Source organism: Nakamurella sp. UYEF19 (assembly GCF_040546275.1).
In the GTDB taxonomy this organism is placed as follows: Bacteria; Actinomycetota; Actinomycetes; order Mycobacteriales; family Nakamurellaceae; genus Nakamurella.
Genome location: NZ_JBEPNO010000007.1, coordinates 1 through 115,343, shown reverse-complemented (window position 1 = coordinate 115,343; position 115,343 = coordinate 1). Strand labels below are relative to the sequence as shown.

General features: G+C 69.1%; 47 protein-coding genes and 2 pseudogenes (1 of these 49 running past the window's edge). 32 read left to right on the top strand and 17 right to left on the bottom strand.

Features of this window, described 5'->3' with window-relative positions; translation table 11 throughout:
- The 4 genes from pheT to ABIB25_RS12205 form a co-directional block, all read left to right on the top strand.
- On the top strand, positions 1–328 hold the final stretch of the coding sequence (pheT, locus tag ABIB25_RS12220; RefSeq protein WP_354528732.1) for a phenylalanine--tRNA ligase subunit beta. 2,150 nt of this gene lie to the left of the window's left edge; only the last 328 of its 2,478 coding nucleotides appear in the window; its start codon lies beyond the left edge, outside the window; the stop codon is at positions 326–328.
- Between the two features lie 137 nt (positions 329–465).
- Positions 466–1,050, top strand: a complete 585-nt coding sequence (locus tag ABIB25_RS12215) for a DUF5998 family protein (protein ID WP_354528731.1) — start codon at positions 466–468, stop codon at positions 1,048–1,050.
- Between the two features lie 31 nt (positions 1,051–1,081).
- A complete protein-coding gene (locus ABIB25_RS12210; RefSeq protein WP_354528730.1) occupies positions 1,082–2,194 on the top strand; it encodes an alkaline phosphatase family protein in 1,113 nt (370 codons plus the stop codon).
- Between the two features lie 76 nt (positions 2,195–2,270).
- Complete coding sequence (locus ABIB25_RS12205) at positions 2,271–3,137, top strand: aldo/keto reductase (RefSeq protein WP_354528729.1); 867 nt, start codon at positions 2,271–2,273, stop codon at positions 3,135–3,137.
- Between the two features lie 61 nt (positions 3,138–3,198).
- Here ABIB25_RS12205 and bglX read toward each other — a convergent pair whose 3' ends face one another.
- Positions 3,199–5,478, bottom strand: coding sequence for a beta-glucosidase BglX (bglX, locus tag ABIB25_RS12200; RefSeq protein ID WP_354528728.1), 2,280 nt, complete (start codon positions 5,476–5,478; stop codon positions 3,199–3,201).
- An 89-nt stretch (positions 5,479–5,567) separates the two neighbouring features.
- Complete coding sequence (locus tag ABIB25_RS12195; RefSeq protein ID WP_354528727.1) at positions 5,568–5,981, bottom strand: hypothetical protein; 414 nt, start codon at positions 5,979–5,981, stop codon at positions 5,568–5,570.
- A gap of 171 nt (positions 5,982–6,152) precedes the next feature.
- Between ABIB25_RS12195 and argC the strand changes: the two genes are divergently transcribed.
- From argC to ABIB25_RS12165, 6 genes are read left to right on the top strand one after another with little or no spacing between them, the layout of a single operon-like run.
- Complete coding sequence (argC, locus tag ABIB25_RS12190; protein WP_354528726.1) at positions 6,153–7,190, top strand: N-acetyl-gamma-glutamyl-phosphate reductase; 1,038 nt, start codon at positions 6,153–6,155, stop codon at positions 7,188–7,190.
- A 37-nt stretch (positions 7,191–7,227) separates the two neighbouring features.
- Positions 7,228–8,409 (top strand): bifunctional glutamate N-acetyltransferase/amino-acid acetyltransferase ArgJ, encoded by a 1,182-nt coding sequence (gene argJ / locus ABIB25_RS12185; RefSeq protein WP_354528725.1) that lies wholly within the window; start codon positions 7,228–7,230, stop codon positions 8,407–8,409.
- Positions 8,406–9,458 (top strand): acetylglutamate kinase, encoded by a 1,053-nt coding sequence (gene argB / locus ABIB25_RS12180; protein WP_354528724.1) that lies wholly within the window; start codon positions 8,406–8,408, stop codon positions 9,456–9,458. The genes argJ and argB overlap by 4 nt, the downstream gene beginning before the upstream one ends.
- Positions 9,455–10,657: an acetylornithine transaminase gene (locus ABIB25_RS12175; RefSeq protein WP_354528723.1), complete on the top strand. Its 1,203-nt coding sequence runs from the start codon at positions 9,455–9,457 to the stop codon at positions 10,655–10,657. The genes argB and ABIB25_RS12175 overlap by 4 nt, the downstream gene beginning before the upstream one ends.
- Positions 10,654–11,631, top strand: coding sequence for an ornithine carbamoyltransferase (gene argF, locus ABIB25_RS12170; protein ID WP_354528722.1), 978 nt, complete (start codon positions 10,654–10,656; stop codon positions 11,629–11,631). Before ABIB25_RS12175 ends, argF begins: the two co-directional genes overlap by 4 nt.
- A 29-nt stretch (positions 11,632–11,660) precedes the next feature.
- Positions 11,661–12,191, top strand: a complete 531-nt coding sequence (locus ABIB25_RS12165; RefSeq protein WP_354528721.1) for an arginine repressor — start codon at positions 11,661–11,663, stop codon at positions 12,189–12,191.
- A gap of 62 nt (positions 12,192–12,253) precedes the next feature.
- On the opposite strand, the pseudogene ABIB25_RS12160 reads toward ABIB25_RS12165, so the two are convergent.
- The 3 genes and pseudogenes from ABIB25_RS12160 to ABIB25_RS12150 all read right to left on the bottom strand — a co-directional run.
- A pseudogene (locus ABIB25_RS12160) lies at positions 12,254–20,623 on the bottom strand (type I polyketide synthase); the annotation flags it as partial.
- A gap of 132 nt (positions 20,624–20,755) precedes the next feature.
- A complete protein-coding gene (locus tag ABIB25_RS12155) occupies positions 20,756–26,398 on the bottom strand; it encodes a type I polyketide synthase (RefSeq protein WP_354528719.1) in 5,643 nt (1,880 codons plus the stop codon).
- Positions 26,395–42,891, bottom strand: coding sequence for an SDR family NAD(P)-dependent oxidoreductase (locus ABIB25_RS12150; protein WP_354528718.1), 16,497 nt, complete (start codon positions 42,889–42,891; stop codon positions 26,395–26,397). Before ABIB25_RS12150 ends, ABIB25_RS12155 begins: the two co-directional genes overlap by 4 nt.
- Positions 42,892–43,171: 280 nt before the next feature.
- On the opposite strand from ABIB25_RS12150, the gene ABIB25_RS12145 reads away from it, so the two are divergent.
- The 3 genes from ABIB25_RS12145 to ABIB25_RS12135 are packed head-to-tail and all read left to right on the top strand — an operon-like array spanning position 43,172 to position 47,864.
- Positions 43,172–45,913 (top strand): AAA family ATPase, encoded by a 2,742-nt coding sequence (locus ABIB25_RS12145; protein WP_354528717.1) that lies wholly within the window; start codon positions 43,172–43,174, stop codon positions 45,911–45,913.
- Positions 45,914–45,918: 5 nt separating this feature from the next.
- Entirely contained in the window at positions 45,919–47,214 is a 1,296-nt protein-coding gene (locus ABIB25_RS12140; protein WP_354528716.1) for a sensor histidine kinase, read from the top strand.
- On the top strand, positions 47,211–47,864 hold the full coding sequence (locus tag ABIB25_RS12135; protein ID WP_354528715.1) for a response regulator: 654 nt from the start codon (positions 47,211–47,213) through the stop codon (positions 47,862–47,864). Before ABIB25_RS12140 ends, ABIB25_RS12135 begins: the two co-directional genes overlap by 4 nt.
- 140 nt (positions 47,865–48,004) lie before the next feature.
- Here the strand turns inward: ABIB25_RS12135 and ABIB25_RS12130 are convergent, their stop codons facing one another.
- Both ABIB25_RS12130 and ABIB25_RS12125 read right to left on the bottom strand, forming a co-directional pair.
- A complete protein-coding gene (locus ABIB25_RS12130) occupies positions 48,005–48,883 on the bottom strand; it encodes an ABC transporter ATP-binding protein (RefSeq protein WP_354528714.1) in 879 nt (292 codons plus the stop codon).
- A gap of 375 nt (positions 48,884–49,258) precedes the next feature.
- The gene (locus ABIB25_RS12125) at positions 49,259–50,008 is read right to left on the bottom strand and encodes an ATP-binding cassette domain-containing protein (RefSeq protein ID WP_354528713.1); all 750 of its coding nucleotides are present in this window, start codon (positions 50,006–50,008) and stop codon (positions 49,259–49,261) included.
- 429 nt (positions 50,009–50,437) lie between these two features.
- Here ABIB25_RS12125 and ABIB25_RS12120 point away from each other — a divergent pair, with 429 nt between their 5' ends.
- The 5 genes from ABIB25_RS12120 (at position 50,438) to ABIB25_RS12100 (ending at position 67,256) form a co-directional block, all read left to right on the top strand.
- Positions 50,438–51,355 carry an ACP S-malonyltransferase gene (locus tag ABIB25_RS12120; protein WP_354528712.1) on the top strand — a complete coding sequence of 306 codons (918 nt, stop codon included), beginning with the start codon at positions 50,438–50,440 and terminating at the stop codon, positions 51,353–51,355.
- An 88-nt stretch (positions 51,356–51,443) separates the two neighbouring features.
- Entirely contained in the window at positions 51,444–51,707 is a 264-nt protein-coding gene (locus ABIB25_RS12115) for a phosphopantetheine-binding protein (protein ID WP_354528711.1), read from the top strand.
- Positions 51,708–51,754: 47 nt separating this feature from the next.
- Positions 51,755–54,814 carry an AMP-binding protein gene (locus ABIB25_RS12110; RefSeq protein ID WP_354528710.1) on the top strand — a complete coding sequence of 1,020 codons (3,060 nt, stop codon included), beginning with the start codon at positions 51,755–51,757 and terminating at the stop codon, positions 54,812–54,814.
- Positions 54,811–56,112 carry a type III PLP-dependent enzyme domain-containing protein gene (locus ABIB25_RS12105; protein WP_354528709.1) on the top strand — a complete coding sequence of 434 codons (1,302 nt, stop codon included), beginning with the start codon at positions 54,811–54,813 and terminating at the stop codon, positions 56,110–56,112. Before ABIB25_RS12110 ends, ABIB25_RS12105 begins: the two co-directional genes overlap by 4 nt.
- Positions 56,112–67,256 (top strand): SDR family NAD(P)-dependent oxidoreductase, encoded by an 11,145-nt coding sequence (locus ABIB25_RS12100; RefSeq protein ID WP_354528708.1) that lies wholly within the window; start codon positions 56,112–56,114, stop codon positions 67,254–67,256. Before ABIB25_RS12105 ends, ABIB25_RS12100 begins: the two co-directional genes overlap by 1 nt.
- A 35-nt stretch (positions 67,257–67,291) precedes the next feature.
- Here the strand turns inward: ABIB25_RS12100 and ABIB25_RS12095 are convergent, their stop codons facing one another.
- Both ABIB25_RS12095 and ABIB25_RS12090 read right to left on the bottom strand, forming a co-directional pair.
- Positions 67,292–68,059: a class I SAM-dependent methyltransferase gene (locus ABIB25_RS12095; RefSeq protein ID WP_354528707.1), complete on the bottom strand. Its 768-nt coding sequence runs from the start codon at positions 68,057–68,059 to the stop codon at positions 67,292–67,294.
- A 1-nt stretch (position 68,060) separates the two neighbouring features.
- A complete protein-coding gene (locus ABIB25_RS12090; RefSeq protein ID WP_354528706.1) occupies positions 68,061–68,912 on the bottom strand; it encodes an LLM class flavin-dependent oxidoreductase in 852 nt (283 codons plus the stop codon).
- An 83-nt stretch (positions 68,913–68,995) separates the two neighbouring features.
- On the opposite strand from ABIB25_RS12090, the pseudogene ABIB25_RS12085 reads away from it, so the two are divergent.
- Positions 68,996–69,877, top strand: a pseudogene (locus tag ABIB25_RS12085) (LysR family transcriptional regulator).
- A gap of 158 nt (positions 69,878–70,035) precedes the next feature.
- Here ABIB25_RS12085 and ABIB25_RS12080 read toward each other — a convergent pair.
- A complete protein-coding gene (locus tag ABIB25_RS12080; protein ID WP_354528705.1) occupies positions 70,036–70,599 on the bottom strand; it encodes a hypothetical protein in 564 nt (187 codons plus the stop codon).
- Between the two features lie 95 nt (positions 70,600–70,694).
- Positions 70,695–72,119 carry an acyl-CoA carboxylase subunit beta gene (locus ABIB25_RS12075; RefSeq protein ID WP_354528704.1) on the bottom strand — a complete coding sequence of 475 codons (1,425 nt, stop codon included), beginning with the start codon at positions 72,117–72,119 and terminating at the stop codon, positions 70,695–70,697.
- A 327-nt stretch (positions 72,120–72,446) separates the two neighbouring features.
- On the opposite strand from ABIB25_RS12075, the gene ABIB25_RS12070 reads away from it, so the two are divergent.
- Together ABIB25_RS12070 and purU are read left to right on the top strand one after the other, a co-directional pair.
- Positions 72,447–73,214 carry a thioesterase II family protein gene (locus ABIB25_RS12070; protein WP_354528703.1) on the top strand — a complete coding sequence of 256 codons (768 nt, stop codon included), beginning with the start codon at positions 72,447–72,449 and terminating at the stop codon, positions 73,212–73,214.
- 61 nt (positions 73,215–73,275) lie between these two features.
- Entirely contained in the window at positions 73,276–74,142 is an 867-nt protein-coding gene (gene purU / locus ABIB25_RS12065; protein WP_354528702.1) for a formyltetrahydrofolate deformylase, read from the top strand.
- 56 nt (positions 74,143–74,198) lie between these two features.
- Here purU and ABIB25_RS12060 read toward each other — a convergent pair whose 3' ends face one another.
- The 3 genes from ABIB25_RS12060 to ABIB25_RS12050 are packed head-to-tail and all read right to left on the bottom strand — an operon-like array spanning position 74,199 to position 78,587.
- Positions 74,199–74,930 (bottom strand): 4'-phosphopantetheinyl transferase family protein, encoded by a 732-nt coding sequence (locus ABIB25_RS12060; RefSeq protein WP_354528701.1) that lies wholly within the window; start codon positions 74,928–74,930, stop codon positions 74,199–74,201.
- 10 nt (positions 74,931–74,940) lie between these two features.
- Complete coding sequence (locus tag ABIB25_RS12055; RefSeq protein WP_354528700.1) at positions 74,941–75,798, bottom strand: metallophosphoesterase family protein; 858 nt, start codon at positions 75,796–75,798, stop codon at positions 74,941–74,943.
- Positions 75,795–78,587, bottom strand: coding sequence for a helix-turn-helix transcriptional regulator (locus ABIB25_RS12050; RefSeq protein WP_354528699.1), 2,793 nt, complete (start codon positions 78,585–78,587; stop codon positions 75,795–75,797). The genes ABIB25_RS12055 and ABIB25_RS12050 overlap by 4 nt, the downstream gene beginning before the upstream one ends.
- 292 nt (positions 78,588–78,879) lie before the next feature.
- Between ABIB25_RS12050 and ABIB25_RS12045 the strand changes: the two genes are divergently transcribed.
- The 4 genes from ABIB25_RS12045 (at position 78,880) to ABIB25_RS12030 (ending at position 83,804) form a co-directional block, all read left to right on the top strand.
- On the top strand, positions 78,880–79,161 hold the full coding sequence (locus ABIB25_RS12045; protein WP_354528698.1) for a hypothetical protein: 282 nt from the start codon (positions 78,880–78,882) through the stop codon (positions 79,159–79,161).
- Positions 79,162–79,164: 3 nt separating this feature from the next.
- On the top strand, positions 79,165–81,549 hold the full coding sequence (locus ABIB25_RS12040; RefSeq protein WP_354528697.1) for a TOMM precursor leader peptide-binding protein: 2,385 nt from the start codon (positions 79,165–79,167) through the stop codon (positions 81,547–81,549).
- 95 nt (positions 81,550–81,644) lie between these two features.
- Positions 81,645–82,304: a hypothetical protein gene (locus ABIB25_RS12035; protein WP_354528696.1), complete on the top strand. Its 660-nt coding sequence runs from the start codon at positions 81,645–81,647 to the stop codon at positions 82,302–82,304.
- A gap of 216 nt (positions 82,305–82,520) precedes the next feature.
- Positions 82,521–83,804 carry a sensor histidine kinase gene (locus ABIB25_RS12030; RefSeq protein WP_354528695.1) on the top strand — a complete coding sequence of 428 codons (1,284 nt, stop codon included), beginning with the start codon at positions 82,521–82,523 and terminating at the stop codon, positions 83,802–83,804.
- Here ABIB25_RS12030 and ABIB25_RS12025 read toward each other — a convergent pair.
- The 3 genes from ABIB25_RS12025 to ABIB25_RS12015 form a co-directional block, all read right to left on the bottom strand.
- On the bottom strand, positions 83,797–84,405 hold the full coding sequence (locus ABIB25_RS12025) for a response regulator transcription factor (RefSeq protein ID WP_354528694.1): 609 nt from the start codon (positions 84,403–84,405) through the stop codon (positions 83,797–83,799). The two genes, ABIB25_RS12030 and ABIB25_RS12025, sit on opposite strands and share 8 nt — an antisense overlap.
- 95 nt (positions 84,406–84,500) lie before the next feature.
- Positions 84,501–87,782, bottom strand: coding sequence for a non-ribosomal peptide synthetase (locus tag ABIB25_RS12020; protein WP_354528693.1), 3,282 nt, complete (start codon positions 87,780–87,782; stop codon positions 84,501–84,503).
- Positions 87,783–87,852: 70 nt separating this feature from the next.
- Positions 87,853–88,683, bottom strand: coding sequence for a hypothetical protein (locus tag ABIB25_RS12015; protein WP_354528692.1), 831 nt, complete (start codon positions 88,681–88,683; stop codon positions 87,853–87,855).
- Between the two features lie 400 nt (positions 88,684–89,083).
- On the opposite strand from ABIB25_RS12015, the gene ABIB25_RS12010 reads away from it, so the two are divergent.
- The 7 genes from ABIB25_RS12010 to tyrS all read left to right on the top strand — a co-directional run bounded on the left by ABIB25_RS12010 (position 89,084) and on the right by tyrS (position 114,639).
- Entirely contained in the window at positions 89,084–91,465 is a 2,382-nt protein-coding gene (locus ABIB25_RS12010; protein WP_354528691.1) for a DUF222 domain-containing protein, read from the top strand.
- A gap of 179 nt (positions 91,466–91,644) precedes the next feature.
- Entirely contained in the window at positions 91,645–107,739 is a 16,095-nt protein-coding gene (locus ABIB25_RS12005) for a type I polyketide synthase (protein WP_502919804.1), read from the top strand.
- 128 nt (positions 107,740–107,867) lie between these two features.
- Positions 107,868–109,280, top strand: coding sequence for an argininosuccinate lyase (gene argH, locus ABIB25_RS12000; RefSeq protein WP_354528689.1), 1,413 nt, complete (start codon positions 107,868–107,870; stop codon positions 109,278–109,280).
- Between the two features lie 41 nt (positions 109,281–109,321).
- On the top strand, positions 109,322–109,975 hold the full coding sequence (locus tag ABIB25_RS11995) for a DNA-3-methyladenine glycosylase (protein ID WP_354528688.1): 654 nt from the start codon (positions 109,322–109,324) through the stop codon (positions 109,973–109,975).
- A gap of 179 nt (positions 109,976–110,154) precedes the next feature.
- Entirely contained in the window at positions 110,155–111,504 is a 1,350-nt protein-coding gene (locus ABIB25_RS11990) for a D-arabinono-1,4-lactone oxidase (RefSeq protein ID WP_354528687.1), read from the top strand.
- Between the two features lie 53 nt (positions 111,505–111,557).
- Positions 111,558–113,285, top strand: coding sequence for a DHA2 family efflux MFS transporter permease subunit (locus ABIB25_RS11985; protein ID WP_354528686.1), 1,728 nt, complete (start codon positions 111,558–111,560; stop codon positions 113,283–113,285).
- A gap of 52 nt (positions 113,286–113,337) precedes the next feature.
- Positions 113,338–114,639: a tyrosine--tRNA ligase gene (gene tyrS / locus ABIB25_RS11980; protein WP_354528685.1), complete on the top strand. Its 1,302-nt coding sequence runs from the start codon at positions 113,338–113,340 to the stop codon at positions 114,637–114,639.
- Positions 114,640–115,343 lie beyond the last annotated feature (704 nt).

The following is a 115,343-nucleotide window of genomic DNA, read 5'->3' as shown; positions in this document are numbered from 1 at the left end:
GGACGCCCTGCCCGAGCGGGCCACGCCGGTGGCGCCGCGGATCTCGCCGTTCCCGCCGGTGAACCTCGACGTCGCCCTGGTGGTGCCTGTTGCGACGCAGGCGCAGGACGTCACTGCCGCGCTGGTCGACGGCGGTGGCGAACTCCTGGAATCGGTGCGACTCTTCGACGTCTACTCCGGTGATCGGGTGGCCGGCGACTCCAAGTCGTTGGCCTTCGCGCTGGTGGTCCGGGCCCCGGACCGGACCTTGACGGCGGCCGAAGCTCTGGCCGTCCGCGATTCGGCGCTCGCCGAGGCCGCGACCCGCACCGGTGCCGTCCTGCGCTGACCAAGCCTGAGCAACGGTGGCCCGGACGGGTTCCGGCGCCGCCCGGACGAACATCGACGAAGTCCGTCCGGGTGGTGGGCGCGCGCCGACAGGCCCGTTTGTCGTTGTGGGCACGCCCGGGATGCCAGGATGGGTCCATGCCATCGCAGTTGCCACCCGACCTGTCCCGCAAGATCCTGAAGGCGGGCTACTACCCGGCCTTCGTGACCGACGTCCTGGACATCGCGCTGGCCGAGGAGAACGTGGAAACGCACCTGGTCCACCTGGAGACGACCTTCGACGTGGAGTCGATCCGTCGTCATCTGTCCGTCGTCGCCCTGACGCCGACGCGGCTGATCTTCGTCCACGCAGACGATCACGGCGGCGACGAGGAGCACGGCGAGCAGTCCCACGGGATCGCCACCAGCGAGTCCGTTCCGCTCTCCGCGGTCAAGACCGTGATGATGACCCACGTGGTCCCGAACCCGGAGAAGTACAAATCCGGAAGCCTTGGCCGGGAGCTCACGGTCACCATCGGGTGGGGGGCGGTGGGCCGGCTCGACCTGGAACCCGCCACCTGCGGTGACCCCAACTGCGAGGCCGACCACGGTTACACCGGCTCGATGACGGGTGACGACCTGTCGCTCCGGATCAGCGCGGACGCCGAGGGCGAGAACGCCCTGGCCGACGCGGTGGCCTTCGCGCGGGTGCTGTCTGCTGCGACCTCCGCGCCGCGCGGGTGAGCCGCCCTCGGCATCAGACGGGCAGGGCTCGATGAGCGCCGTCACCGTCCCGGACTACGGTCCCGCCAGTCTGGGGGCCGTGCTGCCCGGAACGGCCGCCGCCCTCGGGCACCCGATGGATCTGCCGGCGGCTCCGCTCCCCTCGGCCGAGCGGGTCTGCGTCGTGCTGATCGACGGGCTCGGCGCCCGATTGATCGACGAGTATGCCTCTGACGCACCGTTTCTCACGACCATGGTCAGCGCCGATCTGCGCGCCGGATGTCCCACCACCACCGCGACGTCGATGGGTTCGTTCGGCACCGGTCTGCCGCCCGGAAGCCACGGACTGGTCGGCTATCTGGTGATGGACCCGGACCGCCGCGTGCTGATGAACGAATTGCGCTGGGATCCGGAGGTCGATCCGCTGCGCTGGCAACCACACCCCACGGTGTTCGACCACCTGAGCGCCGCCGGTGTCGCGTGCACCGTCATCGGCAACCCGGAGTTCGAGGGGTCCGGTCTGACCATCGCGGCTCTGCGCGGGGCACGGTTCCTGGGCGTCGACCGGCTCCACGACCGGGTCGACGCCGCCGTGGCTGTGCTGGCCAAGCCCGGTCTGACCTACGTCTACTGGGGCCAGGTCGACAACGCCGGTCACATGTTCGGCACCGGCAGTCGGGCGTGGCTGCGCGCGCTGCGGGAGATCGACGAGGCACTGAAGCGGCTGGCGCGGCTGCTGCCGACCGGGACCCTGCTGGTGGTGACGGCGGACCACGGCATGATCGACGTGCCTTACGACCTGCGGGTCGACCTGGCCAAACGTCCCGATCTGCAGCCGGGCATCGAGGTGCTGGCCGGCGAGGCCCGGTTCGCCCAGGCCTATTGCTCGGAGGGGCAGGGGGCAGCGGTGGCAGCGCGACTGGTCGAGGCGTTCGGCGATCGGGCCTGGGTGCGGACCCGCGGTCAGGCGATCTCGCAGGGCTGGTTCGGCGCTGTCGACGAGCGGGTGGTCGGCCGGATCGGGGACGTCGTGGTCGCGGCGCGGGATCAATTCGCCTTCGTCGACTCCCGCACCGCGACCCCCCAGGAACTCAAGCTGATCGGTCAGCACGGTTCGCTGACCGACGTGGAGCAGATGATCCCGCTCCTGCACCTGGTGGTCTGACGCTCTACGGTGCAGGCGGGCGCTAATTCGACAATCTCCCGAAACGACAAGCCGACACCGGCGGATGGAGCGGACCATGGAACGACGCACACTCGGACGACTCGGTCACCAGAGTTCGGTGCTGATCTACGGCGCGGCCGCGCTGAGCGATGTCGACCAGGCCACCGCTGATTCCTCGATCCAGCAGGCCCTGGACGCCGGCATCAACCACTTCGACGTCGCCGCCGGTTACGGCGATGCGGAATTGAGGCTCGGTCCGTGGATGGAACGCATCAGATCCCGGATCTTCCTGGCCACCAAGACGGAGGACAGGGACCGGGCCTCGGCGTGGGTCTCGATCAACGCCTCGTTGGAGCGCCTGCAGACCGACCGGGTCGACCTGCTGCAGCTGCACGCGGTCGGCGATCTCGAGACGCTCGACCGTGCGGTGGGCACCGGGGGCGCCCTGGAGGCGGCGGTTCAGGCCCAGGAGCAGGGGATGGTCGGCGCCATCGGCATCACCGGACACGGAACTGCCGCAGCCGCAACCCATCTGGAGGCACTACGACGGTTCCCGTTCGCGACCGTTCTGACGCCGTTGAACCCCGTCCTCTGGCGCGATGCCGCGTTCCGCGAGAGCTACGACGCGCTGGTCGAAGAAATCCAGCGACAGGAGGCCGGCCTCATGACGATCAAGACCGTGTCCCGTCGAAACTGGCCCGAGGCAACCGATCCCACCCACACCACCTGGTACGAGCCCTACCACGACGCCGACCGGATCCGGGCCGCCGTCTCCTGGGTACTCGGGCACGAGGAGGTCACCGGGATCCCCACCGCCGGTGACGTCCGGCTGCTCGGCGACATCGTCGCGGCCGAGCAGAACCGGATGGACGTGGCCGAGGCGGAGGCCGCGTTGCTGGATGACCCGGAGTACTCCTCGCCGTTCGCGAACATGCCGTTCTGAATCGTCCCGTCGATCGCCGGCCCCCTGTCGAAGGGGACCGGCGACCAAGGGGGAGCGGTGATCACACCACGGTAAAAGTCGCCTTCGCCGCCGCGTCGGAGCTGTTGCCGACGTACACGTCGATCAGGCCGGTCTCGACCAGGAACCTGGCCCGATTGTCGTAGAAGCCGACGTCCTCGGTGGTCAGCGTGAACGTCACCGTCTTCTTCTGGCCCGGGTGCAGGGTCACCCGCTGGAAGCCGCGCAGCCGGCGGACCGGTTGCGCGATGCTGGCAACCGGGTCGTGCAGGTAGACCTGCACGACCTCGTCGCCGGCCACCTTCCCGGTGTTGGTGACGTCGACCGACACCGTCAGGTGTCCGCCCCGATGGTTCATCTTCGGTGAGCTGAGCCGCGGCGCGCTGATGGTGAAGCTCGTGTAGCTGAGCCCGAACCCAAAGGCGTACAACGGTCCGCTGGCGAGATCCAGGTACTTCGACGTGTATTTGTTGTTCGGGTCCGCGGGCCGTCCGGTGTTCTGGTGGTTGTAGTAGATCGGGATCTGCCCGACGGCGCGGGGGAACGAGACCGGCAGCTTGCCACCGGGGTTGACTTTGCCGAAAAGCACGTCGGCCACAGCGTTCCCGGCTTCGACGCCAGGGGCCCACGCTTCCAGGATCGCGGTCGCCGTGTCGTGCGTCGACTGGAGAGTCAGAGGACGGCCGTTGAACAGCACCACGACCACCGGCTTGCCCGCGGCGACCACTGCCGCGAGGAGTTCCTGCTGCACACCGGGTAGATCGATGTCGCTGCGTGCGGAGGCCTCGCCGCTCATCGCTGCGCTCTCACCCAGCGCGAGGACGACCACGTCGGCCGCAGCGGCTGCCGTCTCTGCAGCCGCGAACCCGGAGACGTCGGTCGATTCGATGTCGCAACCCTTGGCGTAGGTGACCGAGGTGGCATTCGCCTTGATCCCGTCCAGCACGGTGACCGGTGGCGTCGTTCCCGCTCCGGTGCCGAGCCCGGACCAGGTGCCGTTGAGGTCGTAGGTCGCAACGGCGAGCGGCCCGATGACCGCCACCTTCGAGGTCTTCTTCAAAGGCAGCACCGACTTGTCGTTCTTGAGCAGCACCATCGAACGGCTACCGGCGGTGCGGGCCTTCGCCCTGGCCGCGGTCGACACCGTGGTGACCTCGCGGGATTCGTCGACATAGGGGTTCTCGAAGAGCCCGAGCGCGAACTTGATTCGCAGGATCCGGCGCACCGCGTCGTCGACCTCACGCTGTGAGATCCGGCCCTTGGCCAGCAGCTGCTTCCCGAAGTCGACGTAGTTCGTCGACACCATCTCCATGTCGACACCGGCGGTGAGCCCGGCGGCCGCGGCATCGGCACCGTCGCCGGCGACGCCGTGCATGATCAGTTCCTGGATCCCGGTGTAGTCGCTGACCACGAACCCGTTGAAGTCGAAGCTGCCCTTCAGCACGTCCCGTAGCGTGTAGGAGTTCGCGTGTGCCGGGACGCCGGCCACCGTGTTGAAGGACGCCATCAGGGTGGCGACGCCGGCGGCCACCGAGGCCTTGAACGGCGGCAGGTAGTGGTTGTGCAACTCCTGGATCGAGACGTCGACGGTGTTGTAGTCACGGCCGCCCTCGGTGCCGCCGTAGGCCACGTAGTGCTTGGCGCAGGCGGCCACCTTGTCCGGCGCCGAGTAGTCGGCACCCTGGTAACCACGCACCTTCGCGACCGCCATCTGGCTGGCCAGATACGGATCCTCGCCGTCGCCCTCGGCGATGCGGCCCCAGCGCGGCTCGTGCGTGACGTCCATCATCGGTGAGTAGGTCCAGTTGATGCCGCTGCGCCGCGCCTCGGCGGCGGACACCACCGCATCGGATTCGGCGACCGTCGGGTCGAAACTGGACGCCTGCCCGAGCGGGATCGGAAAGTTGGTGGTGTAACCGTGGATCACGTCGAGGCCGAAGATCAACGGGATGCCCAGCCGGGTGTGCTTGACGGCCAACTTCTGCAGTGCATTGAGCTCGGCCGCTCCGACCACCGAGAACACACCGCCGCAGGGAGTGGCGGCCAGCGCGGCCCTGGCCAGGTCGCCGGTGTTGACCAGCTGCAGCTGTCCGAGTTTCTCGGCCAGGGTCATGCGTCTGAGCAGGGCATTCACGCGCTGCTCGGCCTTCTTGTTCGTGGGCGGAGAGCCCATCGGATCCTTGACCGGGGTGGTCGTCGGGGGGCTCGTCGTGGCTGCCGCGGCGTCCGGTCCGGCCAGCAGGGTGGTGGACAGCGCGCCGAGTACGGCGGACCCGCCGAGACCAGCCAGGGCGGATCGTCGGGACAGGTGGTGATCGGTCATCGTCGACTCCTCGTTGTTGTTCCTTGCTCCCGACCCTATGCCGGACGGGGGAGGCCGTCACTCGGCAAGGGTCTATCCGGCCCGGTGTCTCACACCCTTCGGTCGAGCCGTCGGAGGGGCGGAAGCGCTGGGCCCACCCGTCGGGTATCGGCGTTCATCACCAGGTAGGAGCACGGATCGAGCTCGCCGATCCGATGCAGCCACAAGGCGAACTGGCGGATGGTGACGCGGGACGAACTGTCGTCAGGTGCGAGGACATCGGCCAGGAACGAGCTCATGTTCATGATGATCAATTCCACATCGACGAGGTCGCTCAGCCCGATCCCACCGTCGGCTCGGCTGACCTTCTCGCCGCTGGTCTCGTCCACCAGCACCGGCCCGATTGCATCCAGGTGGGCGTGCAGGCGATCCAGCACGGCGCGGTCACGCGCGGCCACACGAGGGGTCACCGTCCGTTCGCGGTATTGCCGGAATGCCTCGATGAGCTGCGCTGTCGTCTTCATGATCTGGATGGTGCCCCCGAGCACCGACAGTCGGTGCTGCGCTCATGATCGGGTCGATTTCTGTCACTTGAATCCCAAAACCGCGAACTTGAGCAGCGCGGTCGAAGTTGATAAGCGCGGTCGGCGCCGGGCATGGATGAACATGCAATGAGGTGTATAGTTTTGCGGACTATGACTGAGAAGACGTACCGCGTCGCGGTGGCCGGCGCCAGCGGCTACGCCGGGGGCGAGATCCTGCGGTTGCTGCTGAACCATTCGTCGGTCGAGATCGGCGCGCTGACCGCCAACGCCAGCGCCGGCGATCTCCTGGCGCTGCACCAGCCCCATCTCTGGCCGCTGGCCGACCGCGTGCTGGAGCCGACGAATGCCCAGACCCTGGCCGGCCACGACGTGGTCTTTCTCGCGCTGCCCCACGGCCACTCCCACCAGGTGGCGGCCGAACTCGGCACGGAGGTGGTGGTGATCGACTGCGGAGCCGACCACCGGTTGACCGACCCCGCGGCGTGGGAGAAGTTCTACGGCGGGGAGCATCCCGGTCACTGGCCCTATGGCATGCCCGAGTTGCCCGGCGGTCGCGCCAAGCTCGAGGGTGTCCATCGGGTCGCGGTGCCGGGTTGCTATCCGACCGCCGCATCGCTCGCGATGGCCCCTGCCCTCGCGGCCGGTCTCGTCGAACCGGACGTCGTCGTGGTGGCAGCGTCTGGTACCTCCGGTGCGGGAAAGTCGTTGAAGGCCACCCTGTTGGCCTCCGAGGTGATTGGTTCCGCTTCCGCCTACGGGGTCGGTGGACTGCACCGGCACACCCCGGAGATGATCCAGAACCTCTCCGCTGCAGCGGGTTCCCCTGTCACGGTGTCCTTCACTCCGGTGCTGATCCCCATGTCGCGGGGCATCCTGTCCACCGCCAGTGCCGCTCTGAAGCCCGGCGTCACCGAGGCCGAGATCCGCGCGGTCTACGAGAAGGCCTACCAGGACGAGCCTTTTGTCCACCTGCTGCCCGCCGGCCAGTGGCCGACCACCAGTGCCGTGCTCGGTGCGAACACGCTGCTGCTGCAGCTGGCGGTCGACGCCGACGCCGGCCGCCTGGTGGTCGTCTCGGCCGTGGACAACCTGACCAAGGGCACCGGCGGCGCCGCCGTCCAATGCCTGAATCTCGCCCTCGGACTCCCCGAGACGATGGGCCTGTCCACCGTGGGAGTAGCTCCATGACAAGAAGAGTGGCCTCGTGGACAGGAGGAGTGGCCTCGTGAGCACCGATCTCGATCTGAGCGCCGGCGTCACCATCCCGGCCGGATTCCGGGCCGCCGGTGTCACCGCCGGGCTGAAGGCTTCCGGCAAGCCTGACCTCGCCCTGGTCGTCAACGACGGCCCGATCCACAGCGTTGCCGGCGTTTTCACCGGCAACCGGGTCAAGGCCGCACCGGTCCGCTGGTGCGAGCAGGTGCTGGCCGTGCCGGGAGCATCTCTCGTCGCTGTCGTCCTCAACTCCGGCGGCGCGAACGCCTGTACCGGCCCGGCCGGCTACGACGACACCGTCGCCACCGCCGAACATCTGGCCGCTGCGCTCGGTGTCGCACCGCAGCAGATCGCCGTCTGCTCGACCGGCCTGATCGGCGAGCGGTTGCCGATGGACAAGATCCTCGCCGGGACGACGGCCGCGGTCGGCACTCTCACCCAGGATGGCGGTCCGGCGGCTGCGACCTCGATCATGACCACCGACACCGTGGCGAAGCAGATCAGCGTCACCGTGGGCGGTTTCACCGTCGGCGGGATGGCCAAGGGCGCCGGGATGCTGGCGCCGGCGCTGGCCACCATGCTGGTGGTGCTGACCACGGACGCCGTCGCCGACAACGCCTCTCTCGATGTGGCGCTGCGTGCCGCGACCCGGGTGTCATTCGACCGGCTGGACTCCGACGGCGCGATGTCCACCAACGACACGGTGCTCCTGCTGGCGTCCGGCGCGTCCGGGGTCGAGCCATCCCAGGAAGGGTTGACGGCCGCAGTCACCCGGGCCTGCAAGGCGCTGGCAGAACAACTGCTCGCCGACGCCGAGGGTGCCACCAAGGAGATCTCGATCGAGGTGGTCCACGCGGCCTCGGAGGACGACGCCGTCGAGGTCGGCCGGGTCGTCGCGCGCAACAGCCTGGTCAAGACTGCCTTCTTCGGCGGCGACGCCAACTGGGGCCGCATTCTCGCCGCGGTCGGCACCAGCAGGGCCGCCTTCGATCCCGACCAGATCGACGTCGCCATCAACGGGGTCTGGATCTGCCGGCAGGGGTCGAATGGTGAGGACCGCACGCTGGTCGACCTGACCCCCCGCAAGGCCCACGTCGTCATCGATCTGCACGCCGGGGTCGAGACCGCGACGATCCTGACGAACGATCTCTCGCACGCCTACGTCCACGAGAACTCCGCGTACTCGACATGACGTCCGCGCCCATTTCCAGCGGGTCGGCGGACACCGCAGTGGGTCTCGTCGCCCGCAACGTCGGTGACCTGACCGATGCCGCAGCCAGGGCCGCGGTGCTGGCCGATGCCCTGCCCTGGTTGCAGGAGTTCGCCGGCGCCCTTGTGGTGGTCAAGTACGGCGGCAACGCGATGACCGACGACACCCTCAAGCAGGCGTTCGCGGCCGACATGGTTTTTCTGCGGACCGTCGGTCTGCGGCCCGTGGTGGTGCACGGCGGCGGACCGCAGATCAGTTCCATGCTGGGCCGTCTCGGGATGGTGGGGGAGTTCAAGGGCGGATTCCGTGTCACCACCCCGGAGACCATGGACGTGGTGCGGATGGTGCTCGTCGGCCAGGTCGGCCGTGAACTCGTCGGCCTGATCAACAAGCATGGCCCGCTCGCCGTCGGCATGTCGGGCGAGGACGCGGGACTGTTCACCGCGGCCCGACGGACGGTGAAGGTCGGCGGCGTGGAGACCGACATCGGTCTGGTCGGCGACGTGGTCGATGTCAACCCCGCTGCCGTCCTGGACCTGCTGGATGCCGGCCGCATCCCGGTGATCTCCACCGTCGCACCGGATGTGGACGGTGTGGTGCACAACGTGAACGCCGATACCGCGGCCGCCGCCCTGGCGATCGCGCTGGGTGCCGCCAAGCTGGTGATGCTCACCGATGTCGAGGGTCTCTACTCGAACTGGCCGGACAGATCCTCGCTGCTGTCGAGGATCTCGGTCGATGCCCTCGAGGAGATGTTGCCGGGCCTCGAATCCGGCATGGTGCCGAAGATGGAAGGTTGCCTGCGCGCCGTGCGTGGCGGGGTGGCCGCGGCCCACGTGATCGACGGCCGCATCCCGCACGCGGTGCTGTTGGAGATCGTCACCACCCAGGGGATCGGAACGATGGTCGTGCCGGATGCAGCAGCCGGGTCGAGCGCAGTGAATTCGAGCGCAGTGAATTCGGGCGCAGTGAAGTCGAGCGCAGTGAAGTCGAGCGCAGTGACGTCAAACGCAGTGAAGGAGAAGTCGTGAGCAGCAACCAGTTGGCCGCCGACCGGTGGGCCGGCGCGATGATGAGCAATTTCGGTGTCCCCAAGGTCGAGCTGGTCTCCGGCCGGGGCGCCGTGGTCGTCGATGCCGATGGCCGCGAGTACCTCGACCTGCTCGGCGGTATTGCGGTCAACGCTCTGGGACACGGGCATCCCGCCGTGGTCGCCGCAGTCAGCGAGCAGATCGCGACCCTCGGGCACGTCTCGAACTACTTCACCCACCCCAAGGTGCTGGACCTGGCCGAGCAGCTGCTGCGCCTGATCGGCGCCGAGAGCGACGGCCGGGTGATCTTCTGCAACTCCGGTGCCGAGGCGAACGAGGCCGCGTTCAAGATGGCCCGGCTCACCGGGCGCCCGCGGATGATCGCGGCCGAGGGCGGATTCCACGGTCGCACCATGGGAGCGCTTGCGCTGACCGGTCAACCGAGCAAACGTGCCCCCTTCGAACCGATGCCCGCTGGTGTCGAGTTCGTGCCGTATGGCGACGTCGACGCGTTGCGTGCTGCGGTCGACGAGAACGTGGCCGCCGTGTTCCTCGAACCGATCCAGGGCGAGGCCGGCGTGATCCCCGCTCCGGACGGCTATCTCGCTGCCGCCCGGGAGATCACCACCGCCGCGGGCGCCCTGCTGGTCCTCGACGAGGTGCAGACCGGCATCGGCCGGACGGGGAACTGGTTCGCGCATCAGGCTTCCGGCGTCCGGCCCGACATCGTGACCCTGGCCAAAGGTCTCGGCGGAGGACTGCCGATCGGCGCGGCCATCGGCATCGGGCCGGCCGCAGAACTGCTGTCCGCCGGTCAGCACGGATCGACCTTCGCGGGCAACCCGGTCTGCGCCGCGGCGGCCCTCGCCGTGTTGGCCACCATCGAGAAGGACCGGCTGCTCGACCATGTCGGTGCGCTGGGCAAGCACCTGTCCACCGCCATCGAGGATCTCGGCCATCCGCTGGTCGATCACGTGCGCGGCGCCGGCCTGCTGCTGGGCATCGCGCTCACCGAGAATCTCTCGGGTGAAACGGCTGCGGCGGCGATGGAGGCCGGGTTCATCCTCAACGCGCCCGGCCCCGATGTGCTGCGGCTGGCTCCGCCCCTGATCCTCACCACCGAGCAGGCCGACTCGTTCGTGCTCGCTCTGCCCGCCATCCTGGACACCGCCCTCGCATCGAAGAAGGACGAATCATGATCAGGCACTACCTCAAGGACGACGACGTCTCGCCCGACGAGCTGATCGCCCTGCTGGACCTCGCCGACGCCTACAAGACGAACCGCTACGGTTACACACCCCTTGCGGGCAAGGCGGTTGCCGCCCTCTTCGAGAAGAACTCCACCCGCACCAGGCTCTCGTTCGAGGTGGGCATCAGCCAGCTCGGCGGGCAACCGGTGATCGTCGACGGTCGCACTTCCCAGCTCGGCCGGGAAGAGACCATCGAGGACACCTCCCGGGTGCTCTCCCGCTATGTGGACGCCGTCGCGATCCGGACCTTCGCGCAGCGCCGCATCAACGCACTGGCCAGCGTCTCCAGCGTCCCGGTGATCAACGCGCTGACCGACGAGTACCACCCGTGCCAGGTGCTGGCCGATCTGCAGACCATCCGCGAGAGGTTCGGCCGGCTCAAGGGTCTGACCCTGACGTACCTCGGCGACGGCGCCAACAACATGTCGCACTCGCTGATGCTCGGTGGAGCCAATGCCGGTCTGCACGTGCGGATCTCGTCACCGCTCGGGTTCGACCCGCAGCAGGACATCCTGATCGCCGCCAAGGAGCGGGCCAGCCTCACCGGCGGGTCGATCGAATTGATCACCGATCCGTTGGTCGCCGTCACCGGGGCCGACGTCCTGGTCACCGACACCTGGACGTCGATGGGTCAGGAGAACGACGGACTCGACCGCATCGGCCCGTTCCGGCCGTACCAGGTCAACGCCCAACTGCTGGGCACCGCCGCCGACGGCGCGATCGTCCTGCACTGCCTGCCCGCCCACCGAGGTTTCGAGATCACCGACGAGGTGCTCGACGGCCCGGCCTCCGCGGTCTGGGACGAGGCCGAGAATCGTCTGCATGCGCAGAAGGCGCTGCTGGCGTTCCTGGTCGGGCTCACCGGATCCGCCTCGGACGCATCGGCCGCCGTCCATTCCACGACCGAACCGACCCGGTCCTGACGCCGTGATGACGCACCGATGACCACGCGATGACCACGGGTAACTTCCCGGCGACCAAGGCGGCACGGCACGGCCGGATCACCGATCTCATCCGGGACGGCGCCATCCGCTCCCAGTCGGAACTCGCTGGACTGCTGGAGTCCGAGGGGGTGCACACCACCCAGGCCACGCTGTCCAGGGACCTGGAGGAACTCGGCGCGATGAAGTTGCGCGGGGTGGACGGCGGCGCGCCGGTCTACGTCATCCCCGAAGACGGCTCGCCCCGGCCGATGGCGGGTGGGACCTCGCGCCTGGCCCGGCTTTTCAGCGAGCTGCTGCTGTCCCACGACGCCTCCGGCAACCTGGTGGTGCTGCGCACCCCACCCGGTGCCGCCCAGTTCCTCGCGTCGGCGATCGACCGGGCGGCCCTGGTCGACGTCATCGGAACCATCGCCGGCGACGACACGATCCTGGTGGTGGCCAGGGCCGGGCTGACCGGCGAGGAGCTCGGAGCGCGGCTGGCCGCGTACTCCCAGAGCCCGACCAACGGCGCCGAGAACCCGGTCGCCGCCGTCGAATAATCCGCCCTGGGAGGCCGTCAGGCCGGCATCAGTTCGCTCATCCGGGTCAGGACGAACTCGCCGATCTCCCGGGCCGAGGTGAATTCGTACACCAGGGCGGCGGGCAGCTCCAGCAGGGTGATGATCTCCAGCCGGTTCCTCAGCTCGACCGCGGTCAACGAGTTGAAGCCCAGATCCAGCAGATCCTGCTCCGGCTCGAGGTCCGAGCTGTCCGCGTGCCCGAGCACCGTGGCTGTCTGGGACAGCACCAGCCCGATCAGCACTTCGAGCCGCTCGCCGGCGGGCAGGGGAGCCAGTTGTTCGGCCAGACTCGGCCCGCTGTCGTCGGTTTCGTCGTGATCCTCGGGAACCGCTGCGGCGCCTGCACTGTCGACCGAGGTCTCCTGCCGCCAGCGGGTGAGCTCGGGCAGCAGGAGTCGCAGAGCCGCGGCCGCCTCGTCGGACAGCAACAACTCGACGGCGAGGGTCGCGCCGTCAGCGCCGTCGACCGCAGCCCAGAACGCTTCCTCGGTCGTGGTGCGCCGGCCGGCCTCGCCGCCTGACGCGAGCCAGTAGTTCTTGCGCTGGAACGCGTACGTCGGCAGGGCCGTGAAACGGCCACCCCGGTCGATCGCCGCCCAGTCGATATTGTGGCCGGCCGTCTCCAGCGCGGCCCAGGCCTCGATCATCGCCTCGCGGTCCGGCCGATCCCGCCGCTGCGACGGCACGGTCCGGACGGCCGAGGAGCCGAGCGTCTGGCCGGCCATGGCGGTGAGCACCGCGTCCGGGCCGAGTTCGAGCAGGGTCGAGACGCTCTGCGCCATGCTCGTCGCGGCGTCGGCGAACCGGACGGTGGCGCGGACGTGCTCGACCCAGTAGGCCGGATCCGACAGCAGTCCGTCGGTGGCGGGTTGACCGGTCATCCCGGAGATGATCGGGATCAGTGGCTCGGACATCTCGACATCGGCGATGGCGGCCGCGAAGTCGGCCAGCATCGGGTCCATCAGCTCCGAGTGGAAGGCGTGCGACACCGTCAGTCGCTTGACCCGTTTGCCCTGTCCCGCCAGTGCTTTCGCCGCGGTGTGGACCGACGCGAGAGCCCCGGAGAGGACCAGGGACGTCGGCGAGTTGACCGCGGCGAGGTCCACCCCTGCCGTGAGGAACGGGGCCACCTCGCTCTCGGTGGCCTCGACGGCGACCATGGCGCCGCCGGACGGTAGGGCCTGCATCAGGCGACCTCGCGCCGCGACCAGGGTGGCCGCGCCGGCCAGGTCGAAGACCCCGGCCACGTGGGCGGCGGCGATCTCGCCGATCGAGTGCCCGGCCAGGACGGTCGGCACCAGTCCGACCGACTCGGCCAGCCGGAACAGGGCCGTCTCCATCGCGAAGAGGGCCGGCTGGGTGTACTCGGTGCGGTCGATCAGGGCGGCCTGCGGTGAACCGGCCTCCGCGAACACCACGCTCGACAGGGGCTGCTCCAGCAGTCCGTCGAATGCGGCACAGACCGCGTCGAACGCGGCGGCGTACGCCGGGAACGATTCGTACAGGCCACGTCCCATCCCGATCCGCTGCGATCCCTGCCCGGTGAACAACAGGCCGAGCCCGCCCGAACCGGCCTTGCCCGTGACCACGCCGGCCGTGTCGCGGGCCGCGCTGAGCAGACCGAGATTCAGCCGGCGCTCGGTCGGGTTGCTGCCGAGCACCACGGCGCGGTGGGCGAAACGCGTCCGGCCAGCCAGGGTGTGGGCGATGTCGGCGTCGGAACCGGGGACGGCGCCGGACTCGAGTGCCCTGAGCAGCGCACCGGCCTGGCCGCGCAATGCGCCGGAGGTCCGGGCGGACAACACCCACGGGTGGCCGGCGTCGGACGTCGATACGTCCTTCGTGGCGGCACCCACTGCTGTGGGGGTATCGGCAGCGGTCACCGAGGCGAGAGCCGCCGGCGCCTCCAGGATGACGTGGGAGTTGGTGCCGCTGAAGCCGAACGAGGACACCGCGCAGCGGCGGGGCCGATCGCCCGTCTCCACCCACATCGTCGGGGTGGTCACCAGTTGCACGGCGCCGGCGGTCCAGTCCACGTACGGCGACGGCTCGTCGAGGTGCAGCAGCCCGGGCACCACGCCGTGCGACATCGCCTGCACCATCTTGATGATCCCGCCGACTCCCGCTGCGGCCTGGGTGTGCCCGATGTTGGACTTCAGCGACCCCAGGAGCACCGGTCGGTCGGCGGTCCGGTGCTGGCCGTAGGTGGCGAGCAAGGCCTGCGCCTCGATCGGATCCCCGAGACTGGTGCCGGTGCCGTGGGCCTCGACCACATCCACGTCGGACGTGGTGAGGCCGGCGGCGGCCAGTGCGGCCCGGATCACCCGCTGCTGGGACGGTCCGTTGGGGGCGGTCAGCCCATTGGAGGCGCCGTCCTGGTTGACGGCCGAACCGCGGACGACGGCCAGTACGCGATGGCCGAGTTCGGTGGCATGGGAGAGCCTTTCGACCAGCAGCATGCCGGCGCCCTCGCCCCAGGCGGTGCCGTCGGCCGCGGCCGCGAACGGCTTGCACCGGCCGTCGGCGGCCAGCCCCCGCTGCCGGGAGAAGTCGATGAACGAGCCAGGGGTCGACATCACGGCCACCCCGCCGGCCAGGGCGTAGTCGCACTCGCCGGCCTGCAGTGCGAGCACCGCGGAGTGCAGCGCGACCAGCGACGACGAGCAGGCCGTGTCGATGGTCAGGGCCGGACCCTCCAGGCCGAACACGTACGAGACCCGGCCCGCCACCACCGATCCCGCGGTGCCGGTCCCGATGAACCCTTCCACCCCTTCGGGAACCTCGCCGAGGCTGGAGGCGTAGTCGTGGTACATCGCACCGGCGAACACGCCGGTCCGGCTGCCGCGCAACGACTGCGGATCGATCCCGGCACTCTCGACGGCCTCCCAGGAGGTCTCCAGCAGCAGTCGCTGCTGGGGATCCATGGCGACCGCCTCGCGCGGTGAGATGCCGAAGAACGCGGCGTCGAAGCGGCCGGCGTCGTGCAGGAATCCGCCGTGCCGGGTGTAGCTGGTGCCGGGGTGCGACGGGTCAGGGTGGTAGAGGTTGTCCAGGTCCCAGCCCCGGTCGGTGGGGAAGCCGGAGATGGCGTCGCGGCCGGACAGGATCAGGTCCCACAACGCCTCCGGCGTGTCCACCTCGCCGGGGTAGCGGCAGGCCATCCCGACGATGACGATCGGGTCGTCGTGGTCGGTCGTCCGTCGGGTCCTCGCGCCGGACGGTTCGGCAGCGGCGGAGGGGTTCTTGTCCGGGTTCTCGTCCTGCACCATCTGCAGGATCAGGTCGGCGACGGCCTGGCACGACGGATGGTCGAAGACCAGGGTGGGCGCCAGGGTCAGGCCGGAGGCCTGTGCGACCTGGTTCCGCAACTCGATCGCGGTGAGCGAGTTGAGGCCCAGTTCGGTGAAAGGCTTGACCGGGTCGACGGTATCGATGCCGGCGTGGCCCAGCACGGCCGCGGCGGCCTGGCGGACCAGCGTCAGGGCGAAGGCGGCCCGACGGGCGGAGGGGGCCGACCGCAGCGCCCGCGGTCCGGCTGCCTGACCGCCCTGCCCAGCCGCGGTTCGGGAGGGCGCCGGGATCAGATCGCGGATCAGGGCGGGGACGGCCGCGGGATCGGCGCCGCGTGGCAGGGTCAGGGCGATCGGGACGAAATGTGCCCGCCGCGTGCCGACGGCCAGGTCGAACAGGGCCAGTCCCCGTTCGATGCTCAGCGGTGTCACACCGGCCTGCGCCATCCGGCGTCGGTCCTCGTCCGACAGTGCTCCGGCCATGCCGGAGGTGCTGTCCCACAGGCCCCAGGACAGCGAGGTCGCCGGGAGGCCCTGTGCGCAGCGGTGAGCCGCCAGCGCGTCGACGAAAGAGTTGGCGGCGGCATAGTTTCCCTGTCCGGCCGCCCCCATCACGCCGGCGCTGGAGGAGAACAGCACGAACTGCTCGAGGTCCAGCCCGGCGGTCGCGCGGTGCAGTGCCCACCCAGCGCTGACCTTGGCGGGGAACACCGCGCGCAGCTGCTCGGCCGACATCGCGGTGACAGAGCTGTCCTGCAGGACGCCGGCGGTGTGCACCACTGCGCGGACCGGGTGGTCGGAGTCGGCGTGGCGGAGCGCGGCGGAGATCGACGTCTCGTCGCTGACGTCGCAGGCGAGCACCTGCGTGGTGGCGCCCAGTGCGGCGAGTTCCGTGATCAGGCCGTCGGCGCCCGGTGCCTCCGGCCCGCTGCGGGACAGGAGCAGCAGACGAGTGATCCGGTGGCGGTTGACGAGGTGCCGGGCGACCTGTACGCCCAATGCACCGGTGCCACCGGTGATCACCACCGTTCCGGCCGGATCCCAGGCCGGGCCGCCGATCTCGCCCGCGCCGCGGAACGGACGGAGCCGGGGAACCAGGACGCCCCCGTCCCGGACGGCCAGCTGCGACTCGCCGGGCACGACGACGGCCCGGATGCCGTCGTCGTCCAGGTCGGTGTCGGCGTCGATCAGCAGGAGGCGGCCGGGGTTCTCCGATTGCGCGCTGCGAGCCAGGCCGAGCAGTGCTGCGCCGGGCAGATCGGTGGGGGAGTGCGCCGGGTCGATCGCGACGGCGCCGCGGGTGAGCAGAACGAGGGTGCTGTCGGCGAAGCGATCGTTGCCCAGGAACGATTGCACTGTCTCCAGCACTGCCGCGGTCCGGGAGAACGCATCGGCCGCCGGGTTCTCCCCAGCCTGGTGGTTGGCGGTCGGGTAGCAGCGCACCGCCACGAATGCGGCCGGACGAGCGTCCGTCAGGAGCGCATCGACGATGAGGATGTCGGCGGGCGTCGTGGGGAGCACGACGTCGGCCGCTTCGATCCACTGGATCTCGAAGAGAGCGTTGGCTGCGGTCGCGGCTGCGGTCGCCGAGGTGTCCTGGCCGGTGATCTCACGGGAGGAGACCCCGTCCATCCGACCGATCACCAGGCCGGTGGGATCGGACAACGTCAGAGCGGTGGCGCCGTCCCGGGTGCTGACCCGGACGCGAAGGGTCGGCGAGGTGCTGCCGGTCAGGGTGACCCCGGTGAAGGCGAACGGCAGTCCCGGTGCGCGATCGCCGATCAGTCCGACGCTCTGCAGGGCCGCGTCCAGCAACGCCGGGTGGACGGCAAAACCCTGGGCCGAAACGCTTTCCGGCGCCTGCACCTCGGCCAGCACGTCGCCGTCGGCGGTGAGCCAGGCGCGATGCAGACCGGTGAACGCCGGGCCGTACTCGATGCCGGCCAGAGCCAGGCCCTGGTGCAGCTCGGTGACATCCAGCTCCGGCGCATCGGCCGGATCCCAGTCGTCGTCGAAGGTGGGTGCGGCGTCGTCGGGAGTGATCGAACCGGCCGCGTGCAGCGTCCAGTCGCCGGCGGCCGAGCTGTCGGTGGAGTCTGCGGCGCTCCGGGCGTGCACGCTGACCTGACGTAGACCGGCGACACCCGCGGTGCCGATGGTGATCTGCAGATCGATGTCACGTCCGCCGACGACCATCGGTCGTTGCAGCGTCAGCTCGGTGATCCGGCGGCAGCCGACCTCCAGACCGGCCCTGATCACCATTTCGGCGAGGGCCGTTCCGGGAACGACGGCGGCGCCGCCGATGCGGTGGTCGGCAAGCCAGGGGGTCCCGGTGAGGGTCAGGCGTCCGGTGAGGACCACGGCCCCGGTATCGGCCAGGCTGACGGCTGCCCCGAGCAGTGGGTGGCCGACCTCGGTCAGGCCCGCTCTGGAGACATCGGCGCCCAGCAAGGGCTGCAGCCAGAAGCGCTGGTGCTGGAAGGCGTAGGTGGGCAGCGGGATCGGCCGGCCATCGGTGAAGAGATCGGCGAGTTCGATGCCGCGTCCGGCGATGGAGAGCTGGCCAACCGCGGTGGTCAGGGTGGCCAGCGCGGACCGGTCCCGGCGCAGCGCGGTGATCACCGTCGTCCGCCGGGCGGCGAGTTCCGTGTCGGCCTCGAGGGTGTGGGTGGCCATGGCCGTCAGGACCGCGTCAGGGCCCAGCTCGAGGAACGTCGACACACCGCTGCGGGCCATCGTCAGGACGGCCTGCCGGAAGTGCACCGTGGCGGGGATCTGACGGACCCAGTACATCGGGTCGCGCATCTCGTTGATGCCGACCTGGCGGCCGGTGACGGTGGAGATGATGTCGATCGCCGGCGGCCGGAAGGTCACCGACCGGGCGACCGCCTCGAACTCTTCCAGCATGGGCCTCATCAGCGCGGAGTGGAAGGCATGCGAGACCACCAGGCGCTTGTGCCGGACACCCTGCGCCACCAGGGTTTCGGCCAGCTCGGAGATGCCCGTCTCGGAGCCGGACAGCACGACCGCCGCCGGACCGTTGACGGCGGCGAGGTCGACACCATCGGCCAGGTGTGCCCTGGCCTCGTCCTCCTCGAGCGCGACGGCGAGCATGGCTCCGCCGGATGGCAGGGCCTGCATCAACCGGGCGCGGTGGGCGACCAGTTTCGCGGCGTCCGCCAGCGAGATCACCCCGGCGATGTGGGCAGCGGTGATCTCGCCCACTGAGTGGCCGGCCAGGTACTTCGGTGTCGCGCCCCAGGTGCTGACCAGGCGGAACAGTGCCGTCTCCAGTGCGAACAGCGCCGGCTGGGTGTAGGCCGTGCTGTTGAGCAGGGCCGCATAGGCCGAATCCGGTGCTGCGAAGACCACGTCGCGCAGCGGGTGCTCCAGCAGCGACGAGAAGGCCTGGCACACCTCGTCGAAGGCGGTGGCGAAGACCGGAAGACCCTGGTAGAGGTCCTGTCCCATGCCCGCGTACTGCGAGCCCTGCCCGGTGAACAGGATGCCGAGCGAGCCCGGGATGGAACTGCCGGTGGCGGTTCCGAGCGAGGGGTTGCCCGCCGCGAGGGCCGCGAGATTCGCCCGTCGGGTGGGCCGATCGGTGCCGAACACGACGGCCTGGTGCTCGAAACGGCTGCGGGAGAGCAGGGTCCGGGCGATGTCGGCGGTCGCGAGGTCGCCACCGGAGACGGCCGGATCCAGGTGGGCGAGCAGGCGGGCGGCCTGGTCCTTCAGCGCATCGGGGGTCCGGCCGGACAGCACCCACGGCGCCCAGTCACCGGGCAGGCCCGTCGGCAGGTCGGCGGTTTCGTCTGCGACAGGAGAGCCGGAGTCGGCCTCGACGGCCGGCATCGGGGCCTGCTCCAGGATCACGTGGGCGTTCGTGCCGCTGATCCCGAATGATGACACCGCCGCACGGCGGGGTGCCTCGCCGGACGGCCACGGCCGCGCCCTGGTCAACAGTTCGACCGTGCCGGCACTCCAGTCCACCTGGCGGGACGGTTGATCGACATGCAGGGTGGCGGGCAGGATCCCGTGTCGCATCGCCTCGACCATCTTGATGACGCCGGCCACGCCCGCGGCCCCCTGGGTGTGGCCGATGTTCGATTTCACCGAGCCCAGCCACAGCGGGGTGGCCGGCTCCTTGGCCCGTCCGTAGGTGGCGATCAGGGCCTGCGCCTCGATCGGATCACCGAGAGCCGTGCCGGTGCCGTGTGCTTCCACGGCGTCGACCGCGGCCGCCTGCAGACCGGCGTTGGCCAGGGCGGCCCGGATGACCCGCTGCTGGGACGGTCCGTTCGGGGCCGTCAGCCCGTTGGACGCGCCGTCCTGGTTGACGGCCGAACCCTTGACCAGGGCCAGGATCTGGTGGCCGTGGCGCTGCGCATCCGACAGCCGCTCCAGCAGCAGCATGCCGGCGCCCTCGCCAAGACCGGTGCCGTCCGCGGCGTCGGCGAATGCCTTGCAGAGGCCGCCGGCGCCGAGGTTGCCCTGCCGCGCGAAGTCCAGGACCGGGTCCGGCGTGACCATGACGGTGACGCCGCCGGCCAGTGCCAGATCGCACTCGTCGTTGCGCAGTGCCTGCATGGCAAGGTGCATCGCGACCAGCGACGAGGAGCAGGCGGTGTCGATGGTGACGGCCGGCCCCTCCAGGCCGAAGACGTAGGACAACCGCCCGGACAGCACACTGGTGGCACGGCCGGTGCCGAGGAATGCCCTGGCCGACTCCTCGATGGTCCGCGGATCCGAGCCGTACTCGGAGTACATCTGGCCGGCGAACACCCCGGTCCGGCTGCCGCGCAGGGTGATCGGATCCAGGTAGCCGTGTTCGAAGGCCTCCCAGGCGGTCTCGAGCAGGTGACGCTGCTGCGGATCCATCGCGGCGGCCTCCCGCGGCGAGATCTCGAAGAACTCCGGGTCGAAGTCGGCGGCGCCGGTCAGGAACGAGCCGACGGCCTCGAAGCCGTCCGGCAGATCGAGACCCGAGATGTCCCAACCGCGGTCGGTCGGGAATCCGCCCATCACGTCCCGCTGGGCGGCGATCAGGTCCCACAGCTGCCCCGGGGAGTTGACCCCGCCCGGGTAACGGCAGGCCATGCTGACGATGGCGATCGGCTCGCTGGTGCGCCGCTCGAGTTCCTGCACCCGCTCGCGGTAGCCGACCAGGTCGGCGGCCGCCTTCTTGAGGTACTCGCGGAGCTTGTCCTCGTTGGCCATCTCAGTTCGCCTCTCGCTGGAAGTGCGCAGTCATCAGGACAGGCCGAGTTCATCGAGCATGTCGAACATGTCGTCGTCGGTGGCTTCCGCCAGCCGGGTCCTGACGTCTTCACCGGGCTCGGCCGCCGCGCTCTCCAGCGCGGCACTGCCGAGCAGTTCGTGCAGCCTCGCGGTCACTCTTGCCCTGGCCTCGTCCGCGCCGGAAGCGCCAAGAGCACCCAGGGCGCCGAGAGTTCCTTCCAACCTGGCGATGTCGGCCAGGATGGAGTCGAGGGCGATGGTCCCGGCATCGGGGACGACCAACTCCTCCGCCAACATGGCGGCGATGTGGTTCGGTGTGGGGTAGTCGAAGACGAGGGTCGGCGCTAGCCGGAGCCCGGTGACCTCGGCGAGCCGGTTGCGCAGCTGCACGGCGGTGAGCGAGTCGAACCCGAGGTCCTTGAGAGGTCGGCCGCTGCTGATCGAGTCGACGGACGGGATGGACAGGACGGTCGCGACCTGTGCGGTGACCAGCTCCAGCAAGACCTCGAGCCGCTCCTGCGGATCCTTGCCCGCCAACGTGTTCAGCAGCCGGCCCGACGTCGAGGCGCCCTCGCGCTTGGCCGGGATCTTGACCAGGCCGGTCAATAGCGGCGATAGCATCTGCTGTTCGGCGAGGCGCCGCAGGACCGCGGAATCCAGCTTCACGGGGACCTGCAGCGGGTGCCCGCAGGTGACGGCCGCGTCGAAGAGCGCCAGCGCCTGCCCCGACGGGAGCGAGACCATGCCGCCGGAGGACATCCGGTCGGTGTCGGCGTCGCCGAGGTGGGCGGTCATCCCGCTGGCAGTCTCCCAGAGGCCCCAGGCCAGCGACACGGCCGGAGCGCCCTGGTTCGACCGGACCTGGGCCAGTGAGTCGAGGAAGACGTTGGCTGCGGCGTAGTTCGCCTGGCCCGGGCCACCGAAAATGCCTGCGGTGGAGGAGAAGAAGACCATCGGGGTACCGGGAGCCGCTGCCCGGTGGAGGTTCCAGGCCGCGTCGACCTTCGGGCGCATCACCTGCTCCAGGGCCTCGGGCGTCAGCAGGTGCAGCAGTGAGTCCGACAACATACCGGCCGCGTGCACCACCGCGCTGATCCGGTGCTGGGCGAAGAGCGCGTCGACCTGGACCGGATCGGTGACATCGCAGCCGACCACCTGGATGTCGGCGCCGGCCGCTGTCAGCTCGTCGACCAGTTCACCGACACCCTCGGCGTCGGCGCCGCGCCGTCCGGCGAGCAGGAGCTGCGTGATGCCGCTGTCGGTCACCAGGTGCCGGGCCAGGAGGGCGCCGAGCGTGCCGGTGCCGCCGGTGATCAGCAATCGGCCGTCACCGGCAAGATCCAGCGGGCTGTCGGCACCGCGGTCGGCCTTGGCCAGCCGGGGCAGGTGGCCGACACCGTCCCGGAGGACGACCTGGTCCTCGTCCGACGTCGCGACGGACGGCAGACAGCTCACCGACGACTCGTCGACGTCGATCAGGGCGAACCGGCCGGGGTTCTCGGTGATGGCCGAACGCAGCAGCCCCCAGATCGCGGCAGCGACCGGATCCGGAGCCACCCCGTCGTCGACGGTGGTCACCGCGCCGCGGAGCAAGACGACCAGACGGGAATTGCGCAGACCGTCGTCGGCCAGGAAGCGCTGCAACAGGTCCAGCGTGATGGCCGCCTGCTGCCGGGCGAGAACTCCGGCGTGGTCGGACGAACGGTCGCAGCCGGCCAACGGATCGTGCAGGACCACGGCGGCGGTGGGCAGGTCGGCCAGCGTCGCCGCCCGCGACAGCCCGAGCTCCTGCAGTCCGAGCCGGTCCGGTCCGAGCACTGCGACGTCCACACTGGACCCGGTCGACCCGGTCGGCACCGACCAGGGCACCCACCGGAGCTGGTAGAGATCGGTGGGACTGCCGCCAGCTGCGGCGGCCAGCTGGGCCGCCGAGATGCGCCGCACGGCAAGGGAAGACGTCGAGAAGACCGTCCGGCCCTGCTCGTCGGTGACGTCGATGGCGATCGAGTCCGGCCCCGCGGGCCGCAGGTGGGCGTGCAGTTCAGTGGCCGGCAGCCGGGTGGCGGTCGCGTCCGTCCAGGCGAAAGGCAGTGCGGCGCCGTCACCTTCCGTGCCGTCGCCGCTGAGGAAGTCGCCCAGCGCGATCGCGTGCTGGACCGCATCCAGCAAGGCCGGATGCACGGTGAACGAGTCGAGTTCGGACCGCAGGGATTCGGGGGCAGCCACGGTCGCGAAGATCTCCGTGCCGCGGTGCCAGGCCGAGACCAACCCCTGGAACGCCGGACCGTACTCGAGCCCCGAGTCGAAGAGGTTGTCGTAGAACGAGTCCAGCTCGATCGGCTCGACTCCGGTCGGCGGCCAGATCGGTGCCACGTCCGGTGCCTGACCGGCGTCGGGGCCAGGTGCGCCGGCTGCGGCCAGCGTCCCGGCGGCGTGGCGTGTCCACGGCTCGTCCTCGTCCGCGGCGGCGTTCCGGGTGTGGATGGTGACGGTTCGCGAGCCATCCTGGCTCTCCGGCGTCCCCGAGACCATCACCCGCAGGTGCAGGCTGCTGGACTCCGGGACCACCAGCGGGGCTTCGGCGGTGAGGTCCGCGACCATGGGCAGGCCGACCCGGCGACCGGCGTCCAACGCCAGTTCCAGCAGGGCGGTCCCCGGCAGGATGGTGGTGCCGCGGACGGCGTGGTCGACGATCCAGCGGGTGGTGTCCCGGTCGATCCGTCCGGTCATCAGCAGGGCGTCGCTGTCGGGCAGGCTGACGGCCGCGGCGACCAGCGGGTGGTCCGTGCGGATCTGCCCGATCGCGGAGGCGTCGCCGGAGGACGCGACGGTCTGCACCCAGAAGCGTTCGTGGTCGAAGGCGTAGGGCGGCAGCTCGATCCGGCCCTTGGCGGGCGTCGGGATGCTGTCCGCGAAGCTCACCGGTCCGCCGGCGACGAAGGTCTCGGCCATCGAGAGCAGCAGGCGGTCGAGGCCGCCGTCCTGGCGGCGCAGCGACCCGACGGTGACGGCGTCGGCGCCAAGGGCGGTGAGCGTCTGCTCGGTCGGCACGGTGAGGATCGGGTGCGGGCTCATCTCGGCGAACGTGCCGAAGCCCTGCCCGGCCAGCTCGCGGATCGCGGATTCGAAACGCACGGTCTGCCGGAGGTTCTCGAACCAGTAGGCCGCGCCCAGTTCGGCGGTGTCCAGGAAGGCGCGGCGGACGGTGGAGAAGAACGGCACCCCGGTCGAGCGGGGAGTGACCGGTGCGAGCGCGACCGCGAGTTCCTGCTCGATCGGCTCGACCGCGGCGCAGTGGGACGCGTAGTCGACGGCGATGCGCTTGACCCGCACGCCCTGGGTCTCCAGGTCGGCGGCAAGCGTGTCCAGCGCGGCGATCTCGCCGGCGACGACCACGGCGTCGGTGCTGTTGACCACGGCGATCGACAGGCGATCACCGTAGGGCACCAGTCGGCTCGCGGCCTCGGCCTCGGGCAGACCGACCGACAGCATGCCGCCGGTTCCGGCCAGGGCGACGATCGCCCGGCTCCGAAGGGCCACGACCCTGGCAGCATCGGAAAGACTCAGCGCGCCGGCCACACATGCAGCGGCGATCTCGCCCTGGGAATGACCGACGACGGCGGCCGGGGACACCCCGTTGGCCTGCCAGGCGGCGGCGAGCGAGACCATCATCGCCCAGAGCGCCGGCTGCACCACGTCGACCCGGTCGAGGCCCGGTGCGCCGGGTACGCCGCGCAGGACGTCCATCAGCGAGAAGTCGACGAACTCCGACAGGGCCGCCGCACACTCCTCGAGGCGCTCGGCGAACGCGGGCGAAGTGGCCATCAGTTCCTGCGCCATGCCCGGCCACTGCGCGCCCTGCCCGGGGAAGACGAAGACGGCGCGGTTCGGGTCGGTCCCGTCGTCGGCCGACTTCTGGCCCGTCACCACCGTTTCGGTGGGCGTGCCGGCGGCGAGTGAGCGCAACCCGGCGATGACGGTGTCCCGGTCGTCGCCGACGACCACCGCGCGGTGCTCGAACGGCACCCGCAGTATCAATCGGGCGGCAACCGCTGCGGGGGTGAGGGTCTCGTTCTTCGTCATCGAGTCGGCGAGCCTCGCGGCCTGTCGGCACAACGCGGTCGCGGTCCGCGCGGTGAGGACCAGGGGTACTGCCGCCGTGCCGACTGTCGTTGTGTCGTCGACCGTCTCGGTTGGGGTGGCGGTCACGGCCGAACCCTGCTCGAGGATGACGTGCGCATTGGTGCCGCTGACGCCGAAGGAGGAGACGGCGCTACGGCGGGGCCGGTCGCCGGGTGTCGTCCAGGCCTGCGGCTGCAGCAGGAGTTCGACAGCCCCGGCGGACCAGTCGACCTCGGGGCTCGGGGCGTCGACGTGCAGGGTGGCCGGCATGACGCCGTGCCGCATGGCCTGCACCATCTTGATCACGCCGCCGACGCCGGCCGCGCCCTGGGTGTGGCCGATGTTGGACTTCAGCGATCCGAGCATCACCGGTCCGAGTTCCGCGGCGCGCTGGCCGTAGGTGGCCAGCAGGGCCTGCGCCTCGATGGGATCGCCGAGCGGTGTGCCCGTGCCGTGTCCCTCGATGAGGTCGACGTCGGACGTGGTCAACCGGGCATCGGCCAGGGCCTGCCGGATGACGCGGCGCTGGCTCGGTCCGTGGGGGGCGGTCAGCCCGTTGGAGGCACCGTCCTGGTTGATCGCCGATCCCCGGATGACGGCCAGCACCGGATGTCCCTGCCGCGTCGCGTCGGAAAGACGTTCGATGACGATGGTGCCGACGCCCTCGCCCCAGCCGGTGCCGTCGGCGCCGGCAGCGTAGGCGCGGCAGCGACCGTCGACGGACAGGCCGCGTTGGCGGGAGAAGTCGACGAAGGTGCCGGGGGTGGCCATCACGGTCACGCCGCCGGCCACCGCCATCGAGCAGTCGCCGGTGCGCAGGGATTGCACCGCAAGGTGGATGGCGACCAGCGAGGAGGAGCAGGCGGTGTCGACGGTGACGGCCGGGCCCTCGAAGCCGAAGGTGTAGCTGACCCGTCCGGAGGCGACGCTGGCGGAGGTACCGGTGCTGATGTAGCCGCCGATCTCCGGCTCGTCCGAGCGCTCCAGCAGGTTCATGTAGTCGTGGTAGACGAGGCCCGAGAACACGCCGACCGGAGCACCTTTGAGCGTCCGGATGTCCAGTCCCGCGTCCTCGAACGCCTCCCAGGTCGACTCCAGCAGGAGCCGCTGCTGCGGATCCATCGCCAGCGCCTCGCGCCGGGAGATGCCGAAGAAGGACGGGTCGAAATCACCGGCGTCGTGCAGGAATCCGCCGCGCTTGGTCAGCGAGGTGTTGGGGCGCAAACCGGTCGGGTCGAACAGGCCCTCGACGTCCCAGCCGCGGTTGGTGGGGAAGTCGGTGGTACCGACCGCCCCGTCCGCGACCAACTGCCACAGGTCCTGCGGCGAGGTCACCCCACCGGGATACCGACAGGCCATCCCGACGATGGCCACCGGCTCGGCCAGTGCCGACTCGGCGTGCTCGAGCTTCTTGCGGGTCTGCTGCAGTTCGGTGGTGACCCGCTTGAGGTAGTCGAGGATCTTCTTGTCCTGCTCGGCGGCAGAGGGCGTGCCCGTGGCCGTGCTGCTGCTCGTGCCCAGTGTGCTCGTCATGATTCGGACAGCCCCAATTCGTTGTCGATGAAGTCGAAGATCTCGCTCGCGGAAGCCTCCTGGAGGCCCTCGGCCGCCGTGTCCGCCGCCGGCGGCTGCTGCCCGTCGCGGAGACGACCCAGCAGGGCGGCCAACCGGTCGGCGACCCTGCCGGTGACCAGTTCATGCGGATCCGCTCCGACCAGGGCGGCCTCCAGCTGGTCGAGCCCCTGGCTCAGGCCGACGACGCCGACGCCCGGCCCTGAATCGGGGAGCACCCGCTCGCGCAGTTCGGCGGCCAGCGCCGCACAGGTCGGATGGTCGAACACCGCGGTGGCCGGCAGGTTCAGGCCGGTGCTCCGGCTCAGACGATCGCGCAGTTCCACCGCCGAGACCGAACTGAAGCCGAGATCCCGGAATGACGTGCCGATCTCGACAGCGGTCACGTCGGCGTGTCCCAGTGTCCTGGCCACCGCAGCGCGGACGATCGCCCGCAGCTCCGCCAGCTGATCGTCGACTCCGAGCACACCCAGCCGGGCGAGCAGGGCTCTGGCCGACTCGGCTGCTTCCTCGGCCCGTCGTTCGCGCATCGCCCTGACCGCAGCCAGGTCCGCCAGCAGCGCCGGGACGGCAACATCGGCGGTGTCGGCAAGCCGCGCTGCCCAATCGATCTCGGCCAGCAGGAGGCCGGTGACGTTGCCTCCGAGCGCCGCCAGCAGGGGCCGGATCGCGGACTCGCCGTCGATGCCGGCGGCCATCGCCGGGAGGCCGATCGCCCGGCGACCGGCGGCCAGGTCGGCGTGCCGGTCGGCCAGCACGGCCGCGTCGAGCGAACCGGGGGTGCCGACCGCCGCGTCCGCTCCGGCCAGCAGGACGAACCGTTCCACCGGCGTGTGCGCGGTGAGCTGGTGCAGGGCCGTCAGGCGGGTTGATTCCGCGCCGGCGTCTCCGTCCTCGCGGGCCAGGTGGACGATGGCCGACAACCCCTGGTGGGCAGGCAGGTCGATGCAGCCGGTGGACGGATCCACCACGGCGACGGCGGTGTTCGCGCCGAGTCCGGCGATGGTGTCGGCCAGGTGGTCGTTCTCGCCGCCCAGCAGCACCAGGTCGGTGATCCCGGCTGCGATCAGGCCGCGGACCACCGGCTCGGCCAGGGCGGTCCCGGCGTCGCTGCTGATCAGCACGGGCCCGGAGGGGACCCAGGCCGTCGCCGGTAGGGGCGCCTGGGTGAGGCGCGGCGCGAACACCTCGCCGCCGCGGAGGACCAGCTGGTTCTCCGTGCTGTCCAACGACACCGCGGCGCAGAGTTGCCCGACGGTGGCCGCATCCAGCAGGTCGGGGGTGTCGATGACGCCGCCGAAGAACGCCGGCAGGTCGGCGGACAGGGCCCGGCCCATGGCCCACGCTCCGGCAGGGGCGTTCGGGACGCCGTCGGTGGCGTCACCGATCACCACCCGTTCGCCCTCGACGGTGCCGGCCGTGCCGGAGGTGACCAGCCACACCCTGGCGGGCAGGTTCAGCGCGGCCGTGGCCGTGGCGGCGGCCAGGCCAAGTTCGGGACCGAGATCCCGCCCACCCCAGGCGATGACGCCGGCGACATCGGCAATGCCGAGCGCCGCACGGGTCAGGGCCGCAGAGAAGGCGGCACGGACAGCGTCGGCGGTCGGCTTCCCGTTGTCCGGCAAGACGACCGGGAGGGGTAGAGCACCCCGGGCCCGGAGGGATTCGGTGAGGATCGACGCCGGAGCGGCACCGACCGTCAGCAGGAACCAGGCGCTGTGCAACGGTCGGGCCGAAGGAGCGCTGATCCGCTTCCAACCCGTGACGTACGCACCGCGGGACTGGTCGCCGCTCTGACGCGCGCGGCGCCAGGAGGCCAACCACGGCAACACCTCTGCCATCTTCTGCCGGGCGTCGCCGTCCATCGCCAGCGTCCGGCCGACCGATTCGAGGTCGTCGTCCTGGACTGCCGCCCAGAACTCGGCCTCGTCGGATCCGAGGGCCGGACCTGTCCGCTCGTGGGGGTTGCGCAGGTCGTCGAGCCAGTAGTGCTCGTGGGAGAACGCGTAGGTGGGCAGGGTGACCTGCCGGCCGCGACCCGCGAAGCCGGCGAAATCGATGGACTGGCCGGTGATGTGGGCCCGGGCCATGGCCGCGAGGAAGCCGCACACCTCGTCGGTCTGCCGGCGCAGGCTGCCGGTGACCACGGGATAGTCGTCCGCAGACAGGTCAAGGCTGTCCAGCGTGTCGATGGCCGGGCCGACGAGGGCGGCATCCGGTCCGATCTCGATGATGAGCGAGACCTGCGCCGAAGCCAGGGTCTTCACGCTGTCGACGAACCGGACTGCCGCCCGGATGTGGGACACCCAGTACGACGCGGTTTGCAGCACACCGGGTTCGGCGATCTCCCCGGTGACGTCGGAGACGACCGGAATCTGCTGCTCGCCGAAGGTGAGGTCGGTGATCCGGGACTCGAAATCCTCCAGCATGCCCTCCATCCGCGACGAGTGGAACGCGTGCGAGACGGTCAGGGCCTTGGTGCGGAACCCGTGTCCACCGAACTCGGAGACCAGGGCGTCGACCGCGTCGGCGTCACCGGAGATGACCACCGACTCCGGGGCGTTGACGGCTGCGATGTCCAGCGACGTGCCAGGGTGCTGCGCCAGATGTGCCGAGACAGCCTGGGCCACGGCTGCTTCGCCGGTGCCGATGGCAGCCATGGCGCCGCCGGAGGGCATTGCCGCCATCAGCGCACCGCGCGCGGTGACCAGCGTCGCGGCGTCTGCCAGCGACAGCACGCCGGCGACGTGGGCCGCGGTGATCTCGCCGACCGAGTGGCCGGCGAGCACGGTCGGGGCCAGCCCGAAGGACTGCGCCAACCGGTACAGCGCGGTCTCCACCGCGAACAGCGCCGGCTGGGTGAAGTCGGTGCGGTCGAGCAGGTCTGCCTCCGCGGAGCCGGGCTCTGCGAAGACGATGTCGCGCAGCGACGGGCGGGCGGTGGTGGCGTCGTCGATGGCGGTGGAATCAACACCGGCGGCGTGATCCAGGGCCGCGCAGGCCTTGTCGAACGCTGTCGCGTAGACGTCGAAGGTGGCATAGAGGTCGCGGCCCATGCCGATCCGCTGGGCGCCCTGACCGGTGAACATCACGGCAGTCCCGCCGCGCCTGGTCCGGCCGGCCAGGTCGCAGTCGCCGGACACCAGTCGAGCCAGCTGGTCGGTGAGTTCCCGCGCAGTGCGACCGTGCAGCACGGCGCGGTGGTCGAAGCGGTGGCGCGCCGTCAGCGTGGCCGCCACGTCGCGAGGTGACGGGGACTCGAGGACCAGGTGGTCCAGCAGGCGGCCGGCCTGGTGGCGCAGTGCCGCCTCCGACCGTGCCGAGAGCGTCCAGACGATGGGTGCATCGTCGACGACCGCCGGCTCGATCGCCTGCGGGGGAGCAGCTTCCAGGATGACGTGGGCGTTGGTGCCGCTGAATCCGAAGGAGGAGACCGCGGACCGGCGTGGGCGTCCGGTGGTCGCCCAGGGGGTGGACTCGGTGGCGACCCGGACGTGTCCGGCGGTCCAGTCGACGTGCTCGGACGGCTCGGTGACGTGCAAAGTGGCCGGCACCACGCCGTACCTCATGGCGTGCACCATCTTGATCACGCCGGCCACCCCGGCGGCGGCCTGGGTGTGCCCGATGTTCGACTTCAGCGAGCCGATCAGCACCGGGGCGCCGTCGGGGTCCCGCTGTCCGTAGGTCGCGATCAGGGCCTGCGCCTCGATCGGGTCGCCCAACGCCGTACCGGTGCCGTGTGCCTCGACGACGTCCACCTCGGACGGCGACAGCCCGGCCGACGCGAGGGCGTCGCGGATCACCCGCTGCTGGCTCGGGCCGTTGGGGGCGGTCAGTCCGTTGGAGGCCCCGTCCTGGTTGACGGCGGAACCGCGCAGGACGGCGAGCACCTGGTGACCCTGCCGGGTGGCGTCCGAGAGGCGTTGCAGCATGAGCATTCCCACGCCCTCACCCCAGGCGGTGCCGTCGGCGCCGGCACCGAACGGCTTGCACCGGGCGTCGGGGGCGAGACCGTGCTGGAGGGAGAAGTCGATGAAGGTGTTCGGCAGCGCCATCACCGTCACACCGCCGGCCAGCGCCAGGTCGCACTCACCGGACCGCAGGGACTGCGCGGCCAGGTGCAACGCGACCAGCGACGAGGAACAGGCGGTGTCGACCGTCATGGCCGGGCCGTGCAGACCCAGGGCGTAGGACACCCGGCCGGAGAGCACCCCGCCGGACGTGCCGGTGCCCATGAAGGCGTCGACGCCCTCTGGCGGGCCCGCCACCAACTGCGAGGCGTAGTCGCTGTAGATCGACCCGACGTAGACGCCCGTCCTGGTACCGCGGAGGGTGGCCGGGTCGATGCCGGCGGCTTCGCAGGCCTCCCAGGAGCTTTCCAGCAGGAGTCGTTGCTGCGGGTCCATCGCGAGCGCCTCGCGGGGCGAGATGCCGAAGAAGGCCGCGTCGAACTGGCCGGCGTCGTGCAGGAACGATCCCTGGTTGACGTAGGACGTGCCCGGCGTCTGACCGGTCGGGTCGTAGAGGCCTTCGACGTCCCAGCCGCGGTCGGTCGGGAAGGTGGTCAGGCTGTGGCGGCCCGAGGACACCAGATCCCAGAACTTGTCGGGGTTGTCGGCTCCGCCGGGGAAGCGGCAGGACATCCCGACGATGACGATCGGGTCGTCGCCGGTGTTGATCCGTTCCACCCTGGGGACGTCCGGCTCGTCGCCGGTCTCGCCGCCGAGGAGCTCGGCCAGCAGGAAGTCGGCCATCGCCGGGATGCTCGGGTAGTCGAAGACGAGCGTCGCGGGCAGTCGCAGTCCGGTGGCCGTGTTCAGCCGGTTCCGCAGTTCGATCGAGGTGAGCGAGTCGAAACCGATGTCCTTGAAGGTCGTCTCGGCATCGAGCGCAGACGGGTCGGGATAGCCGAGGACGGTGGCGGCCTCGGTCCGCAGGAGTTCGACGAGAGTGGCGCTGCGGGCGGCGGTGTCGAGCGTGCGGAGCTTGGCGGCCAGTCCGGTCGCTGCATCGGCACCCGCGGCGGCGACGATTCGACGACGGGCGGTGCCGGACAGGAGACCGCGCAGGATCGGCGGCACCATGTCGCCCTGGCCGGCCAGCGCCGCGGCGTCGATGTGCATGGCGACCACCCCGGCGTCGGCGATCCGGGCGGACAGGTCGAGGAGCGACAGGCCTTCGTCGCTGCGGATGGGCGGGAAACCGGCCCTGGTCAGGCGCGCGGTGTCCTCGGCGGACAGATCGCCGCTCATCCCGTGCTCGCCGGCCCAGAGACCCCAGGCGATGGACCGACCCGGCAGACCGGCCCTTGCCCGTCGGACCATGGATGCGTCCAGGTAGGAGTTGGCCGCCGCGTAGTTGCCCTGGCCCGGGTTGCCCAGAACCCCGGCTGCGGAGGAGAACACCACGAAGTCGGCGAGATCAAGACCGCGGGTGGCGTTCTCGAGGTTCGCCACGGCGTCGACCTTGGGCGCGAACACCCGCTGCAGCCGGACCGGGTCCAGGGTGGCGATGACGCCGTCGTCGAGCAGGCCGGCGCTGTGGATCACCGCTGTCAGCGGGTGGGCGGCCGGTACCGAGCCGATCAGCCGCTCGACCGACTGCGGGTCGGTCAGGTCGGCGGCGACGAACTGCACTGCAGCGCCGAGGGTTTCCAGTTCGGTGCGCAGCTCGTCTGCTCCAGGGGCGTCGGCCCCGCGGCGAGAGGTCAGGAGCAGGTGCCGGACTCCGCCTCCGGCCAGGTGTCGGGCGGTCAGTGCCCCCAGCGCGCCGGTACCACCGGTGATCAGTACGGTGCCGGTGGCCTCGACGGCTCGCGGCAGGGTGAGGGCGACCTTGCCCACATGACGGGCCTGTCCGACGAAACGGAAGGCCTCCGGCGCCTGACGCACATCCCAGCAGGTCAGCGGTAGGGGCTGCAGTGCACCGGACTCGAAGAGGGCCAGCAGGTCCAGCAGCATCTCCTGGGTCCGGACCGGTCCGGCCTCGATCAGGTCGAAGGCGCGGTAGGCCACACCGGGATGCGTCGCGGCGACGTCCGCAGGCTTGCGCACGTCGGTCTTGCCCATCTCGATGAACCGGCCACCGGCGGGCAGCAGCCGGAGCGAGGCGTCGACGAAGTCGCCGGCCAGCGAGTCCAGCACCACATCCATTCCGCTGCCGGATGTCTCGGCCAGGAACTCCGACTCGAAGTCCAGGTTGCGCGAGTTGGCGAGCCGGGTCGGGCTGATACCCGCACCCTGGACGACGTCCCACTTGCCGGGGCTGGCGGTGGCGTAGACCTGCGCGCCCAGGTGCTGTGCGAGTTGGACCGCAGCCATCCCGACACCGCCGGCGGCGGCGTGCACCAGGATCCGCTCCCGCGGCTGCAGGGCGGCCAGATCCACCAGCGCGTAGTAGGCGGTCAGGAAGACCAGCGGAGCAGCGGCGGCCTGCGCGAACGTCCAGCCGTTCGGCATCCGGGCAGCCATGTTGCGTTCGCAGATGGCCGAGGTGGCAAAGGCTTCCGAGCGGGTGATCCCCAGGACACGGTCGCCGGGCAGCAGATCGGTGACGTCCGGCCCGATCTCGATGACGACACCGGCACATTCCAAGCCGAGCCAGCCGGCGTCACCCGGGTACATGTCGAGCACATTCATCACATCGCGGAAGTTGACGCCCGCTGCGCGGACCGAGATGCGGATCTCGTCGCCGACCAGCGGCCGGACGCCCTCGACGCAGGGGACGAGCGTCATCGCCTCGATGGTCCCTGATTTCGCTCCGCCGAGACGCCAGTGGGTGGTGTCGGCGGGTGGCTGGAGGCCGGCTCGTGCCACCGCAAGGCGAGGGGTCCGCAGCTGACCGCCGCGGATGGCGACCTGTGGTTCGTCGCAGTCGACGGCGGCCGCGAGGGACGCTGGCGAGGTGCCCTGGGCGTCCAGGTCCACCAGGAGGATTCGACCGGGGTTCTCCGACTGGGCCGACCGGATCAGACCGGCCGCGGTGGCCCCCGGCAGATCGGTGATGGTGTCGGACGTCGCGGCGGCCACCGCGCCGGAAGTGAGGAAGACCAACAGGGTGGCGGCGAGACTCTGGTGAGCCAGCAGGCGCTGCAGGAGGTCCAGGACCCGAGCCGACTCGGCCAGGACCGCGGCCGGGTCGTCGGTGCTCACCGAACGGCTGCCGACCGGTATCAGGAGCGCGTCGATCGTGGCGGCGTCCAGGTCGGCGGCGTCGGCGAACAGTCGGGCTCCCGGCGCACCGACGGCCGCTGGGTCCAGCGGAACGTCGGTCAGCACCGCCACCCGATCGGTCGGCAATTCGCGGCAGGAGGTGCTGGGGGGCAGCGGGTTCCAGGACGGCACGAACAGCGACCGGTCCAGGACGGAGTCGATGGCGGGGGCCGCGATGGCCTCGCTGGGCAGCGAGCGCAGGGTGACGCGGCCGATCGTGGCCAGCCCCGTTCCGTCCTGGTTGGTCAGCCGCAGCGAGTAGTTCCCGTCGGCGGTCCGGCTCAGGTGGACGCGGGCGACGGTGGCGTCGAGGGAATGCACCTCGACGTCGGCGAACGAGAACGGCACGGTCGGGCCGCTGGTGGTGTCGGTCTCGTGGGGGCCCTCGTTCGGGCTCTCGTTCGGGCACTCGGTGGCGCCGGCCAGCGGGATGGTGTGGAGTGCGGCGTCGAGCAGGGCCGGATGGATGGTGTGCCCGGCGCTGGTGATGCCGTCGGGTAGGGCCAGCTCACCGTGGATGTCGCCGTCTGGTGTGCGCCAGGCACTCGTCAGGTTGCTGAACGTGGGTCCGTAGTTCAGGCCGGTCGACGCGAGATCGGCGTAGTGGTCGGCGAGGTCGATGGTCACGGCGCCGACGGGTGGCCAGACCTGCTCGTTCACAACGGCTTTCGCCGACTGGCCGGACAGCGAGCCCTGGGCGTGCAGTGTCCAACCGGTGGCACCGTCCGGCCGCGAGTGAATGGTGACCGTCGACGTTTCCGGGTCGACCGGGGTGGTGGTCACCTGCACCGTGGTGCGGCCGGTGGCCGGGATCACGAGCGGCGTGGTGGTGGTGAGCTCGGCGAGGTGGGGCGCACCGATGGCGTCACCGGCGTGGATGGCCAGATCGATCAGCGCGGTCGCCGGCAGGATCACGGTGTCGCCGATCTGGTGGTCGGCGAGCCACGGATGGCTGGTGGTGGAGAGCTTTCCGGTGTGAGTGGTCGCCCCGGTCCCGGCGTGCTGCCACGATGCGGCCAGCAGGGGATGGGTGGTGCCGTCCAACCCGGCCGCCTGCACGTCGCCGACTCTGGTACTCGGGAGCAGCCAGTAGTTCTGGTGGTCGAAGGCGTAGGTGGGCAGTTCGACGTGGTTCCCTCCGGCCAGGAGTTGGGTGAAGTCGATGGGTGCGCCGATGGTGAGCAGCTGCGCCAGCCCGGTGAGGAACGTGGTGGGCTGGTCGCGGTCGCGGCGCTGCAGCCCGACCACGGTGATCGTGCTGGTGATGCTGCTGGTCGTGCTCGCGTCGAGGGTGTCCTGGGTGGGGGCGGTCAACGCCGAATCGGGTCCGACCTCCACGATGGCGGCGACACCGAGACCGGCGATGGTGGTGACGGTGTCGGCGAACCGCACCGCCGCCCGCACATGCTCAGCCCAGTACCGCGCGGTTTGCAGCAGTCCGGGTTCGGCGACCTTTCCGGTCACCCCGGACACGATCGGGAAGCGTTGCACCCCGAACTCGATGCTGCTCAACGCCTCCTCGAACTCGGCGAGCATCGGCACCATCAACGCGGAATGGAACGCGTGGGAGACGGTCAGCTGCTTGCAGCGGACCCCGCGGCCGGTGAACACCTGCACCAGCTGCTGCACGGTTTCGATGTCGCCGGAGATGACCGTCGAGGTCGGGGAGTTGACCGCCGCCACCTCCACCCCGGCATAGTCGGCGAGGATCTGCTGGACGGTCTGCTCGTCGGTGCCGAGGGCGGCCATCCCGCCACCGGCGGGCAGCGCATCCATCAACGCACCGCGGGTGACGACCAGCAACGCCGCATCTTCCAGGGTGAGGACCCCGGCGACGTGGGCGGCGGTGATCTCCCCCACCGAATGCCCCGCCACCACCGCGGGGGTCAACCCGAACGAGGCGGTCAAGGCGAACAGCGCCGTCTCCACCGCGAACAACGCGGGCTGGGTGTACCGGGTCCGATCCAGCAGTGCGGCTGCGGCGGAACCCGGTTCGGCGAACACCACCGACTTCAACCCGACCCACGACTTGTCGGACGCAGCAGCCGCATCGACCGCGGCAGCAGCAGCGTCGAACGCCGCCGCGAACACCGGATGCGCCTCGTACAGACCAGCGCACATCCCGACCCACTGCGCACCCTGACCGGTGAACACCACCCCGAGACCGGCGAACTTCCGGCCGGCCGTTCCGGTGACTACTGAAGACGTTGGCTGGTCGGCCGAGAAGGCCTGCAGCGCAGCAATTCGTTGATCGGTGGACCCGGCGACAATCACTGCGCGGTGCTCGAACCGCGAGCGCCGCCACAGGGTCGCGGCGATGTCCGGACCGACCAGCCGGCCCCCGTCTGCCAGCTGGTCGGCCAAGCGTGCGGCCTGACCGTTCAGTGCGTCCTCGGACCTGGCCGAGAGCACCCAGGGCAACAGGTCGTCCTGGGTGGTCGGCGCCGTCGCCGGAACCTCCACGGTCGAGGGAGCCGGTTGCTCGAGGATGATGTGCGCATTGGTTCCGGAGATGCCGAAGGAGGAGACTGCGGCGCGCCGCGGTCGATCCAGGGTCGGCCACTCCCGTTGCTGCGTCAGCAGTGTGACGCTCCCGGCGGTCCAGTCGATCTTGTCCGACGGCCGCTCGGCGTGCAGCGTCGCCGGCATCACGCCGTGCCGCATCGCCTGCACCATCTTGATGATTCCGCCGACGCCCGCGGCCGCCTGGGAGTGACCGATGTTCGACTTCAACGAGCCGAGGTAGGCCGGTGTCAGGCCTTCACCGCGCTGTCCGTAGGTCGCCAGCAATGCCTGCGCCTCGATCGGGTCGCCCAGCGCGGTGCCGGTGCCGTGCGCCTCGATGAGGTCCACGTCGGCCGCCGTCAGCCGGGCGGCCTCGAGCGCGGTGCGGATGACCTTCTGCTGCGCGGGTCCGTTGGGAGCGGTCAGGCCGTTCGACGCGCCGTCCTGGTTGATGGCCGAACCTCGGATGACCGCCAGGACAGGGTGTCCCAGGCGTTCGGCGTCGGAAAGCCGCTCCAGCAGCAGCATCCCGACGCCCTCCGCCCAACCGGTACCGTCGGCGTCGGCGGAGAAGGCCTTGCAACGACCATCGGCGGCCAGACCACGCTGCCGGGAGAAGTCGATGAACGTGTCCGGGGTGGCCATCACGGTGACACCGCCGGCCAGGGCAAAGCTGCACTCCCCGTTGCGGATCGCGGCCGCGGCCTGGTGGACGGCGACCAGGGAGGACGAGCATGCAGTGTCGACGGTGACCGCCGGGCCCTGCAGCCCGAGGGTGTACGAGACCCGTCCGGAGGCAATGGATCCGCTGACTCCGAGGAGACCCTCGACGCCGGCGGCCGCCCGATCGGCACCCGTGCCGTAGTCGCCGTACATCACGCCGGCGTACACCCCGGTCGACGAGCCACGCAGGGTGGCCGGCACGATACCGGCCGATTCGATGGCCTCCCAGGAGGTCTCCAGTAGCAGGCGGTGCTGCGGGTCCATCGCCAGGGCCTCCCGCGGGGAGATCCCGAAGAAGCCGGCATCGAATTCGCCGACGTCCTGCAGGAAACCACCCTGGGTCGAGTAGGTCTTGCCCGAGACGCTGGGGTCGGGGTCGTAGATACCGGCGATGTCCCAGCCGCGGTTGGTCGGAAAGCCGGAGACGCCGTCCGCTCCGTCGGCGACCAGATCCCACAGACCGGCGGGCGTGCTGACCCCTCCGGGGTAGCGGCACCCCCAGCCGATGATGGCGACCACATCGTCGGCCGTGCGGGGGCCGGCCACCGCGGCCGGCACGGTGGCCACCGGAACGCTCTCGACGAGCAGATCCAGCAGGTGATCGCTGACGGCAGCACACGTCGGGTAGTCGAAGACCAGGGTGGCGGGCAGCGTCAGCGTCGTGACGGTCGCCAGGGAGTTCCGCAGTTCCAGGGCCGTCAGCGAATCGAAACCGAGCTCGGTGAAGGACTGTTCGGGATCGATGCCGGTCGGGTCCGCGTAGTGCAGCACGGAGGCGACCTGCTCGGCGACCACCGTGACGAGGAAGTCGCGCTGGGCCTCGCGATCGATGGTGGTGAGGTGCTCGGCCAGACCCGTTCGACTGCCTTTGGGCTTGCGGGCGGCGGGCGCCAGCACCGACAGCAACGGGGAGGTGGACGGAAGGGAATGGGCTCGCAGACTGACCGGAGCCTGCGCTCCGACGTGGTGGGCCAGGGTGTGGGCCAGCAGGGCAACACCGTGCTCGGCGGTCAGCGGAAGAATGCCGCCGGCCGACATGGATTCGGTGTCGACGTGGGTAGTCATTCCGCTGTTCGTGATCGTCCGCGACGATGTGGGTGACTGGCTCGTCGATGGCGATAAGGATGCCGGCTCGCTCGGCTGCCAGGGGCCCCAGGCCAGCGCCAGGGTCGGTAGACCGTCGGCAGCCTGTTGCGCGGCAAGGGAATCCAGCCAGCTGTTGGCGGCCGCGTAGGCGGCCTGCCCGGCATTGCCCATGGTGCCGGCGACGGAACTGAAGAGCACCAGAGGCGTGCCGGGGGCGGCCTGCTGGAGCGCCAGTGTGGCTGCGACCTTCGGCCCGAACACCGTTTCCAGATGGGCTGGGGTGGTTCCGGGAAGGGTGGCGTCGGCGAGCACACCGGCGGTGTGCACGATCGCCCCCAGCGGAGCGGCCATCGCGCCGAACAGTGCGGACAGCGCCGCGGCGTCGGTGAGGTCGACCGAACTGAAGGTCACGGTGGCGCCGAGGGCGTGCAGGCCGGAGTCGAGTTCCGCTGCGCCAGGGGCGGTCTCGCCGCGTCGGGAGATCAGCAGCAGGTGGGCGGCACCGGAGGCGGCCAGGTGACGAGCGGTCAGCGCGCCGAGTTGACCGGTTCCGCCGGTGATCACCACGGTGCGGGCGGTCAGGTCGACGCCTGCCAGCACGCCGTTGTCCGCGGTGATGTCGGTGCGGGTGAGGACGAGTCGGGGAACCCAGAGGCCGCCGTCCCGGAAAGCCTGCTCGGGTTCGCTGCCGGACCAGCCGGCCAGCAGAGCGGCGACTGCGGTGGCCGGATCCGCGGTGTCGGGGTCCAGGTCGACGAGGCTGATGCGACCGGGGTTCTCGGCCTGGGCGACGCGCACCAGGCCGGGGAGTCCGGCCCGCTCGAGATCGAGCTGTTGCTGGACCTTCTCGGCGGCCTGGACGTGTTCGGCACCGCGGGTCACGATCAGCAGGTGCGTGCCGGTGGTGGCCGGGTCGGCCAGCCACTCCTGCAGCGCACCAAGGGTTTCAGCGGTCCGAGCCAGGATCGCGGAGGCCGACGGGCCGACCGAGTCCTCGTCCAGCGACAGCGCGGGCAGGACGGCGAACGCCGGATGCGCCTGCACCAGCTCCGACAGTTCGGTGTGGTGCTGGACAAATGAGCCGACGGCGCTCAGGGCGGTGGTCCAGGCGGCGACCGGTAGGCCGCCCGGCGTCCACAGCGCGGTGGTGACCTGCGCCGGGTCGACATCTGCAGGGGCGGAACGCCACTCGACGTGGAAAAGCCCCTTCGCCGGTCCGGCGAGATCGCCCGCCGGCAGCGGACGGGCAGCGATCACGCCGATGGACACCAGCCGCTCGCCGCTGGCGGAGGTCAGTTCCAGCCGGGTGGAATTGTTCTCCCGGCTGATCCGAACCCTCGCCTGACGAGAGACCGCGGCCCCGACGTGGACGACGACCTCCTCGAAGGCGAACGGAACCACCGTTCCGGTGGTGGAGGAATCCTCGCTGTCGGCGAGCGGCAGGACGTGGAACGCCGCATCCAACAGGGCGGGATGCACGCTGAAGCCATCGATGTCGGGTCCGGGCCCCAGATCGAGGTCCGCAGTCAGCGACCCGTCCGATGCACGCCAGGCGCGGATCAGATTGCAGAAGACCGGTCCGTAGTTCAGGCCCGATGCGGCGAGATCGTCGTAGTGGCCGGAGAGGTCGAGAGCAACGGCGTCGGTGGGTGGCCACACATCCAGGGCCGGCGGAACTGCCGGGAACGTGGTCCCGGTTGCGGCCAGCGTGCCCTGCGCGTTGGTGGTCCACTCCTGCGTCCCCTGGGGACGGGAGAAGACGCTCAAGCCGAAGGACCCGCGGTCGGCGGCCTGGCCGACGAGCACCTGCAGGTCGACGTGTCCGGTCTCGGGAATGGTGAGCGGGGCGATGACGGTCAGCTCGACGAGCTGGTCCTGGTCCAGGCAGGCGCCGCAGTGGGCAGCCAGATCGAGGAGCGCAGCGGCCGGAAGAACGGCGGTGTCGCCGATGCGGTGGTCCGCCAACCACGGGTGCGCGGACAGCGAAAGGCGCCCGCTGAACACCATTCCGGTGCCGTCCGCCGACCGCGTCACGGCCGCGAGCAGGGGATGGGTCGATTCGTCGAGGCCGGCCGCCGACACGTCGCCCTTGAGCGCCGCCGGCATCAGCCAGAACCGGTGGTGGTCGAAGGCGTAGGTGGGTAGGTCGGCGACACGGGTGGTGGTGTCCAGGAGCTGGGTGAAGTCGATGGGTGCGCCGATGGTGAGCAGCTGCGCCAGCCCGGTGAGGAACGTGGTGGGCTGGTCGCGGTCGCGGCGCTGCAGCCCGACCACGGTGATCGTGCTGGTTGTGCTGCTGGTCGTGCTCGCGTCGAGGGTGTCCTGGGTGGGGGCGGTCAACGCCGCATCGGGTCCGACCTCCACGATGGCGGCGACACCGAGACCGGCGATGGTGGTGACGGTGTCGGCGAACCGCACCGCCGCCCGCACATGATCGGCCCAGTACCGCGCGGTTTGCAGCAATCCGGGTTCGGCGACCTTTCCGGTCACCCCGGACACGATCGGGAAGCGTTGCACCCCGAACTCGATGCTGCTCAACGCCTGCTCGAACTCCGCGAGCATCGGCACCATCAACGCACTGTGGAACGCGTGGGAGACCGTCAGCTGCTTGCACCGGACCCCGCGGCCAGTCAAAAGTGCGACCAGCTGCTGCACGGTTTCGATGTAGCCGGAGATGACGGTGGACGTCGGCGAGTTGACCGCCGCGACCTCCACCCCCTGGTGCGCACTGAGAATTTCCTGGACGGTGGTTTCGTCGGTTCCGATGGCGGCCATCCCACCACCGGCGGGCAGCGCATCCATCAACGCACCGCGGGTGACGACCAGCAACGCCGCATCTTCCAGGGTGAGCACCCCGGCGACGTGGGCGGCGGTGATCTCCCCCACCGAATGGCCCGCCACCACCGCGGGGGTCAGCCCGAACGAGGCGGTCAAGGCGAACAGCGCCGACTCCACCGCGAACAACGCGGGCTGGGTGTACCGGGTCCGATCCAGCAGAGCGGCTGCAGCGGATCCGGGTTCGGCGAACACCACCGACCGCAGTCCAATCCATGACTTGTCAGACGTAGCAGCGGCATCGATGGCGGCGACGGCCTGATCGAACGCCGCCGCGAACACCGGATATGCCTCGTACAGACCAGCGCACATCCCAACCCGCTGCGCACCCTGACCGGTGAACACCACCCCGACCTCTGACCCGCCGCGACCGACCGCACCGGACACCACCGTCCCGGACGGCCGGGCCTCGGCGATCGCCTGCAACCCGGAGATCACCTCGGCGTGGGAGGACCCCACCACCACCGCGCGGTGATCGAACCGGGAACGACCCCACACCCCACCGGCCACCGCCGACAACGACGGAACCGACCCGGAAGACGAAGCAGTGGCCGCGAGAAAGTCCAACAGTCGGCCGGCCTGACCCGCCAACGCCGCCGCCGACCGCGCCGACAACACCACCGGCACCGGCGAATCCGCCGCGGAATCCGACCCAGCAGCGGAAGGCACCGCAGCGACAGAGCCGGCAGAGGCCGCGGCGAACTCCTCCAGGATCACATGCGCATTCGTCCCGGAAATACCGAACGAGGACACCGCAGCCCGCCGCGGACGATCCACCGCCGGCCACTCCCGCGCCTGCGTCAGGAGTTCGACCTGCCCGGCCGTCCAGTCGATCTTCTTGGAGGGGGTGCCGGCGTGCAGCGTCGGCGGCATCATGCCGTGCCGCATGGCCTGCACCATCTTGATGATCCCGCCGACCCCGGCTGCGGCCTGGGAGTGGCCGATGTTGGACTTGAAAGACCCGAGGTAGGCGGGGATCTGGCCGGCGTCGCGCTGTCCATAGGTGGCCAGCAGTGCCTGCGCCTCGATGGGATCACCCAGGGCCGTGCCGGTGCCGTGCGCCTCGATCAGGTCGACCTGGTCGGCGCCGATGCGTGCGGAGGACAGCGCCGCGCGGATGACGCGTCGCTGGGCCGGACCGTTCGGCGCGGTCAGTCCGTTGGATGCGCCGTCCTGGTTGATGGCCGACCCACGAATGACGGCCAGTACGGGGTGTCCCAGCCGCTGCGCATCGGAAAGCCGTTCCAGCAGCAGCATTCCAGCACCCTCGGCCCAACCGGTGCCGTCCGCGTCATCGGAGAACGCCTTGCAACGACCGTCGGCGGCCAGGCCGCGCTGACGGGAGAAGTCGACGAAGGTGTCCGGGGTCGCCATCACGGTGACGCCGCCGGCCAGGGCAAGCGAGCACTCGCCGGCGCGTAGTGCGGAGGCGGCCTGGTGCACCGCGACCAGGGAGGAGGAGCAGGCGGTGTCGACCGTGACGGCCGGGCCCTGCAGTCCCAGCGTGTACGAGACCCGCCCGGAGGCAATGGATCCGCCTACTCCGAGCAGGCCTTCGACGCCGGCCGCGACGCGGTCCGCGCCACTGCCGTAGTCGTGGTACATCACTCCGGCGAACACGCCGGTGTTGGAACCGCGCAGGGTGGCCGGCTCGATACCGGCCGATTCGATTGCCTCCCAGGATGTTTCCAACAGCAGCCGGTGCTGGGGATCCATCGCCAGGGCCTCGCGGGGGGAGATCCCGAAGAAGCCGGCGTCGAAATTGCCGACGCCGGCCAGGAATCCGCCGTGCACCGAATAGGTCTTGCCGGAGACGGCCGGGTCCGGATCGTAGAGACCCTCGACGTCCCAACCACGATCGGTCGGGAACGGGGTGATCGCGTCGTTGCCGCCGGCGACCAGGTCCCACAGCTGTGCGGGGGAGGCGATGCCACCCGGGAATCGGCAGCCCCAACCCACGATGGCCACCGGGTCCCGGTCCTTGCTCTGCAGCACCTTGTTCTGCTCGCGGAGCCGTTCGGTCTCCTTGACCGACGCGCGCAGCGCATCGACAAGGCGTTCCGTGGATGGAGTGGTGGATCGGGGCTCGGTCATGCGTGGTGCCTCCCGGTGCGTCGACTTCTTGTTCCACGTCAAAAGCTAGGTCTGTTTCCGGGTCACCCCAACCCCTGAATTCCCCCAGGTGGCGCTATGGGCATGAGGACTTCACGAAGACATGTGACGGATTCACAGCCATCGGGGTTCTAGGGGGGCGCCAAGGGTTCTACCTGCGGGTTCGGTATCCCTAGCCTGCTTGGAAAGAAGTCTGCGACGAAGGTGTTCGTCGTCTCGTGCCGGAAGCGAATCCACCCATCGATCTCACTCTGGGGTACACATGGTGCTCAACAGCAGTCGAAGCAGTGAAGAGAGCTATCTGCTCCACCTCCTCGACGAATGCGAGCGGGGCAGGCCGCAGGTGGTCTGCGTCAGCGGCGCCGTCGCCATCGGGAAAACCGAGCTGCTGACGGCCTTCTGCCAGCAGGCGGCCGATTCCGGCGCACTCGTGCTGTCGGCAGTGGCCCGGCCCGGCGACCGCGACCGGCCGCTGGGTTCGTTCGCCCAGCTGCTGGACCGTCCGGGCATCCCGGAGGAGATCCGCGAGCACCTGTCCGCGTCGGTCAGCGTCATCGCGGCCCAGCCCACCTACGGGACCTGTACGCACCCGCGTTCGCTGCTGCAGGACGCGGCGCTGCTCGCCGATCAGGTCGCCGCCCTGCTCTCGGATCTGGCCGGTCTTGGTTCGGTCGTCCTCTCGATCGACGACCTGCAGCACATGGACTGCATGTCATTGCAGGTGCTGATGCAGCTGTTGCGGCGCCTCACGTCCGGTCAGGTGATGATCGTCTTCACCGAGGATGCCATGGTCGTCCCCACCCATCCGGTGCTCCGCGCCGAGATCGGCCGGCACGCCGGGTATTCCGGGATCGACCTGCGGCCACTGGAGATCGAGGACATCGCCGGCATTCTCGGGGAGTACTACGAACCGGAGCTGATCGACGACCTCGCTCGGTACTACCAGGCGCAGACCGGTGGTGCCCCGCTGCTGGTCCGCGCCCTGTTGGACGACCACGTCGCTCCCGAGAGCGCCGGCACGGTCCCGGACATCGACGAACCCGCCGCCGGGCCGTCCTTCCGGGGTGCGGTGCTGGCCATCTGCATGCGGTGGGACGACAAGACGACGGCCGTCGCCCAGGCGGCCGCTGTGCTGGGGGATCGGGCCGACGCCCACCAGGTCGCGAAGGTGCTGCCGTGCGATCTGGAACATGCGCAGGAGCGGCTGGCCGCACTCGAGGCCACCGGCCTGGTCGGGTCCGGGCTGCTCCTGAGAAGTGCACGGCCAGTGGTGCTCTGGAACACGCCGGACCAGGTGCGCTTCGACCTGCGGCTCCGGGCCTCACGAGTGCTGAGCGCCCAGGGCGGCGTCGACCAGGCGGACCGCCACGCGGTGCCGGAGCCGTGGAGCATCGACGCGTTCACCGAAGCCGCCCGCCAGGCCGAGGAAGACTACGACTCCGACCAGGCCGCCGGCCTGCTGGACCTCGCGGTGGCCAAGGCGGAGGAGCCGGCCCAGAAGACAGCACTGACCGTCGATCTGGTCCGGCTGCAGTGGCGGTCCGATCCGTCCCGGGCGGCGGCACACCTCGACGACCTGCTGCAGAGCGTCGACGCCGGTCGGCTGGACGGGACCGATGCCGTTTGCCTCGTCCGCTGGCTGACCTGGTGCGGGCGATTCGCCGACGCCGACCGCGTCGCCGGCGCGGTGGTCACAGCCGATTCCCTCGGCGAGCAGGGGACCGCGGATCTCGCCGCCCTGATCCTGGTGCACGGGGCGTCCCTACCGTCGGCAGCCGAGTGGTTCTCCTGTCTCCGCGCCGATCTCGACCTGCTGGTCCAACCTCCGGTCGACACGAAACTGCTGCTGGGATCTGGGGCCCAGCCGGGTCGGTTCGGCCTGATCGCCGTGGCCGCCTTCGATCACACCCAACGCGTCGGCGCCGACGATCTGGTGATCGGCCACGCCGAACAGGTGCTGGCCAACCTGCCGATCGACGACGAGACGTTCGAACCCATCGTGCTGGCGCTGCGAACCCTGGTGCTGGCAGACCGACTGCGCACGGCCGCCCAGTGGACCCACGTCTTCCTCTCCGAGGCCAGAGCCCGGCTTGCCGGCTACTGGCAGGCGGTGCTGACCGGGCTCCGCGCCGAGATCTTCCTCCGCTCCGGCGATCTGGTGGCCGCGCTCGAGTGGGCCGACCGAGCCTTCGACCTGCTGAGCGACGCCGGGTGGGGAGTGGCCATCGGGCAACCGATCTCGGTGGGCATCAGGGCCTCCGCCGTCACCGGCGGGTCAGCGCAGGCGCAGTGGCTGCGGCGCCCGGTCCCGCCCCAGATGGACGGAACGGGCTACGCCATCGACTATCTGGCCGCCCGCGCCGAATCCGAACTCGCACTGGGTTGGGTCGACGAGGCAGCGGAGGATGCCGACCACGCCGCCGAGTTGGCCGCGGGTCGCTTCGACCTGCCGACCGCGGTCGCGGTGCGCTCGGTCCAGTCGGCGGTCGCCATCGAGCGTGGCGAACCCGAACGTGCGCTCGAGCTGCTCGGTGAACAACTGCGGATGCCGGGATCGGGAGGCGCACGCGTGCGCGGTATCTCGCTCCGGCTGTTCGCCGCAGCCCTGAACGGTCCCACCCGTGCGGACGTGCTCACCGAGTCCGCCGGACTGCTGGCGCACTGCGGGGCCCGGTACGAACAGGCCCTGACCCTGGCCGCCCTCGGCGAGATCCGGTCCGAGGAGGGTGCGGCGGAGGCCGCCTCGCTCGTCGTCCGGCAGGCCCTGGAACTGGCCGAGAAGTGCGGTGCCACCGTGCTCTACCGCCGCCTGCGTGTGCTGGCGGACGAGCTGGATCTGCAGATCATCGACGCTGCCGCCGATCTGGGCCCGCAGCCGTCGCCCGGCATCGAGCAGGAATCATCGCCTCCGCTTCATCGGGCGCAGCACGCAGCCCGTCACCGGGAGCCGCCGGCTCCCGTCCATCGTGGATCACTGATCGAATCGGGGAACCCGTCATCATGAGTCTGATGAACCAGCAGCCCAGTTCCACCAACGCGTGGCAGAAGGACGGTCGGCTGTGGGACGTGTTCTTCGTCGCCACCCTGATCGGCACCATCACCTCGGTCGCCACCGGCAACAGCGGGCCGACAGAAGGTGTCGCCGTCATCCTGCTGGTCCTGACCCTGCCGGTCTACCTGCTGCTCGGTCGGCCACTGTTCGGTCCGGTGACGGGGGACACCCGGGAGGTGAACACCTACGTCCTGGCTCTCTCGGCGCTCTACATCGCGGCCGTGGCGTTGCAGCCGTCGGCTCTCGTCCTGCTCTCGGTGGTGTCCTCGCAGTGCTTCAAGCTGCAGTCCCTGCGACGCGGCATCATCACCCTGCTGGTGCAAACCCTGCTGCCGCTGGCGATCTGGACCTACACCCTGCGAAACGACCCATCCGAGCTGGCCGGTCAGGCCATCATCGTCGGGATCATCGTCCCGATCGCCATCGTCGTGTCGATCTGGGTGCAACGGATCATCGACCAGTCCACCCAGCGCGGCGACTTCATCGAGGCTCTGGCCAAGGCGCAGAAGGAGAACGACCGGTTGTCCCGGGCCCATGGCGCACTGGTGGAACGGGAACGAATGGCCAGGGAGATCCACGACACGCTCGCCCAGGGCTTCACCAGCATCGTGATGCTCAGCCGCGCTGCGTCGTCGGAGATCGACAAGGCTCCGGCCGAGGCGCGACGTCACGTCGAACTCATCACCCGCACCGCTGCCGACAACCTCGGGGAGACAAGGGCGTTGGTCGCCGCGATGTCACCGCCGCAGCTCCGCGGGGCATCGCTCCCCGGAGCGATCAGGAAGCTGGCCGGCCGACTGTCGGACGAGGTCGGTCTCGAGGTCGAGGTGACCGTGCAGGGTGAGGCCAGGGCGATGGCCGCGGCCACCGAGCTGGTCGCGGTTCGATCGGCCCAGGAGGCGATGAGCAACATCCGCAAGCACGCCAGGGCGAGCCACGTGTCGATCGACCTGTCCTACGGTCCGCAGGGTTGCGAGATCACCGTGCAGGACGACGGTGTCGGTCTCAATCCCACTCGGGCGGCGACGGTCGAGGAGAGCGACGGCGGTTTCGGCCTGGCCGGTATGCGGAGCCGGCTCGCGGAGATCGGCGGCCACGTCACCCTGCGCAGCGGCGACGGGGAGGGGACCACCGTGGTGCTCTGGCTGCCCGACGTGATCAACCCCGACCTCAAGCGCCCCGAGAATACCGGCAACGAGAATGCGGATGACGGGGTCTCCGCAGAACTCGTCAGTGGGACGGTGACGTCATGATCAGGATCATGTTGGTCGACGACCACCCGATCGTCCGAGAAGGATTGCGCGGCATGCTGAACACCGAGGACGATTTCGAGGTCGTCGGCGACGCCTCGTCCGGTCCGCAGGGCGTGACGCTGTGCCGGACGCTCCGTCCGGACGTCGTACTGATGGACCTGCAGATGCCGGGTGGCGACGGTGTCACTGCCACCCGGGAGATCGTCTCGACCTACCCGGACATCAAGGTGCTGATCCTGACGACGTACGAGACGGACGCGGACATCGTCCGGGCGGTGGAAGCCGGAGCATCCGGTTACCTGCTGAAGGACATCGGGCTCAGCGAGTTGGCAAGATCGATCCGCTCGGCCCGCGACGGTGGCACCGTTCTGGCGCCCTCGGTGGCCGCCTCCCTGGTCTCGTCGATGCGGCATCCGGAACCAACGCTGCCCAAGCTGTCCGCCCGGGAGATCGAGGTGCTCCGACTGGTGGCCGAGGGAATGACGAACAGCTCGATCGGACGCCGGCTCTACATCAGCGAGGCCACCGTCAAGACCCATCTGCTGCGGGCCTACCAGAAGCTCGACGTCGACGACCGCACGGCTGCCGTCACCCGTGGTGTCCAGCTCGGGGTCCTCACGCTCAGTCCCTGGGCGCCGGCTCTGAGCTGATCACTCGAACTGTCCAGCCGGACGATCCAGCCGAGGTATCAAGACAACGAATCAGCCCGGTACCGATTCTCATCGGGACCGGGCTGATCTCTGTCCCTGCCCTTGCCGGACCGGTCGGTCTGCCGCTGCTGCAGCAACTCTCATTCACCATGGGCGTTCAGCAGGTCCGCAACGACGTCGCCCAGAGATGGCGGGACGACGGCGATGCTGTGCACCTCGAGGCCGAAATGCAGCTCCAGCTCGGCCACCACGGCGCCGGGGGCGCGGGTGCGGTGCTCGTGCAATCCGTCCGGTCCGATCCAGCTGACCGTCGAGATGCCCTGACGCCGCTGCGCGATGGTCGCCGGGTGTCCTTGCGCTACCACCTCGCCGGCCGCCACCACGACGACGTGGGCGGCCACCGCGTCGGCCCACCCGATGTCGTCGGTCGCCACCAGGACCGCCGTGCACGCCTTGGTGGCGTCGGCAAGCAGCTCCATCACCCGACGGACCGCGACCGCGTCCAACGAGTCCAGGCGCAGATCCAGCACGATGCGATGGCCGACGCCCGCGACGACGGCGGCACCGATCTCGACGAGCCGGCGAACGTCCCCGGACAGGCCGGACAGATGTTGACGGGCATAGGGTTCCAGGCCGAGGCGGACCAGGATGTCGGCTGCGCCGAATCCGGGCTGGCGTGATCCGGTGGTCTGCGCTGCCCGCCGCAGGAACGACGCGACCGTGGTGAAGCGACCGGGGACGACCGGTGGCGCGGCCAGGGTCTGCAGCGTCAGCGAACGGGACCGCAGACCGGATCGCCTGTTCACCACCGTGAATCGCCCCGGAAAGGCTCCGGGCGCCGCAAGGACTGCCAGCAGGTCGACGGTGTCGGTCGCGTCGGCGCCCAAGAGGGCCGTGACGGAGCCGGCCACCACCGGGATGTCCGTCACCGCTGGGTCGACCACCAGGCGTTCGCGCTGGGTGGTGGTGCTCGTGCTGGTCGATCGACGAGTGCTCCGGCGGCTCAGGACTGTGGACATCGGTGGCTCCGTTCCGGTGGTGGGGACGTTCTGGAAGGGATTGCGTGGGACCTGCCGGTGGGCTCGATTGCCTGCTGCCCTCAGCATCTCGCCAGGTGTGACCCTGATAACACCACCGATCGGTGACGGCAGGGTCCACCGCTCGGTTGACACCGCCACCTCTTTCGTGGGGTATCGACGGTGGTTCGAGGCGGCGTCGGCAGTGCCCAGGCTGCACCTCGGTGGGTCCGGTCGAAGACCCACCAGACGCCGAAAGGCCCCCGGTCGCGAACCGGAGATGATCCGGTGGGCGGTACGGGGGCCGTATCGGGTGGTTCTCGTCGGGCGGCTGCGGGTCCGCAGGCTCTTCTCTGTCGGCCGGGGCCGGCCGGTGAATCAGACGGCGTAGGTGCGGGCCAGGTCCTCGACCGCGTCGGTCAGGGTCGGCGGGGTCACGGCGATGGTGTGGACCTCCTGGCCGAAGTGCGCCTCGAGCTCCGCGACGACGGCACCCGGGGTGCGGGTGCGGTGCTCGTGGACACCGTCCACCGCGGTCCAGCTGACCGTCGAGGGGCCGTGGTGGCGAGCGCGCAGCTCGGCCGGGTTGCCCTGCGCCACAGCGGTTCCGTTGACGAGCACGACCACCGTGTCGGCGGCGGTGTCGGCCCATTCGATGTCGTCGGTGGCGATGACGACGGTGCAGCGGGCGGCGGCCAGGTCGGCGAGCAGTTCCATCACCCGGCGGGTGTTGACGGCGTCGAGGCCGGCGGTCGGGTTGGCCAGGGCGATCCGGTGGGGCGCTCCGCACACCGTGGCCGCAAGGTCGGCCAGTGCCCGGACCTCGGTGCTCAGGGTGCCGACCCGGCGACGGCCGTAGGCGCTCAGGCCCAGGCGCTCCATGATGCTGACGGCGTCGAAGCCGGGGGTGTGACGGCCGTTGGCGTTGGCGGACTTGCGGAGGTAGGCACTGACCGTGGTGAACATGCCGGCTTCGGGGGCGGCGGTGCAGAGGCCGTGAATGGCGGCGGTGGCGGCGGTCCGGTTGTCCGGGCTGGTGACCGCGGTGAGCTGTCCGGCGGCGGCGGGGATGGTGCAGCTGACCTGGGCGGTGGTGCTGGTGGCGGTGGCGGTGGTGGTGGTGTTCATGAGGTTCTCCTTGGGGTGGTGGGCTGGTGAGAGGTTCTGGGGGGGTTCTGGTCCCTGCTTGCTGAGGACAACTCTGCTTCCCCGGCCGCCGGCGCAACACCGTCGAACGGCTCACTGCGGCGTCAGCCGACCGGTTGACACCCACCGTCAGCCGCGTCGGCCGCCCGGCGTCAACCGCCGTCGGGTATCGCGGGACCGGACGGGCCCGGATACCGCCTCCGACAACAGCTCTGGCAGCGGCGGGGGGTAGGGGCGCCCTGCGGGCGCCTAGGGGTGTTCGGCATCCGCGCGGAAACCGACGATATGAGTACCGGGTCCGTCGGACCGGCGGCGCGGCACCGCTTGCAGGTCCGCGGACCCGGTATCTCCACAAAGCACCGGTATCTGAAACAGCAGAGAAAACCCGAAAACGCTGGAAGAGCAGGAGCCATGACCAACAGCGCAATGGTGTTCCCGGGCATGGGGCCGACCGACTACGGCGAGCTGGCCAAGTTCGTGATGATCAACCCGTCGGCGCGCGCCCTGTTCGCGGAAGCCGACGCTGCCGCAGGATTCCGGATCCTGCCGGCCTTCCGCGACGCCGAGGGTGATTACTCCCTTCCCGCGCAGCTGGCGTTCCTGGTCGGATCCCTGGCCCTGGCCCAGTGGGCCGACCGGCAGGACCCGTCGCCGCGCCTGCTCGCCGCCGGTCCCAGCTTCGGGGCAAAGCCCCTGTGCGCCTACGTCGGCAGCCTGTCGGTCGCCGACACCGTCGCGATGACGGTCGGTCTGGCCGAGCTGGGCGAGAGGTACTTCGCCGAGCATCACCAGGGTCTGGTGACGGCCAGTTTCGCCCGGGTCTCGAAGGCCAGTCTGCAGCCGCTCCTCGACCGGCTGACGGCCGACGGGCACTGGCACGAGATGGCCTGCTACGTCGATGAAGAGTTCCTCATGCTGACCCTCGCCGAGGACAACCTGGCCGCCTTCCAGGCCGACATCCGTTCCCTCGGCGGCTTTCCGCTCTATGCGATGCGGCCGCCGATGCATGCGTCCATCTTCGGCGACCTGCGGCAGGCGGCGCTCGATGATGTGCTGGCCCCGCTGACTTTCACCGATCCCACCATCCCCGTCGTCCACGATTCGACGGGGGAGATCCTGCGAACCGGGGAGCAGATCCGCGACCTGGTCCTCTCCACCTACACCTCGCCCGTGCGATGGCCGCGCGTGGTCGAAACCCTTCAGCAGCACGACATCACCGACGTGGTGGTGGCCGGCTCGGACGCCCTGTTCAGCCGCGTGCCCTGCACCGTCAGGAACTTCACCGTCCTGGCGGCCTCACCCCGTCGCGCGCTCCGGCCCGCCGCCTGACGCACCCACCCGCGGCCTGACTCACCCGCCCGCCCAACCCTGACGACCCGATCCACCGGGACATCCATCAACGAAAGGACGCACGAGCATGAGCGACAACAAGATCTGGGACGAACACTTCGAGGACATCGTCAGGACGATGGTCCCGTTCTTCCAGCCGGAGGACGAACTCACGCCCGATACCGATCTCCAGAACTACGGTCTCGACTCGTTCGGGGTGATCGAGTTGCTGGTGGCGCTGGAAGGCGGCTACGGCATCCACTTCTGCGACGAGGTGATGACCAGGGCCACCTTCGCCACGCCGGCGACGCTGTGGGATGCGGTCACCTCGCTGCGCGAGCCCGCCGCCTGACCGTCCGTCCCACCCATTTCCTCGAACCCGAACCGGAGGGCCACACGATGAGCACTTTCCACGCACCTTTGTACGGACGATTCCTGCGCGGACTGGCGGTCTCGGAGCACCGGCCGGCCTGGCGGGTTCGCGGACACGAGACCACCTACCGGGAAGCGCACGAGAGCGCCCTGACCCTGGCCGGAACGGCCCTGGCCGCGATCGACGACGCGGCCGGGGCCATCGGCATCTTCGCCACCAAGAACTCCGCCGCCTATCTCGGCATCCTGGCTGCGCTGTACGCCGGCCGGACTGCCGTGCCCCTGCATCTCGCGCAGCCGGACGAGCGCAACGCCGACGCCGTGCGGGACGCCGGGGTGCGGGCCATCCTGACCGATGCCCCCGGCGCCGTCAAGCTGGTCGAGACCGGGATCGCCGGTGGAACAACGGGCATCCCACTGATCCTGGTCGAGGCCGCTGATCTGACCGAGGCCGGCACCGCCGACTCGCTGGCCGGTGTGGTGAAGGCCGATCCGGCCCGCGCGCTGACGGGGCCGCGCCCGGTGCTCGGCTCCGACATCGCCTACATCATGTTCACCTCGGGCTCCACCGGGCGGCCGAAGGGTGTGCAGATCACCAACGCCAACATCGCGCACTACTGCGACATCCACGACAGCCGCTACGATTTCCGTCCGCAGGACGTCTTCTCCCAGTACTTCGACCTGGCCTTCGACTGCGCCATGTTCGACCTGTTCATCGGCTGGGGTGCCGGCGCCTGCGTTGCGCCCATCTCCGGTCCGGACCTGCGTGATCTGCCGGGTGCCATTGCCCGGAAGGGCATCAGCATCTGGTACTCGACGCCCAGTGCCATCGGCGTCGCCGACCGGATGGGCCGGCTCACACCCGGCTCGCTGCCGAGCATCCGATACAGCTTCTTCGCCGGCGACGCCCTGCGGGTCGCCGATGCCATCACCTGGTCCCAGGCCTGCGATCACGGCATCCTGGACAACGGCTACGGCCCCACCGAGAACACCATCACGATGTCGCGGCACCGGTGGGATCCCAAGACGTCGATGGCCAAATCGGTGAACGGGATCGTGCCGCTCGGCCGGATCTACGACGGCATGCAGATGCTCGTCCTGGACGGGGACAAGGAGTCAACCGAGGGTGAACTGTGCCTGTTCGGCCCGCAGAACTCGCCGGGCTACCTCGATCCCGCCGACGACGAGGGAAGGTTCTTCGATCGCTACGGACGCCGCTGGTACCGCACCGGTGACGTGGTCCGGCTCCTCGACGACGGAGACATGGTCTTCCTCGGTCGGGCCGACGACCAGGTCCAGGTGGCCGGGCAACGGGTCCAGCTGTCCGAGATCGACCATGCGCTGCAGGCACATCCGGCCGTCGAATTCAGCGCGACCGTCCCGGTGTCCGACGGCGGCTGTCTGGAACTGGCCGCCTACTTCACCGGCGACGACGTGCCGGTCGGCGAGCTGGTCCGGCACCTGCGGGGCCTCTTGCCCGACGGTCTGGTGCCCCGACGCTTCACCCGCCTCGACGAGATGCCGCTGAACCAGAACCGCAAGACCGACCGGAAGGCGTTGCGCGCCATGGCCGTCCACGCCCAGATCCAGCCGGCCCCGGCAGATGCACCGCTGTTCGCAATTCTCGCGGAGGCTGCGGCGCACCACCCGGACCGTCCGGCGGTCCGAGATTCCGACGGCGACTGGACCTACGCGCAGCTGCTCGAGCAGAGTCTGCGCGTGTCGGGATACCTGCAGGCCCAGGGTATCCGCCGTGGGGACCGGGTGCTCGTGCAGCTGCCCAACGTCCGGGAGTTCGTCGCACTGCTGTTCGGTTGCGCCCGTGGCGGTGTCGCCGTGGTGCCATTGAATCCGGACATGAAGACCTATCACCTGCGAGCCGTGCTGTCCGACTGCTCGCCCTCCCTCGCCGTGGCGACCACCGGTCGGGCTCCCGACCTGGCCGAGATCGGCGGGGTGCCGGTGCTGACCACCGCGCAGCTCTGGGCCGAACTCGGGCCGGTCGAGCAGTCGGTGCCGGCCGCCGGCCACGGCGAGGACGTCGGCACGCTGATCTACACCTCCGGCAGTACGGCCGCACCCAAGGGAGTGATCTGCCCGCAGGCCCAGATGGCCTTCGCCGCCAGGGCGATCGGATCCCAGCTGGGCTACCGCAACGACGATGTGGTCTACACCAGGGTCCCGCTGTCGTTCGACTACGGCATGTTCCAGATCATGTTGTCCGCGCTGGCCGGAAGCGAACTGGTGCTGGCGGCCGGACCGGATCTGACCCTGCTGAACGAGATCCGCGAATACGGAGCGACGGTGGTACCGGCCGTGCCGAGCCTCTCGGTGATGCTGAACCGGCTGGCCGCACGGGACGACCGGCCGACCTCGCTGCGACTGGTCACCAATACCGGTGCGGCACTGCAGCAGTCGACCATCGACGAGCTGAGGGCACGCTTCCCCGGTCTGCGGGTCGCGCGGATGTACGGCATCACCGAATGCAAGCGGGTCAGCATCATGCCGCCCGAGCAGGAGTTCGAACGGCCCGCTTCGGTGGGTCGACCGCTGCCCGGCACCACCGTGGTGATCCTGGGCGACGACGGCAGCGAGGTGCCGACCGGACAGGTCGGCCAGATCGTGGTCGACGGGCCGAATGTGATGGGCGGTTACTGGAATGCCCCCGAACTGTCGGAGAAGACGTTCCGGCCCGATCCGGTCACCGGGCGGACCAGGTTGTTCACGGGTGACTACGGCAGTGTCGATTCGGGTGGCTATCTGTACTTCCAGGGGCGCCGCGACGACATGTTCAAGCGACGGGGTCTGCGGATGAGCACGATCGAGATCGAGGCCGCCGCCACCGATATCCCGGGGATCAGGGCCGCCGCCGCGTTGGCCCCGACCGACACCTACGACCTGGCCCTCTGGGTGGCCGGCGATCTGGATGCGGCCACGGTGAAGCGGGAACTCGCGGACCGGCTCGAGCCGGCCAAGGTCCCCGCCTTCGTCCGGGTGCTGGACGAACTGCCGGTCACTCTGAACGGCAAACCGGACAAGAAGCAGGTGGCGCAGATGATGGCCGACCTGTCCGCGGTGCGGGCATGATCGCCGGAGCGGTCAGGTCCGGCCTCGTCGAGCGGTTCGGTTCACCCCTCTACGTCTACGATCTCGATGCTCTGCGGGCCTCCCAGGCCGATCTACGGGCGGCCCTTCCCGAGGATTTCGGGATCTACTACTCCCTGAAGGCGAACCCGCACCCGGTGATCGCGAGGACTCTCCGCGAGGTTCCGGCGCCCTGCCGGGCCGAGGTTTGTTCGGCCGGTGAGCTGAGGTCCGCGCTCGAGGCGGGCTACCCCGCGGGCGAGATCCTCTACGGTGGGCCGGGAAAGACCGCGGTGGAGATCGGCGGAGCGCTGGCGGCCGGAGTCCGCCGCATGTCGGTGGAATCGTTGTCGGACCTCCGCCGGGTCGGCCGGGTGGCGACGGCCTGGGGCGTGACGGTGGAGTGCCTGCTGCGGATCAATGCGCAGGCCGCCCCGTCGGTCACCAGCATCCGGATGACCGGCACCCCGTCCCAGTTCGGGATCGACGCCGAGACCCTCCCCGAGATCGCCGAGGATCTGTTGTCCACCCGCGGAACCCGTGTGGTGGGAGCACATTTTTATCCGCTCAGCAATTCACGGGACGAGGAGAGTCTGGTCGCCGAGTTCCGGCAGAGCATCGAACTGGCGGCCTCGATGCAGGCCACCTTCGGCATTCCGATGCGTCACCTCGATCTCGGTGGTGGATTCGCCGCCCCCTACGCCGCGGCCGGCGATCATCCCGTCTACCCCAAGCTCCGGATGGAACTGGCCAGGGCGATGGATGTCTCGTTCCCCGGCTGGCGGGACGGTTCGGTGAAGGCGTACTGCGAGTCCGGACGGTTCCTGGCCGGCGGTTGCGGTGAACTCCTGACCTCGGTGACGAACGTCAAGCAGAGCCGGGGTTCCCGGTTCCTCATCATGGACGCGGGCATCAACACCTTCGGCGGGATGGCCGGACTCGGCCGGATGCTGCCGCTGTCGGTCGATGTCGATGTCGCCAGGGCGAGCGAAGCCGCGGGGGATGTCGTCAGGGCGAGCGAAGCCGCGGGGGATCTGGCCAGGGGGGCCGAGCCTGGTCGAGCCACTCTCACCGGTCCGCTCTGCACGCCTGGAGACCTGTTGGGGCGCAACGTCCTCGTACCTGATCTGGGCGAGGGCGCCATCGTCGTCATCGCCAACGCCGGGGCCTACGGCGCGTCATCCGGACTGGTCAACTTCCTCAGCAGGCCGGCACCGGCCGAGATCTTCCTCGACGGCGGCGAAGTCGTCGCCGCGACGCGGCAGGTCAACTCGCGCATCGACATCAAGGACGACATCTGATGAACACGCCTTTCGTGACCGAGATCGACACGCTGGACGCCGCTCAGGCCCGGCGCGCCACCGAGCACCTGGTCAACGACACGTTGCGCTCGGTCCTACAGGCCGCGGATCGGGCGGCGCCCCCCTCCTTCCGCATCACCGCGGCCTTCAAGGATCTCGGTCTCGACTCGCTGCTGGCGCTCGCGCTGGCAGACCAGCTCGGCCGGGCGATCGGCACCTCGGTGGCGCCGTCGCTGCCCTTCGACCATCCGACGCCGGCCGCGCTGGCCAAGGCACTGCTGGTGATCCTGCGCGGACCGGACGACACCGAGGTCCTGGATACCGCGGCAGGCAACATCGAACGGGCCAGGACGGTGTTCGACGAGCCGATCGCCATCGTCTCGATGGCTTGCCGGTACCCGGGCGGAGTCAGCTCCCCGGAGGACCTGTGGGCACTGGTGGCCGACGAGGTCGACGCGATCGGCCCGCTGCCGACCGATCGCGGTTGGAACCTCGCGGAACTGTTCGACGAGAACCCGGACCGGCCCGGCACCAGCTACGCCCGGCACGGCGGATTCATCGAGGGGGCAGCACATTTCGACCCCGGCTTCTTCGGCATCTCGCCGCGTGAGGCACTGGCGATGGATCCCCAGCAGCGCCTGCTGCTGGAGGTCACCTGGGAGGCCTTCGAACGAGCCGGCATCGATCCGACCTCCCTGAAGGGCAGCGGAACCGGGGTCTTCGTCGGGGCCGAACCGCAGGACTACGGCCCCCGGCTGCAGGACGCGCCCGACGGCCTCGACGGCTACCTGATGACGGGCGCGGCCACCAGCGTGCTGTCCGGTCGCATCTCCTACGTGCTCGGTCTGAACGGGCCGACCCTGACGGTCGACACCGCCTGTTCAGCCTCCCTGGTCGCCCTGCACCTGGCCATGCGGTCGTTGCGCTCGGGTGAATGCGATCTCGCGGTCGCCGGCGGTGTCGCCGTGATGAGCTCGCCCGGTACTTTCACCGCCTTCTCCCGCCAGCGGGGTCTGTCCAAGGATGGGCGCTGCAAGGCCTTCTCGGCCGACGCCGACGGCACCGGATGGGCCGAGGGCGCCGGCATGCTGGTGCTCGAGCGGCTGTCCGACGCGCAGGCCAACGGACATCCGGTGCTCGCGGTCCTGCGTGGCTCGGCAATGAACTCCGACGGGGCCAGCAACGGCCTCACGGCTCCCAACGGGCCCGCCCAGCAGCGTGTCATCCGGGCTGCGCTGGCTGACGCGGGCCTGCACAGCGGCGAGATCGATCTGATCGAGGCGCACGGCACCGGCACCTCCCTGGGCGATCCGATCGAGGCCCAGGCCATCCTGGCCACCTATGGTGATCCCGCGCGGCGTGATCGGTCGGCCCGGCTCGGCTCGCTGAAGTCGAACATCGGCCACGCGCAGGCCGCTGCGGGTGTCGGCGGCGTCATCAAGGTGGTGCAGGCCATCCGCCACGAACTGATGCCCGCCACCCTGCACGTCGGCCGTCCGTCGGAAAAGATCGACTGGACCGCCGGCGAGGTCGAACTGCTCACCGCAGCGGCACCCTGGCCCGCATCCGAGCGGCCGCGTCGTGGTGCGGTCTCCTCCTTCGGCATCAGTGGCACCAACGCCCACGTGATCCTCGAGCAGGCACCGGATCTCGAGCAGACCGGCGAGCCCGCCCCGGAGGGGCAGCCCATTCCGGCGTTGCCCTTCGTGTGGCCGCTGTCGGCTCGCACCCCCGATGCATTGCGGGACCGTGCCGCTCAACTCCTTTCCTTCGTCACCGCCGAGATCGCCGACGGTCGCACGGTCGAGCCGGGGTCGGTATCGGCCGCACTGTCCGGCCGGGCCAGATTCGAACACGGCGGGGTGGCCATCGGCGCCGACACCGCCGCGCTGTTGAGCCGGTTGACGACATTGGCCGCGGGGGAGACTGCCGCCGGTACGGTGTTGGGCGACGCCGTCGCGGGTGAGCTGGCCATCCTGTTCACCGGTCAGGGCGCCCAGCGTATCGGGATGGGACGTGAACTGCACCAAAACTTTCCGGTGTTCCGCCGGGCCTTCGACGATGCCTGCGACCAGCTCGACCTGCAGCTGGAGGTGCCGCTGCGAGAGGTGGTCTTCGCCGAGCCGGGTTCCGAGCACGCGGCCCTGCTGAACCGGACCGGCTACACCCAGCCGGCCCTGTTCGCCCTCGAAGTCGCACTGTTCCGACTGGTCGAATCGTGTGGTGTGACGCCGGATGTCGTCGGTGGCCACTCGGTTGGAGAGATCGCGGCCGCCCATGTGGCCGGCGTGCTGACGCTGGAGGACGCGGCGCTGCTGGTCGGCCTGCGTGCATCGTTGATGCAGGCGCTGCCGGAAGGCGGAGCCATGGTGGCGATTGCTGCGTCGGAGGACGAGGTTCTCGCCGAGTTGTGCAGCACAGCGAATGCTTTCGACGGCGTCGACATCGCCGCGGTCAACGGGCCGACCGCCGTGGTGGTCGCCGGCGTCGAGGACCGCACCGTCGCCCTCGCCGAGATCTTCGCCGCCCGCGGGGTTCGCACGCGGCGACTGTCCGTCAGCCACGCCTTCCACTCGCCGCTGATGGAGCCGATGCTGGCCGAGTTCGGCGACATGATCGAGCTGCTCACCTTTTCGGAGCCGACCATTCCCGTGCTCTCCTGCCTGACCGGCAGGCTGGCGGTCCCCGGGCAGCTCACCGACCCGCAGTACTGGGTCCGCCACGTGCGCCAGGCCGTGCGTTTCGCCGACGGCGTCGTCGCGCTGTTGGCCAATGACGTCGATACCGTCCTGGAGCTGGGCCCCGACGCGGTGCTGACGGCAATGGCCGCCGCGGTGGCCGAGGCCGCGCTCGAAGACTCTGCCCGGCCGACCTTCTCGACGATCTCGCTGATGCGGCGGGAACGGATGGAGGTCGATCATCTCGTGTCGTCGCTGGCGGAGCTGTGGGTGCGCGGGCACCAGATCCGTTTTGAGGACGTCGCCGGTCACCACGTCGCCGGCCGGACCGATCTGCCGACCTACCCATTCCAGCGGGAGCGTTACTGGTTGGACTCCGGCCGCACCACCATGGATCTGAGCGGATTCGGGATGGTGATGGCCGGGCACCCACTCGTCGGCGTCCAACTCGATCTGGCCGCGTCCGGTGGCATGGTGCTGACCGGTCAGCTGTCCACCGCTGCGCAGAGCTGGCTGGGCGACCACGTGGTCGCCGGCTCGGTGCTCGTCCCGGGAACCGCCTTCGTCGAGATGGCTGTGCAGGCCGCCGATCGCTGCGGCGCCGGCGTCCTCGAAGAACTGATCATGGAATCGCCGCTCTACCTCGCGGATTCGTCTGCCGCCGTCGTCCAGGTGGCCGTCGGTGCCCAGGACGACCGCGACGGCTACACGCTGGAGATCTTCTCCCGCCCCGCAAAGGATCCCGAGGCCTCGTGGATCCGCCACGCCACCGGGTATCTTTCTGCTGCGATGCAGATCCCCCGCTCGGCCGGAGATCTCGCCGGAACCTGGCCACCGGCGGGTGCCGTCGTCTTCGACACCGACGATCTCTACCCGAGGCTGACGGCGGAGGGCTACGACTACGGTCCGGCCTTCCAGGGTGTGCAACGGGTTTGGCATCGACATCGGGGCGACGTGGTGGAGTCCTTCGCCGAGATCGAGCTGCCCTCCGAGCAGGACGAGAAGGCGTTTGCCCTGCACCCCGCGTTGCTCGACGCCGTGCTGCAGAGCGTCGGCCTGGATGCGCCGGCCGGCCAGGTGCCGGAAGTGCCGTTCAGCTTCAACGGAGTCCGGCTGCTGGCCTCCGGTGCGCGCCACCTCCGGGTGCATTCGGTAGCCGTCGACGGTGGCGTGCAGCTGACGATGGCCGACCGCGCAGGGCAGCTGGTCGCCGTCATCGACTCGGTCGTCACCCGACCCCTGACCAGGGCAGCGGCACCGACGACCGACGGTCAGTTGTTGGAGATCAGCTGGCAGAACGGGGCTTTCGCCACGACATCGGCTGATCGGGCGATGCTGCTTGCTTCTGCCTCCCGCCTCGATCCGACCCGTCCGGTGCATGCCGATCTTCCGGCCCTCGTCGCCGCGATCCAACGGGGCGCTGCGATACCCGACTTCGTCGTCACCGGTCTGGACGGGACGGGCGAGGACATCACCGCCCACGTCCAGCAGGTCCTGACGGCGATCCAGCAGTTCCTGGCCGAGCCCACCCTGGTCGGTACCGCCCTGGTTTTCGCCAGGGCGAGCGGAGCAACGGGGGATGGACCCGAGCACGCCGCATCTGCAGCGCTCGGACTGATCCGGTCCGCCGCCGCCGAACATCCCGGCCGTTTCCTCGTCGTGGACGCCGACGACGAGTCCGGCGCGGCCGCACTCCGTGCGCTGTCCGGTTCGCTGGCCGCCGGCGAGTCCGAGTTCGCCGTCCGCAGCGGGAAGGTCCTGGTGCCGAGGTTGGCTCCGGTGCCGGCCGAGGTGGAGGCCGGGTCTGCCACGTCCCCCTGGACCGCGGACGGCACCGTGCTGATCACCGGTGGCACCGGAGGTCTCGGTCTACTCGTGGCACGCCACCTGGTTGCCGAACACGGCGTTCGTCATCTGGTGCTGCTGTCGCGCCGCGGCATTTCCGCCCCGGGCGCCGCCGCCGCAGCGGAGGAGCTGACCGCGCAGGGCGCCACCGTCACCTTCGCGGCAGCCGACGCCGGCGACCGCCCCGCAATGGTCGAAGTTCTCGCCGGAATCCCCGCAGGCCATCCCCTGCGCGCCGTGGTGCACGCCGCCGGCCTGCTGGACGACGGACTGGTGGAAGGCCTGACGCCGCAAAGGCTCCAGCGGGTGATGGCGGCCAAGAGTGAGTCCGGCTGGCTGCTCCACGAACTCACCGAGGCCATGCCACTGACGGCCTTCGTTCTCTTCTCCTCCGCCGCCGCGACCGTGGACGGCACCGGCCAGGGCAACTACGCCGCTGCGAATGCCTCTCTGGAGGCGCTGGCCCGTCATCGTCATCGCATCGGTCTTCCGGCCACCTCGATCGGCTGGACCCTGTGGGCGGCCGAAACCGGCATGGCCGGGTCGTTGCAGGCTGCTGATCTGGCCCGCATCGCCGCCTCCGGTCTGCCGGCTCTGCAGACGACAACGGCCCTGTCGCTGTTCGACGCCGCGGTGGCGTCGGGAATCTCGGTTACCTCCGCGCTGCGCATCGACGCGGCCGCCATGCGGGAACGCGCGCTCGGCGTGCCGCCGGTGCTTCGCGGACTCGTGCGGACCGGCGTCCGCCGGACTGTCGCCGGTGGAACCGCAACCGGCCGCACCGATGGGCTCGGCGATGTGCTCGCCGGACTCGAGTCGGCGGCACGGTTGGAGCACCTGCGCACCCTGGTGCGCACCCAGGCCGCCCTCGCGCTGGGATTCACCGATCCGTCCCAGGTTCAGCTCGACCGCGCCTTCTCGTCATTGGGTCTGGATTCGCTTGCTGCCGTTGACCTTCGGAACCGGTTGAACGCCGTGACCGGACTCCGACTGCCCGCGACGCTGGTGTTCGACCACCCGAACTCGGACTCGATCGCCAAGATGTTGATCGGAAAATTCGGCGACGTCACCCCTGCCCCGACTGCCGCATCGGCCCAGGCCCCGGCGGCGCAGGACGATCCGATTGTCATCGTCGGCATGGGTTGCCGATACCCCGGCGGGGTCGGATCCGCCGAGGACCTCTGGAACCTGGTCATCAACGGACGCGACGGCATCACCGATTTCCCGGTCAACCGGGGCTGGAACCTCGACGAGCTCTACGATCCGGAGCCGGGCCTGCCCGACCGGACCTATTGCATCCAGGGAGGTTTCCTGCACGACGCCGACGAGTTCGACGGCGACTTCTTCGGCATTCCGCCGCGGGAGGCTCTCGCCACCGATCCGCAGCAGCGGCTGTTGCTCGAGGCGAGTTGGGAGGCGCTCGAGGACGCCCGGATCGATCCGTTGTCGCTGCGCGGGTCGCGGACCGGTGTGTTCGCCGGCGTCATGTACCACGACTTCGCCTCCCGTCTCCGTAACATCCCGTCGGAGCTGAAGGGCTACATCGGCAACGGCGGGCTGGGCAGCGTGGTGTCCGGGCGGGTCTCCTACACCTTCGGTCTCGAAGGCCCCGCCGTCAGCATCGACACGGCGTGCTCCTCGTCGTTGGTCGCGCTTCATCAGGCGGCCGGTGCGCTGCGCGCCGGCGAATGCGATCTCGCGCTGGCCGGCGGTGTCACGGTGATGACCGGACCCGATACCTTCGTGGACTTCTCGCTTCAACGAGGCCTGGCCGCGGACGGTCGCTGCAAGTCGTTCTCCGACGACGCGGACGGCACCGGTTGGGGAGAGGGCGTCGGAGTGCTGGTGCTGGAACGACTTTCCGACGCGGAGCGCCTCGGGCATCCGGTACTCGCCGTCGTCCGAGGGTCGGCAGTCAACCAGGACGGAGCCTCGAACGGACTGACGGCACCCAACGGCCCCGCGCAGCAACGCGTCATCGAGGCAGCTCTGGCCGTCGCCGGTCTGACGTCGCGGGACATCGAACTGATCGAAGGACACGGCACCGGTACAACTCTCGGTGATCCGATCGAGGCACAGGCCCTCCTGGCCACCTACGGACAGCACCGTGATGCCCCGGCCTACCTGGGGTCGCTCAAGTCGAACATCGGCCACACCCAGGCCGCGGCCGGCGTGGGTGGTGTGATCAAGATGGTGCAGGCGATGCGCCATGCGCAGATGCCGCCAAGCCTCTACGCGGCCACACCGACCCAGTCGGTGGATTGGGCGGAAGGTCAGATCTCGCTGTTGACGCAGGCGCGGGAGTGGCCGGCGGTGGATCGTCCGCGTCGTGCTGCGGTGTCCTCGTTCGGTATTTCCGGGACGAATGCGCATGTGATTTTGGAGGAGTTCGCCGGGGCATCGGTGGTTGCCTCTGCTGGGTCTCCCGCTGCTGGTCTTTCCGCTGCTGTCTCTTCGTCTGCTGTTTCTTCGTCTGCAGGGTCGGATTCGCCGGTGCCGGTGGTGTTGTCGGCGCGGTCGGCGGCGGCGTTGGCGGGTCAGGCCGGCCGACTGTTGGACTTTCTCGCGGTCACTGCTTCGTCTTCCGGGTCGGTTCCGTTGTTGTCGGCGGTGGCCGGTGGGGTGTGGGGTCGGTCGAGGTTCGATCACCGCGCGGTGGTGGTGGGGTCCTCCCACGCCGAGGTGATCTCCGGGTTGCAGGCGCTCGCCGAGGCCCGGCCGTCCGGGACGGTGGTGTCCGGTGCGGTCGGCCGCAGCGGGTCAGAGGTGGGTGTGGTGTTCACCGGTCAGGGTGCGCAGCGGGTCGGGATGTGCGCTGGTCTGTATGAGTCCTATCCGGTGTTCGCGGCGGCCTTTGATCAGGCCGTCGCCGCAATCGATGCTGTTGCCGGGTCCGACGGGTCGTGGGTCGGGTTGAAGTCGGTGGTGTTCGCCGAACCCGGTTCGGCTGCAGCGGCTCTGCTGGATCGGACCCGGTACACCCAACCGGCGTTGTTCGCGGTGGAGTCGGCGTTGTTCGCGTTGGCGTCCTCCTTCGGGCTGACCCCCGCTGTGGTGGCGGGTCATTCGGTGGGGGAGATCACCGCCGCCCACGTCGCCGCGGTCCTCACCCTGGAAGACGCGGCACTGTTGGTCGTCACCCGCGGGGCGTTGATGGATGCGCTGCCCTCCGGTGGTGGGATGGCCGCGATCGGCACCGACGAGCAGACCGTCCAGCAGATCCTCGCCGACTATGCCGGGGTGGAGGTCGCTGCGGTCAACTCCCCGACCTCCACCGTCATCTCCGGCGACATCGAAACCGTGCAGCAGCTGGTGCAGGTTTTCACCGGCCGCGGGGTCCGGTGCAAGCAGCTGACCGTCTCCCACGCCTTCCACTCCGCGTTGATGGTGCCGATGCTCGCCGAGTTCGAGCAGGCATTGGCCGGCATCGAGTTCGGGGTGCAACGCTTCCCGGTGGTGTCCGGGGTGACCGGGAAGGTCGCCGAACCGGGTCTGCTGCAGACCGCGCAGTACTGGGCCGATCATGTGCGTGCGGCGGTGCGGTTCGCCGACACCGTCACCACCATCGCCGGTCTCGGTGTCGCCGCGATCGTGGAGGTCGGACCGGATGCGGCGTTGACCGCCCCCACCCAGGACACCCTCGAAGCAAGCCCATCCGCCAGCAACATCACGGTGGTCGGGTTGCAGCGCCGCGACCGCGACCAGCCCACCACGTTCCTCACCGGACTGGCGCAGCTGCTCACCATCGGCGCCCCCATCGACTTCACCCAGCTCCTGGACACCACCACCCGTGTCGCCGACCTACCCACCTACGCCTTCGACCACCAGCGCTACTGGCTGATCGATGCTCCCGGTCAGGGAGACGTGGCCTCGGCAGGCCTGTCGGCCTCGGAACATCCACTGCTCGGGGCGGTCGTCGAGACCTCCGATGGCGGTGTGCTGGCCACCGGCCGGCTGTCCCTCGGATCGCATCCGTGGTTGGCCGATCACCGGGTCAACGATCAGGTGGTGGTGCCCGGTACCGGCGTGCTGGACCTGGCGATCACTGTCGGACGCCTCGTCGGTGCTCCGTCCGTTCGAGAACTGTTGCTACTGGCGCCTTTGGTGGTGCCGGGAAGCGGTACCGACGTGCGGGTGTCGGTCTCGGCCGTTCAGCACGACACCGATCGGCAGGTGCAGGTGCACTCGCGCATCACGTCGGCCGACCCCTGGACCCTCAACGCATCCGGCGTCGTCGGCACGATCGAGACCAACACCGAGACCCTGGGGAATTGGCCCCCGGCCTCCGCGATCCAGGCGGACATCAGTGGCCGCTATCGGGATCTGGCAGCAGCAGGACTGGCCTACGGACCGGTCTTTGCCGGCCTCGCTACCGCCTGGGTCGACGGAGACACGGTCTACGGCGAGGTGTCGCTACCGCCGGGCACCCCGGTGGCAGGATTTCAGCTGCACCCGGCGCTGTTCGATGCCGCCCTGCACGTACTGGGCCTCACCGACGACGGGACCAACGACACTGCGGAACTTCCCTTTGCTTTCTCCGATGTCGTCGTACACGCCGCCGATCGGACGGCCGCCCGGGTCAGAGCCACGAAGTCGGTCGCCGGGTCGTGGCAGCTCACCCTGTTCGACGAGACCGGGATTCCGGTAGCGCAGATCGGCTCACTGACGCTGCGGTCGATCGTCGTCGATCAGGTCGCCGCGGCCGCGAGCAAACTGCTGACCGTGTCATGGGTCCCGGTACTCCCGAGCCAGAACACAGTCACCGCAGGACCTTCGCTCGCACTGATCGGCGCTGGTCCGGAAGTGATCGGGGCCGAGCGGTTCCGGGATCTGGGGGAGTTGGTGGCCTCAGGGGTACGACCGGATGCAGTGATCGCCCATCTCGGTGGCCACCGCAGCGGCGGTTCCGAGGTGATGGATGCCGCGGCGATCATCGATGCCGCGGCGGACGCACTGACCCTGATCCAGTCGATGATCACCGCCTCGCAGAGCATCGACTCGACCTTCGTCCTGCTCACCCACGGGGCCGTCGGCGTCGACCAATCCGAGAGGATCGACGATCTCGCTGCCTCCGCCATGCGTGGGCTGGTCAAGGCGGCCATCGCCGAGCACCCCGGTTCCTTCGTACTGCTGGACCACGACGGTCACACCGAGGCCGTCGGCGCAGCGGTGGCTGCCGGCGAACCGGAAGTGGCCATCCGCAAGGGAAAGGTGTTGGTGGCCAGACTGACCCGGGCGGGCATCCCGACGCCCCCGATCGCCGGTGACAGCGCCGGCCAGGTCGCCGGCGACGGCGACAGGAACGGGGCGGTGTTGATCACCGGGGGTACCAACGGACTGGGTGCCCGGCTGGCCGAGCATCTTGCGCGGCAGCGGCCCGGTCGGCAGTTGGTCCTGATGTCCCGACGGGGGAGCGCCTCGCCGGAGGCCACGGAGCTGCTGGCGACGCTGGCCGATAGCGGAGCCGAGACCTACGTCCTGGCTGCTGATGTCGCCGATGCCGCGGCCATCCGGGCCGGGCTGGACTCGTTGCCTTCCGAAGTTCGCATCGGCAGCATCGTGCACGGCGCCGGCGTACTGGCCGACGCCACGGTGGCGGCCGGCACGGCCGAACAACTGCAGACCGTGTGCGCCCCGAAACTCGAAGGGCTGCAGGCTTTGGAGGAGGCGCTGCCGGACGTCGAACGATTCGTCGTGTTCTCCTCGGTCGCCGCCACCCTCGATGCCTCTGGCCAGGCCACCTACGCGGCCGCCAACTCGGTGCTGGACGCCTGGGCCCACAACCGTCGTCAGGCGGGCCGGCCAGGGGTTGCCATCGCCTGGGGGCTGTGGGGCGAGGACGGCATGGGGGCTTCGCTCCAGGAGTCCGCCCGCCGCCGGATCGAGGCCTCAGGGGTCATACCGCTCTCCACCGCCGACGGACTCGCGATGTTCGACGCCGCCACTGCCCCTGGCCGCTCCGGTCACCTCGTCGCCGGCGGTTTTGATCTGGCTGTGATCGCCAGAGACGCGGCCGTATCGCCGATCTGGGGTGACATGCTGCCCAAGCAGGCGCAGCGGAGGGTAGCGGCACCGGCGGTCGTGGAAGCATCGATGCCGGACCAGCTGGCATCGATACCTGCGGACCAACGAGCGCAGCACGTCCAGCGAGCCGTGCGGGGCCAGGTGGCCGAGGTGCTCGGCTACGCCACGCCGGACGCGGTCGATGTCGACCGTGGGTTCGGCGAGATGGGCTTCGATTCCCTTGCCGCCGTGGAACTACGCAATCGGCTGACGAAGTTGGCGGGGTGCAAACTACCGGCCACGGTCACCTTCGACTTCCCGAACGTGGTCGCACTGGCCGAACACCTCACCGAACAGCTCACCTCCCGGCTGACCCCGGTGGCGACGGCAGCGCCGGCGATGACGCCGGAGGACCAGCTGGGGAGGCTCGAGGAAATGCTGTTGCGGGCCGAACCGACCGGTGATGCGCACAGCCGTATCGTGCAGCGGCTGCAGGCGATCACGGCGGCGTGGATCGAGCGGGGCGGGGTCGCCGCGGCGGATCGCGCCGAGATCGCCACCGCCAGTGCCGAGGACATCTTCAGCATCCTGGACGAGGAATTCGACTCCTACGTCTGAGTGCGGCGCCCAGAATGCCGTCAACCGAACCATTGCTACGGGCGGCGGGCGCTCACGAGCCAGGCACTCGATTCGAACCACACGCCGTCCTGGTTCCGGACGTCGAGCAGACGCTGCAGTCGGCCGAGTCCGCGTGCGGCCGAAATGGTGTCCAGGTCGCGAAGGATTCGTTCGGTCATGCCCAGCGATTGAATGGCGCGCAGTGCGCCTTCGCCGTCAGCTCCGTAGTAGACCGGCTCGTCTACCGGGCTGACGCGCACGTCCACGAAGCCGGCGCCTGTCAGGATGGCGCCGACCTCTGCCGGGTCAGGCATCGAGAACGCCACGCTCGCCGTCGATGTCGCCGACGACACCGGCCCGTCGGGCGACAGCGCCCGCCGGATGGCCACGTGCCACTCCTGACGGCTGCTGTCCTGCCAGACCAGCTGGATGAAGGTCGCGCCAGGGCGCATGGCGTGTGCGATGTGTGCGAAGGCGGCAGTCGGATCGGTGAAGAACATCGTGCCGAATCGGCTGATGCCGACCGTGAAGTGCTGCCGCGGAAGGGAATGAATCTGCGCGTCGCCACGCTCGAACTTCACGTTGGCAAGACCTGACTGTCCGGTCAGCCGACGCGCCTGCGCCAGCATCGGCGCGGAGATGTCGATACCGAGCGCGTGGCCGTCGAGCGCGACACGAGCAGCCGCCCTGGTGGTCTGGCCGGTGCCGCAGCCGATGTCGAGCACCTGTGCGTCCGAACCGATGTCGACGGCCTCCATCAGATGTGCGTGATAGCGGCGAAGCTCGGCGTCGTAGTCGAACACGTCAGACTTCTCTGTCCGCGGGACCATCCCGAAGGAAGCCCAGAACCAGGTCGAGCCTGACGCCGGGCTCGAATTCCGGCAGCCACCAGGTGGCGCCGGCTGCCGCGAAGGGCTGCGGGTCGACGCCGACCGGCAGGGCGACGGCGAAGTCGAAGGCCGTCGCGTCCGGCCGGCGAAGCGCCTTGATGGTGAAAACGATTTCGGCGAGTTGTTCCGAATCGGTGAGGTTCGCCGGAACGAAACCATCGAGCCCGGCCGCTCGCCGCATCGGCTTGACGTGGCCGGGCAGGCCGCCGGCCCAGACCGGAACACCAGGTCGCTGCGCCGGCTTCGGCAGGAGGAGCAGATCGTCTACGACGTAGTGGCGGCCGCGATGTCGGACGGGCTCGCCGGACCAGGCCTTGGCGAGAATTTTCAGACCCTCGTCGAGCATCTCGGCCCGAATCCGGTCGTCCGGCTGCTCTCCGGTCCTGGAGAATTCGCGGGCGAACCGGTCGCTGCCGACACCGACCCCGAGGGTGAGACGGCCCCCGCTGAGCCGGTCCAGCGTGACTGTCTCGCGGGCCAGTTTGGTCGGTCGTCGGCGTGCCAGCGGCGTGACCATCGGCCCGATCCGCACGCGTTCGGTGGCGGCCGCGATCGCCGCCAGAGTGATCCAGGGATCGGCGATCCGAGAAACGGGAGCCGACCAGGACAGTTGGTCCCACACGAAGACGCCGTCCCAGCCCGCAGCCTCCGCGTCGGCGGCGAGACGGGCCACGAGCGAGGGATCGGCGAGCTCGTCGACCAGCGGAAGCCACAGCGCCGACCGGAGACCTGGCCCTGCCGTCACCCGCTCGGAACTTGCCGTCATGACTGCCACGGTAGATCGCCGGTGAGATCGAGAAAAGCGATGAATCCCGATCGAAGCAATCGGGTTTGGCTATGATCCCGGTCATGCGCGACCTGCAGTTCCGGCATCTGGCAACGTTGGCCGCGATCGCGGAGGAGCGGACGTTCGGCCGGGCGGCGTTGCGGCTCGGCTACACGCAGTCGACGGTGAGTCAGCACATCGCCGCGTTGGAGTAGGCGGTCGGTGGCGCTGTCTTCGATCGACCGGGCGGTCCGAGGCCGGTCCGGATCACCGCCCTCGGCTCGGTCGTCCTGAACCACGGGCGCACGCTGCTGGCCGACTCCGAGCGGCTGGCCGAGGCGGTCGACCGGTTCAAGGCCGGTGACGGGCGGGTCGACATCGGCACCTTCCAGAGCGTGTCCACCGTGATCCTTCCGGCCTTGGTGCGGCGACTGCGTGACGAGCACCCTGCCTGCGACATCAGGTTGTCGGAGTCGGAGGCCGATGCCCCCGATCTCGGGAACCTCGATCTCCTGTTCTACGACGGTCTGGTCGGCAGGGAGGCCGAGCATCTGAAACTCCTGGACGATCCCTACCTGCTCGTGACCCGACCGGGCGACTTCCCCGACGGCCCTGCCCGGATCACCGATCTGGACGGTGCCCCGTTGATAGCCTGGCCGGCAACCTGCGATCAGCCGAGGCTGGAGCAAGCACTGGTCGACAACGGCGCCCGTCCCCGGATCGTGTTCCGCACCGCGGGCAACGAGACCATCCTGTCGATGGTGCGGGCGGGTCTGGGATCGGCAATCCTGCCCTGGCTCGCCGTTCACGGCGCGGACGTCAGGTCCGACGACCGGTTGCGCGTCCACGAATTGCGCCCGTTGATCGCGCGCGAGATCTTCGTCCACTGGCCGGGCGGACGTACCCGGTCGCCGCTCGTGGCCCGCACGATCGAGATCGCTGTCGAGATCGCCGACGAGCTGTAGATCCGGCGCGACCATAAGGTGTCCGGCGCGAACACCGGGTGACATGCCAGTAGCCGCAGCGATCGCTCGCTGCGGCTACTGGGCGGTTCCCGACGGGAGTTGGGCGTCAACTCGTCTCGCGTCGGGCGTCGACGTGAGCTTTTAACGCCGGGAAGGCTTCAGGCAATGCTGCGCACCGGCTCGAGATCGGTGGCACCGATGGCGACTCCGGTCTGGGACCGGAGCGACGCTGCCTTCAGTGCGATGAGCCCGACGCGGGTCGCCACCATCACGACGGCCCACAGGCAGAAGAACGGCGGGATGGTCTCCTCGACGATCTGGTGGTTGTACATGAAGGTGCCCAACGCATTCCGGAAGGCCTGGTTGTGCTCGGCCAGGACGATGAACACCACACGGGCGGCCAGGGCGAGCAACCAGACCGACGCGAACCCGACGCCGGCTCTGGTGTAGATGGCGCCACCCTTGGCCGGGTTCTTCTCCACGGTGGTGGTGGCGGTCGCTGCGAATCCGAAGACGACACCCAACGCCAGAGCAACTGCGTAGACGACGAAGTCGACCCCGTCGGAGGGGGCGTCCTTGAGGTAGAAGTAGCCGAAGATGGCCACCGAGATCAAGGGCATTGCCCACTTGTGCCAGGTGTAGTCGCGGTAGCCGTACTGGGAGGCCATCATCACGATGAAGATGCCTCCGCCGATGGCCAGGGCCTGCTGAAGATCGGTCATGACGAACTCCTGTCTTGGATCAGCTGAATGAATCGGGATCGATCTGTTGTGGTGCGTGGATGGAATGAGTCGTGCATGGAATGAGTGGGAAGAATTCAGAGCGGCATGTTTCGATGGACCCCCCGTCCCGGCGGGCAGGCCGCGAGTGTCTGCGCCAGAATTCGACGCGTCCGGCTGGGCTCGATGATCTGGTCGACCGAACCCTGCTCCACCGCACGGGCCAGCCCGCCGGACAGTTGCTCGTGCTCGGCGATCAGGCCCGACAACACCCCGGCCAGTTCGTGTTCGGGAGTACTGGCGATGACCTTGCGGTGCAGGACGCCCACCGCGGCCTCGGCGCCCATCACGGCGATCTCGGCCCCGGGCCAGGCGAAAACTGCGTTGCTGCCCAACGACCGGGAGTTCATCGCGATGTACGCCCCGCCGTAGGCCTTCCGCGTCACCAGGGTGACCCGGGGAACCTGCGCGTCCGCGAACGCGTGCAGAAGTTTTGCACCGCGGCGCACCACCCCGTCCCATTCCTGAGCGACCCCGGGGAGGTACCCCGGCACGTCGACGAGCACGACCAGCGGAACCCCGAGGCCGTCGCACAGCCGGACGAATCGAGCGGATTTCTCCGCACTGATGGAATCCAGACACCCGCCCATCCGCAACGGATTGTTGGCCACCACTCCGACGGTGCGACCGGCCAGTCGGCCGAGTCGCGTGACGATGTTGGGCGCCCAGTTCCGGTGCAGTTCGACCGTGGTGGAATCGTCGAGCACCCCGTCGATGAGCTTGCGCACGTCGTAGGCCCTCCGGCGGTTGTCCGGCAACGACTCCGACAGGTCGACGTCCGGGCCGATGAGGAACTCGTCGAAACGCCCCGGCCGACCCAGCAGGCTGATCACGTCGCGAGCAGAGGCCAGGGCCGACGCGTCATCGGCGGTCTTGATATGGGCGACACCGCTCTTGCGGGTGTGGATGTCAGGCCCGCCGAGCGCTTTCATGTCCACGTCCTCCCCGGTGACGGACTTGACCACCCCGGGTCCGGTGACGAAGACCCGCCCGGATTCGGACATGATCACCACATCGGTGAGCGCCGGCCCGTAGGCGGCGCCGCCGGCGGCCGGCCCGAGGACCACCGACACCTGCGGGACGCGACCGGAGGCCCGCACCATCGCGGCGAACACCGCACCGACCCCGTCGAGGGCCAGCACGCCCTCGGCGAGCCGGGCGCCGCCGGAATGCCAGATGCCGACGACCGGAATGCCCTTGGCCACGCCGTGATCGATGGCACGGACGATGTGGCTGCAACCTTCCGCACCCATCGCCCCACCCATGGTGCGGACGTCGGTGGCGAACGCCACCACCGGCGAGCCGTCGATTCGTCCGGACGCCACATGGACGCCCGAGAGATCGGAGTCGAACGCCTCGCTCACACTTCCCGGGTCCAGCAGAGCGGACAACCGATTCCGGGGATCCCGTGGATCGACCGCGGATTCGCTGAGTGCCGCGTTGATGTCAAGAACGCTTGTCATGGTTCCTCCTGACCATTGGATGTCCCTGCACCCGCGGCATAGGTGCTGTCCGAGGCATTTGCCCTCGTGATGTCGACTGTAGAACTCCCGGGTGGCCAGAAGACCGGTATCGCACCTACATCAGCACCACTGCACCGCCGGCGCCGACCCCTACTCCTGTAGCATCCGGCTTCTGAATCACCCATTCCGGGCAGGAGATCCAAGAATGTCGATTCCGTCCGCTGACAGCCGTTCTTCGCCCGATTGGCCTAGGGGAGCGCAAGGGGTTTTCATTGCCGCGGCCTGTTCTAGTCTTGAGTGAGCAATTGCGAAAAGAAAGGTGCAATCATGACGGTGTTGACGACGTCGATCACGACCGACAGCCGGTGGATCCGCAGATTTCATCAGGCCACGGACGGTTCCGCCCGCCTGGTGTGCCTGCCCCACGCCGGCGGTTCGGCAAGTTTCTACTTCCCGGTCTCGGCGACGCTGTCACCGTCGATCGAAGTGCTGGCCGTGCAGTATCCCGGCCGGCAGGATCGTCGCAAGGAACCGTTCATCGATTCGCTCCCGGATCTGGCCGACGCCGTCGCCGAGGTGGTGGCTCCGCTGGCCGATCGTCCGATCAGCCTGTTCGGCCACAGCATGGGCGCCGCCCTGGCTTTCGAGGTGGCATTGCGTCTGGAGGCCCAGGGTCTCGAGCTCGCCGATGTCGTGGTGTCCGGCCGCCGGGCCCCGTCCACCTTCCGGGACGAACGCACCTACCTGGCCGGCGACGAGCGACTGCTCGCCGACGTGCGCACGCTCGACGGAACGGGTACGGCCGTCTTCGGCGACCCGGAACTGGTCCAGATCATCCTGCCGGCGATCCGCAACGACTACCGGGTCATCGAGACGTATCGCTGGATTCCCGGCCCTCGGATCAAGAGCCCGATGCTGGCGCTGAGCGGAACCGAGGATGTCAAAGCGACCCCGGCGGAGGTGCAGGCCTGGTCCGAACACACCAGCGCTGAATTCGAGATGCGACTGTTCCCCGGAGGGCATTTCTACCTGAACAACCACGCCGGTGCCGTGATCGGCATGATCGCCTCCCGTCTGGAACGCGCCGCCGCATAGAGCCGCCCGCGCCTCGGGATATCCCGACCCGGCAGGGATCGTGGACGAGCGTTCCATATCGATGACTGGAGTCGCAATCGTGGGTCAAGATCTGATTCTCACCTTCTCCTGCCCCGATCGTCCGGGCCTGGCCTATGCGGTCGCCGGATTCGTTCTCCAACATTCCGGAAATGTGCTGGAGAGCCAGCAGTACAACGACACGGTCACGGATCGATTCTTCATGCGGGTGGAGTTCACCGTGCCGAGCGACGACGTCGACCGGATCCGTCAGCAATTTCTGCCGCTTGCCGAGCGACATTCCATGCAGTGGCGGCTCTCTCCCGCTCGGCAGCCGGTCAGGGCTGTCATCCTGGTGTCCAAGGAAGGGCACTGCCTGAACGATCTGCTCTATCGTTGCGGCAACGGCACGATGAACATGACCGTCGCCGCCGTGGCCGGCAATCACCGGACGTTGGATCAGCTCAGCCGCGGACACGGTGTCGAGCTGCACCACATCCCGACGCCTGCCGGCCGGAAGGGCGAGACGGAAGACGCCATCCGGCATCTCGTCGAGGAGACGAACGCGGACCTGGTGATCCTGGCCCGCTACATGCAGATCCTGTCCCCGGAGCTCTGCCGTGATCTGGCCGGTCGAGCCGTCAACATCCACCACTCGTTCCTGCCGAGCTTCGCCGGTGCGCGCCCGTACCACCAGGCGTACGAGCGCGGCGTCAAGCTGGTCGGCGCCACCGCGCACTACGTGACGGCCGACCTGGACGAGGGCCCCATCATCGAGCAGGACGTGATGCGGGTGGCGCACCACAGCACACCCGCGGAGCTGGCGGCAGCCGGTCGCGACGTGGAGACGCAGGTGTTGGCCAGGGCGGTGCGGTGGCATTGCGAGCAACGGGTGCTGCTCAACGGGCTGCGGACCGTCGTCTTCAACTGATCCGCATCGTGATCTTGCCACAGCGCTCCTGAGCTGCAGCACATCTCGGACTCACCTCAGATCGGAGTCAGGTCCCCGACGAGCGGGCCGACCAGCGTGCGGTCACTGACCCACTCGGTGAAGCAGGTGGTCTTGGACGCAAGGGCGATCGCGGTGACGACGAGTCCCTGACGGCAGATCCAACGCCCGGCCAGCAGGTCGAGGCCACGGCTGGCCACCAGGGGGGAGCCCACCAGCAGGCGCGCCGTGAAGGTGCCGCTCTCCGGCATCAAGGTGATGTGCGCTTCCTCGAAGCCGAGTTCGGTGCCGACGATCGGGTACCAGACCTTGAAGACGCTCTCCTTGGCGGAGAACAACATCCGGTCCCACGGCACCTGGGGGTGGCGCACCGCCAACACCTCGAGCCGGCGACGTTCGGCCGGCAGTGCGATGGCCTCGAGCACTCCCGACGGCAACGGGGCGGCTGGTTCGGCGTCGATGCCGACCCCGGCGGCCTGGCTGGAGAGCGCGACGGCGGCGGCCCGGTACCCGTCGCAGTGCGTCATGCTGCCGATCACGCCATCCGGCCAGGAGGGTGCCCCTCGTTGACCGGGCATGATCGGCAAGGGTGGAAAGCCCAGTTCTGCCAACGCCTCCCGAGCGCACGTGCGTACGGTTCCGAACTCGCGACGGCGCTTGTCGACGGCCCGGGCGATGTAGGCGGTCTCCTCGGGGAACAGATCGACCGGCCCGGTGTCGTCGTAGCGGAACGAGGTGACCATGGCTGACGGCAGGATCTGGTCGATCATCGGACGGCCTTCATCGAACGAGGGCCGGTTCCGGAAGAATGCGCCGCAGTCTGGCCCGCGCCGGGTCCTGGTGGTGCCACTCCCGCGGGTATCCGAGGGAGACCTCCTCGAAACGCACTCCGTCGTACCAGGTCACGCGCGGGATGTGCAGATGTCCGTATACCGCCGCGATGGCCCGGTAGCGCAGGTGCCAGTCCGCGGTCGCCGTGGTTCCGCACCACTGTGCGAACTCCGGGTAGCGCAGGATGTCGGTCGGTTCGCGCACCAGTGGCCAGTGGCTGACCAGGATGGTGGACACGTCGACCGGTAGTTCGTCAAGGCGTTGGCGGCTGATCTCCACCCGCTGCCGGCACCAGTCGTCGATGGCGTCAAGGGGCTCCGCGTGGAGGAAGTGCTCGTCGGTGCAGACCACTCCGGCGGCGTAGGCCAACCGCAGGGAGGTCTCCTTGTCCTTGACACCCGGTGTACGGAAGGAATAGTCGTACAGGGTGAACAGTGGCGCGATGACCACCGGTACACCGTCGCCGTCGATCCACCGGGGGAACGGATCCTCCGGGGTCACCACACCGAGTCGTCGACATGCGGCCACCAGCTTGAGGTATCGATGCTGACCCCGCTCGGTGACCGGATCGCTGGGATGGGTCCACAACTCGTGGTTGCCCGGCACCCAGATCACCTTGGCGAAGCGGCCCGCGAGCATCCCGAGCACGTCGACGATGTCGCCGAAGCGCTCGGCCACGTCGCCGGCGACGATCAGCCAGTCAAGTGGCCCCGTCGGGTGAAGATCCGCGGCGATGGCTCGGTTCTCCGGGTAGCCCACGTGCAGATCACTGACCGCGTAGAGCGAGCCGCGGTCGGACGCGCTCATCCGGCGGCCGAGAGCAGTGCGGTCCCGGCGCGGTCGGAATGGCGAAGCCGGATCGGCAGGTCCACCCGCCGCGTCACCCCGAGCTTGCGATAGATCCGGGTGAGGTGCTGCTCGACCGTGCTGACCGTGATGAAGAGCTTGTTGCCGATCTCCCGGTTGGTGTGGCCCATCACGGCCAGTTCGGCGACCCGGCGCTCGGCGTCGGACAGGACGTCGGGAGACTGCCCCTGATCGGGGATCTCGGTGGTGCCCGGCGCACTGGGGGTGACGCCCGTCAGCAGCGACCGGCAGCTTGCGGTGGTCCCGCAATCGGCCGCCACCTCCTGGGCCCGGCGGCTCATCAGGCGGGCCCTGGTGAACTCGGACAGGTCCTGGTAGGCGGTGGACAACTCGGCGAGAGCGTTGGCCAGGCCGGCCCGATCACCGGATACCTGCAGCAGATCGATCGCCTCGCGCAGCAGCGTCGGGCGTCGTCTCGGCTCGCCTGCCACGGCGATGACGCACAGGGACTGGCCGCGGACGCGCGCGCCCTGCCCGCCCGGGCGGGCCAGCTGCGCGGCCATCAGTTCGACGGCGGCCTTGCCGTGCTCGAGTTTGAGATGCAGTCGTGCGTAACCGGTCCGCCACGGAACCAGTGCGGGCAGGTCGCTTTCGGTCTGCGCGGAAAGCTCCGCACAGCGTGCGAAATCGGCCTGGGCGAGGTGGAACTTGTTGGTGGCCAGGTGGAACTGGGCGCGGGCATACAGGAAGGTGAGACCGTAACGGGTGCGGTAGGTCTCCTCCGGCAGGACCGCCCTGGCCACCACAGCGGCCTCGTCCATCTGTCCGGTGCCCAGCAGCGCTTGCAGTCGTACCGCCATCGGCAGCCCGATCGCCACCCCCCAGCCCCGCCGGGAGATGCGGTCGAGGGCGAAGTCGGACCAGCGGAGCGCTTCGGTGAGATCTCCGTGGCGCCAGGCCAACTCGGCGCGCAGGGCGCCGAGGACGCCTTCCCAGGTGGCCGCCGGCCGCTGGGCGGCCACGTCCATCAGGGCCGTACACCAGGCCTGTGCGGCCTCCAGGCGATCGGTGTAGATCAGCGCCTGCAACGCAGCGACGACCGCGGGCAGGGTGTCGTCGGACAGCTCGCAATTGGCGAGCACCTGCTCGGCCCTGGCGTGGATCCGGTCGTCGGGGACCTGCGACAGGGCCCTGGCCAGCACCCCGGTCGCGACGATGCCGGCGTGGGCGGCCAACTCGACCGGTATGTCCGACACATCCTGCGGCAGAGACCATCCGGCCACCGCCGGGATGGAGAGCGGAAACTGGCCCCGGAGGGTGGTCAGCGCGGCGCGAACCGCTGGGTCCGCGGTGCGCTCCGCTGCGGCGAAGATCCAGTCGATGGTGCGGGTCGCCTCGTCGGCCCGTCCCAGCCAGAGGAGCCAGCCGGTGACGTCGGCGACGTCGGAGGGCGCCAGTCGTCCCGTCAGGGCAGCGTCCACAAGTCCACCCAGATGCCGGGCCGCCGTGCTCGGTTCGTGGCGCCACTCGATCCGGGCCAGGTCCATCACGATGCGGGCCCGCTCCGTCTCGTCGGTCGTCGACCGGGCGGCCAGTTCCAGGCAGTCGATCGCGAAGGCCGGTTCCTCGGAGGCCTCGGCCTGGGCGGCCGCCTCCGTCAGGGTGCGTCCGGCCCACGACTCGCAGGGCCGCCCGGCAGCGATCAGATGCTCGGCGACCACGGCGGCGCCACAGCCGTTTTCATCGGCAAGGCGGGCGGCCCGCCCCCGCAGATTGGCCCGGAAGGCGGGATCGGTATCGGCCAGCACGATGTCGCCGACCGCAGGCTGGCAATACCCGTCGGCGGTCATCAGCCCACTGTCGGAGAGGTCGCGGACCGTCGTGTCGATCGCCCCGGACTCGCGGCTCAGCAGATCGCCGATCAGGCCGGCGTTGCTCAGTTGGCCCAGGACCGCTGCGGCCTGGACGATGGCTTCCGCACTGTCGTCGAAGCGGCCGATCGCGCCCAGTACCGCGTCCCGGAACGCCCGGCCCGGCCTTGGCTGCGGAGCTGGATCGGATCCGGCGTGACCGTCCAGCATCAACGCCTTGACCAGGAGCGGGTTCCCGCCGGACAGGGCATGCACCGACCCGGCCAGTTGACCGCACGTCGGGTAGGACTGCTCGGCCAGCATCTGTCCGACACCGTCGACGCTGAGCAGGGAAAGAGTGATCTGTTCGAAACATGGGTGGCGGACGATCTCTGCATGCAACGCCGGGAGCGTGATGTCCTCGACGGAGGGTGCGGCAACGACAGCCATCAGGCCGCCGCCGTGCATCCGGCGTGCGAGGTAGAGCAGCACCTGCTGCGAGATCCGGTCGGCGAACTGCAGATCATCGATGCAGAGCACCAGCCCGCCGGAGTCGGCCTGCTCCAGCAGATAGCGGTGGAGCTCGCGGGCGAGGGCCGAGGCCACCGGACCAAGCGGCGCAGCAGGGTCGCCCTGGTCGTCCGTCGCCGCCAGCTGGTCCGCGCAGGTGCGGACCAACTCGACGAGCCGTGCGGGGAGCCGCGGATCGCAGAACAGCTGGCCGATCAGTCCGAGCGGCAGGTCCTGCTCGTCTTCCGCGCCACCGGCGCCCAGCGCCAGATGCCCTTCCGCGGTCGCCACCCGGCGGAACTCCCTGAGCACGGCCGACTTCCCGACCGCCGGCGGCCCGACGATCATCGACACCGCGGACGAGTCCTCGAAGGTGGCAAGACGGGTGCGCAGTCGGCCAATGGCTTCCTGCCGTTCGATCAGCATCATCTGCGGAGTCCTTTCAGATCATCCGGCGGCCCGTGAATCGATCCGATTCCGTTCGATTGCCCAGAAATGCCCCGGGGCTCGCCTGTTGCCACCACACTGGCAGCGCGCCCCTTCCGGCGGCAGTGTCCAGGCTCATCGCCCTGGCGTGAATGCGGCTGGTGAACGGGCGTGAAAATCTCATACCGAGGCAGTGAATCCGGGCACTGTCGCAGCGCCGCCCCGCAGGCAACACTTCTCTCACCGGTTCACCGGACCCGAGCTCCCGCACCAACTCTCCCGAAAGGCATTCGCCATGAGCACCTCGACAATGACCTCCGATTGGCGCTTCGTCCAGCTCGTTGCTGGTAGTTACCTGGACCAAGGTCTGACCCAGCGCTATGCCGCAGACCCCCGCGCGGTGCTGGCCGAGTTCGGCCTCGAGCTGGCCGAGAACGAGCCGATTCCCGACCTCGACGGAGCTGCTGCACCCACCGTCGTCAACGACAAGCTGACCGGGATCGACGCCGCTATCGTGCCGGGCTACTGCTGGATCTGCTGGAAGTCGCAGAGCCGTCCGGAACTGCTGGCCGCCTGAGCCATGGACGACCGTCGTCCCGCCCCGTTTCTCGGTTTCAAGAGGCACATCCGGGCCGAGGTCGTTCCGGGGGACGCCACCTATCTGATCTCCGACGCCGGCGTGACGGCACTGCACGGTGACCACGTCGCCGAGGTGGTGCCGCTCCTGGACGGCACCCGCGACCTGGCCGATGTGCTGGCCACCCTCGGGCCGCGGATGCCGGCCGAGCAGCTCGGGCGGGTGCTCGGCGAATTGATGAAAGCCGGGCTGGTGCGGTACCACACCGATCCGTCGGGCCAGTCCCTGCTTGATGATGACCCGGCCGCCGCCGATCGGGCACTGGCCGCCGAGGCATATTGGGACCTCGCCGGCCTCGACGGCTCGGCCGCGCTGGCCCGTCAGGCCGTGGCCAGGGTCGACATCGTCTGCCTTGGCTCGACCAGCGGGATCGCGCTCGCCCGGGTGCTGGCGGAGGACGGGATCGAGGCCATCGAACATCCGGCCGGTGCGTGGCCGCTGGTCGAGTCAGCCGAAGATGCTGCTGCACAGAGCTTTCCGGACGGATCAGAGAGACGGAACAGGTTGGTCGTCGTCCTCACCGATGACTACCTCCGTCCGGAGCTCGCACTGCTGGATCGCAGTTTCGCCGCAGCCGGGCGGTCATGGGTGGTGGCCAAGATCTGCGGTGCCACCCCGACCTTCGGCCCGTTCTTCACCGCCGGGATCGGTGCCTGCTGGAGCTGTCTGTCCTGGCGGCTGCGCGCCAACCGTGCCACCGAACTGCCGGTCCGGCGTGCTCTGCGACAGGATGGTCCGGTGCGGGCGCCGGCCGCCCACACCGGTGTGACCCAGGGCCTGGCCGCCCACCTCGTCGCCCTCGCCGTCAGCGCCTGGCTGGCCGGCGCCGGCGGGGCCGAGCAGCGGATCCAGGCCTTCGACTCCGTCACCGGCGGTGTCGTCACCCACCCCGTCCACCCCCGGCCACAGTGCCCGACCTGCGGAGATCCGGGATTGATCGCTCGCCGGACGGCGACACCGCTGACGATCAGATCAGTGACGAAGGCGTGGTCCTCCGGCAACGGACACCGATCCGCCTCGCCCGCCCAGGTGCTGGCCGCCTACGGGCATCTCGTCGATCAACTGACCGGCGTGGTCCGCGAACTGCACCGTGAGGAGCGGGTGGGGGAGGGCATGCACTGCTATACGGCGCAGCGCAATCCGGCCGCCCGCTCCCGTGATGCCGCGGATCTCCGGTCCGGCCTTCGTGCGCTCTGCGGGGGCAAGGGGGCCACCGATCTGGATGCCAAGGTGAGCGCGCTCTGCGAATCCCTGGAGCGGTACAGCGGTCAGCTGCAGGGCGACGAGCTGCGGGTGCGGGCCTCGTTCGTCGATCTGGCGGAGTCGGCGATCCACCCCAATGACGTCCTGCTCTTCGACGAGCGCCAGTTCGGCAGCACGGACGCATCCACCCCGCTTTTCGAGCAGGTCGACGACCAGTTCGACGAGCGGGCCCAGGTGGACTGGACCCCGGTCTGGTCGCTGTCCCGCCACCGCCACCGCTACCTGCCGACCTCGATGCTCTATTTCGACGGCTCGCCCGAATGCGACCTCGAGCCCCCGGCCGGCGCCAGGATGGCGACCGCCGACTCGAACGGGAACGCGGCTGGGAGCTGCCTCGAGGACGCCATCGTGCAGGGCTTCCTGGAACTGGTCGAGCGCGACGCGGTGGCCCTGTGGTGGTACAACCGCACCCGCGCCGCGGCGGTCGACCTGGACTCCTGCGGTGACGACTGGGTCCGCGGACAGGTCCTGACGCATCGGGAGGCCAACCGCGAGATGTGGGTCCTCGACCTGACTTCCGATCTGGGAGTTCCGGTGATGGTGGCTCTCTCGCGTCGGATCGACGACCAGAGACAGGACATCGTCTTCGGCTTCGGTGCCCATTTCGATCCCCAGGTGGCGGTGCGACGCGCGGTGGCCGAGCTCGCCCAGATGCTGCCGGGTGTGCTGCGACGCGCGAGCGGGGATCTCCTGTTCCGGGTCGCCGATCCGGAAGCCGATCGCTGGTACCGGTACGCCACCGTGGAGAACCAGGCCTATCTCCTTCCCGACCCTGCGCTGGGGGTCCGCCGGCTGCCGGACTTCCAGTACGAACCGCGTTCGGATCTGGCTCAGGACATCCAGGCCATCGTGACGCTCACCGATCGACACGGCCTCGAGGTGCTGGTGCTGGACCAGACGCGGCCGGACATCGGCCTCCCGGTGGTGAAGGTCCTCGTCCCCGGCCTGCGTCCGTTCTGGTCCAGGTTCGCCCCCGGACGGCTGTTCGACGTGCCCGTTCTGCTCGGTCGACTCCGTGAACCGACGGCATATGCGGACCTCAATCCCATCCCCATCTTCATTTGATTCGAACCGTTCCTCTCCTCGTACCGTTCCTCCGGTAGGCCCACATCGATCGAACCGGTCCGAGGCTCGACAGCACGCGACAGGGGGAGCATCCCGTGAACCATCAGTCGCTGGACCTCGGTTCGGTCGGCGCTGAGCCGGTCGAGTTGTGGTCCCTCCGCGACGACGTCACGGTCACCGAGCAGGCCGGCACCGACCTACTGCTGGCGGGCAGGCAGGGATCGTTGCTGGTGGAGAATCCGGCGCCCGTCGTCCGTGAGGCGCTGAACCGGATGGTGATGGGCCCGGTGCGGCTGAGCAATGTCGCCGCGCACGGCGAGGATCTCGGCACTGTCCTGCTCGACGCGTCGCACCTGCTGGTCTGCTCGCTGGGGGCCACCGACACCGGTGGGCCCCTGCTGTCGCTGGTCACCAGCGCACCGTCGGTGGTGATGACCCGGATGCCCCTACCCGTCCGCATCCGGTGGTCGCGTCACACCGTCATGAGGTTCGTTCCCGGACGGGGCCTCCAGTTGGAGTCCGGACGTTCGGCGCTGCGGGTGCAGCTGCACCGCCCGGAAGCCGGCGCCGTCGTCGGCACGCTGGGCCGCGGCCTCGACGTCGATGCCATCGCCCGGCAGGTCACGGTGGCCCGGCCGATCGTGATCGCCGTGGTGGAGTATCTGCTCGGTGCCGGCATGTTGATCGGCGGGACGGTGGCCGGCGGTTTTGCGGAGGACAGTGATGCGGATGGCCGGCCGATGAAGATCGGATGATCTTTCTGCACCGATCGACACCAGGGTCGGACCGAGTCCCGATAAAGTCTCTACCAAGCGCGGGGGCCAATATGTGAATGCTCAATCTGTGGTTCACGACCCGGCGGTTGGACGTCACAAATCGGTGATCCGATGGTTCTACAATCGGCCTGATTCCGACGAGGAGCAGGGCGACGTCCGGGTGGACGAGGGAAATGGCAGGGGCTCGGAGTGACGATGGGTGAATTGTCTGGATCTTCGGTGGCCGCGGTCCGGCTGGCGAGGGTGTTGTTGGTCAGCGTGCTGGTGGCCGTCACCGCCGTGCAGCTCATCAACGTGTTCGAGCTCCCGAATCTGACGCTGGCCGAAACCTGGCGGGCGATCGGCTTCGTGACCGTCACCGTGCTGATACAGGCGGTCAACTCGCTGCCCTCGGCGCGCCTTCGGCCACGCTGGCGGACGGCGGCATTGCTGGCCGTCCAGGCGGTGGTGACGTTCGTTCCCCCTTTCGAATTCGGTTATGAGTGGGGCGGAATGGTCGGCCTGCTGCTCGCCTCCATTCTGCTGCTACTGCCCTCTCCGGTGAGCTGGATTCTTTCGGTGGTCGGCCTCGGCCTCGTCCTGGTCGTGGCTCTGAGAGCTCCAGTGCCACTGCCTTTCGGACTGATCGCATACTTACTGATTGCGAACATCCTGACTACGCTGACCGTGTACTCGGTCACGCAATTGGCCGCATTGGTGGGCCAATTGTACGAAGCCCGCCAGGACATCGCCGATCTCGCCGTCGAGCAGGAACGGACCAGATTCTCCCGCGATCTGCATGACCTGCTGGGCTACAGCCTGTCCGCCATCACCCTCAAGGGTGAACTGGCGTATCGCCTGATGCGGGTCGATCCCGATGCCGCCCAGGCGAACCTCGAGGCCATCCTCGGTGTCTCCCGACAGGCCCTCTCCGATGTGCGGTCGGTCGCCCGGAGCTACCGGGACCTGTCACTGGCCGCGCAGACCACCACGGCGTCGGCCATGTTGGAATCCGCGGGCATCAGCGTCGAGTTGACGGTCCAGGACGCCCGGCTCCCCAGGGACATCGATACCGTGCTGGCCACCGTCGTCCGCGAGGGCGTGACGAATCTGCTCCGGCACAGCAAGGCCGAACACTGCTGGATCACCTTCACCCGGACCTCCACCGAAGCGATGCTGGTTATTGCCAACGACGGTCTGTCCGAGGAGTTCGCCGCGTCCCCGCCGGACGACATGCACGGTGACGGGATCGGTGGGGTCGGCAACCTGCGGGCGCGTCTGCAGAGCGTGGGCGGCCGCCTCGACGTCACGGTCGACGAGCAGTCCAGATTCCGCCTGACGGCGACCGTCCCCGTCGAACCGTCTCCGACCATCTCGCGAGGTCTTTTCGGCGAGCGATCCACTGCGGCCCAGGAGCGAGCGACAGTGGTTCCGGTCGCGCCGGCCGTCTTCGGACAGAAGCCTGAGGTGGAGAAGCGCGGCTCCGGGACGGTCAGATGAGCCAGCCTGCCTCGGTGGCCAGCCGGACCGCATCCAGCCGGTTGCGGGCGTTGAGCTTGCTCAGGATCGTGGTCAGGTAGTTCCGGACTGTGCCGGCCGACAGATAGAGGCTCTTGGCGATCTCGGAAACCTCCGCGCCGACGGCGGCCAGCTGGAGAACCTCCATCTCCCTTGCGGTGAGCGGGTTCTCGCGACTGTCCCAGGCCGCCAGGGCCAGCTCCTTGTCGATCACCCGCTCGCCCCGTGCCACCTTGCGCACCGATTCGGCCAGCTGGCTCGGCGGGGCGTCCTTGAGCAGGAAACCAGTCACCTGGGCGTTGAGCGCTCGGCGCAGCGTCCCCGGACGACCGAGGCTGGTCAGCATCAGTGTGCGACAGCTCGGCAGCACCTCGTGCAGCCGCATCGCAGCGCTCAGCCCGTCGAGACCGGGTAGGTCGATGTCCAGCACGGCGACGTCGGGTTTCACCCGCAGGGCCGTCGGCTCGATCAGATCGCCGTTGTCCACCTCTGCCACGACTTCGAGGTCTGATTCCAGGTTCAGCAGTGCCACGAGCGCACCGCGCACCATGTTCGTGTCCTCGGCCAGCAGGATCCGGATCAACGTGTTCCCCTCCTTGGTCGGCGATCGGCGACTTGCCAGTGCTGAGTCTGGCAGCCCGATGGTATCGACTTCGGAGGTGGTTGCCCCGCTGTTCGTCAGGACCGGCGTGATCCGGTCAGTTGGCGAAGGAGATCGGCGACTCCCCTCGGGGTCGGGGTGGCGAACAGTTCGGTCAAAGGCACGTCCGTGCCGGTCATCTCGGCGATCGACTGCACCAGCTTGACCGCCAGCAGGGAGTGTCCGCCGTGGTTGAAGAAGTTTGCGTCGGACTGGATGTCGTTGCGCCCCAAAACCTCCGACCACAAACCCTTCAACCGGTCGACCATCGGGTCGAGGCCGAACTGGTCTTGGGCCGTGGTTCCCGCTGTCTGATCGTCGGCCGCCGTCGCTGACGCGGCCCTTGCTGCTTCCTGCTTCCGGCCGTCGATCTGCCGGGCCAGGGCCGGGTAGTCGATCTTGGCTGCCCCGTTGGTCGGCAGCGCGTCGACCGGGAAGTACAGGTTTGGGACGGTGGCCTTGGCCAGCCGGGTGCCCGCGTGCTGCCAGAGTTCGTCGGTGGCGATGGTGGCTCCGGCCGACGGCTCGACGAAGGCGACCAGATCCTGGCCCTGACCGTTGTCGTCGTGCAGCAGCACCGCCGCGTTCCGGACGTCGGGGTGCTCGATGAGGACCGCTTCGATCTCGCTCAGTTCGATCCGGACCCCTCGCACCTTGACCTGACGATCGGCGCGGCCGAGCAGTTCCATGCGGCCGTCGGCCAGCCATCGGGCACGGTCGCCGGTTCGGTAGAACCGTCCGAGGTCCGGACGCTCACCGAAGCGTTCCGCGGTGAGCTCGTCACGCCGGTGGTAGCCGAGCCCGACACCCGCCCCGGCGATGCACAGCTCGCCAGGCACCAGCAGGCCGGCGTCGGCCCCGTGTGGATCGGCGACGAAGAGCCGGGTGTTGCGCAGCGGGCTGCCGACGGTGACCGTCGGCAGTTCGCCGGGCGACACCGTGCCGGCCGTGGACCAGATGCAGGTCTCGGTGGGCCCGTAGACGTTGTGCAGGTCGGCGCCGGCGTCCAGCAGTTGGGTGGCCAACGCGGGTGGTAGTGGCTCGCCGCCGCACAGCACGGTCCGTCCGGCCAGCGTGGAGCCGACCGATTCGATCAGCATCCGCCAGACCGTCGGGGTGGCCTGCAGGACCTGCACGTTCTGCTCCAGCACCAAGTCGGCCACGGCCGAACCGTTGTGCCGGAGGGCATCCGAGGCGACGACCAACCGACCGCCCGCTGTCAGCGGAAGGAACAGTTCCAGCGTCGAGATGTCGAAGGAAAAGGTGGTCGACCACAGCACGCTGGTCGCCTGGTCGGCGTTGAGCCGCTCGGTGAACGCCGCAATCAGATTGTTCAGGTTGCCGTGACTGAGCAGTGTGCCTTTCGGGCGACCGGTGGACCCGGAGGTGTACAGCTCGTAGGCCAGTTCGATGTCGTCCGGGATCCGGACGGCGGCGATCTCCGCTGCCGTCGCGACCTGTCCACTGGTGTCGAGGTAATGGATGACGGTGACGCCCTCGGCCGACGGCAGCGAGGTGCCGGGCGCGCACAGCACCAGAGGTGTACCGGAGTCGTCGAGCTGATGGCGGATGCGTTCGATCGGATGGCTGGGGTCGATGGCGAGATAGGCGGCGCCGGCGATCCAGGTGCCGAAGGCGGCCGCGGCCAGTTCCGCGCTCCGCGGGCCGGCCACCGCGACCACGTCGCCGGGCTGCACTCCGCTGGCCACCAGCATGGAACCGTTGCGAATCGCCGCCGAGGCGAGCTGGCCGTAGCTGGTCCGTACCTGCCCGTCGGATACGGCGATCGCGTCCGGGTCGCTCCGTGCCCGGTCCAGGAACAGCCGCAGAACCGACTCGGCCGTTGGAGCACCCGTCGAGTTGGACCTCTGCGTGACAGCCAGATCTCGTTCGCCCAGCATGTTCAGACCGATCAACGGACCGCTGCGATCCCGGCCGGCGGACAGCAGCAGCGCCTCGAGCCGATCCACCAGCAATTCGACCTGCAGCGGCGTGAAGGCCTCGGTGTGGTAAGCGGTCCGCAGGGTGATACCGTCCGGGCCGGTCAGCACGAAGAGCTCGAGATCGAATTTGCTGAAGCCGTTCTCGACCGCGAGCACGCTCGCCGGCAGGTCACCGAGGCTGAAGCCCGGCGCTCCGGTGCCGGGGACGTAGTTGAACACATGACGGAAAAGCGTGTTGCGCCAACCGGAGTCCTTGCGGACCACCCGGTCCATCAGGGCGTCGACCGGTACGTCGGAGTGGGTGATCGAGTTCATGAAGACGCTGCGGCACTTCTTCACCAGCGTGTCGAAGCCGGCGGTCAGATCGACCTGGGCGCGCAGGGGGACCACGTTGACGTGATAGCCGATGGCGTCCGCCCCGTCGGCCGGCCGCACGTTGACCGGTGTGCCGATGACCAGATCCGGGCCGCCGCCATGCCGTGCCAAGAGGGCGTAGTAGGCGGCGAGGAGCACGACTGCCTCCGACGCACGGAGGTCCTCCTGCAACTCGTGGACCACTGCGACCGCCTCGGCCGACAGCGGCCTCGTCACCACGCCGCCGACCAGAGTGGTGCTGGCGCCGGCGTCCTCGCCGATCCACAAGCCAGGGGAGACGGTCTCGAAGTTGGCCAACTGCTGGTCCCAGAACCGCTCGCTGCGCTCCGAGGGCGGTACCTCGACCAGCGGCGGCACCCGGTCGGGTATCTCGGCGACCTCGAAATCCCAGTCATCATCGGTGATGTCGGCGTCCTCGGTGGCAATGCTGTAGGCCTGCACGAACTCGCCGAGGAAGACGGTGGCCGAGACCGTATCGAAGATCAGGTGGTGCAGGACCACGCACAGCACGTCCGATTCCGCTTCGTGCAGGATTCTCGCCCGGACCAGAGGTGTTCCGTCGAAGGTGAACTCGCAGCCGACAAACGATTGCAGCTCGACCTCGGCCGGTATTCCGACGGTGAAGTCAGCCTGTGCGACCCGGAGGTCGATGTCCTCCGGCGCCAGCACCTGCTGCAACAGACCGTCATCGGTCGGCAGGAAGACCGTCGACATGCTCTCGTGCTGCGCCACCACGGCGATCAGGGCCCGCTCGGTGGCCGGCACGTCCAGCCGCCCGGTCACCCGCACGGTGATGGACAGGCTGTTCACCCCGCCGCTTCCGGGCGCGAATTTCTCCAGCAACCAGAGCGCCTTCGCCTTCTGCCCGGCGGTCGTCGGTGCGGCTGCCGTTGTCGCCGCGGCTGCCGTTGTCGCCGCTGCTGCTGCTGTCGCCGCGGCGGTCGGGTCGCCCGATGGGATCAGGGTGGTCGGGACGTCGGTATCGGTCGCGATGAGGGTCATTTCCCTGTCCTTCAGGCGTGTGTCGGTCAGGCGTGTGTCGGTCAGACGTTTGTGGGTCAGACGTTGTGGGTCAGACGGTCGCGGTGCGGACGAGCAGACTGGCGACGAGCTCGGCGACGCTGCTCTCGGCCAGCATGCCGACGTGGTCCACATCCACGTGCAGCTCGCGGGCGACCACGTCACCGCGGAACTCCGCGTCGACCTGGTTGAGGCCGCTGGTGGGGGTGCGCGACGTGATCGCCGTCGCCGTCGGCCAATGCCAGTCCTGCTTGAGCTGGGCACCGCCCACCAGGTAGCGGGTGAACCAGTCGAAGGCGTTCATCATCTCCCGGCCGTACTTCAGATCGATACCGGCGCGGGGGAAGCCGATCTCGGCCACCCGGTGGAAGTCCTCGATGGCCATCGACAGCAGTTCTTCGATGTTGCCGTTGCAGAGTGCGAGGGCCTGCTCGGCGTGCTGGAGGTGCGCAGCGTTCTCCTCGTCGGAGAACAGCGGCGCGAACCGGGAGATCCCACGAACCAGCTGGGTCTGCAGCGTCAACGGCCCGGGAACCTCGGGGTCGAAGAGGATCAGCTCGGGGGTGTGTTCCTGCCACTGCACGATTCCGGCGGCGAGTTGCTCCACGAAAGCTGCACCGGCGCAGAAGCTCAGAATGGCCACCACTGTTCGTCCGCTTCCTCGAACCTCGGGCAGCCAGCGCTCGATCTCGGCGCGGCCGGACACCTCGCCCTCGCTGGTGCAGAGCGGCAGCGTCTCCCAGACTGCGAAAGAACCGGACAGCAGGGGTGCGAACTCGTTGAAGCCGGCCTCGCCGCGTCCGCCGACCGGAAAGTCAACGGCCAGGACGAGATCGCCTGACGGATCTTCCCGGTGAATTCGCCAGCCATTCTTGTCGGGCATGATTCCTCGTTTCCTGGGCGGAGATCTCCGTCTGTCGATGACCTGGATGCGGTGATGCACTGACGGTAGGGAGCCCGTGGACCTCTGCCACACCCCTATGCGCCCCTATGTCGCCGTTGGTGCCGGATTGCTGCGTCGCTTCGTGGGTTGGGTGTTCGGCAGGGTGCTGGGTTGTCTTTTTGACGGGGTGCGGCATCCTCGGCGTCTTGATTTGCGCAGTGGAAACGGGGCGCGGGATAGAGCCGGCGGTGTGCGGCACGGTACGGGAAGTGGCGTGGTGGAACCTCGCGCACTACGGCGTTGTGGGGCGAAAAAGGTTGCACCACAACCAGAAAGAGGATATACTCGAACAATAGTTCGAGATGAACCGAATTAGCCGAACAGGGGAGGGGGTAGCGACATGACAGCGCATGATGGCGATGGCGACCGGATCGACCATGGTCCTTCCGCGCAGTGCGAGCCTGCCGGTGAATCCGCTGCCCAGCCGACTGCTGTGCCAGTTGGCGACACCTTCGGCTGGGTCACCTCCGCTGTCCCGGCGGACCTGACGCCGGCGGAGTTGCCGGATCTGATCGTCGCGGCGAACCGGCTGATCTCCCACCTGCAGGCCGTGCAGATCGCCGCGGTCGCGGAGTTCGCCACACCCGGCCGCTGCGGATCCATGACGAAGCTGATCGACGGTTTGATCGACCACACCGGCCTGGCCAACAGGCCCGGCGGGCTGGTCGACCCGGAAGCGATGAGCGTGCTGATCGCCGAACGGGCCCAGGACATGGCCGCCGCGGAGGTCAGCGCCGCCCTGCACCAATCGCCGCTGGGCGCATCCCGGCGGGTGTCCGCCGCGGTGGAGTTGGTGCAGGAGTTGCCGGCGACCCTCGCGGCGTTGAAGGCCGGCCGGATCGACCTACCCCGGGCCCGGATGATCGCCGAACGCACCGCCAACCTCGACCCCACCCTGCGCACCGCGGTGGAGGCGAAAGTGCTGCCGCTGGCCGAAACCCGCACCCCGGGGCTGCTGCGCCCGATGATCGACCTCCGCGTCATCCAGGCCGACCCCACCGCGTCGAAGAAACGGGCCGACAAGGCCCGCAAGGACCGGTTCGTCGACCACACCCCCAGCGTCGACGGGATGGGGATGATCCGGGCGCACCTGACCGCCGAAGGCGCCGTCGCCGTGTTCGACCTTTTGGACCGGATCGCCAAAGCCACCGTCGGGATGGACGAACGGGGCATCGCCGCGTGCCGCGCCGACGCCCTGGTCGACATGTGCCTGCAGATCCTGGCCAACGGGTTCGTCGACCTCCGCGACACCTGCACCCCGGACAATGCAGACACCGCCCCAGCCGAAACCGCCACCACTGCAGACACCGCCCCAGCCGAAACCGCCACCACTGCAGACACCGCCCCAGCCGAAACCGCCACCACTGCAGACACTCTCGCCGAGACTCTTCCTGTTGAGGAGCCGACAGACGTCGATGCCGATGCCGATGCCGATGCCGATGCCGACGTCGATGCCGAGGTCGAGGTCGAGGTCGAGGTCGAGGTCGAGGTCGACGACAATGTCGGCCCCGTCGAGGTTGTCGAGGACCCTGCCGTTCAGCCCGGAGAGGCGAACCCCGCCAACGAAAGCGATGCGATCGCCGCGTCGGTCGAAGTTGCGGTACCCGCCATGGCCCAGCCTGCAGCGCCCCAGCCCACCGAGCCGGCCGTTCCCGTTGCGCCGCAGCCGATCACCGCGCAGCCAGATACCTCGCGGCCAGGCAAGAAACTGTCGAAGGTCGCCAAGCACCACGGGCGGGGTGCCCACTTCAACCTGACCATGAGCCTGGCCGCGTTCACCGAGTTCAACCAGGACCCCGCCGAACTCACCGGACACGGATTCCTGCCCGCCCACCTCGCGCTCGCGATGAAAACGTCCATCCGATCCCTCGCGGTCATCGTCGTCAACGAGCAGGGGCAGGCGATGGCGGTGGGTTCCACCGCGCCTGTTCCGACATACATCCCCACCCAGACGGCGACCGATCAGGTGCTCACCGCCGCCGGGACCTGCCGCTTCCCGTCCTGCCGGATCCCCGGACCACTGTGCGACCTGGACCACCGGGAATCGTTCGATCACCAGCATCCCAGAACGGGTGGGCAGACCGACGCGAAAAGTCTCGACCCGCTGTCCAGGCACCATCACTTCCTGAAAACGTTCACCGACTGGACCGCCACCCGCAGCGCCGACGACGGATTGACCATGCTGTGGACCAGCCCCACCGGCCACCACTACGTCGACCACCCCAAAGAATTCGCCATCCCCGACCACGAACGACCAGATCCCGCCGACGGCCAGAACAGCTCGCAGCAAACAGATGTCGTCGATACCGACCACCATGAGTGCTGCCCCTGCGTGCACCCATCTCCGGTCATCCTCGACGGCGGCAGCACCGCACAGAGTCACGCCGAACAAACCAAAATCCTCATCGCACGCCGCGACGCCGCCGAAGCCGAGAACACCCGGCTGCTGAAGGCGCAACGGATCAAACTCGACCACCGTTCTACCTTCGTCTACCGCCTCGGCACGGACACAGACCCCCGGCCCGCCGACGAAGACGACCAGGAGACGCAGGAAGAGTTCAACGCCCGCATCGAAGAAGACATCGCCGCCGCCGGCTCCTACGAACGGTTCCGCACCCAGAACAACAACACCCTCAGACGCTTCGACCCCATCGCCTACGGCCTACAACTGGCAGCCGACAAAGCCCGCCAATACCCCGACCCGAACCAACCACCGTTCTGAGTCGTGCCGCACGCGCGGCGGCGGGTGGAACCGCTCCGGGCACATGGGGGTGATGGACACAGTCTGGGGGGCGCAAGGGGTTGGCCTTCGACGGATGACTGCGAAGACTGGGTCCCAAGGTGGTGCACGCGTCTGCACCGATGGAAGTCCACGTGCCCGCGCGAGCGGGCACCGAAGTGATGCTGGAGAACTCCGTGTCCGACGAAGCCAAGCTCCTGGAATACCTCAAGCGTGCGACCACCGATCTGCGCGACGCCAAGCGCCGGATCCGGGAGTTGAACGATCGGGCGACCGAGCCCGTTGCGATCGTGGGCTGGGGCTGCCGTTTTCCAGGTGGGGTGTCGTCGCCGGCGGAGCTGTGGGATCTGGTGGCCGGGGGTGGGGACGCGATCGTCCCGTTCCCGACCGATCGCGGCTGGGACGTCGCCGGCATCTACGACCCGGATCCTTCGGTGAGTGGCAAGACCTATTCGGTGCACGGTGGTTTCCTGTCCGAAGCGGGTGGTTTCGACTCCGGGTTCTTCGGGGTGTCGCCGCGCGAGGCCTTGGCGATGGACCCGCAACACCGCCTGCTGCTGGAGACCTCATGGGAGGCAATCGAATCGGCGGGCATTGCTCCGGCCTCGCTGCGTGGCTCCACGACGGGGGTGTACGCCGGGGTGATGTACGCCGACTACGGGGCCGGTGCGGATCGGGTGGCCGCCGGCGTGGAGGGACTGCTCGGGGTCGGCGGATCCATTGCGTCGGGCCGGGTGTCGTACACGCTCGGTCTGCAGGGCCCGGCGGTGACCATCGACACGGCCTGCTCCTCGTCCCTGGTGGCGGTGCACCAGGCAGCCACTGCGATCCGCAACGGGGAGTGCAGCTTTGCCCTGGCCGGTGGCGTCACGGTGATGGCCACGCCGGAAACCTTCATCGATTTCTCCCGTCAGCGTGGATTGGCCGCCGATGGTCGGTGCAAGGCCTTCTCCGACGACGCCGACGGCACCGGATGGGCCGAGGGAGCCGGAATGCTACTGCTGGAGCGGCTTTCCGAAGCCCAGCGGCTGGGACACCCGGTCCTGGCGGTGATCCGGGGTTCGGCGGTCAACCAGGATGGTGCCAGTTCGACGTTGTCGGCGCCGAATGGGCCTGCGCAGCAGAAGGTCATCCGCAGCGCGCTCGAGAATGCCCGCCTGACGCCGGCCGATGTCGACCTCATCGAGGCGCACGGGACCGGTACCCCGCTCGGCGATCCGATCGAGGCGCAGGCGTTGCTGGCCACCTACGGCCAGCGCAGCGAGGGCGGTTCGCCGGCTTTTCTGGGTTCGTTGAAATCGAACATCGGCCATGCGCAGGCGGCCGCGGGGGTCGGCGGGATCATCAAGATGGTGCAGGCGATCCGGCACGGACTCATGCCCGTCACCCTTCATGTGTCGGAGCCGTCGGCCAAGGTCGACTGGGCGTCCGGCCAGGTGGAACTGTTGACGCAACAACGGGAATGGCAGGACCTGGACCGGCCGCGCCGCGCCGCGGTGTCCTCGTTCGGCATCTCCGGTACGAACGCCCACGTCATCGTCGAGCAGTTCCTTCCCTCCGATGTCGTCGCTGTCAGCGAGGAGGCGCCTGACGGGTCGGCCCCGGCTGTTCCGGGGCTGTTGCCGTGGGTGCTGAGCGCCAAGTCCGCGGCTGCCTTGACCGCCCAGGCCGGCAGATTTTCCATGTCCGTGGCCGGAGGTGTCGCCGACGATCTGGACATCGCCGCGACCCTGTGGAATCGGTCGAGATTCGAGCACCGCGCGGTGATCTTCGGCGACTCCTACGAGGCCAAGGTCACCGCCCTGCAGTCGTTGTTCGAGGGCCGCACCGACCTCGCCGTCATCGGCGCGGCCGCCCGGTCGTTCGCCGGTCTCGGTGTGGTGTTCACCGGTCAGGGTGCGCAGCGGGTCGGGATGTGCGCTGGTCTGTACCGGGGGTACTCGGTGTTTTCGGCGGCGTTCGATCAGGCCGCCGCGGCGATCGACGCTGTCGCTGCTTCGCATGACGGGTCCTGGGTTGGGCTCAGGTCGGTGGTGTTCGCCGAACCCGGTTCCGCCGCAGCCATGTTGTTGGATCGGACCCGGTACACCCAGCCCGCGTTGTTCGCGGTGGAGTCGGCGCTGTTCGCCTTGACCGCCTCGTTCGGGTTGACCCCCGCGGTGGTGGCGGGCCATTCGGTCGGTGAGATCACCGCCGCCCACGTCGCCGGGGTCCTCACCCTGGAAGATGCGGCGTTGCTGGTCGTCACCCGCGGTGCGTTGATGGATGCGCTACCCACCGGCGGCGGGATGGCCGCCACCGGAACCGACGAAACCACCGTCCAGGAAATTCTCAGTGCGCACCAGGGGGTGGAGGTCGCGGCGGTCAACTCGCCGACGTCCACCGTCATCTCCGGCGACATCGAAACCGTGCAGCAGCTGGTGCAGGTGTTCACCGGCCGCGGGGTCCGGTGCAAGCAGCTGACCGTCTCCCACGCCTTCCATTCCGCGTTGATGGTGCCGATGCTCGCCGCCTTCGAGCAGGCGTTGGCCGGTATCGAGTTCGGGGTGCAACGCTTCCCGGTGGTGTCCGGGGTGACCGGGAAGGTCGCCGAACCCGGACAGCTGCAGACCGCGCGGTATTGGGCTGATCATGTGCGGGCGGCGGTGCGGTTCGCCGACACCGTCACCACCATCGCCGGTCTCGGTGTCGCCGCGATCGTGGAGGTCGGACCCGACTCGGCGTTGACCGCCCCCACCCAGGACACCCTCGACGCGAGCACGACCAGCAGCATCACCAGCACGATCACCGTGGTCGGGCTGCAGCGCCGCGACCGCGACCAGCCCACCACGTTCCTCACCGGGCTGGCGCAGCTGCTCACCATCGGCGCACCCATCGACTTCACCCAGCTCCTCGCAGGCGGAACGCATACGGAACTGCCCACCTACGCCTTCGACCACCAGCAGTACTGGCTGGCAGACTCTCCCGCCCGCGGAGATGTGGCCGCCGCCGGGCTTACGGCGTCCGATCACCCTCTGCTCGGCGCAGTGATCGAGACCGCCGACGGCGGTCTGCTGGCCACCGGCCGGCTGTCCCTCGCGTCCTCACCGTGGCTGGCAGATCATCGCGTCGACGACGAGGTGATCGTGCCCGGTACAGCCCTCGTCGATCTGGTGCTCTCGGTCGGCCGGGATGCCGGGACCGGTGCCCTGGCCGAATTGGTCCTCACGGCGCCGCTGGTCATCGCGGGCAACGGCGTGGACGTCCGGGTGTCGGTGTCCGGCGCGGACGAGCACGCCGACCGTCAGGTCCAGGTGCACGCACGCCACGAGACGGCCGCACCCTGGTCGCTCCGTGCTACCGGAGTGCTCTCGGGGCGCGGTCCTGAGGGCTCGCTGTCCCTGCCGAGCTGGCCACCAGTGGGCGGTCGTCAGGTGGATCCAGCCGATTCCTATCTCGCTCTCGCCGCAACAGGTCTGCACTACGGTCCGGTCTTCGCGGGCCTGCGCGCGGGCTGGGTCGCCGGCTCGATCGCATACGGCGAGGTGTCCCTGCCCGCCGGCGTGGAGGTCGCCGGTTTCGGGGTCCATCCGGCACTGCTCGACGCAGCCCTGCACACCCTCGGGATGATGGCGGACGATACCGACCCCGGTGGCGCTGCGCTGCCGTTCTCCTTCGACGACGTCGTGGTCCATGCCACCGGTCTGGTTGCAGCACGGGTGGTCTCGACCCGGGCGGAAGATGGCTCCTGGCGAGTGGATCTGTTCGACGAGGCCGGATCGCCCGCGGTGTCCATCGGTGCTCTGCGCGTCAGGGCTCGTGCGTCCGCCGATCCCGTGGCGGCGCTGGCCGACCGGTCACTGTTCCAGCCAGGGTGGGTTCCGGTCACTCCCCAGAGGTCGGTGAATCCAGCGGAACTGGTGGTCATCGATAGCGTGCAGAGCTTTGCCGGACTGTTGAGCGTCCCGCCGGTGGTGGTCCTCCCTGCCGGCCGGTTGGTCGCCGGCTCCGGGGTCGATCCAGCGGGCCAGGCCCGCGTGGAATGCGTTCGTGTCCTGGAAGTGCTGCAGGAGTGGCTGCTCGACCGCCGGTCCGCCGGGTCGATGCTCGTCGTGGTCACCAGTGGCGTCGCCGCAGGGACCGATCTGGCGGGGGCGGCCGTGTCCGGTCTCGTCCGCTCCGCCATCTCGGAGCATCCCGGCCGCTTCCGTCTCATCGACGTCGAAACCGCGGACTGGCTCGGCGAGGTCGCTGCGGGTGTGGGGGTGACGGACGAGCAGGAGGTGGCCTTCCGGGGCGCCCAAGCGCTGGCTCCGCGTCTCATCAGGGTCAACATCGCCGCAACGGCAGCCCGGATGCCCCTCGCATCGTCTGCCGCCCTCGCCGCATCGTCTGCCGCACAGTGGGATCCGGAGGGTGTGGTCGTGGTCGTCGGCGGAACCGGTGGTCTGGGCAGCATTACCGCCCGGCATCTGGTGCAGGACTGCGGCGTGCGGAACATCGTTCTCGTCTCCCGACGTGGAATGGCAGCACCCGGTGTCGTCGATCTGGTCACCGACCTGGCCGGTCTCGGCGCCGATGTCCGGGTCGACTCCTGCGACGTATCAGACGAATGCGCGGTCAGGTCCGTGCTGATCCGTGCTACGGAGCGTGGCCCGGTGACCGGCATCGTGATGGCCGCAGGCGTCCTCGCGGATGCGCTGGTCGAGAATCTCGACGATCAGGCATTCGGCACGGTTTTCGCGGTCAAGGTGGATGCCGCGTGGCTGCTGCATCGGTTGACCATCGAACTCGACCTGCCGCTCCAGCACTTCATCCTGTATTCCTCGGCTGCCGGTGTCCTCGGTACTGGCGGGCAGGGCAACTACGCTGCCGCCAACAGTTTTGTCGACGCGTTGGTCTCCTTCCGCCGGGGGCTGGGGCTGCCAGGTCTGTCCCTGGCCTGGGGGATGTGGGAGACGCTGGACGGCATGGCTTCCACCGTGTCCGCGCTCGAGCTGACCCGGATGCAGAAGTCCGGTTACGGCATTCTCGACCGGGCCACCGGCATGAATCTCTTCGACCGCGCGACGGCCGAGGCCGCCGTCGAATCCGCCACCGGCGTACTGGTCCCGATCGTGCTGGACCCTGCGGCCCTGGCCCGATCCGGCGATGTCGCGCCCCGGTGGCGGTCCATCGTCCCGGTGACCCGCCTCGCCCTGCGGCAGGCCACCCGGCAGAACGCGCTATCCACCGTTGGCCAGGTGAGCCAGGTGGAGCGGCTCGCCGCCGCCCTGGAAGTGGTTCGGCAGAGTGTGGCATCGGTCCTCGGTCACGCCAGCATCGACGGGGTCGACTCGGACGCGGTCTTCACCGATCTCGGCTTCGATTCCCTGATGGCCCTCGACCTTCGCAACCGGCTGTCCAAAGCGGTGGGTGTTCCGCTGCCGGCCACCCTGGTCTTCGACTACCCGACACCGGAAGTGTTGGCCGAGTACGTCGTCCACGAGCTGTACGGCGACATGGAGATCCTGGACGACGATGTCGTGCACACCGATCGGCCGGCGCAGGTGGACGACGATCGAATCGCGATCATCGGGTGGGGGTGCCGATTCCCGGGCGGGATCGACACGCCGGACCAGCTCTGGGATCTGGTGGTCGGCGGTGGAGATGCGATCGCCCCATTCCCGACCGACCGTGGATGGGACGTTGCCGGGCTGTACGACCCGGACCCGTCGGTGAGCGGCAAGACCTATTCGGTGCACGGTGGGTTCCTCTCCGACGCGGGTGGTTTCGACGCCGGCTTCTTCGGGGTGTCGCCGCGGGAGGCGCTGGCGATGGACCCCCAGCACCGGCTGCTGCTGGAAACGTCCTGGGAAGCCATCGAATCAGCCGGCATGACGCCCGCGTCGCTGCGTGGTTCGTCGACCGGTGTCTTCGCCGGGGTGATGTACGGCGACTACGGGACCGGAGCGGACCGGGTGGCCGCCGGGGTGGACGGTCTGCTGGGGGTCGGCGGATCCATTGCGTCGGGCCGGGTGTCGTACACGCTGGGTCTTCAGGGACCGGCTGTGACGATCGATACGGCGTGCTCGTCGTCCCTGGTCGCTGTCCACCAGGCAGCGGCTGCGATTCGCACCGGGGAGTGCAGCTTTGCCCTGGCCGGCGGGGTCACCGTCATGGCTACGCCCGAGATCTTCGTGGACTTCTCCCGTCAGCGTGGGTTGGCCGCTGATGGTCGTTGCAAGGCCTTCTCCGATGAGGCCGACGGTACGGGGTGGGCAGAAGGCGCCGGAATGCTGCTGTTGGAGCGGCTTTCCGACGCTCAGCGATTGGGACACCCGGTCCTGGCGGTGATCCGCGGCTCGGCGGTCAACCAGGACGGCGCATCCAACGGGTTGACGGCTCCGAACGGTCCGGCACAGCAGCGGGTGATCAGGGGGGCACTGGACAGCGCCGATCTGCAGCCCGGCGACGTGGATCTCATCGAGGCACATGGCACCGGGACACCGCTGGGGGACCCGATCGAGGCGCAGGCGTTGCTGGCGACCTATGGGCAGCGTGGTGAAAGCGATGGGTCGGCCTATCTGGGGTCATTGAAGTCGAACATCGGCCATTCCCAGGCGGCCGCCGGAGTCGGCGGCATCATCAAGATGGTGCAGGCGATTCGGCACGGGGTCATGCCCGCCACCCTGCACGCGGAGCGCCCGTCGGAGAAGATCGACTGGGCGTCCGGTCAGGTGGAACTGCTGACACAGCAACGAGAGTGGCCGGCTCTGGATCGACCGCGTCGGGCAGCAGTGTCCTCCTTCGGCATCTCCGGGACGAACGCGCATCTGATCGTCGAGGAATTCCCCGCTGCCGACATCGTGCCGACCGCGGTCGCCCACGGGCCGGCGGGTTCGTCGTGGCTGTTGTCCGCCAAATCCGATGCGGCGCTGCGACTGCAGGCGGCGCGGCTGGCGGATCAGCTGTCCAACCGGCCGATCTCGGACGTCCGGGTGGCCGCATCGCTGTGGGACCGGACCCGGTTCGAGCACCGGGTGGTGTTCACCGGATCGGACCCGACCTCGAAATGTCAGTCCCTGCAGGCCTTCGCTTCGGGTGTTGACGCTGCGGACGCAGTGAGCGGGACGGCGGCCCGGTCGTTCGCCGGTCTCGGGGTGGTGTTCACCGGTCAGGGTGCGCAGCGGGTCGGGATGTGCGCTGGTCTGTACGAGGCGCATCCGGTGTTCGCGGGGGCGTTCGACGCTGCTGCTGCGGCGGTCGATGCCGTTGCCGGGTCCGACAGTTCGTGGGCTGGGTTGAAGTCGGTGGTGTTCGCCGAACCCGGTTCCGCCGCAGCCATGTTGTTGGATCGGACCCGGTACACCCAGCCTGCGTTGTTGGCGGTGGAGTCGGCGCTGTTCGCGTTGGCGTCCTCCTTTGGGCTGACCCCCTCGGTGGTGGCGGGGCATTCGGTGGGGGAGATCACTGCCGCCCACGTCGCCGGGGTCCTGTCGCTGGAAGACGCGGCGTTGCTGGTCGTCACCCGCGGTGCGTTGATGGATGCGCTGCCCGCCGGTGGTGGGATGGCCGCCATCGGAACCGACGAGCAGACCGTCCAGCAGATCCTTGCCGACCACCCGAATGTGGAGATCGCTGCGGTCAACTCCCCGACGTCCACCGTCATCTCCGGCGACATCGAAACCGTGCAGCAGCTGGTGCAGGTGTTCACCGGCCGCGGGGTCCGCTGCAAGCAGCTGACGGTCTCCCACGCGTTCCACTCCGCGTTGATGGTGCCGATGCTCGCGGAGTTCGAGCAGGCATTGGCCGGCATCGAGTTCGGGGTGCAGCGGTTCCCGGTGGTGTCCGGGGTGACCGGGAAGGTCGCCGAACCCGGCCAGCTGCAAACCGCGCGGTACTGGGCCGAGCACGTGCGGGCGGCGGTGCGGTTTGCCGACACCGTCACCACCATCGCCGGTCTCGGTGTCGCCGCGATCGTGGAGGTCGGACCCGATTCGGCGTTGACCGCCCCCACCCAGGACACCCTCGAAGCAAGCCCATCCGCCAGCAACATCACGGTGGTCGGGCTGCAGCGCCGCGACCGCGACCAGCACACCACGTTCCTCACCGGCCTTGCGCAGCTGCTCACCATCGGCGCCCCGATCGACTTCACTCCCACCTTCGATGGCGTGCAACGTGTCCCGCTGCCGACGTATGCGTTTGCGCACCAGCAGTTCTGGCTGCTGCCGGCCGCCGCTCGGGGCAACGCCGAGGCAGCCGGACTGGACAGCACCACCCATCCGCTCCTGGCTGCCACCTTCCACCACGCCGGGACCGGGGCGACCACCTACACCGGCAAGCTGTCCATCACCAGCCATCCATGGTTGGCCGATCATCAGATCGGCGACACCGTGATCCTGCCGGGCGCCGCGTTGATCGATCTGGCCGCCCATGCCGGGGAGCACTGCGATGCCCCCCACCTCCGCGAGTTGACCACGGTCGCACCGCTCGTCGTCCCGAGCTCGGCGGGCACCACGATCCAGGTGACCACCACGCCGTCGATCGAGCCGGCCGGCACCGTGAACCTCACCATCCACGCCCGTATCGACGGGACCGACGACTGGACCTTGCACGCTCAAGGCATTCTCACCCATGACGGTGCGACTTCCTCGGTCGGGCCGTCGGTGTGGCCGCCGCCCGGGTCCGTCCCCGTCGACCTCGATGGCCACTACGACCGGCTCGCCCTCACCGGTTTGAACTACGGCCCGGCGTTCGCCAACCTCGTGGCGGCCTGGCGCACGAGCGACGGCGGGGTCGTCGCCGAGGTGGAACTCGACGACAGCATCTCGGTCGATGGCCACAGTGTGCATCCCGCACTCCTCGATGCCGCCTTGCACGCATTGCCGTTGCTCGATCCGGCCGACCAACCCGCCGGATCCACGCCGACAGTTCCGTTCTCGTTCGGTGACGTGTCGGTCGCCGGCGGCCGACACCGGGCAGCGCGGGTCGTCGCGACCCAGCTTCCCGGCGGGTCGTGCGCGGTGAAGCTGTTCGATGCCAACGGCTCCGCGATTGCGCGCATCGAACGATTGACCGCCCGCGAGCTCACGTCGACCATGCCGTCCGGGCCGGTCCGAGGTCTCTACCACCTGGACTGGATCCACACCGCGGTCGATATCGAACCAGACCCGGGTGCTCCGCTCGTGGTGTGGAGCAACGGCTCCCCGGTGGCCCTCGATGGGCGGTTCCAGATCGTCGACGACCTGGATCTCATTGCCGCCGACCGGCCGGCGCAGGTGCTGCTCCTGGCCACCAATCAGGACGATCAGCGAGAAGCCTGGCCTGCAGCAGCCAATAGTCGCCTACCCGATTCTGCCGGCGTACTGCTCAGGACCGACGCGGTGCTCACGGCGCTGCAACGATGGCTCGCGCATCCGGGTCTGACCCACACCCGCCTGCTGGTCGTCACCCGCGGCGCCAGCCACCTGACAGTCGAAGGCATCGACCAGCAGCGCACGGATCTGACCCAGGCCGGCGTCCCGGGCCTGGTACGCGTTGCACAGCAGGAGAATCCCGACCGCATCACCCTGATCGACCTGGACCCGGACACTTCCGACCTGACCGTTGCTACCGAGACCCTCCTGACTGGCTGGTCGTCGGAGGGCGAGCAGGCCATCCGCGCCGGGCACCTCTGGGTTCCCCGCCTGGTCCCCACTCGCCCGTCCACCGGCGACACCACCCCGGCCGCGGCCGTCTTCGATGACGTCGACCTGGCCGGCGGAACGGTGCTGATCACCGGAGGCACCGGTCAGCTGGCTGCGCTCTCCGCCCGCTACCTGGCGACCAGGGGCGCACGGAGATTGATCCTGGCCTCCCGCCGCGGATCGGACGCCCCAGGGGCAGAAGCGCTCCGCGCCGAACTGGAGATCCTCGGCACCGAAGTCACCTTCAGCACTGTGGATCTCACCGATACCGCCGCGCTGACCGCGTTGTGCGACCTGCCGGACTCGCCGCTGGTGGCCATCGTGCACACCGCCGGGGTCCTGGCCGATGCCACCGTCCCTGGCACGGACCAATCCCGTCTGCAGACGGTATTCCGGCCGAAGGTCGATGCCACACTTGCCCTCCTGCAGGCGGCACCGGGTATTCCGCTGGTCCTGTTCAGCTCCGTCGCCGGCACGCTGGGCAATGCGGGTCAGGCTGGCTACGCGGCGGCCAATACCTTCCTGGATGCCGTGGCCGCTCACGGCGCGCACCACGGTGCTCGCCTGTTGTCGTTGGCCTGGGGTCCGTGGGAGTCAACCGAGCAGGGGATGACCAGCACACTCGACACCCGAGCCATGACGGACGGTGGTGTCCTCCCGCTGACGGCCGAACACGGCCTCGATCTGTTGGGGTACAGCCTGTCCCATCTCAACGGATCCCAGGTGCCGGTCGATCTCGATCCTTCCCGTCTCGATCAGGATCTGCCGGTGCTGGCCGCATTGCGGCCCGCCCACCGCGTGACCAAGCGCCGCAGTGGCGGGCTGTCTGCTCACCTGGTCACCCTGGGCGACGGGCAACGACACGCCTACCTGGCCACGATCGTCAGGGAGCAGGTGGCGGCCGTCCTGCACCATGCAGACCCCGGCACCATCGATCCGGACCAATCGTTCACCGAACTCGGGTTCGATTCACTGACCGCCATCGACCTGCGCAACAAGCTGGGGACTGCGACGTCCCTGACCCTCCCGGCGACGCTTGTCTTCGACTTCCCGAACGTCACGGCGGTCACCGATCATCTGCTGACCGAACTGGTTGTCGTCGCCTCCACGGAAGTTGCTGTGGTTGCGCCGGTGTCGCACTCGAGCGACGACCCGATCGCCATCGTCGGATGGGGTTGCCGATTCCCCGGCGGCGTCACCACCCCCGACGAGCTCTGGGATCTGGTGGATCGCGGCGGCGACGGTGTCGAGGAGTTCCCGCACGATCGCGGCTGGGATGTAGCCGGGCTGTACGACCCGGATCCGGCCGCTGCCGGCAAGACCTGCTGCATCAGCGGCGGCTTTCTGAGGGACGTCGGCGGTTTCGACGCCAACTTCTTCGGCATCTCGCCGCGGGAGGCCCTGGCGATGGATCCCCAACATCGCCTGCTGCTCGAGACCTCCTGGGAAGCAATCGAATCAGCGGGCATCACGCCCGCGTCGCTGCGTGGTTCGTCGACCGGCGTATTTGCCGGCGTGATGTACCACGACTACGGAACCGGTGCCGATCGGGTGGCTGCCGGTGTCGACGGACTATTCGGCGTCGGCGGATCCATTGCCTCCGGCCGGGTCTCGTACACGCTGGGTCTGCAGGGTCCGGCCGTGACGATCGATACGGCCTGCTCGTCGTCCTTGGTGGCGGTGCATCAGGCCGCCGCGGCGATCCGCAACGGGGAGTGCAGCTTTGCCCTGGCCGGCGGTGTCACGGTGATGGCCACCCCGGATGCCTTCCTCGACTTCTCTCGTCAGCGGGGATTGGCTGCTGACGGTCGTTGCAAGGCGTTCTCCGATGACGCGGACGGCACCGGCTGGGCCGAAGGTGCCGGGATGCTCCTGCTGGAGCGGCTTTCCGACGCTCGGCGCCTGGGACATCCGGTGCTGGCCGTGATCCGGGGTTCGGCGATCAACCAGGACGGTGCGTCCAACGGATTGACCGCCCCGAACGGTCCCGCGCAACAGCGGGTGATCCGCAGCGCGCTGGACAGCGGAAGCCTGACTGTCGCCGACATCGATCTGATCGAGGCCCACGGGACCGGCACCCCGCTCGGCGATCCGATCGAGGCGCAGGCGTTGCTGGCCACCTACGGCCAGCGCAGCGACGGTGAGTCGCCGGCCTATCTCGGGTCGCTCAAGTCCAACATCGGGCACTCGCAGGCGGCGGCCGGTATCGGCGGGATCATCAAGATGGTGCAGGCGATGCGCCATCGGGTCATGCCGGCGACCCTGCATGTGTCGGAGCCCTCGGCGAAGGTCGACTGGACGTCAGGTCGGGTGGAACTGCTGACGCAGCAACGGGACTGGCCGGCTTCCGACCGACCCCGGAGAGCCGCGGTCTCCTCCTTCGGCATCTCGGGGACCAACGCCCACGTGATCGTCGAGGAACCGGATCCGGTCCGTCTCCCTGTCACGTCGCCCGGTGCCGTGTCCGCGCCGTGGATCCTGTCCGCCAAGTCCCCGGCAGCTCTCCGCGGCCAGGCTCGCGCGCTCGTCGGCACACTTCTGCCGCTGGACGACGCCGACGTGGCCACCACCCTCTGGCAGCGGAGTCGGTTCGACCATCGCCTGGTGATCACCGGGACGGACAGCACGGAGAAGCGTTCAGCGTTGGCCGCTTTCGTCGACGAGCAGCCGACCACCGCTGCGGTCCAGGGCATTGCCGGTCGATCTGCCTCGAGTGTCGGGGTGGTGTTCACCGGTCAGGGTGCGCAGCGGGTCGGGATGTGCGCTGGTCTATACGAGGCGCATCCGGTGTTCGCGGCGGCGTTCGACGCTGCTGCTGCCGCGGTCGATGCGGCTGCTGCGTCCGACAAGTCGTGGGTCGGGTTGAAGTCGGTGGTGTTCGCCGAACCCGGTTCCGCCGCAGCCGCACTGCTGGATCGGACCCGGTACACCCAGCCCGCGTTGTTCGCGGTGGAGACGGCGCTGTTCGCCTTGACCGCCTCGTTCGGGCTGACCCCCGCGGTGGTGGCGGGCCATTCGGTGGGGGAGATCACCGCCGCCCACGTCGCCGGGGTGCTCACCCTGGAAGATGCGGCGTTGCTGGTCGTCACCCGCGGTGCGTTGATGGATGCGCTGCCCGCCGGTGGTGGGATGGCCGCCATCGGCGCCGACGAAACCACCGTCCAGGAAATTCTCAGTGCGCACCAGGGGGTGGAGGTCGCGGCGGTCAACTCGCCGACGTCCACCGTCATCTCCGGCGACATCGAAACCGTGCAGCAGCTGGTGCAGGTGTTCACCGGCCGCGGGGTCCGCTGCAAGCAGCTGACGGTCTCCCACGCCTTCCACAGTGCGTTGATGGTGCCGATGCTCGCGGAGTTCGAGCAGGCGTTGGCCGGCATCGAGTTCGGGGTGCAACGCTTCCCGATCGTGTCCGGGGTGACCGGAAAGGTCGCCGAACCCGGACAGCTGCAAACCGCGCAGTACTGGGCTGAGCATGTGCGGGCGGCGGTGCGGTTCGCCGACACCGTCACCACCATCGCCGGTCTCGGTGTCGCCGCGATCGTGGAGGTCGGACCCGATTCGGCGTTGACCGCCCCCACCCAGGACACCCTCGACGCGAGCACGACCAGCAGCATCACCAGCACGATCACCGTGGTCGGGCTGCAGCGCCGCGACCGCGACCAGCCCACCACGTTCCTCACCGGCCTGGCGCAGCTGCTCACCATCGGCGCACCCATCGACTTCACCCAACTCCTGGCCGGAGGGAACCACGTCGAACTGCCCACCTACGCCTTCGACCGGGAGCGATACTGGTTGCTGCCCAGCGTCTCGGCGACCGATGTCCGCGGGGCCGGCATGGAGCAGAGCAGCCACCCGCTGCTCCGCGGCTCCCTCCGGTCGGCAGGCGGTGGGACCGTCTTCACCGGTCAGCTGTCCCTGGCCGCCCAGCCCTGGCTGGCAGACCACCGCATCGGCGACACGGTCATCCTTCCGGCCGCCGCCCTGATCGACCTGGCCTCCCATATTGCGGCCGTCGTCGAAGCGACCACGCTCGACGAGTTGACCGTCATCGCACCGATTGTCATCCCGGACACCGGGCCCGTGGATCTCCAACTCGTGCTGGGGCCTCCCAGTGAGGAGTCCAGTGGCGAAACCTTGACCGTCTACTCCCGAGCGGCTGGGTCGGACGACTGGACCTCCCACGCCCAGGTGCTTCTCGATCGGACCGACGCTGGAGACAGGCCGGCACCGGAGATCGGTCACTGGCCGCCGACCGGCGCGGTGCCGGTTGATCTGAGCGCTCACTACGACGATCTGGCGCTGACCGGATTGAACTACGGTCCGATCTTCACCGGCCTGACCGCAGCCTGGCGGGCAGCCGACGGCACCGTGTTCGCCGAGGTCGAGTTGGACGACGAGGTCGAGATGACCGGTCACAGCGTGCATCCCGCGCTCCTCGACTCCGCCTTCCATGCCCTTTCGTTGCTCGACGGCAGCAGCGAGCACGACGACGGCCGCCGTGCAACAGGAAAGAACTCGGGTCCCGTCGTCCCCTTCAGCTTCAACGACGTCACAGTTGACGACACCGCAACGTCCGTGCGCGCCGTGCGGGTGCGAGTGCAGACAAGCGGTGGTTCGGCTGCCCTGCAGTTGTTCTCGACCGCCGGCCAGCCGCTGGTCACGATCGGCAGGGTAGTTGCGCGCGCCATGCCCGTCTCCTCCACCAACGGAGCGGCCAGCCGTCTCTTCCACGTCGGCTGGACGGCTGTCGAGGCCGACGTCGATCCGGGTCGCAGCGGCCCGGTCGCCGTCTGGACGCCGGACTCGGTGGGATCCGCGTGGTCGGCGGCCTCGAGCGGCCTCGAACCTTTCATCGAAGTCCACGACGAACTGTCGTCGATCACGGGCAGACGACCGGAATTCGCTGTCCTTCCGGCGCTCAGCCCCGCGGCGCCCGTCGCGGCGCCGGACGCGGAAACCGTGCTGGACAACACTGCTGACGTGCTGCACGCCGTGCAACGGTGGCTGGCGGACCCGGCCACCATCGACACGCATCTGCTGGTGGTGACCCGCGGTGCAGTGCCGGCCGGCGACGCCGACGTCCGACACCTGGACCTGAGCCACGCCGGTGTGCCGGGTCTGGTGCGGGTCGCCCAGTCCGAGAACCCGGGCCGCATCACGTTGATCGACCTGGACCCGGCTACCACCGACCTGGTCGCCGCCACCAAGATGTTGTTGGCCGGCTGGTCCGGCGACGAGCCGGAGCAGGCCTTCCGGAGCGGGAAACTGCTGGCCCCCCGGCTACTTCCGACGACCACCAAGGCCACCGGCGTCCTCGATGACGTCGATCTGACCACCGGCACGGTGATGATCACCGGAGGCACGGGTCAGCTCGGCGCACTCACCGCGCTGCATCTGGCCCGCCGGGGTGCCAGGAATCTGGTGCTGGCCTCCCGTCGCGGCAGCGAGGCCCCTGGCGCTTCCGGCTTGGCCGAGGAGCTCGAGACGCTCGGTGCAGCAGTGCACTTCACCACCGTCGACATCACGGATACCGACGCCCTCGCTGCACTGTTCGCCGGCCTGACGCCGCCCCTGGCAGCAGTCGTGCACACCGCCGGAGCACTGGCCGATGCCACCGTTCCGTCGACGAACGGCGAACATCTGCGGACGGTGTTCGGGCCCAAGGTCGCGGCGGCCCTGGCGCTGGCGCACGCCGCTCCGGGCGTCCCGACGGTGCTGTTCAGCTCCATCGCCGGAACGCTGGGCAATGCCGGGCAGGCCGCCTATGCGGCGGCCAACACCTTCCTCGACGCGTTTGCGATGCACCGTTCCGACGGACGGACCCTCTCGCTCGCCTGGGGCCCGTGGGTGTCGGCCACGACCGGTGGCGTCGAACCGTCAGCCGGTATGACAGCGAATCTGGACGTCGAAGCCATGGCAGCCGGCGGCATCTCGCCGCTGTCGATCGAGCAGGGTGTGGAACTGCTCGGGTACGTCCTGGACCACCACACCGGCGTCCAGGTGCCGGTCGACATCAATGCCGCTGCTCTGCCGACCGACACACCGATCATCTCCGGGCTAACCCCGGCCCGGAAGGTCCGGAAGTCCCGGACCGCCTCCATCGGCACCACCCTGATGTCACTGGACCCGTCGGCGCGGCGGGCATTCCTCCTCCCGCTGATCACCAAGGAGGTGGCGCAGGTCCTGCACCACCAGTCGGCCGAGGGGATCGATCCGGAACGGTCGTTCACCGAGCTCGGGTTCGATTCGCTGACGGCGATCGAACTGCGGAACAAGGTGTCGGCTGCCACCGGGCTCACCCTGCCGTCGACCCTGGTCTTCGACTACCCGACCACGGCCGCGCTCGTCGACCACCTTCTCGACGAGATGGTTCCGGCGGCAGACACCGACTCCGGAGACGGGGACATCCGTCAGGCGCTGCAATCCATCCCGCTCAATCGGCTCCGGGAGGCCGGGCTGTGGGACGTGTTGCTCGAGCTGGCCGGTCTGACGGGATCGACGGGCCCGGCCGGATCGCTTGCGGCTCCTGACGTCGACGACGAACCCACCGGCGTCGACGAACTCGACCTCGAGCAGCTGATGGCGCTCGCGATCGGGGGCAACGACTGATCGATCGCCACCACCAGGACCCGGTTCGGTCGAGTGCGTTCGCGTCATCGCCCGCATGACACGATGAACGGCATGTCTTCACCTCGACCATCCACCCCGGCCCGGCTCACGAGCAGGGCAGGTGCGCGGTGAGCGAAGCGACGCCGCTCTGGGGCGCCCGGTTCGCGTCAGGGCCGTCGCCCGAGATGATCGAGCTGTCCCGGTCAACCCACTTCGACTGGGTGCTGGCTCCGTACGACATCGCCGGATCCCGGGCCCACGCACGGGTCCTGCGGACGGCCGGCCTGCTGAGCGACGAAGAACTGGACGGCATGCTGGCGGCGCTGGACGCGCTGGCGACCGACGTCGTCGACGGGTCGTTCGCCCCGATCGCGGGTGACGAGGACGTGCACTCCGCGCTGGAACGTGGCCTGATGGACCGGGCCGGGGCCGAACTCGGCGGCAAGCTCCGCGCCGGACGGTCCCGGAACGACCAGGTCGCCACGCTGTACCGGCTGTACCTGCGCGACGAAGCCCGCCGGATCGGGTTGCTGATCACCGATCTGCAGGACGCCCTGGTGGATCAGGCCGAGGCCCACCCCGGCGCGGCCATGCCTGGACGGACCCACTTCCAGGCCGCCCAGCCGGTCCTGCTCGCCCACCACCTTGCCGCCCACGCCCAAGCGCTGACCAGGGACATCGACCGACTACGCGACTGGGACCGCCGATCCGCGGTGTCCCCCTACGGTTCCGGTGCGCTGGCCGGGTCCTCGCTGAGCCTGGACCCGGAGGCGATCGCGAAGGAGTTGGGTCTGGACTCCGCAGTGGCCAACTCGATCGACGGCACCGCCTCGCGCGACTTCGCCGCCGAGTTGGCCTTCGTGCTGGCGATGTTGGCGGTCAACCTGTCCCGCTGGTCGGAGGAGGTCATCATCTTCACCACCGCCGAGTTCGGCTATGCCAGGTTGGATGATGCGTTCTCGACCGGGTCATCGATCATGCCGCAGAAGAAGAACCCGGACATCGCGGAACTGACCCGCGGCAAGGCCGGCCGGTTGATCGGCAACCTGACCGGGCTGCTGGCGACCCTGAAAGCTCTGCCCCTGGCCTACAACCGGGATCTGCAGGAGGACAAGGAACCGCTGATCGATTCTCTCCAGCAACTACATCTGGTGCTACCGGCCGTACGCGGGATGACAGCCACCCTTCGATTCGACGTCGCCCGGATGGCGGCGATGGCGCCGGCCGGCTTCTCGCTCGCCACCGACATTGCCGAATGGCTGGTGCGGCAGGGCATTCCGTTCCGCGTCGCCCACGAGGTCGCGGGCGCCTGCGTGGCACTGGCCGAATCGACGGATCGCGGTCTGGACGAGCTGACGGATGCCGAGCTGGCCGACATCCACCCGGCGTTGACCCCGGAGGTCCGGGAGGTGCTGACGGTGGCCGGCTCGCTGGCATCGCGCGACGGCGTCGGCGGGACGGCGCCGATCCGGGTGGCCGAGCAGTTGGCCCTGCTGCGCGCCACCATCGCGGCCGACCGTGCCTGGCTGTCCCGGCTCTGATGGCGCGACAGCTCTGACGACGAATCAGCAGGACGAAGACAATGCCCGGAATCGTTCGGCCCTCCGGCGGCAGACCCCTTGTCGGCCGGGTGTTGTCGCGAGCATCGCTGCGCGGCGACGCCGTCCTGCTGGCGCCGACCCTGCTCGGCCGGGTGATCGTCTCCGATTCCCCGCAGGGTCGGGTGGTTCTGCGGATCACCGAGGTCGAGGCCTACCGCGGTGACGACGATCCGGCGTCACACGCCTTTCGCGGTCTGACCCGACGGAATGCCGTGATGTTCGACGAGCCGGGTCACCTGTACACGTACTTCGTCTACGGAATGCACTGGTGCGCCAACATCGTCACCGGCCCGGTTGGTCTGCCCTCGGCCGTGCTGCTCCGCGCCGGTGAGGTGCTCTCGGGTGTCGAGCTGGCGGCGAGCAGGCGCGCCGGGGGCACCAGACTCGAGCATCTCGGCCGCGGACCGGCCGGCCTGGCGTCCGTGCTCGGGCTGGGGGCCGAGCAGAACGGCCTTGATCTCTGCCTCACGTCGTCGCGGGTGACACTACGAACCGGTGAACCGGTGCCGGACGCCCTGTTGTCCAGCGGACCCCGGGTCGGGGTGAATGTCGGCGCGCAGTTGCCGTGGCGGTTCTGGGTGACCGGGTCGCCCTCGGTGTCGGCCTACCGCGCCGGAGTGCGCCGCCGCCCTTGAGGGTTCGGCCCGGGAGTGATTGGCCCTGGTGGGGTGGTCCGCAGGGGTCGGTCAAGGGTTGACCCCACCTGCCCCCACGGGCACGCTCGACTCATCGGAGCAGGACGCAACCGGACGGACTTCCGTTGTCCGACTGTTGGTCTCGCCCGAACGATCCTTTCGACCGATAGGGAGATCCCGTGACTACGTGGCGCAACTGGAGCCGGGCCGTGACGGCTCACCCGGCGGAGATCATTTCCCCCGCGGACGAGGCCGAGGTGGCGGCGGTGATCGGCCGCGCGGCGACCGCAGGGCAACGGGTCCGAGCGGTGGGGGCGGGCCACTCGTTCACACCGATCGCTGCTACCGATGGTGTTATCCTGCGACTGGACCGCCTGACCGGCCTGCGCAGTGCCGCCGCCGAGACCGGCCTTGTCACCCTCGGCGCCGGAACCCGACTGCACGACGTACCGGAGATGCTGCGGCCTTACGGGTTGGCCATGGAGACCCTCGGCGACATCGACGCGCAGACCATCGCCGGCGCGATCTCGACCGGGACCCACGGCTCGTCAGCCACTTTCGCCGGCATGCCCAGCCAGGTCCGCGGGCTGCGGATCGTGCTGGCCGACGGATCGGTCGTGGCCTGTTCGGCCGCCGTCCATCCGGAGCTGTTCTCCTTGGCCCGATTGGGTCTCGGCGCCTTCGGTGTGATCACCGAGGTGACGCTGCAGTGCGTACCGGCCTTCCTGATCGCCGTCGACGAGCGCCCGGTGCCGCTCCCGGAGATCCTCGAGACCTACCTGGAGCGCAGCGCTCTCAGCGACCATCTGGAATTCTTCTGGTTCCCCCACACCCCGACGGCGCTGGTGAAGTCCAGCAACCGTCTCGACAAGGATGCTGCTCCGGAACGGCTGTCGCGCTGGAAGTCCTTCGTCGATGACGAACTGCTCGCCAACGGCTTCTTCGGAGTCACCTGCCGCCTGGGCGCGCGCTTCCCGGGGATGATCCCGCATGTCAACAAGGCCGTGACCGAAGGCACCTCGGCAAGGCACTACACGGACGACTCGCACGTCGCGTTCACCACTCCGCGTCGCGTGCGGTTCCAGGAACTGGAGTTCTCGATCGAGCCGGCCGCCATGCCGTCGGCGATGGCCGAGATCGGCCGGCTCATCGACGATCGCGGCCTGAAGATCTCTTTCCCGGTCGAGGTACGCATGACGGCCGCCGACGACATCCCGCTGTCCAACTCCTACGGACGCCAGTCCGTTCACGTTGCGGTGCACCAGTACTGGCGGGAGTCGGCCACCGAGTACTTCGAGGGCGTCGAGCAGATCCTGTTGGCCGCCGGTGGCCGGCCGCACTGGGCCAAGGTCCACACCCAGACGGCCCAGACCCTCCGCGGCCGGTACGAGAAGTTCGACGAGGCCACTGAATTGCGTGCGCGAGTCGACCCGGACGGTCGATTTGCCAACCCCTACGTCGATCGCGTCCTCGGACCGGTCCCGACCGCCCCGCCGGTGGCGCTCGCCGTCGACGCCGTCGGAGCCTGACCACCCACAACCACATCCCCTTTCGCAGCCACGATCAGAACGGAAGTGACGTCATGTCCGCAACAACCTCGAGCACCGCGGCGGTGGAAGCCCCGCCGGGGGTGCGAACGGCGAACGGCGTGCTGATGTTCGGCAACCGTCCGGTCCGGCCAGTCCTGATCATGGTGGTGTTCTGCCTCGGGCTGTTCATGACGCTCCTGGACATCACCATCGTCAACATCGCCATTCCCGATCTGGTGACGGAACTGCGCGCCAGTCTGGAGACGGTGCTGTGGGTCGGCTCGGCGTACTCGCTGTTCTACGCCGCACTGCTGATCACCGCCGGCCGCCTCGGTGACATCATCGGTCCCCGAACGGTTTTCCTCATCGGTCTGTCCCTGTTCACGGTCGCCAGCCTGGCGTCCGGACTCGCGCAGAGCCCCGGTCAGCTGATCGCGTTCCGCGGCGCCCAGGGACTTGGTGCCGCGCTGCTTGCACCGCAGGGCCTGCCCATCATCACCTCCGTGCTCAAGCCCGAGCAGCGAGGCGCGGCGTTCGCCGCGACCGGCATCATGTCCGGTCTCGGCATGCTGCTCGGACCGACCCTCGGCGGCTTCGTGGTCACCCACTTCGGCTGGCGCTGGATCTTCTTCATCAACGTCCCGATCGGCATCATTGCTGCCGTTCTTGCCTTCGCCTTCATGCCTGACGTCCGGCCCGGTCTGCGGCACCGCCTCGATCTGATGGGCGTGGCGCTGTTGACCGTCGGACTGCTCGGTGTCGTGTTCGGACTGATCGAGGGGGAGCGCTATTCGTGGGGCACGATCAGTGGAATCCTGTCGATCCCGCTGGTCCTGGTGGCCGGAGGTGTGTTCCTCGGACTGTTCCTGTGGCGCCAGGTTCGTCTGCAGTCTGGGGAACCGCTGCTGCCGTTCGGCATGTTCCGCGATCGCACCTTCACCGTGATGACGCTGGTCCTGCTGGCAGCCGGATTCGCCATGGTCGGGGTATTCCTACCGATCACCATCTACTACCAATCGGTGCTCGGGTTGTCCGCGGTCGCCGCCGGCGTCGTGATGGGCGTGCAATCACTGGCGATGATGTTCGCATCCGGGATCGCGGGAGGCGCCGGTGGTTCCGGCAAGGTCAGCATGAAGTGGGTGCTCTTCGCCGGCCTGGTGATGTTCGGGGTCGGCGTGCTCTACATCATCGTGGTGGCCAAGGCGGATTCGTCGAAGTGGGCCTTCGTCCCAGGGCTCCTGGTCTCCGGTATCGGCATGGGCTGCGTCTGGACCCCGTTGTTCGGCCTGGCCACCCGTGACCTCGACCCCGCGCAGGCCGGTGTGGCCTCGGGTGTGCTCGACACCTTGCAGGAGTTCGGGTCGGTGCTGGCCACTGCCATCCTGGGTGCCGTGCTGGCAAACCGTTTGACGGCAGACCTGGCACTGGAGGCGAAGGCCACCGTCGGCACCCTGCCCGGCGGGGTGCAGCAGTCGTTCCTGGACGGTATGGCTCGGGCCGGTGAGGGCGGCATCCGCGTTGGTGCCGGCCAGGCCTCGGAGTTTGCTGTGCAGTCAGGTGTCTCGGGCAGCACGGCCGACGCGATCAAGGCCGCCGCTTCGCATACCTTCGCATCGGGCTTCACCGACGCGATGAAGCCGACCATGGTGGTGCCGGTCATCGTCATCCTGGCTGCCGCGGTCGCAGTGTTGACGGTCCGGCCGAAAGGCCGCAAGGAGACCGAGGCGCAGGAAGCAGCGCTGTTGGCCGCGGTAGACGTGCCGGAGCCGGCCACCGCCTGACGCTCGCTGCGAGGGGCACGACGGCCGGCGAGCCGGTGGCAGGATGAGATGCGTGTCCGACGAGAACCCAGTCCCACCGACCACCCACCCGTTGCTCGAGGATCTGCACTGGCGCGGGTTGATCGCCCAGTCGACCGACGAGCCGGAATTGGCGGCCGCCCTGTCCGCCGGACCGGTCAGCTTCTACGGGGGATTCGACCCCACCGCGCGGAGCCTGCACATCGGGAACCTGGTGCTGCTGCTGACGATGCGCCGGATCCAGGAGGCCGGTCACCGGCCACTCGGACTGGTGGGCGGCGCGACCGGACTGATCGGTGACCCCCGGATGTCGGGGGAGCGCGTGCTCAATGGTCCCGAGGTGGTGGCCCAGTGGGTCGCGCAGATCCAGAGCCAGGTGGAGAAGTACCTCGACTTCACCGGTCCGTTCGCCGCCCGCATCGTCAACAACCTCGACTGGACCGCTCCGATGAGCGCCATCGACTTCCTGCGTGACGTCGGCAAGCACTTCCGGATGGGCCGGATGCTGTCGAAGGAGATCGTCTCGGCACGACTCCACAGTGACGAGGGTCTGTCGTTCACCGAGTTCAGCTACCAGATCCTGCAGGGGATGGACTTCCTCGAGCTGCACCGACGGTATGGGTGCGTGCTCCAGGTCGGCGGGAACGACCAGTGGGGCAATCTCACGAGCGGGACCGAACTGATCCGCAAGGCCGAGGGGAAGGTCGCCCACGCGCTGACCACCCCGTTGATCACCAAGGCCGACGGCACGAAGTTCGGCAAGACGGAGTCGGGCACGGTGTGGCTCGATGGTGAATTGACCTCGCCCTATGCGTTCTACCAGTTCTGGTTCAACGTCGAGGACGCCTCGGTCGACGGCTACCTCAAGGTGTTCTCCTTCCGGACCCGGGCCGAGTTGGAAGCCCTGGCCGAAGCAACCGCTGTCAGGCCGCATGCCCGCGAGGCCCAACGGGCGTTGGCCGCCGAGGTCACGACCCTGGTCCATGGGGAGGCCGCGACCGCGTCCGTCATGGCGGCCAGCGGTGCCCTGTTCGGCCGCGGTGACCTCGGTGATGTCGACGAGGCGACGCTCGAGGCTGCCCTGTCCGAGGCAGGGCTTCACGAGATGACTGGACCGCCGCCGACGGTCGTCGAGCTGCTGCGGGCGACCGGACTGGCATCGTCGTCCTCCGACGCGCGGCGCACGATCGCCGAAGGCGGGGCGAACATCAACAACCGGCGCATCAACGATCCCGAGCACATGCCATCGCCCGAGGATCTGCTGTTCGGGCGGCTGCTGGTGGTCCGCCGCGGCAAGAGGGCCGTCGCCGGCGTCAACCTGGGCGCCAGGCCCTGATCCTGCGGCTGAAGCAACTGGAAATACCGCACCGCGCGATCAACGGCAGTGTGCCGGGGGTCACTGGAGGATCGGCGGTCACAGGGTCTCGAAGCCGCCGGATCGCCACCTGCCCTAGCTGCATCGATCCAGACCTTCACATGCTTGACCTGCACATTTGACTTGCCGGAAGCATGCCCGTAACTTTCTGCTTGTTGCCGACGGAGATCCGGACAGGGAGCGGGGAGACCTGCACAGCCTGGGTGGAGCCCGGTGACCACAACATGTAGGACATCCTGAAGGTCAACTCCGGAGACGGAGCCGTCGGAGCAGTCGCTCCGCGAGACCGGACGGGCCGGATGAGACGCCAGGTTGAAACCCTGGGGGAGATCCAGTAGCGTTGATCAGGTTGCCCCGAGCAGGGTTGAGAGGCCTTTTGCTGGGTGCGCGTTTGATCTTTGAGAACTCAACAGCGTACCGAAAGTCAGTGCCAACTGATTTATGGTCCTGCTACCCACTTCGCGGGGGTAGGACATCATTTGGTGCATTACGAGATTGTTTGTGGTGGCGCCTTTTGGGGTGTCACTGTGCTAGCTCGTGTGGACCAGGTTTCATCGGGTGCCCTTTTGCGGGGTGTCCGCTTTCCATTTGTTGATCTGCGGGCTGCCCTTTGGGTGGTTTGCCGGTTTATATGGCATTCAATGGAGAGTTTGATCCTGGCTCAG

Coding starts and splice junctions, on each gene's coding strand:
- ABIB25_RS12215 (WP_354528731.1), top strand. CDS start 466: ATGCCATCGCAGTTGCCACCCGACCTGTCCCGCAAGATCCTGAAGGCG.
- ABIB25_RS12210 (WP_354528730.1), top strand. CDS start 1,082: ATGAGCGCCGTCACCGTCCCGGACTACGGTCCCGCCAGTCTGGGGGCC.
- ABIB25_RS12205 (WP_354528729.1), top strand. CDS start 2,271: ATGGAACGACGCACACTCGGACGACTCGGTCACCAGAGTTCGGTGCTG.
- bglX (WP_354528728.1), bottom strand. CDS start 5,478: ATGACCGATCACCACCTGTCCCGACGATCCGCCCTGGCTGGTCTCGGC.
- ABIB25_RS12195 (WP_354528727.1), bottom strand. CDS start 5,981: ATGAAGACGACAGCGCAGCTCATCGAGGCATTCCGGCAATACCGCGAA.
- argC (WP_354528726.1), top strand. CDS start 6,153: ATGACTGAGAAGACGTACCGCGTCGCGGTGGCCGGCGCCAGCGGCTAC.
- argB (WP_354528724.1), top strand. CDS start 8,406: ATGACGTCCGCGCCCATTTCCAGCGGGTCGGCGGACACCGCAGTGGGT.
- argF (WP_354528722.1), top strand. CDS start 10,654: ATGATCAGGCACTACCTCAAGGACGACGACGTCTCGCCCGACGAGCTG.
- ABIB25_RS12165 (WP_354528721.1), top strand. CDS start 11,661: ATGACCACGGGTAACTTCCCGGCGACCAAGGCGGCACGGCACGGCCGG.
- ABIB25_RS12155 (WP_354528719.1), bottom strand. CDS start 26,398: ATGACGAGCACACTGGGCACGAGCAGCAGCACGGCCACGGGCACGCCC.
- ABIB25_RS12150 (WP_354528718.1), bottom strand. CDS start 42,891: ATGACCGAGCCCCGATCCACCACTCCATCCACGGAACGCCTTGTCGAT.
- ABIB25_RS12145 (WP_354528717.1), top strand. CDS start 43,172: ATGGTGCTCAACAGCAGTCGAAGCAGTGAAGAGAGCTATCTGCTCCAC.
- ABIB25_RS12140 (WP_354528716.1), top strand. CDS start 45,919: ATGAACCAGCAGCCCAGTTCCACCAACGCGTGGCAGAAGGACGGTCGG.
- ABIB25_RS12135 (WP_354528715.1), top strand. CDS start 47,211: ATGATCAGGATCATGTTGGTCGACGACCACCCGATCGTCCGAGAAGGA.
- ABIB25_RS12130 (WP_354528714.1), bottom strand. CDS start 48,883: ATGTCCACAGTCCTGAGCCGCCGGAGCACTCGTCGATCGACCAGCACG.
- ABIB25_RS12125 (WP_354528713.1), bottom strand. CDS start 50,008: ATGAACACCACCACCACCGCCACCGCCACCAGCACCACCGCCCAGGTC.
- ABIB25_RS12120 (WP_354528712.1), top strand. CDS start 50,438: ATGACCAACAGCGCAATGGTGTTCCCGGGCATGGGGCCGACCGACTAC.
- ABIB25_RS12115 (WP_354528711.1), top strand. CDS start 51,444: ATGAGCGACAACAAGATCTGGGACGAACACTTCGAGGACATCGTCAGG.
- ABIB25_RS12110 (WP_354528710.1), top strand. CDS start 51,755: ATGAGCACTTTCCACGCACCTTTGTACGGACGATTCCTGCGCGGACTG.
- ABIB25_RS12105 (WP_354528709.1), top strand. CDS start 54,811: ATGATCGCCGGAGCGGTCAGGTCCGGCCTCGTCGAGCGGTTCGGTTCA.
- ABIB25_RS12100 (WP_354528708.1), top strand. CDS start 56,112: ATGAACACGCCTTTCGTGACCGAGATCGACACGCTGGACGCCGCTCAG.
- ABIB25_RS12090 (WP_354528706.1), bottom strand. CDS start 68,912: ATGACGGCAAGTTCCGAGCGGGTGACGGCAGGGCCAGGTCTCCGGTCG.
- ABIB25_RS12080 (WP_354528705.1), bottom strand. CDS start 70,599: ATGACCGATCTTCAGCAGGCCCTGGCCATCGGCGGAGGCATCTTCATC.
- ABIB25_RS12075 (WP_354528704.1), bottom strand. CDS start 72,119: ATGACAAGCGTTCTTGACATCAACGCGGCACTCAGCGAATCCGCGGTC.
- ABIB25_RS12070 (WP_354528703.1), top strand. CDS start 72,447: ATGACGGTGTTGACGACGTCGATCACGACCGACAGCCGGTGGATCCGC.
- purU (WP_354528702.1), top strand. CDS start 73,276: ATGACTGGAGTCGCAATCGTGGGTCAAGATCTGATTCTCACCTTCTCC.
- ABIB25_RS12060 (WP_354528701.1), bottom strand. CDS start 74,930: ATGATCGACCAGATCCTGCCGTCAGCCATGGTCACCTCGTTCCGCTAC.
- ABIB25_RS12055 (WP_354528700.1), bottom strand. CDS start 75,798: ATGAGCGCGTCCGACCGCGGCTCGCTCTACGCGGTCAGTGATCTGCAC.
- ABIB25_RS12050 (WP_354528699.1), bottom strand. CDS start 78,587: ATGATGCTGATCGAACGGCAGGAAGCCATTGGCCGACTGCGCACCCGT.
- ABIB25_RS12045 (WP_354528698.1), top strand. CDS start 78,880: ATGAGCACCTCGACAATGACCTCCGATTGGCGCTTCGTCCAGCTCGTT.
- ABIB25_RS12040 (WP_354528697.1), top strand. CDS start 79,165: ATGGACGACCGTCGTCCCGCCCCGTTTCTCGGTTTCAAGAGGCACATC.
- ABIB25_RS12030 (WP_354528695.1), top strand. CDS start 82,521: ATGGGTGAATTGTCTGGATCTTCGGTGGCCGCGGTCCGGCTGGCGAGG.
- ABIB25_RS12020 (WP_354528693.1), bottom strand. CDS start 87,782: ATGACCCTCATCGCGACCGATACCGACGTCCCGACCACCCTGATCCCA.
- ABIB25_RS12015 (WP_354528692.1), bottom strand. CDS start 88,683: ATGCCCGACAAGAATGGCTGGCGAATTCACCGGGAAGATCCGTCAGGC.
- ABIB25_RS12010 (WP_354528691.1), top strand. CDS start 89,084: ATGACAGCGCATGATGGCGATGGCGACCGGATCGACCATGGTCCTTCC.
- ABIB25_RS12005 (WP_502919804.1), top strand. CDS start 91,645: ATGCTGGAGAACTCCGTGTCCGACGAAGCCAAGCTCCTGGAATACCTC.
- ABIB25_RS11995 (WP_354528688.1), top strand. CDS start 109,322: ATGCCCGGAATCGTTCGGCCCTCCGGCGGCAGACCCCTTGTCGGCCGG.
- ABIB25_RS11985 (WP_354528686.1), top strand. CDS start 111,558: ATGTCCGCAACAACCTCGAGCACCGCGGCGGTGGAAGCCCCGCCGGGG.